General features: G+C 46.7%; 106 protein-coding genes and 1 pseudogene (2 of these 107 running past the window's edge). 61 read left to right on the top strand and 46 right to left on the bottom strand.

Annotation, left to right across the window (positions count from 1 at the left end; translation table 11 throughout):
- The 3 genes from recC to recD form a co-directional block, all read left to right on the top strand.
- A protein-coding gene (gene recC, locus VV1_RS08485) for an exodeoxyribonuclease V subunit gamma (RefSeq protein WP_011079703.1) crosses the window boundary here: on the top strand, positions 1-3,024 show its 3' portion. The gene continues 465 nt to the left of window position 1, outside the view; the window shows 3,024 of its 3,489 coding nt (coding positions 466-3,489); its start codon lies beyond the left edge, outside the window; it ends in the stop codon at positions 3,022-3,024.
- Between the two features lie 311 nt (positions 3,025-3,335).
- A complete protein-coding gene (gene recB / locus VV1_RS08490; protein ID WP_043920948.1) occupies positions 3,336-6,956 on the top strand; it encodes an exodeoxyribonuclease V subunit beta in 3,621 nt (1,206 codons plus the stop codon).
- Positions 6,953-9,067, top strand: a complete 2,115-nt coding sequence (recD, locus tag VV1_RS08495; RefSeq protein WP_011079705.1) for an exodeoxyribonuclease V subunit alpha — start codon at positions 6,953-6,955, stop codon at positions 9,065-9,067. Before recB ends, recD begins: the two co-directional genes overlap by 4 nt.
- A gap of 72 nt (positions 9,068-9,139) precedes the next feature.
- Here the strand turns inward: recD and VV1_RS08500 are convergent, their stop codons facing one another.
- On the bottom strand, positions 9,140-9,322 hold the full coding sequence (locus VV1_RS08500; protein ID WP_011079706.1) for a hypothetical protein: 183 nt from the start codon (positions 9,320-9,322) through the stop codon (positions 9,140-9,142).
- 224 nt (positions 9,323-9,546) lie between these two features.
- Positions 9,547-10,884: an amino-acid N-acetyltransferase gene (gene argA / locus VV1_RS08505; RefSeq protein ID WP_011079707.1), complete on the bottom strand. Its 1,338-nt coding sequence runs from the start codon at positions 10,882-10,884 to the stop codon at positions 9,547-9,549.
- A gap of 144 nt (positions 10,885-11,028) precedes the next feature.
- On the opposite strand from argA, the gene VV1_RS08510 reads away from it, so the two are divergent.
- From VV1_RS08510 to VV1_RS08540, 7 genes are all read left to right on the top strand, one after another.
- A complete protein-coding gene (locus tag VV1_RS08510; protein WP_011079708.1) occupies positions 11,029-11,496 on the top strand; it encodes a DUF2850 domain-containing protein in 468 nt (155 codons plus the stop codon).
- A gap of 146 nt (positions 11,497-11,642) precedes the next feature.
- Entirely contained in the window at positions 11,643-12,746 is a 1,104-nt protein-coding gene (gene mltA, locus VV1_RS08515) for a murein transglycosylase A (protein ID WP_011079709.1), read from the top strand.
- An 81-nt stretch (positions 12,747-12,827) separates the two neighbouring features.
- A complete protein-coding gene (gene tcdA, locus VV1_RS08520) occupies positions 12,828-13,637 on the top strand; it encodes a tRNA cyclic N6-threonylcarbamoyladenosine(37) synthase TcdA (protein WP_011079710.1) in 810 nt (269 codons plus the stop codon).
- 80 nt (positions 13,638-13,717) lie between these two features.
- On the top strand, positions 13,718-14,146 hold the full coding sequence (gene csdE, locus VV1_RS08525) for a cysteine desulfurase sulfur acceptor subunit CsdE (RefSeq protein ID WP_011079711.1): 429 nt from the start codon (positions 13,718-13,720) through the stop codon (positions 14,144-14,146).
- 648 nt (positions 14,147-14,794) lie between these two features.
- Positions 14,795-16,408 carry a methyl-accepting chemotaxis protein gene (locus tag VV1_RS08530; RefSeq protein ID WP_043921087.1) on the top strand — a complete coding sequence of 538 codons (1,614 nt, stop codon included), beginning with the start codon at positions 14,795-14,797 and terminating at the stop codon, positions 16,406-16,408.
- A 2-nt stretch (positions 16,409-16,410) separates the two neighbouring features.
- Positions 16,411-16,671, top strand: a complete 261-nt coding sequence (locus VV1_RS08535) for a hypothetical protein (protein WP_011079713.1) — start codon at positions 16,411-16,413, stop codon at positions 16,669-16,671.
- 10 nt (positions 16,672-16,681) lie between these two features.
- Positions 16,682-17,488: a helix-turn-helix domain-containing protein gene (locus VV1_RS08540; protein ID WP_043920949.1), complete on the top strand. Its 807-nt coding sequence runs from the start codon at positions 16,682-16,684 to the stop codon at positions 17,486-17,488.
- 272 nt (positions 17,489-17,760) lie between these two features.
- On the opposite strand, the gene csdA is transcribed toward VV1_RS08540, so the two are convergent.
- The 4 genes from csdA to VV1_RS08560 all read right to left on the bottom strand — a co-directional run bounded on the left by csdA (position 17,761) and on the right by VV1_RS08560 (position 21,402).
- Positions 17,761-18,972, bottom strand: coding sequence for a cysteine desulfurase CsdA (csdA, locus tag VV1_RS08545; protein WP_011079715.1), 1,212 nt, complete (start codon positions 18,970-18,972; stop codon positions 17,761-17,763).
- The gene (locus VV1_RS08550; RefSeq protein WP_011079716.1) at positions 18,972-19,571 is read right to left on the bottom strand and encodes a DJ-1 family glyoxalase III; all 600 of its coding nucleotides are present in this window, start codon (positions 19,569-19,571) and stop codon (positions 18,972-18,974) included. The genes csdA and VV1_RS08550 overlap by 1 nt, the downstream gene beginning before the upstream one ends.
- Positions 19,568-20,458 (bottom strand): 2-dehydropantoate 2-reductase, encoded by an 891-nt coding sequence (panE, locus tag VV1_RS08555; RefSeq protein WP_181390787.1) that lies wholly within the window; start codon positions 20,456-20,458, stop codon positions 19,568-19,570. Before panE ends, VV1_RS08550 begins: the two co-directional genes overlap by 4 nt.
- Before the next feature lie 107 nt (positions 20,459-20,565).
- A complete protein-coding gene (locus VV1_RS08560) occupies positions 20,566-21,402 on the bottom strand; it encodes a nucleoside-specific channel-forming Tsx family protein (protein WP_011079718.1) in 837 nt (278 codons plus the stop codon).
- Positions 21,403-21,712: 310 nt separating this feature from the next.
- Between VV1_RS08560 and VV1_RS08565 the strand changes: the two genes are divergently transcribed.
- From VV1_RS08565 to VV1_RS08575, 3 genes are all read left to right on the top strand, one after another.
- Positions 21,713-22,306 carry an LON peptidase substrate-binding domain-containing protein gene (locus VV1_RS08565; protein ID WP_011079719.1) on the top strand — a complete coding sequence of 198 codons (594 nt, stop codon included), beginning with the start codon at positions 21,713-21,715 and terminating at the stop codon, positions 22,304-22,306.
- Between the two features lie 93 nt (positions 22,307-22,399).
- Positions 22,400-22,993: an RNA polymerase sigma factor gene (locus VV1_RS08570; RefSeq protein WP_011079720.1), complete on the top strand. Its 594-nt coding sequence runs from the start codon at positions 22,400-22,402 to the stop codon at positions 22,991-22,993.
- A complete protein-coding gene (locus VV1_RS08575) occupies positions 22,990-23,658 on the top strand; it encodes a ChrR family anti-sigma-E factor (protein WP_011079721.1) in 669 nt (222 codons plus the stop codon). Before VV1_RS08570 ends, VV1_RS08575 begins: the two co-directional genes overlap by 4 nt.
- A gap of 103 nt (positions 23,659-23,761) precedes the next feature.
- Here the strand turns inward: VV1_RS08575 and VV1_RS08580 are convergent, their stop codons facing one another.
- The 4 genes from VV1_RS08580 to VV1_RS08595 form a co-directional block, all read right to left on the bottom strand.
- Entirely contained in the window at positions 23,762-25,162 is a 1,401-nt protein-coding gene (locus VV1_RS08580) for an AmpG family muropeptide MFS transporter (RefSeq protein ID WP_011079722.1), read from the bottom strand.
- A 56-nt stretch (positions 25,163-25,218) separates the two neighbouring features.
- Positions 25,219-25,764 (bottom strand): peptidylprolyl isomerase, encoded by a 546-nt coding sequence (locus tag VV1_RS08585; RefSeq protein WP_011079723.1) that lies wholly within the window; start codon positions 25,762-25,764, stop codon positions 25,219-25,221.
- Entirely contained in the window at positions 25,764-26,333 is a 570-nt protein-coding gene (locus VV1_RS08590; protein WP_011079724.1) for a YajG family lipoprotein, read from the bottom strand. Before VV1_RS08590 ends, VV1_RS08585 begins: the two co-directional genes overlap by 1 nt.
- Before the next feature lie 80 nt (positions 26,334-26,413).
- The gene (locus VV1_RS08595; RefSeq protein ID WP_011079725.1) at positions 26,414-27,544 is read right to left on the bottom strand and encodes a methyltransferase; all 1,131 of its coding nucleotides are present in this window, start codon (positions 27,542-27,544) and stop codon (positions 26,414-26,416) included.
- Positions 27,545-27,751: 207 nt separating this feature from the next.
- Here VV1_RS08595 and VV1_RS08600 point away from each other — a divergent pair, with 207 nt between their 5' ends.
- The 9 genes from VV1_RS08600 (at position 27,752) to nqrM (ending at position 35,824) form a co-directional block, all read left to right on the top strand.
- Positions 27,752-28,063, top strand: coding sequence for a BolA family protein (locus VV1_RS08600; protein WP_011079726.1), 312 nt, complete (start codon positions 27,752-27,754; stop codon positions 28,061-28,063).
- 489 nt (positions 28,064-28,552) lie between these two features.
- Entirely contained in the window at positions 28,553-29,893 is a 1,341-nt protein-coding gene (locus VV1_RS08605; protein WP_011079727.1) for a Na(+)-translocating NADH-quinone reductase subunit A, read from the top strand.
- A gap of 5 nt (positions 29,894-29,898) precedes the next feature.
- Positions 29,899-31,143, top strand: coding sequence for an NADH:ubiquinone reductase (Na(+)-transporting) subunit B (locus VV1_RS08610; protein WP_011079728.1), 1,245 nt, complete (start codon positions 29,899-29,901; stop codon positions 31,141-31,143).
- Positions 31,133-31,900 carry a Na(+)-translocating NADH-quinone reductase subunit C gene (locus tag VV1_RS08615; protein ID WP_011079729.1) on the top strand — a complete coding sequence of 256 codons (768 nt, stop codon included), beginning with the start codon at positions 31,133-31,135 and terminating at the stop codon, positions 31,898-31,900. The genes VV1_RS08610 and VV1_RS08615 overlap by 11 nt, the downstream gene beginning before the upstream one ends.
- Positions 31,900-32,532, top strand: coding sequence for an NADH:ubiquinone reductase (Na(+)-transporting) subunit D (locus tag VV1_RS08620; protein WP_011079730.1), 633 nt, complete (start codon positions 31,900-31,902; stop codon positions 32,530-32,532). The genes VV1_RS08615 and VV1_RS08620 overlap by 1 nt, the downstream gene beginning before the upstream one ends.
- Positions 32,533-32,539: 7 nt before the next feature.
- On the top strand, positions 32,540-33,136 hold the full coding sequence (gene nqrE / locus VV1_RS08625; RefSeq protein ID WP_011079731.1) for an NADH:ubiquinone reductase (Na(+)-transporting) subunit E: 597 nt from the start codon (positions 32,540-32,542) through the stop codon (positions 33,134-33,136).
- A gap of 33 nt (positions 33,137-33,169) precedes the next feature.
- Positions 33,170-34,393 carry an NADH:ubiquinone reductase (Na(+)-transporting) subunit F gene (nqrF, locus tag VV1_RS08630; RefSeq protein ID WP_011079732.1) on the top strand — a complete coding sequence of 408 codons (1,224 nt, stop codon included), beginning with the start codon at positions 33,170-33,172 and terminating at the stop codon, positions 34,391-34,393.
- A gap of 170 nt (positions 34,394-34,563) precedes the next feature.
- Positions 34,564-35,571: an FAD:protein FMN transferase gene (locus VV1_RS08635; RefSeq protein ID WP_011079733.1), complete on the top strand. Its 1,008-nt coding sequence runs from the start codon at positions 34,564-34,566 to the stop codon at positions 35,569-35,571.
- A 19-nt stretch (positions 35,572-35,590) separates the two neighbouring features.
- Positions 35,591-35,824, top strand: a complete 234-nt coding sequence (nqrM, locus tag VV1_RS08640; RefSeq protein WP_011079734.1) for a (Na+)-NQR maturation NqrM — start codon at positions 35,591-35,593, stop codon at positions 35,822-35,824.
- A 30-nt stretch (positions 35,825-35,854) separates the two neighbouring features.
- On the opposite strand, the gene VV1_RS08645 is transcribed toward nqrM, so the two are convergent.
- Positions 35,855-37,069, bottom strand: coding sequence for a response regulator (locus VV1_RS08645; protein WP_013571241.1), 1,215 nt, complete (start codon positions 37,067-37,069; stop codon positions 35,855-35,857).
- 214 nt (positions 37,070-37,283) lie between these two features.
- On the opposite strand from VV1_RS08645, the gene dinB reads away from it, so the two are divergent.
- Positions 37,284-38,348 carry a DNA polymerase IV gene (gene dinB, locus VV1_RS08650; protein ID WP_011079736.1) on the top strand — a complete coding sequence of 355 codons (1,065 nt, stop codon included), beginning with the start codon at positions 37,284-37,286 and terminating at the stop codon, positions 38,346-38,348.
- Positions 38,349-38,376: 28 nt separating this feature from the next.
- Here dinB and VV1_RS08655 read toward each other — a convergent pair whose 3' ends face one another.
- Positions 38,377-40,296 (bottom strand): RecQ family ATP-dependent DNA helicase, encoded by a 1,920-nt coding sequence (locus VV1_RS08655; RefSeq protein ID WP_011079737.1) that lies wholly within the window; start codon positions 40,294-40,296, stop codon positions 38,377-38,379.
- 232 nt (positions 40,297-40,528) lie between these two features.
- On the opposite strand from VV1_RS08655, the gene VV1_RS08660 reads away from it, so the two are divergent.
- Positions 40,529-41,272, top strand: coding sequence for a YggN family protein (locus VV1_RS08660; protein ID WP_011079738.1), 744 nt, complete (start codon positions 40,529-40,531; stop codon positions 41,270-41,272).
- Between the two features lie 57 nt (positions 41,273-41,329).
- On the opposite strand, the gene VV1_RS08665 is transcribed toward VV1_RS08660, so the two are convergent.
- Entirely contained in the window at positions 41,330-43,870 is a 2,541-nt protein-coding gene (locus tag VV1_RS08665) for an Ig-like domain-containing protein (RefSeq protein ID WP_011079739.1), read from the bottom strand.
- Between the two features lie 320 nt (positions 43,871-44,190).
- On the opposite strand from VV1_RS08665, the gene VV1_RS08670 reads away from it, so the two are divergent.
- Positions 44,191-45,555 carry a sodium-dependent transporter gene (locus tag VV1_RS08670; protein ID WP_011079740.1) on the top strand — a complete coding sequence of 455 codons (1,365 nt, stop codon included), beginning with the start codon at positions 44,191-44,193 and terminating at the stop codon, positions 45,553-45,555.
- 113 nt (positions 45,556-45,668) lie between these two features.
- Here the strand turns inward: VV1_RS08670 and VV1_RS08675 are convergent, their stop codons facing one another.
- From VV1_RS08675 to tsaA, 5 genes are all read right to left on the bottom strand, one after another.
- Positions 45,669-45,860 (bottom strand): DUF4250 domain-containing protein, encoded by a 192-nt coding sequence (locus VV1_RS08675; protein ID WP_011079741.1) that lies wholly within the window; start codon positions 45,858-45,860, stop codon positions 45,669-45,671.
- 3 nt (positions 45,861-45,863) lie between these two features.
- Positions 45,864-46,067 (bottom strand): YaeP family protein, encoded by a 204-nt coding sequence (locus VV1_RS08680; RefSeq protein ID WP_011079742.1) that lies wholly within the window; start codon positions 46,065-46,067, stop codon positions 45,864-45,866.
- Between the two features lie 120 nt (positions 46,068-46,187).
- Complete coding sequence (locus tag VV1_RS08685) at positions 46,188-46,856, bottom strand: tellurite resistance TerB family protein (RefSeq protein WP_011079743.1); 669 nt, start codon at positions 46,854-46,856, stop codon at positions 46,188-46,190.
- A gap of 122 nt (positions 46,857-46,978) precedes the next feature.
- Complete coding sequence (locus VV1_RS08690; protein WP_011079744.1) at positions 46,979-48,694, bottom strand: proline--tRNA ligase; 1,716 nt, start codon at positions 48,692-48,694, stop codon at positions 46,979-46,981.
- A 91-nt stretch (positions 48,695-48,785) separates the two neighbouring features.
- Positions 48,786-49,481: a tRNA (N6-threonylcarbamoyladenosine(37)-N6)-methyltransferase TrmO gene (tsaA, locus tag VV1_RS08695; protein ID WP_011079745.1), complete on the bottom strand. Its 696-nt coding sequence runs from the start codon at positions 49,479-49,481 to the stop codon at positions 48,786-48,788.
- A 120-nt stretch (positions 49,482-49,601) separates the two neighbouring features.
- Here tsaA and VV1_RS08700 point away from each other — a divergent pair, with 120 nt between their 5' ends.
- The 3 genes from VV1_RS08700 to VV1_RS08705 all read left to right on the top strand — a co-directional run bounded on the left by VV1_RS08700 (position 49,602) and on the right by VV1_RS08705 (position 51,852).
- Positions 49,602-49,862 (top strand): type B 50S ribosomal protein L31, encoded by a 261-nt coding sequence (locus VV1_RS08700; protein ID WP_011079746.1) that lies wholly within the window; start codon positions 49,602-49,604, stop codon positions 49,860-49,862.
- A gap of 3 nt (positions 49,863-49,865) precedes the next feature.
- Positions 49,866-49,991 carry a type B 50S ribosomal protein L36 gene (ykgO, locus tag VV1_RS23135; RefSeq protein WP_011150971.1) on the top strand — a complete coding sequence of 42 codons (126 nt, stop codon included), beginning with the start codon at positions 49,866-49,868 and terminating at the stop codon, positions 49,989-49,991.
- Positions 49,992-50,265: 274 nt separating this feature from the next.
- The gene (locus tag VV1_RS08705) at positions 50,266-51,852 is read left to right on the top strand and encodes an AbgT family transporter (RefSeq protein ID WP_011079747.1); all 1,587 of its coding nucleotides are present in this window, start codon (positions 50,266-50,268) and stop codon (positions 51,850-51,852) included.
- A gap of 163 nt (positions 51,853-52,015) precedes the next feature.
- Here VV1_RS08705 and VV1_RS08710 read toward each other — a convergent pair whose 3' ends face one another.
- The 7 genes from VV1_RS08710 to VV1_RS08740 form a co-directional block, all read right to left on the bottom strand.
- On the bottom strand, positions 52,016-53,125 hold the full coding sequence (locus VV1_RS08710) for an ATP-grasp domain-containing protein (protein ID WP_011079748.1): 1,110 nt from the start codon (positions 53,123-53,125) through the stop codon (positions 52,016-52,018).
- Positions 53,113-54,381, bottom strand: coding sequence for a F390 synthetase-related protein (locus VV1_RS08715; protein ID WP_011079749.1), 1,269 nt, complete (start codon positions 54,379-54,381; stop codon positions 53,113-53,115). Before VV1_RS08715 ends, VV1_RS08710 begins: the two co-directional genes overlap by 13 nt.
- Positions 54,369-55,232, bottom strand: coding sequence for an MBL fold metallo-hydrolase (locus VV1_RS08720; protein WP_011079750.1), 864 nt, complete (start codon positions 55,230-55,232; stop codon positions 54,369-54,371). Before VV1_RS08720 ends, VV1_RS08715 begins: the two co-directional genes overlap by 13 nt.
- A complete protein-coding gene (locus tag VV1_RS08725) occupies positions 55,201-56,187 on the bottom strand; it encodes an NAD-dependent epimerase/dehydratase family protein (protein WP_011079751.1) in 987 nt (328 codons plus the stop codon). Before VV1_RS08725 ends, VV1_RS08720 begins: the two co-directional genes overlap by 32 nt.
- Positions 56,184-57,173, bottom strand: a complete 990-nt coding sequence (locus VV1_RS08730; protein ID WP_011079752.1) for a ketoacyl-ACP synthase III — start codon at positions 57,171-57,173, stop codon at positions 56,184-56,186. The genes VV1_RS08725 and VV1_RS08730 overlap by 4 nt, the downstream gene beginning before the upstream one ends.
- 196 nt (positions 57,174-57,369) lie before the next feature.
- Positions 57,370-57,819: a YaiI/YqxD family protein gene (locus VV1_RS08735; protein ID WP_011079753.1), complete on the bottom strand. Its 450-nt coding sequence runs from the start codon at positions 57,817-57,819 to the stop codon at positions 57,370-57,372.
- Positions 57,816-58,109 (bottom strand): hypothetical protein, encoded by a 294-nt coding sequence (locus VV1_RS08740; RefSeq protein ID WP_011079754.1) that lies wholly within the window; start codon positions 58,107-58,109, stop codon positions 57,816-57,818. The genes VV1_RS08735 and VV1_RS08740 overlap by 4 nt, the downstream gene beginning before the upstream one ends.
- 834 nt (positions 58,110-58,943) lie before the next feature.
- Between VV1_RS08740 and VV1_RS08750 the strand changes: the two genes are divergently transcribed.
- Positions 58,944-59,447 (top strand): GNAT family N-acetyltransferase, encoded by a 504-nt coding sequence (locus VV1_RS08750; RefSeq protein WP_011079755.1) that lies wholly within the window; start codon positions 58,944-58,946, stop codon positions 59,445-59,447.
- Here VV1_RS08750 and VV1_RS08755 read toward each other — a convergent pair.
- Together VV1_RS08755 and VV1_RS08760 are read right to left on the bottom strand one after the other, a co-directional pair.
- On the bottom strand, positions 59,407-59,706 hold the full coding sequence (locus VV1_RS08755; RefSeq protein WP_017420206.1) for a DUF3301 domain-containing protein: 300 nt from the start codon (positions 59,704-59,706) through the stop codon (positions 59,407-59,409). The two genes, VV1_RS08750 and VV1_RS08755, sit on opposite strands and share 41 nt — an antisense overlap.
- Positions 59,707-59,709: 3 nt before the next feature.
- Complete coding sequence (locus VV1_RS08760; RefSeq protein WP_011079756.1) at positions 59,710-60,747, bottom strand: DUF3549 family protein; 1,038 nt, start codon at positions 60,745-60,747, stop codon at positions 59,710-59,712.
- A 79-nt stretch (positions 60,748-60,826) separates the two neighbouring features.
- Here VV1_RS08760 and VV1_RS08765 point away from each other — a divergent pair, with 79 nt between their 5' ends.
- Both VV1_RS08765 and truC read left to right on the top strand, forming a co-directional pair.
- Positions 60,827-61,141 (top strand): YqcC family protein, encoded by a 315-nt coding sequence (locus VV1_RS08765; protein ID WP_011079757.1) that lies wholly within the window; start codon positions 60,827-60,829, stop codon positions 61,139-61,141.
- Positions 61,141-61,878, top strand: a complete 738-nt coding sequence (gene truC / locus VV1_RS08770) for a tRNA pseudouridine(65) synthase TruC (protein ID WP_011079758.1) — start codon at positions 61,141-61,143, stop codon at positions 61,876-61,878. The genes VV1_RS08765 and truC overlap by 1 nt, the downstream gene beginning before the upstream one ends.
- A 94-nt stretch (positions 61,879-61,972) precedes the next feature.
- Here truC and VV1_RS08775 read toward each other — a convergent pair whose 3' ends face one another.
- The 3 genes from VV1_RS08775 to map all read right to left on the bottom strand — a co-directional run bounded on the left by VV1_RS08775 (position 61,973) and on the right by map (position 66,149).
- A complete protein-coding gene (locus tag VV1_RS08775; protein WP_011079759.1) occupies positions 61,973-62,356 on the bottom strand; it encodes a DUF3461 family protein in 384 nt (127 codons plus the stop codon).
- A 183-nt stretch (positions 62,357-62,539) separates the two neighbouring features.
- Positions 62,540-65,161: a bifunctional uridylyltransferase/uridylyl-removing protein GlnD gene (glnD, locus tag VV1_RS08780; RefSeq protein WP_011079760.1), complete on the bottom strand. Its 2,622-nt coding sequence runs from the start codon at positions 65,159-65,161 to the stop codon at positions 62,540-62,542.
- A 109-nt stretch (positions 65,162-65,270) separates the two neighbouring features.
- Positions 65,271-66,149 (bottom strand): type I methionyl aminopeptidase, encoded by an 879-nt coding sequence (gene map, locus VV1_RS08785; protein ID WP_011079761.1) that lies wholly within the window; start codon positions 66,147-66,149, stop codon positions 65,271-65,273.
- Between the two features lie 373 nt (positions 66,150-66,522).
- On the opposite strand from map, the gene rpsB reads away from it, so the two are divergent.
- The 21 genes and pseudogenes from rpsB to VV1_RS08890 all read left to right on the top strand — a co-directional run bounded on the left by rpsB (position 66,523) and on the right by VV1_RS08890 (position 89,121).
- Positions 66,523-67,251, top strand: a complete 729-nt coding sequence (rpsB, locus tag VV1_RS08790; protein ID WP_011079762.1) for a 30S ribosomal protein S2 — start codon at positions 66,523-66,525, stop codon at positions 67,249-67,251.
- Positions 67,252-67,381: 130 nt separating this feature from the next.
- Entirely contained in the window at positions 67,382-68,224 is an 843-nt protein-coding gene (gene tsf / locus VV1_RS08795; protein WP_011079763.1) for a translation elongation factor Ts, read from the top strand.
- 214 nt (positions 68,225-68,438) lie between these two features.
- Positions 68,439-69,164, top strand: coding sequence for a UMP kinase (gene pyrH, locus VV1_RS08800; protein WP_011079764.1), 726 nt, complete (start codon positions 68,439-68,441; stop codon positions 69,162-69,164).
- Positions 69,165-69,255: 91 nt separating this feature from the next.
- Positions 69,256-69,812, top strand: a pseudogene (gene frr / locus VV1_RS08805) (ribosome recycling factor).
- Between the two features lie 96 nt (positions 69,813-69,908).
- Positions 69,909-70,664, top strand: coding sequence for an undecaprenyl pyrophosphate synthase (uppS, locus tag VV1_RS08810; RefSeq protein WP_011079766.1), 756 nt, complete (start codon positions 69,909-69,911; stop codon positions 70,662-70,664).
- A gap of 12 nt (positions 70,665-70,676) precedes the next feature.
- Positions 70,677-71,519 (top strand): phosphatidate cytidylyltransferase, encoded by an 843-nt coding sequence (locus VV1_RS08815; protein ID WP_039555283.1) that lies wholly within the window; start codon positions 70,677-70,679, stop codon positions 71,517-71,519.
- Between the two features lie 58 nt (positions 71,520-71,577).
- The gene (gene ispC / locus VV1_RS08820; RefSeq protein WP_011079768.1) at positions 71,578-72,786 is read left to right on the top strand and encodes a 1-deoxy-D-xylulose-5-phosphate reductoisomerase; all 1,209 of its coding nucleotides are present in this window, start codon (positions 71,578-71,580) and stop codon (positions 72,784-72,786) included.
- Positions 72,783-74,141 carry a sigma E protease regulator RseP gene (gene rseP, locus VV1_RS08825; RefSeq protein ID WP_011079769.1) on the top strand — a complete coding sequence of 453 codons (1,359 nt, stop codon included), beginning with the start codon at positions 72,783-72,785 and terminating at the stop codon, positions 74,139-74,141. Before ispC ends, rseP begins: the two co-directional genes overlap by 4 nt.
- Before the next feature lie 45 nt (positions 74,142-74,186).
- The gene (bamA, locus tag VV1_RS08830; protein WP_011079770.1) at positions 74,187-76,601 is read left to right on the top strand and encodes an outer membrane protein assembly factor BamA; all 2,415 of its coding nucleotides are present in this window, start codon (positions 74,187-74,189) and stop codon (positions 76,599-76,601) included.
- 16 nt (positions 76,602-76,617) lie between these two features.
- Positions 76,618-77,127 carry an OmpH family outer membrane protein gene (locus VV1_RS08835; RefSeq protein ID WP_013571265.1) on the top strand — a complete coding sequence of 170 codons (510 nt, stop codon included), beginning with the start codon at positions 76,618-76,620 and terminating at the stop codon, positions 77,125-77,127.
- Positions 77,128-77,135: 8 nt separating this feature from the next.
- Positions 77,136-78,167 carry a UDP-3-O-(3-hydroxymyristoyl)glucosamine N-acyltransferase gene (gene lpxD / locus VV1_RS08840; protein WP_011079772.1) on the top strand — a complete coding sequence of 344 codons (1,032 nt, stop codon included), beginning with the start codon at positions 77,136-77,138 and terminating at the stop codon, positions 78,165-78,167.
- A gap of 92 nt (positions 78,168-78,259) precedes the next feature.
- A complete protein-coding gene (gene fabZ, locus VV1_RS08845; RefSeq protein ID WP_011079773.1) occupies positions 78,260-78,712 on the top strand; it encodes a 3-hydroxyacyl-ACP dehydratase FabZ in 453 nt (150 codons plus the stop codon).
- Between the two features lies 1 nt (position 78,713).
- The gene (lpxA, locus tag VV1_RS08850) at positions 78,714-79,502 is read left to right on the top strand and encodes an acyl-ACP--UDP-N-acetylglucosamine O-acyltransferase (RefSeq protein ID WP_011079774.1); all 789 of its coding nucleotides are present in this window, start codon (positions 78,714-78,716) and stop codon (positions 79,500-79,502) included.
- 92 nt (positions 79,503-79,594) lie between these two features.
- Complete coding sequence (lpxB, locus tag VV1_RS08855; protein ID WP_011079775.1) at positions 79,595-80,737, top strand: lipid-A-disaccharide synthase; 1,143 nt, start codon at positions 79,595-79,597, stop codon at positions 80,735-80,737.
- A gap of 3 nt (positions 80,738-80,740) precedes the next feature.
- Positions 80,741-81,364: a ribonuclease HII gene (rnhB, locus tag VV1_RS08860; RefSeq protein ID WP_011079776.1), complete on the top strand. Its 624-nt coding sequence runs from the start codon at positions 80,741-80,743 to the stop codon at positions 81,362-81,364.
- Between the two features lie 113 nt (positions 81,365-81,477).
- Positions 81,478-84,957 carry a DNA polymerase III subunit alpha gene (gene dnaE, locus VV1_RS08865; protein ID WP_011079777.1) on the top strand — a complete coding sequence of 1,160 codons (3,480 nt, stop codon included), beginning with the start codon at positions 81,478-81,480 and terminating at the stop codon, positions 84,955-84,957.
- A gap of 37 nt (positions 84,958-84,994) precedes the next feature.
- Positions 84,995-85,954, top strand: coding sequence for an acetyl-CoA carboxylase carboxyl transferase subunit alpha (gene accA / locus VV1_RS08870; protein ID WP_011079778.1), 960 nt, complete (start codon positions 84,995-84,997; stop codon positions 85,952-85,954).
- An 84-nt stretch (positions 85,955-86,038) separates the two neighbouring features.
- Positions 86,039-87,349: a tRNA lysidine(34) synthetase TilS gene (tilS, locus tag VV1_RS08875; protein ID WP_011079779.1), complete on the top strand. Its 1,311-nt coding sequence runs from the start codon at positions 86,039-86,041 to the stop codon at positions 87,347-87,349.
- A gap of 63 nt (positions 87,350-87,412) precedes the next feature.
- Positions 87,413-87,727, top strand: a complete 315-nt coding sequence (locus VV1_RS08880; RefSeq protein ID WP_011079780.1) for a c-type cytochrome — start codon at positions 87,413-87,415, stop codon at positions 87,725-87,727.
- Between the two features lie 137 nt (positions 87,728-87,864).
- Positions 87,865-88,203, top strand: coding sequence for a nitrogen regulatory protein P-II (glnB, locus tag VV1_RS08885; RefSeq protein ID WP_013571272.1), 339 nt, complete (start codon positions 87,865-87,867; stop codon positions 88,201-88,203).
- Positions 88,204-88,266: 63 nt separating this feature from the next.
- Entirely contained in the window at positions 88,267-89,121 is an 855-nt protein-coding gene (locus VV1_RS08890) for an endonuclease/exonuclease/phosphatase family protein (RefSeq protein ID WP_011079782.1), read from the top strand.
- Here the strand turns inward: VV1_RS08890 and VV1_RS08895 are convergent.
- The 3 genes from VV1_RS08895 to gloB form a co-directional block, all read right to left on the bottom strand.
- Positions 89,099-89,788, bottom strand: a complete 690-nt coding sequence (locus VV1_RS08895; protein ID WP_011079783.1) for a YIP1 family protein — start codon at positions 89,786-89,788, stop codon at positions 89,099-89,101. The two genes, VV1_RS08890 and VV1_RS08895, sit on opposite strands and share 23 nt — an antisense overlap.
- Positions 89,785-91,368, bottom strand: a complete 1,584-nt coding sequence (locus VV1_RS08900; RefSeq protein ID WP_043920952.1) for a LysM peptidoglycan-binding domain-containing protein — start codon at positions 91,366-91,368, stop codon at positions 89,785-89,787. The genes VV1_RS08895 and VV1_RS08900 overlap by 4 nt, the downstream gene beginning before the upstream one ends.
- Before the next feature lie 71 nt (positions 91,369-91,439).
- The gene (gloB, locus tag VV1_RS08905; RefSeq protein ID WP_011079785.1) at positions 91,440-92,198 is read right to left on the bottom strand and encodes a hydroxyacylglutathione hydrolase; all 759 of its coding nucleotides are present in this window, start codon (positions 92,196-92,198) and stop codon (positions 91,440-91,442) included.
- A gap of 38 nt (positions 92,199-92,236) precedes the next feature.
- Here gloB and VV1_RS08910 point away from each other — a divergent pair, with 38 nt between their 5' ends.
- Complete coding sequence (locus VV1_RS08910; RefSeq protein ID WP_011079786.1) at positions 92,237-93,004, top strand: class I SAM-dependent methyltransferase; 768 nt, start codon at positions 92,237-92,239, stop codon at positions 93,002-93,004.
- Position 93,005: 1 nt separating this feature from the next.
- On the opposite strand, the gene rnhA is transcribed toward VV1_RS08910, so the two are convergent.
- Complete coding sequence (gene rnhA, locus VV1_RS08915) at positions 93,006-93,473, bottom strand: ribonuclease HI (RefSeq protein WP_011079787.1); 468 nt, start codon at positions 93,471-93,473, stop codon at positions 93,006-93,008.
- A gap of 68 nt (positions 93,474-93,541) precedes the next feature.
- Between rnhA and dnaQ the strand changes: the two genes are divergently transcribed.
- The 4 genes from dnaQ to VV1_RS08935 all read left to right on the top strand — a co-directional run bounded on the left by dnaQ (position 93,542) and on the right by VV1_RS08935 (position 98,167).
- Positions 93,542-94,273 (top strand): DNA polymerase III subunit epsilon, encoded by a 732-nt coding sequence (gene dnaQ / locus VV1_RS08920; protein ID WP_011079788.1) that lies wholly within the window; start codon positions 93,542-93,544, stop codon positions 94,271-94,273.
- An 8-nt stretch (positions 94,274-94,281) separates the two neighbouring features.
- A complete protein-coding gene (locus VV1_RS08925; protein WP_011079789.1) occupies positions 94,282-95,532 on the top strand; it encodes a TIGR03503 family protein in 1,251 nt (416 codons plus the stop codon).
- A gap of 71 nt (positions 95,533-95,603) precedes the next feature.
- Positions 95,604-96,218 carry an NAD(P)H-dependent oxidoreductase gene (locus VV1_RS08930; protein ID WP_011079790.1) on the top strand — a complete coding sequence of 205 codons (615 nt, stop codon included), beginning with the start codon at positions 95,604-95,606 and terminating at the stop codon, positions 96,216-96,218.
- Positions 96,218-98,167 carry a monovalent cation:proton antiporter-2 (CPA2) family protein gene (locus VV1_RS08935; RefSeq protein ID WP_011079791.1) on the top strand — a complete coding sequence of 650 codons (1,950 nt, stop codon included), beginning with the start codon at positions 96,218-96,220 and terminating at the stop codon, positions 98,165-98,167. Before VV1_RS08930 ends, VV1_RS08935 begins: the two co-directional genes overlap by 1 nt.
- Before the next feature lie 90 nt (positions 98,168-98,257).
- On the opposite strand, the gene VV1_RS08940 is transcribed toward VV1_RS08935, so the two are convergent.
- From VV1_RS08940 to fadE, 5 genes are all read right to left on the bottom strand, one after another.
- Positions 98,258-98,938: a hypothetical protein gene (locus VV1_RS08940; RefSeq protein ID WP_011079792.1), complete on the bottom strand. Its 681-nt coding sequence runs from the start codon at positions 98,936-98,938 to the stop codon at positions 98,258-98,260.
- Positions 98,935-99,612, bottom strand: coding sequence for a hypothetical protein (locus VV1_RS08945; RefSeq protein ID WP_011079793.1), 678 nt, complete (start codon positions 99,610-99,612; stop codon positions 98,935-98,937). The genes VV1_RS08940 and VV1_RS08945 overlap by 4 nt, the downstream gene beginning before the upstream one ends.
- Position 99,613: 1 nt before the next feature.
- Positions 99,614-100,471 carry an AHH domain-containing protein gene (locus VV1_RS08950; protein ID WP_011079794.1) on the bottom strand — a complete coding sequence of 286 codons (858 nt, stop codon included), beginning with the start codon at positions 100,469-100,471 and terminating at the stop codon, positions 99,614-99,616.
- The gene (locus VV1_RS25530) at positions 100,464-102,488 is read right to left on the bottom strand and encodes a PAAR domain-containing protein (protein WP_011079795.1); all 2,025 of its coding nucleotides are present in this window, start codon (positions 102,486-102,488) and stop codon (positions 100,464-100,466) included. The genes VV1_RS08950 and VV1_RS25530 overlap by 8 nt, the downstream gene beginning before the upstream one ends.
- 272 nt (positions 102,489-102,760) lie before the next feature.
- Positions 102,761-105,208: an acyl-CoA dehydrogenase FadE gene (gene fadE / locus VV1_RS08960; RefSeq protein ID WP_011079796.1), complete on the bottom strand. Its 2,448-nt coding sequence runs from the start codon at positions 105,206-105,208 to the stop codon at positions 102,761-102,763.
- Between the two features lie 341 nt (positions 105,209-105,549).
- Between fadE and lpcA the strand changes: the two genes are divergently transcribed.
- A complete protein-coding gene (gene lpcA, locus VV1_RS08965; RefSeq protein WP_011079797.1) occupies positions 105,550-106,125 on the top strand; it encodes a D-sedoheptulose 7-phosphate isomerase in 576 nt (191 codons plus the stop codon).
- A gap of 46 nt (positions 106,126-106,171) precedes the next feature.
- A complete protein-coding gene (locus VV1_RS08970; protein ID WP_011079798.1) occupies positions 106,172-107,017 on the top strand; it encodes a class II glutamine amidotransferase in 846 nt (281 codons plus the stop codon).
- An 86-nt stretch (positions 107,018-107,103) separates the two neighbouring features.
- On the opposite strand, the gene purN is transcribed toward VV1_RS08970, so the two are convergent.
- Positions 107,104-107,742 (bottom strand): phosphoribosylglycinamide formyltransferase, encoded by a 639-nt coding sequence (gene purN, locus VV1_RS08975; RefSeq protein WP_011079799.1) that lies wholly within the window; start codon positions 107,740-107,742, stop codon positions 107,104-107,106.
- Between the two features lie 139 nt (positions 107,743-107,881).
- Positions 107,882-108,922: a phosphoribosylformylglycinamidine cyclo-ligase gene (purM, locus tag VV1_RS08980; RefSeq protein ID WP_011079800.1), complete on the bottom strand. Its 1,041-nt coding sequence runs from the start codon at positions 108,920-108,922 to the stop codon at positions 107,882-107,884.
- Positions 108,923-109,100: 178 nt separating this feature from the next.
- Here purM and upp point away from each other — a divergent pair, with 178 nt between their 5' ends.
- On the top strand, positions 109,101-109,727 hold the full coding sequence (gene upp / locus VV1_RS08985; RefSeq protein WP_011079801.1) for a uracil phosphoribosyltransferase: 627 nt from the start codon (positions 109,101-109,103) through the stop codon (positions 109,725-109,727).
- A gap of 127 nt (positions 109,728-109,854) precedes the next feature.
- Here the strand turns inward: upp and VV1_RS08990 are convergent, their stop codons facing one another.
- Positions 109,855-111,108 carry a uracil-xanthine permease family protein gene (locus tag VV1_RS08990; RefSeq protein WP_011079802.1) on the bottom strand — a complete coding sequence of 418 codons (1,254 nt, stop codon included), beginning with the start codon at positions 111,106-111,108 and terminating at the stop codon, positions 109,855-109,857.
- 238 nt (positions 111,109-111,346) lie between these two features.
- Between VV1_RS08990 and VV1_RS08995 the strand changes: the two genes are divergently transcribed.
- Entirely contained in the window at positions 111,347-112,558 is a 1,212-nt protein-coding gene (locus VV1_RS08995; RefSeq protein ID WP_011079803.1) for a DUF2066 domain-containing protein, read from the top strand.
- 117 nt (positions 112,559-112,675) lie between these two features.
- Here VV1_RS08995 and VV1_RS09000 read toward each other — a convergent pair whose 3' ends face one another.
- The 4 genes in view from VV1_RS09000 to bepA are tightly spaced (at most 16 nt apart) and all read right to left on the bottom strand, a layout consistent with a single transcriptional unit that may run on beyond the window.
- Positions 112,676-113,110 (bottom strand): DUF2069 domain-containing protein, encoded by a 435-nt coding sequence (locus VV1_RS09000; RefSeq protein WP_011079804.1) that lies wholly within the window; start codon positions 113,108-113,110, stop codon positions 112,676-112,678.
- The gene (gene wrbA / locus VV1_RS09005; protein ID WP_011079805.1) at positions 113,111-113,686 is read right to left on the bottom strand and encodes an NAD(P)H:quinone oxidoreductase; all 576 of its coding nucleotides are present in this window, start codon (positions 113,684-113,686) and stop codon (positions 113,111-113,113) included. It abuts the gene before it with no gap.
- Positions 113,687-114,037, bottom strand: a complete 351-nt coding sequence (gene arsC, locus VV1_RS09010; protein ID WP_013571287.1) for an arsenate reductase (glutaredoxin) — start codon at positions 114,035-114,037, stop codon at positions 113,687-113,689.
- Between the two features lie 16 nt (positions 114,038-114,053).
- A protein-coding gene (gene bepA, locus VV1_RS09015) for a beta-barrel assembly-enhancing protease (RefSeq protein WP_011079807.1) crosses the window boundary here: on the bottom strand, positions 114,054-115,343 show its 3' portion. It continues 165 nt past the right edge of the window; only the last 1,290 of its 1,455 coding nucleotides appear in the window; the start codon falls outside the window, past its right edge; it ends in the stop codon at positions 114,054-114,056.

Below are 115,343 nucleotides of genomic sequence, written 5' to 3' on the forward strand. Positions count from 1 at the left end.
GCTGAGATTGGTGATGAGCATCCTTGGCAGCCCATGTTGTGGCAAGCACTGTATGACCATACCGTCGCGCTTGGGCAATCGCCGTACCATCGCGCCAACCTATACGAACATTTCATTGATAGCTTAGAAAACTACACTGGCCAGTTTGAACACTTGCCGCAGCGCTTGTTTGTTTTCGGTATCACCTCACTGCCTCCACGTTACATGGACGCGCTTAAAACGCTCGGTCAGCATATTGACGTGCATCTGATGTTTACCAACCCGTGTCGATACTATTGGGGTGAAGTGCGCGATCGCAAATTTCTGGCTCGTTTGGCGGCGAAACAGCGTCAGCACCTCGTGTGGCAACAAGATCATTCGCAGCTTCAGGGCCAAAGTGAGCAATTGAAAGGCAGTATTGAAGACAATCTTGCCGATGAACTGCACACCGAGGTGGTGGGCAACAGCTTGCTGGCTTCGATGGGCAAACTTGGCCGTGACAACATGTACTTGTTGTCACAATTGGAATCGCATGAGATTGAAGCGTTTGTCGATATCGAACCAGACTCGCTATTGCATCAACTGCAAGCCGACATCCTCAACTTGGAAGAGCACCAAGATGACGACCATATCGAGAGCAGCCATCATAAACCGCTCATCGAAGCGAATGATCGCTCTTTGAGCCTGCACGTCTGCCACAGCCCAATGCGTGAAGTGGAAGTGCTGCACGATCAATTGCTGGCGATGTTCGATGCCGACCCAACCCTCAAACCGCGCGATATTATCGTGATGGTGGCGGACATCAATGCCTACAGCCCTGCGATTCAAGCGGTGTTTGGCAACGCGCCGGGTGAACGATTCATCCCCTATTCCATTTCAGATCGAACCGCCGATCAAGAAAGCCCGATTCTCAACGCGTTTTTGACGTTGGTGAATTTGCCACAAATGCGCTGTTTGGCGTCAGAGCTGTTGGAACTGCTAGAAACCCCCGCGATTTTGCAGAAATTCTCCTTGAGTGAAACGGAGTTCTTGCAAGCAAAACAATGGGTGGAAGCGTCAGGTATCCGTTGGGGGCTCGATGCGCAAACTGGATGTGAGTTTGACCTACCTCAGACAAGACAAAATACCTGGCAGTTTGGTATTCAACGCATGTTACTTGGCTACGCCATGCCAGAATCGGCTGGCTTGTTCCAAAGCGGTGAGGAATGGCTTGCTCCTTACAACGAAGTTCAGGGAATGGGAGCGGAGCTGGCGGGCAAACTGAGCTACTTCATTGAAAAGGTGCGCTGCTATCGCCACGCCTTAGCTCAAGCGCAAAACATTGACGCATGGCGACAACAATTACACGGTGTCTTGGCGGATTTCTTCGCCGTCGACTTAGAAGGCGAAGTGGCATTGAAATCGATTCGCGATACGTTGGGACAGTTAAAAGAACAGTTGAGTGATGCGGCATTTGAGGCGGAATTGTCACCGAGTGTGATTCGTCAATATCTGCTCAATAAACTGTCCGGTAGTCGTGTAAGCCAGCGTTTTCTTGCCGGACAAGTGAATTTTTGTACCTTGATGCCGATGCGTTCGATTCCATTTCGCACCGTCTGTTTATTAGGGATGAACGATGGCGTCTATCCACGCAGTGTGGCGCCGGAAGGATTCGATTTAATTCATGGCCGCGCCAGAGCCGGGGATCGCTCTCGCCGCGACGATGACCGCTACTTGTTCCTTGAAGCTCTGTTGTCTGCGCAGCAAAGTGTTTACATCAGCTATGTCGGACGTTCCGTGCAAGACAACACAGAGAAAGTGCCGTCGGTGCTGGTGGCTGAGTTGATGGAGTATTGTCAGCAAAACTACTGTTTAGCGGGGGATGAGCATCTGGGTGTGGATGAATCCGGTGCGCATCTATTAAAGGCGATCACCTGCGAGCATCCCATGGTGCCATTTAGCCCCAAAGCTTTTTTAGGTGAACCTCCGAGCAACGCGAAAAGCTATGCCAAAGAGTGGATTCCAGCGGCCCAGCAGCAGAGCGAAGGCCAAGTGCCATCGCAGCCAAGTGCGCCATTTTATCAAGCCCTTGACGATTATTTACTGGGTGCCACGTTCCCGCTTGAACTGGATTTGGTTGAACTGCAACGTTTCTGGCGACTGCCGGTACAGTACTTCTTCAATCGCCGTTTGAAAGTCGTTTTCGAGCCGCCAATGGCCGTGATGGCAGATGAAGAGCCGTTTGTGTTGGATGGGCTCAACAGCTTCCAATTGCGTGAACAGTTGTTGCATCGTCTCTTATCGGATGAAAACTGCACGCCTGACATGGTACAGCCGCTGATTGAGGGCGTACGCAGTGAAATGCGTGCACAGGGCAAGTTGCCGATCGGCGCCTTTGGTGAGTTGGAATTTGACACCAACCGCGTGCAAGCTGAAGCATTAATAGAAAAACTAACCGGACTATCTCACGCTGCTTTGGATGATCTCGAAGTGGATCTGACTTTTACGCCATTTGGTGAAGGCAAAACGATTCATTTGAGCGGTTGGTTAACGCAGCACTATCAATCGGGTCTATTGCGTTATCGCAGTGGCAAAATTCGCTCACAAGATTACTTAGCTGGTTGGATTGATCACCTTTCGATGTCGGCCATGGGCGTTGCCAAAGTGACGCATTTGATTGGCTACGACAAGAAAGAAGGGGTTGTGCACCTCAAATACTCGGCGATGGCGGATGCTGGCCAGGCCAAATCGTTGCTTAACGAATTGATCCGCCTGTATATCGAAGGCATGACTCAGCCTTTGGCGTATTTCCCCAAAACCGCATTGGCGGCCATCGAAGCTGGCATAAGCCGCGGGCAATGGAACGATGATGAAGAGAAAGCGTTGAAAAAAATGGCGGATACCTTCAATGATGGTTTCTTGGGTGCAGGGGAAGGCGCTGACAGTTACATCAGTCGTATTTGGCCAAAATGGAATGAACAACTGGCCCATCAAGTACGTTTGATGAGTAGTTTGGTGCTGCAAGGGGCAAGATTGTCCGTTGTGGATGCGTCAGAGGAAGCATAGACGATGCCCTTCAAAGTCAACAATGGGATAAAAAAGCGCTGCAATGGAGAGGAAGTAGGGTGGCCGCCAGAAAATCATTATCGTGTAGGGCGTTTGCTGTACGGCCACAAGGTCAGAGGGACCATGATTCGGTTGAGTGGTTCGTGTCGAACCCTTTGATCTCGTGAGGCGCATACTACCCAGTGCGGCAAGGATGTTCCGTGAGTAAGATCCCACAACATCCTAATATTTAGAGAGTTAAGACAAATTCATAGCGTTTTTAAGGTTTGATCACAGATCAAACAGCAGATGATCCGGAGACAGTGAGTAAGATGACGCACAAGCCCGAGCCAACCCCGTTACAAACCATGACCTTTCCATTGCATGGCGCAAGGTTAATTGAAGCGTCGGCGGGGACAGGTAAAACTTTCACCATTGCTGGATTGTATTTACGCTTACTGCTTGGTCATGGCAGTGAAGAGACGCGTCATCAAGTCCCACTGACTGTGGATCAAATCTTGGTCGTGACCTTTACCGAAGCCGCAACGGGTGAGCTGCGTGATCGCATTCGTGCGCGTATTCACGATGCGCGTTTGGCGTTTGCTCGAGGAGAAAGCCAAGATCCCGTCATTGAGCCGCTGCTGCGTGACTTTCCCGATCACAAGCAGGCCGCCGCCATTTTGCTGCAAGCCGAAAGACAGATGGACGAAGCGGCGGTGTTCACCATTCACGGTTTTTGCCAACGGATGCTAACGCAAAATGCGTTTGAGTCGGGCAGCCGTTTTAACAATGAATTTGTCACCGATGAGAGCCAGCTAAAAGCACAAGTGGTGGCCGATTATTGGCGACGCAATTTCTATCCCTTGCCCACCGCATTGGCAGGTGAGGTGCGCCAGATTTGGGGCTCACCCGCAGCGTTGTTGAGCGACATTGGCCGCTATCTCACTGGTGCGCCATTGGCGCTGAGCGTCAACGCGATGAGTGGCGATCTTGCGGCGTTGCATCAAGACAACCTGCAAAAAATTACGCAACTAAAAAGTGCTTGGCGAGCGGCGCAGCCTGAATTGCAAACGCTCATAGAACAATCTGATATCAACAAACGCAGTTACACCAAAAAATCCCTACCGGATTGGTTGGAAACGGTTAACCGGTGGGCAGAGAGCGAAACCTTTGATTACCACTACCCAGATAAGCTGGCCAAATTTGCACAAAGCGAGCTGCTGGCCAAAACAGCCAAAGGCACTGCGCCAACGCATCCGCTATTTGAGCAAATTGACGCGTTTTTGGCCAATCCGGCCAGCTTAAAAGCCCCATTGTTGGCACACGCGATTGAGCAATGTCGCGCATGGCTGGCGAAAGCCAAAGAGCAGAAGCAGCGTTTGTCGTTTGACGATTTGTTAACGCGTTTATCCGCGGCAATCGATCAAGATGAAGCGCAGTTATTGGCAAGTCGAATTCGTACTCTTTACCCCGTTGCCATGATTGACGAGTTCCAAGATACCGACCCTTTGCAATACAGTATCTTTAGCCGTATTTATTTGGAGCACCCACAAACTGGGTTGTTTATGATCGGCGACCCGAAGCAGGCGATTTACGGCTTCCGTGGGGCGGACATCTTCACTTACATCAAAGCGCGTAACCAAGTGAGTGCCCACTACACCTTGGGAACAAACTGGCGCTCCAGTGCTGAGATGGTTGCAGCGGTGAACCAGATATTTCAGCAGCCTGATAGTCCGTTTATTTATGATCAAGACATCCCTTTCTTGCCTGTCAACGCTAGCCCCAAAGCGGAGCAACGCATTTGGAACATGGCAGGCCAAAAGCAGCCCGCTCTGACTTACTGGTTACAAGAGTGCGAAGAAAAACCCGTGGCGAAAGGGGAGTATCAGCAAGTGATGGCCGACGCGACCGCCAGTCAGATTCAGCGGATTCTGACGCTTTCGCAGCAAGGTCAAGCGTCATTCCAGCAAGGGGAGCGACAGCACCCCATTCAAGCGGGTGACATTGCGGTGTTGGTACGAACCGGCAGCGAAGGGCGATTGATCAAGCAAACTCTCGCTAAGCAAGGCATTGCCAGTGTCTATCTTTCGAACCGCGACAGCGTTTTTCTCAGCCCCGTCGCGCAAGATGTTCAGCGCATATTGCAAGCGGTGCTCACCAGCGAAGACGATCGCGCATTGCGGGCGGCGTTGGCTTGTGAGCTGTTTGCCCTTGATGCCGCCAGTCTGGATAAATTGAATAACGATGAAAATGCGTGGGAAAAAGCGCTCAGTGAGTTTAAAGAATACCGCAAGCTGTGGCTTTCTCGTGGTGTGATGCCGATGCTCCGAGCAGTGATGGCCAAACGCCATATTGCGGAGCGACTGCTGACTCAGCAAGAAGGTGAGCGCACACTCACTGACCTGATGCATTTGGCGGAACTGCTGCAGCAAGCAAGCAATGAGATCGACAGCGACCACGGTTTGTTGCGTTGGTTTGCCCAATCAATCAGTGATGCACACAATGGTATTGGCGGCAGCGATGAGCAGATCCAACGTCTCGAATCGGAACGGAACTTGGTGCAGATCGTCACCATCCACAAATCAAAAGGGCTTGAGTACGATCTGGTTTTTCTCCCGTTTGTCTTTGCTCATCGCGAAGCCAGCGAAGCCAAGTTTTACGATGCGCAAACCGATCGCACCGTGTTAGATATCACCGGCAGCGATGCCGCGTTGCAACAAGCGGACAAAGAACGATTAGCCGAAGACTTACGCCTTATTTATGTGGCGCTCACTCGAGCCGTTTATGGCTGTTTCATTGGTGCGGCGCCACTGCGTAATGGTCGCTCCACGAAAGAGCCAACGGGCGTGCATCGCAGTGCCATGGGGTATTTGGTGCAAAATGGCCAAGAAGGGGGAATTGCTACGCTGCAACAAGCGTTGGCAGGACAGCAAACGCAGTCAGACAGTATTGTCGTTACCTCACCACCAACCTTGCCAGATGAGCGATATCAACCTATCGCAGCGCCCGCGTTGGCGCTCTCTGCGCAAGAGCTGGCCACGCCTATCGATCGTTTATGGCGCATCACCAGTTACTCCGGCTTGGTCAAGCAAGGGAGCCATCAAAGCGACTACGATGCCAGTTTAGAGGTGGTGGGGTTTGATATCGACTCTTCTGCCGAAGATCCGCAAGCGCCAGTTCAAGAAGTGGAGAAGTCGATTTTTACCTTCCCCCGTGGTGCCAGTGCTGGTACGTTTTTGCACTCGCTGTTTGAAGAGGTGGAGTTTACTCAAGCGGCAGACTCTGAACAGAATCGTCAAGTGATCAGCGAGCTGATGGAAAAAAACTTGATCGACTTAGAATGGTTGCCCGTTTTGCAGCAGCTGGTGGATACCGTGTTGTCGACGCCGCTTGATGGCAAACATCTGTACCTTAACCAGAAAACGCCTTCACAGCGTTTGGTGGAAATGGAGTTCTTATTGCCGATAGAAGTGCTCAGCGCTGCCAGTTTAAACCAAGTCATTCAGCGCCATGATCCCCTCTCGGCTCGCGCGGGGGATCTGGGTTTCCAAACGGTGCAAGGCATGCTCAAAGGCTTTATTGATTTGGTGTTTGAACACCAAGGCAAATATTACGTATTGGACTGGAAATCCAACCATCTAGGGGATGCTGTACATTTATATCACGGTGAGGCATTGCAAGGGGCGATGGTGGATCATCGCTACGATTTGCAATACCAAATCTATGCGTTGGCGCTACACCGTTTTCTACGCAGCCGTTTGGCCAACTATGATTACCAGCTTCATTTTGGTGGCGTCTATTATCTGTTCCTTCGTGGTATGGATGGCGAAAGTGAACACGGTATCTTTTCTGCCAAGCCCTCGTTGGATTTATTAACGGAAATGGATCGTTTGATTGACGGTCTTGAGCCTCAACCTAGATCGACCCAAGGTGGTCAGATGGAGTTACTATGATGTTGAATGGGTCACTCCAAGCGACGCTGTCGATGCTGGAACAGCAAGCCCAACAAGGCTACCTGCGCTTATTGGATTATCAATTTGCGCGCTTTATTGGTGAGCAGAGTCAGCACAGCGGATTGGCGCTGTTGGCCGCTGCGGTCAGTGCCGAGTTAGGCAAAGGGCATATTTGCTTGCCTCTGTTTGATGAACTTGGCCAAGTCTGTGAATTGGCCAGCAAAATTGGCCTGTTTGGTGAGGCGGCAACCGAGCTGAACGCCCAGTTGCAGTCGTTCGACTGGCGAGCATTGCTGCAAACCAGTCGCTTGGTTGGCACCCAAGGGGAAGCGGTGCCCTTGATGTTCGATGGGGAACGAGTTTATCTGCATCGCTATTGGCACTATGAAGTCGTTTTGGCGCAAAAACTTAATCAATTGAGTCACGGTATTGAACTTAACGCCAGCTCAGCGGCATCGTTATCCGCATTGCTGGATCGATTGTTCGCGCGAGATTACCGCTTTTTGTTCGAAACGCTGATTGCCGCGCAAGCGAGCGGCAGTACCCAGGTGCAGCGACAGCAATGGGTGTGTGATTTTCTCGACGTGGTTGAAGAGCACCGTTTGGATTGGACGGCGATTGAACAAGTGCTGAGCCAAGTAAGCAAAGTCTCAGATCTCAACGCGCTGGATCATCTTGTGCCTCATGCGGCCTGCATTAATTGGCAAAAGGTAGCTGCCGCGGTGGCGTTGACGCGTCGTTTTGCCGTGATCTCTGGGGGGCCGGGAACAGGCAAAACCACCACCGTCACGAAATTGTTGGCGGCGCTGATTGAGCAAGCTGGAGCGCAAACGCCCACCATTCGTTTGGTGGCGCCAACGGGTAAAGCGGCGGCGCGTTTGACCGAATCCATCGGTAAAGCGGTGCAATCTTTAGCCGTAGAGCCGAGTTTAAAGGCGTTAATCCCCACAGAAGCCTCAACATTACATCGCTTGTTAGGCGCGATCCCCGGCAGTGCCGAGTTTCGTCATCACAGTCAAAACCCGCTGCATTTGGATGTGCTGGTGGTGGATGAAGCCTCAATGGTCGATCTTTCGATGATGTATAAAGTGATTGACGCGCTGCCTAAACATGCTCGTTTGATTTTACTCGGTGATAAAGATCAGTTGGCCTCCGTTGAAGCGGGGGCGGTGCTGGGGGATATCTGCGCATTTTCTGCTTCCGGATACAGCGCAGAGCAAGCAGCAACGCTCGCGAAGTTAACGGGTTATCAAGCGCTGCCAAAGAGTGCCAGCCGTTTGGCACCAGTTGCAGATAGCTTGTGTATGTTGCAAAAGAGCTATCGTTTTGATGCTCGCTCAGGAATTGGCCAATTGGCAAAAGCGATCAATGCCGGTTCCGTGGCGGCGTTAGAGAGTGTATGGCAGCGAGAGTTTAACGATATCGAACATCACCCATTGGATGCCAGCCACTACAACCATATGTTGCAAACGCTTGTAAGTGAGTACTCACATTATCTTGCTCGCATTGCCTTAACTCAGCAGCATCTTGAGCCGAAAGAGAGAGAAAGCAGTGCTGTTCGAGCCAAAGCGGGACTGAATTTGTTTCATCGTTGCCGGTTACTTTGCGCCGTGCGTGAAGGCAATTTTGGTGTGGCCGGACTTAACCTTCGCATTGAAAGAGCCTTAGCTGCGCGGAATTTGATTAAAGTGAAGGACGAGATTTGGTATCACGGCAGGCCTGTAATGGTGACGCGTAATGATTACGCGCTTGGGCTTTACAACGGCGACATTGGCATCTGCATGTGGGATGACACTGACGAAGCCCCGCGTCTAAAAGTCTATTTTGAGTTGGCTGACGGCAGCGTTAAAGCGGTATTACCAAGCCGAGTGCCAGAACATGAAACAGCCTATGCGATGACAATACATAAATCACAAGGCAGCGAATTTGATTTTACCTTGATGATTTTGCCTGCCGATTTCAGCCCAATACTGACGCGAGAGCTGATCTACACGGGCATTACTCGAGCGAAAAAGCGTTTAGCGCTGTATGCCGATCTCCAAGTCCTGAAACGTGGTATGAAGATAAAAACACAGCGAGCGAGCGGCCTGCCACACCGTTTGGGCCAGTAAGGATCATGAGAGCAGTCTAAGTCGATAAGGAAAAAGGCCAGAAGTGGAAACTTCTGGCCTTTGAAATTCGAACTAGCGTTGAAATGCTTGAGTAAAAGTGATGCTGCGAATGTGGTATTGCTCTTTGTAGTTCAAGATGAACTCTCTTAGCGCTTCTGTCACTGGGAAGACGCAATGAACGTCAAGTCCCTCTAGAAACTGGTTGTCGGCCATATCCCAAAAGCTTTGCAGCGAGTTACAAATAATGGTTCTCATAGTAATGCTCTTTGATTGCTTAATCCCAACTGACTGGGCAAGTAATGAATCGAGCAGTCCGTGCGGTGTCTCGTCACCAAGTTCCTTGGCTCGGGTTAACCCCGATTTGCGCGGATTATAGACGAGTCACCGAACGAAAAAAAGCACAAACTTTGAACAGACAAGATGTAAAGCATTGCATATGGTGTTAACCCTGTTCATCAGCAGGAAATACTAATCTTAGGTCAAAGTGGCAGTGCCAAAATTTTTGAACGACGCTGATAGTTGTACAAACTTTTCTTCGCCATTGGCAGTGAGTCGACGCCAATTTCGTAGAAACCTTGCTCTCTAAACCAATGAACGCTGTGCGTGGTGAGAACAAAAATTTGCTCAATGCCGATGGATTTCGACCGATGCTTCATGTAATTGAGCAGCAACAGGCCACGGTTACCATCGCGATAATCAGGATGAATGGCCACACACGCCATCTCCGCCATATGCTCATCGATATAAGGGTACAAGGCGGCGCAGCCAATGATCAGGCCATCTTTCTCAATGATGGTAAAGCGTTCAACCTCTTGCTCAAGTTGCTCGCGAGAGCGCCTTACTAGAATGCCTTGCTCTTCCAGAGGGCGAATCAGTTCAAGAATGCCGCCAATATCATCAATGCAAGCCTGACGAACTTGCTCAGCACTGGCCATGACCACTTGTGTGCCGATACCGTCAAATGAAAACAGTTCTTGGATTAAAGCCCCATCAATTTTGTAACTGATTAAATGGCTACGGGGAACGCCAGCGCGGCAAGCTGCCACTGCCCCTTTGAGAAAACGCAGTGTGCCGGAATGGAAGTCACTATCGGGATCGACATCGACCGAGAGCTTTTGAATGAATTTCTCCGCATCGCTTGGAAACAACTCGGCGACGGCATTGCCCTCTTCATCAATCACGCCTTGCTCAGAACAAAAGCCAATCAGTTTGTCGGCTTTAAGTTTGATCGCCACTTGTGTTGCTACTTCTTCAGAAAGCAAGTTAAAGCATTCACCAGTCACCGAACTGGCAATCGGCCCCAGCAGTACGATGGAACCTTGATCCAAGGAGCGATTGATGGCCTCGGTATCAATGCGACGAATGCGACCACTGTGGCAGTAATCGACACCTTCATCTATACCTAATGGTTGAGCGATGACAAAATTTCCACTGACCACATTGAGGTGCGTTCCGGCCATCGGCGTATTATTCAAGCTCATGGAGAGGCTGGCTGTGATCGCCAATTGCAACTGTCCAGCAGCTTGCATAACTATCGAAAGTGAGTTTTCGTCAGTCACACGAATGTGTTTGTGATAAGGGGTTTGGCTTGATTGCTTGTCAAGTAATTGATTGATTTGCGGTCTGGCACCATAGACCAGAACCACTTTAACGCCAAGGCTGTGCATTAGAGCTATATCATTAATAATATTGCTGAAGTTTTTGTCAGCGATCGCTTCACCACCAAGGAGAATAACCATGGTTTTGCCGCGGTGCGCGTTGACGTACGGAGTGGATTGTCTGAAACCTTTAACTAATGCCGTGCTGCGAATTTTCACAATATGACTTCCTTGTGACTATTTATGCTGAAATATTGTCTTTTTATTCTCTTGTTGGCAAGCGGTTTTTTATTAATTTAACCACGTTTGATCTGAGTGAGTTGTTTGCTTTGACCAGCGGTGTAACATAGGCGGCTTGTAAACATGAACGAGAAAAAAATGTCTTCTGCCAGTAAAAAGTCAACCGCCGTCAACGGACAGCTACTCACTGAAGAGCTACGTCGTAAAAAACGCAAATTATTAGAGCGAATCTTAATGGGCGTGGCCCTTATTGGAACCGTGATTGTGTTGTTGATGTATGGCGATTTGATTACTCGATTGATCAATCCACCAATGCCGAAAAGCATGATTTACGGCAAATGGGTTGAGCAGGATGTGGCTCCCTATGCTCGTGAGGTGCTGATCCTCAATGAAAGTGGTGTCACCGTTAACGGTTCTTTGGTGACGACCAATTTTGATTTTGATGGCAAGTATTTTGAGTATCGTGTCGGTGGTGAAACTCGTCGCTTTCGATTCATTGGTCAGCAGTACATCGAGATGAAGTTGGATAGTGACGCGCACTACCTTCCCGTTTTTCAATTAGAAGGGAAGCAGAATCTCTCGCTGAGATAAGCAGTGATGCTGCTGCCAAATTGATGTTTTCTCATTCAATATTCGTCATTTTTTTGTAAGGGACTGCAATCGCGTCCCTTTTTCATTTGCACTTAAAATTCGACTTTGTCATGCTGCATCAAATTCTATTTGATGGGTAGTAACCAGTGATTAAAGCTTATTTTCCGCTCTTTGCATCGGTCTTGTTGTTTGGCTGTGCTCAGCCAACCGATCGTGCACAGCAGTATCTCGACAATGAATTCAGTGATGTGCTCAATCGAGTCGATGTAGTGAGCTCGGACAAACCTCGCGACTTCACCGAATTTCAACGTCAATCTGAAGCGGTGATCAGCAATTCACCTAGTCTGGCCAACTTGTATCAACCGCTTTATGAGCGTTTAAATGAGTGGGTACTGCAAAGTGGTGACCCGAGCGAGCTCGGTGCTTATGGTATTGAAACTGCCCAGTTAGGTGGGGGAGATAAGCAAGGTAACGTCCTTTTTACTGGCTATTTTTCACCGGTAATGGAGCTGCGTCATCAAGCCGATGAGCGTTTCAAATACCCAGTTTACGCGAAACCCGATTGCAGTGAAGATTGCCCGACACGAGCTCAGATCTACGATGGGGCACTCGGTGGTTTAGGGCTCGAACTGGGCTACGCAGAGAACATGATTGACCCGTTTATCATGGAAGTGCAGGGCAGTGGTTTTGTCCATTTTGAAGATGACGACACGCTGGAATACTTCGCTTATGCGGGAAAAAATAACAAAGCCTATGTGAGCATTGGCCGCGTGTTGATTGAACGTGATCAAGTCGCAAGAGAGAAGATGTCGTTGAAAGCGATCAAAGACTGGGTGCTTGCAAACGATGAGGCCACCGTTCAAGAGCTGCTCGAACAAAATCCCTCTTTTGTTTTCTTTGAGCCGAGAGCGGCGGCGCCTGTGACAGGTTCTGCAGGTATCCCGCTATTACCTATGGCCTCTGTGGCGGGCGATCGCACAATTTTCCCAATGGGGACACCGATCTTGGCGGAAGTGCCTTTGCTGAATGCGGACGGTACTTGGAGTGGTGCGCATCAACTGCGTTTGTTGATCGTGCTCGATACCGGTGGCGCGGTAAAACAGAATCATCTCGACCTCTACCACGGAATGGGCCCACGAGCGGGCACCGAAGCGGGCCATTACAAACACTTTGGCCGCGTGTGGAAATTGGGCTTGGAAAACTCTCCAACGCAAGCGCCTTGGGCTTTGCCACCAGAAAAGCTACAATAGCGTTTCTCTATCTGGACATTTTGTTGAAGAGTGCGTATAAATCGCACTCTTTGTTTTTCTGGCGACTTTGGAATCATCACTATGCGCGAACTTGATACTCCTGCTTCTGATAGCTACAACCAACGTTTTGGTGGTACGCGCCGTCTATACGGCAACAGCGAAGTCGAGATTCTTCGTGCAGCCCATGTCTGTGTGATTGGTATTGGAGGTGTTGGCTCTTGGGCGGTAGAAGCCCTTGCCCGCACAGGTATCGGCGAACTGACGCTCATCGATATGGATGACGTGTGTGTGACCAATATTAACCGTCAAATTCATGCGATGACGGGAACAGTCGGCCAAAGCAAGATTGAAGTGATGGCAGAGCGCGTCAAACTCATTAATCCTGAGTGTAAAGTGAATCTGATTGACGATTTCATCACACCTGACAATCAACACGAATACCTCAGCAAAGAGTTTGATTATGTACTAGATGCTATTGACAGCGTCAAAGCGAAAGCTTCTTTGCTGGCTTATTGTCGCAGTAACAAAATCAAAGTGATTACCGTTGGTGGTGCAGGGGGCCAAGTGGACCCGACACAAATCCAAGTGACGGATTTGACCAAAACAATCCAAGATCCACTGGCGAAGAAGATCAAGGATACCTTGCGTCGCCATCATAACTTTCCAAAAAATCCCGCACGAAAGTTTGGCATTGACTGTGTCTTTTCCACTGAGCAGCTAAAATACCCGCAAGCGGATGGTTCCGTTTGTAACGTAAAATCAACGGCAGAAGGTCCAAAACGCATGGATTGTGCCAGCGGTTTTGGTGCCGCGACGGTAGTGACCGCGACCTTTGGTTTTGTCGCGGTGGCGCGTATCGTTGAAAAGCTGATCCAAAAGCATAAAAACTAACTGCCTCTAATACCAAGCGGCTTTCTGACGCCGCTTTATGTCATCATCACCTTTAATCCTTATTGTGTAGGAGCCTAGCCATGTCGAATTTGCCAGCCTCGCCATTTGGTAACGAGATTACCAGTGCGGACATCGTCGCAACCATGCAGCAATTCAAAGGTTGGGAAGACCGCTATCGCCAGGTGATTCAATGGGGTAAAAAATTGCCAGTGATGCCTGATGAATTGAAATCTGAGCAGGTTATGGTTGCAGGTTGCGAAAGCCAAGTTTGGTTAGTGGCAGAACAAGACGACGGAATGTGGACATTTTGTGCCGACTCAGACGCGAGAATCGTTCGTGGTTTAATTGCTTTAGTCTTAGCTGCCTACAACGGTAAAACGGCAGAGCAGATCCAAGCCTTTGATATTGAAGCCTACTTTGAGCAGTTAGGCTTAATTGCCCACTTGAGTCCGTCACGCGGCAATGGCCTTAAAGCGATTGTTGAGCAGATTAAAAATATCGCGAGCTAGTTTAAGTTGTTGAAGGCGTAGCGAGCATCTATGTCGGTTTTCGCACGCCTGAACTGCTCTGACAATTCTGATTTTCCCCTCATTTTCTATCTCTATTCGTTCTCATCACTTTCGCTTTTGTGACGGCTTTCATTTGGCCTGTCATTCCCGCCTGCGCGGGAATGACGGATATAGAAAATGGCGAAATTTCTTACAGCCCTCACTTTTGCTCGTCATCCTCGCGAACGCGGGGACCCATTTGTAAAAATATATCCACCGCTTTCTCTAACATAACAATCAAATTCTCTACGTATTCCATGGTGTTATAAATATTATAAATTGCAATAGTGATATTCTTATATGCTTATTTAATGGTGCGAAGTAAGATTTTAATAGTATTTTAAATAGATTAAAAAATCTAATTTTTTAATTGCATTTAAATTAGATGATGCTTTTTAAGCTTTTTCTGTTATAGGTTTTTCCTATTGAATAAATAGATAAGTTTAATTTAATTGAATTGATTTTTTGGTCAACAATTGCGCGGTTAGATTTTTATCAATACACGATCTGGTCTGATGACACTTTTTGCTGTTTTGTTGATACTAGATGACGTGTTTTAAATCTTAATTATGAGATTATATAAAAGAAAGTTATTTAATGGTTGATTTTATGAAAAATATAAAAACTAAACTGCTTGCTGTGCCTGCTATTTTTGTTTTAATTCTTTTAGTACTTTTTTTATTACAAGGAACTCTATTTAAAAATGTTAGAAATGCACTTGATGATATAGTCGTTGAGGTAAATACATTAGATAAAATAAAAAAAATATCAGACTTGTACGCTGTCAATATCGTCGACTCATTTAATAAAAGAGTGGTGGGGATGATTGATCAAAAAGAACTCCTAAATAATATTGAAGTGGCACTTTATCAATCTTCTAAAATTATAGATGATATAAAGTCTGGTAATTTAGATGAAAAAGAATCATTACATATTAAAGAATATGAGGCTCTAACGGATAAAGCAAGGTTGATTATAGAAAAGTATAGCTTAGATTATGATTTATACTCTGATAAGAATAAAATGATTAGTGATGTTTATAATGTAATAGAACCTCTATCTAATGATCTAGAGAAGTTAATAAATATTCAAATAAAAACTGTATCTGTTATTGATGAAAGAGAAATGGAAAACATAAACAGCTTTGAATTTGTTTTTCTGATTGTGATAATATCTAGTGCAATATCTGTGTCTATTTTGTCGTACTTACTTACATCGAAAGAATTGAAGAACTTACCTATTATTGTTAGTTATATAAAATCACTTTCTACTGGGGATTTTAATAAAAGCATATCTGTAAAAGATAAAAAATCAAACAATGAGTTGGATTACATTGTTGATTCAATAGATAATTTGTACTTGAGTCTTTGTCAAATCGCATCTAAGTCTGGGGAGTTGTCTCATGAATTAAGTGGATTTCAGGAAGATATATCTAAAGTGATTCAAGATAGTATGAAAAATGCGGAAGAAGAGTTCAGAGATATTGAACAAGTGGCTGCAGCAGCGAATGAATTATCAAGTACTGCCTCAGAAGTAGCACAGAGTGCTTTTAATGCAGAGAATTCTACTAAATCCAGTTTGGCCGTCGTAGAAAATAGCTCATTAATCTTATCTAAATATGCTTCTATCACTGAGGTGATCACCGGTTCATTTAAGGAAACAAGTCAAATAGTTAATGAACTGAGAAACCACTCTGAAAAAATTAGCACAGTGGTTGATGTTATAAATAATATATCTGAGCAGACAAATTTGTTGGCGTTAAATGCTGCAATTGAAGCAGCTAGGGCTGGAGAGCAAGGAAGGGGATTCGCTGTTGTTGCTGATGAAGTGCGTTCCTTAGCTGCAAAAACACAACAATCAACAGTGGATATTCAGGCAATTATATCTAATTTGCAAACACAATCTAAGAATGCAGATGATCATATGCTAAAAAATGCACAAATGATGGATGAATCAAGAGAAATTGCTGAAGAGTTAAAAGTTGCATTTGAAGATATTTCTCAAAAAGTTAAAGAAATATCGGATATGAATACAATTGTTGCAACTGCTTCAGAAGAGCAGTCTTCTGTTACAGTTGAAATTTCTCAGAGAATAGATGGCATTAATTCCACTGTTAACTCAAACCTAAAGAATCTCGCAAGAACAGGGGATATAAATAGTAATATTTCTGATGTTACTAAAGAGCTAGATAGAGTTTTAAGATTTTTTAAGTTGAGTGCTTAATTATGATTGATAATGTTTATTACAGAGTTATTTCAGAATCTTTGTGTGAAGAGATTATAAGTTATCTAGATAAAGAAAAGAAATTGGCATTAGGATTTATAGATAGAATAAATAATCCTAAAGATGTAGAAAAAATAGTACTAGATCAAATTCAGCTTATAGAGTCTATTACTTTGGATTCTATAGTTCTATCCGATGAAAAAAGAGAGAAGTTAGAGAACAAAAAAAGGGAGTTTATCAGTGTATTGATTGGAAAGTTATAGAAGGTTATTTATGAGCTCAGAACTATATACATTAGAAATAAAAAACAAATCTAAAGAAAAACTGATCAAGTACTATAGTGATTACCCAAGCATCTTTTGGGTTAGGAAAGGTGAAAAGGTAATCTATAGAGATTTTACAAAAGATATTTTACCTCAATCCAGTGTTATGGTTTTGCCATCAAATAAATCACATTTTTTTAAGTTAACTTCTTCGTTTGGTGAGCATGAATCTCTAATTGTTAAATTTAACTACCATCCTGGATTTGATTTGATTTCTAATAGTGAAAAATCAAATTATGGTAACCGAGATTTTATCTATGTTGATGATTCGATATTAAGTACTTTAGAGTTTCTTGTTAGAGTAAAACGGACTAATGGGAGTGTAAAAACACAAAAAAATGCCATTAATGCATTTTATAGCGAACTTTCAGATTGCGGTTTATTACATAAATTATTTCCTCATAAAAGCGAAAAGTATAGTGAACGTTTGCATCGTTTCTTTGAATCAGATCCTCAAGGTAAACACTATATTAATGATACTTGTAATTCATTAGGGATTAGTAGAGCAACATTAATAAGAAAGTTAAAGCTTGAGAATACGAAATATAGAGATGTATTGTCTTCATTTCGAATAAACAAAGCTATAGATATGATGAAAAGCGGTGACTTTAGTCTGTTGGATATTGCATTCTCATCTGGATTTCAGTCTTACGATACATTCAAGAAACACTTTTCAAATAAGATGGATGTTACACCTTTGGATTATTATAAGTACATAAGAAATGGTGAAAACTACCATAGAGGAGAAAAATTATGAGTCTGAGTCGTGTAGATGAAACGTTTATTGCATCCAACGTTGTATCGGTGGAGGACTTTTTAAAAACACCAGTATCCTTAGGAAAGTCTATTCACTGTACATGCCCAATTTTTACCTTGGATAATTACATTAGAAGACGATTAATTGAAATGGATATTCAAGTGCTCTCATTTTCTGATGGAAAGATACTTTACCCTCCCAATTTTTCATAAGAGAAACATTGGTACCAGCTTAAAGAAGGATAATCAATATTTATTGATTATCCTTCTTTCTTATAGTATCGATATTGCCGTTGTTAACGCTGAAATCAATTTCTCGACGTCTTGCATAGTGTTGTAAATGGCGAAAGAGACTCGGACGGTGCCTTTGACACCTAACGCATCCATGAGCGGATGAGCACAGTGATGGCCTGCTCGCACGGCGATACCTTGCTGATCGAGCAGCGTTGCAATGTCTTGATGGTGAACGCCATCCATGACAAAAGTAATCACCGATGCATTGTTTTGATATCCGATCACACGGATATCCTCCATCTCGCGCAGTGCACGGTATGTTGCTGATTGCAATTGGTGCAGGTGAGATTCCACTTCGTCTCGAGCAAAGCCTTGATACCACTCTATTGCCTTAGCAAGCGCAATGGCACCAGCGACATTGGGTGTTCCAGCTTCGAATTTCCCTGGCAGAGCCGAAAAGGTGGTTTTCTCAAACGACACTTTTTCCACCATCTTACCGCCTCCATGCCATGGCGGCATGGCTTCGAGCAGCGCCAGTTTGCCGTAAAGCACGCCAATTCCTGCCGGCGCATAGAGCTTGTGGCCGGAGAACACATAGAAATCGGCGTCCAGTGTGCGCATGTCGACAGGTTCGTGAACGATGCCTTGAGCGCCATCCACCACCACAATGGCACCGTGTTGATGGGCCAACTCGATGATGGACTCGATGGGTTGACGAGTGGCCGTGACGTTGGTGGTTTGAGCGACCGCAACAATCTTAACTCGCTCATTCATCAATGTTTTAAACGATTCGATGTCCAGTTGACAGTCGGCGGTCATGGGGATTTTGACCACTTTGGCGCCCGTCTGCTCTGCTACCATTTGCCAAGGTACAATATTGGCGTGATGCTCCATTTCGCTGACGAGAATTTCATCGCCAACTTGAAGGGTACTTCGGGCGTAAGTTTGAGCAATCAAATTGAGCGCTTCGGTTGCGCCACGTGTCCAAATAATCTCTTTACTGCTTTGTGCGCCAATAAAATGAGCGACGCAGTCGCGTGCGGCTTCAAATTGACTGGTCGCACTGGCGGTCAAGCTATGGCTGCCACGGTGAACGTTCGCATTTTGGCTGCTGTAATACTGGGTGATTGCGTCAATCACACACTGCGGCTTTTGTGTTGTCGCGGCACTATCTAGATAAACCAGTTCGTTTTGATTGACTTGTTGCGCCAAGGCGGGAAATTGTTGGCGAATGGCTTGAACGTCAAACATTACTCTTCACCCAGTTTGTGGTAGTTGAGTACCGGTACCGTCACCATAGGCTCTGCTACTTGGCGCGCGTGCTGTTTGCCAGAAAGTAAAATAATAATTTCCATGGCAAATTCCAGCGCGGTGCCTGGCCCTTGGCTGGTAAGGAGATTGTGGTTCACATCGTAAGTAACGCGCTTAGGACGCCAGTTTTGCTCGCCGATATGAGACATAAAGTTTGGATGGCAAGTCATGATGGCTTTAGGGTAGAGATTGTGATGTTGCAAAACCAGTGCAGGGGCGGCGCAAATGGCAGCGACCAGTTTCCCTTCATACATATGCTGTTTTAACATCTCAATCAGAATTGGGCTATCGCGGAAGGTTTCTGCCCCCGCGACACCACCAGATAGTACAATGACGTCGAACTGTTCGTCGGCCACATCCACCAAACGACATTGTGCGCCGAGGATAACGCCACGAGAGGCTGTTAGGGTCAGCTTACCATCAAAATCGGCACTGGCTACCGTAACGTCGTAGCCAGCACGAGCCATCATATCGATGACCGTCACCGCTTCCATTTCCTCGGTACCGCAAGCAATAGGCACTAAGATTTTTTTATTCATTGTTCTGTCCAGCTTTGTTCAATCTGTTTGATGTGTTGATAAAGTTTAGCGTTTTCCGCTGCATCAATCTGGTGTTTATGCGCTGCTTGCAACAAATATCCAGTGATATAGTCGATTTCAGTGCGGCGTTGATGGAAAACATCTTGTCGCATCGAGGAGTAGTTTTCCGCTGTTGCATGAATCACGTTCATGATCGTTTGCTGCAAGGTATCGAAAGTAACCTCGATCCCTTCTTTGACCATAACGTCAACCAACTCTTGAGTGATGCGCTCAAGCCGTTGATGAAATCTCTCATCGGCCAACTCGCCATTTTTACATTGATGAATTGCTGTTAATGGGTTGATTGCGCAGTTGATGGCCAGTTTGGTCCAAAGCGCCTGTTGGATATTGGGATTCCATGTGACAGACGGTAAGGCGTGATCGAGCACCACTTGAAGGAACTCGCATTGTGCACCTTGTGTATTAAAGCCCCCCAACTGTGTGATGCCTTGCCCAGTGTGCAAGACCTGCTGCGAATGAGGCTTATACGCGCCATGTGTGGTGGTTGCGACAACGATTGGGTTGTGCGTGAGCTGTTCTTCAACCTGAGATGCGGTTCCCATGCCGTTGTGCATCAGCAGGATGATGGTATCTGAGTGGATGTGTGGCAATAAAGGCTCAATCGCCGCCATCACCTGCCATGCTTTCACTGTGACCAAAATGAGGTCAGCACTTTGCAAAGAGGGTAGGTGACGATGTTTAAACGTCATGGCTGATGAATCATCTAGTTGCAAGGGTTGCTCAGATGCATCGCCTCTTCCCCACAATGCGACATTGTGCCCTGCGAGTTTGAGTTTTGTCGCCCAAAGTGAGCCAACAGCTCCCGGGCCTAAAATGAGGATATTCACCAAACACTCTCAGTAAAAAGGTTTGCTGCAAGGATAATGAGGGAAACAAGGAAAGCAAATAAAAATGGCGCCAACAGGCGCCATTTTTGATCTACTTAGGGGTTCAATTAGAACTTGTAAGTCACTGCTACGTAGTGACCAAAGCCAGATGTCTTGCCAGCTAGACCGTCATCTTTTAGGCCATAAACGTCTTTGTAGCCTTTAAGACCGTAACCTACTGCAAAGCGATCTGAGTGCCAGTAGATACCGTTAAACATAGCACCACCGTTAGAGGTGTTTAGAGCTTTGTTGTCATCTTTCATACCAAATTGGTAGTCAATGTAACCTTGGTAAGAAATGAAAGAACCGTTTTCAAAGAAGTAGAATGGCTTGAACCAGTTTGTCGAGATTTGGAAACCGTTCCAATCTTTCATGTTTGAATCGTAAGTTCCGTATAGATTTAGGCCGATTTTGCCCAACCAAGGAACCATCACATCAGAACCAAGACCGATCTTTTGTGTGTTTACTGTTTCACTTGGAACACAAGTAGATTGGTCTGGTGTACAGTTTGTTGCACCACCGCCGCCCCATTCCATAAGAGTTGCAACATAAAGCTCTTGGACTGGACCGAAAGAAAGGTCTTTGCCTGTTACCGCATCTAGAGACATACGAGGTGCAAACTTCATAAAGATTTTATCTTTACCAGACTTATCACTGCCTTTGTCTGATGTCAGGTTGAACACATCAACGTAGCCATATAGGTCGAAAATACCAGAGCGACCACCAAATTCCATCTCTAGGTAATCATGTGAAGATTCACCTGGTAGCTCGTCAATTGCAGCCATTAGGTTAAATTGCATCCACTTGTAATCGTTTTTGTGGATATCGCCATCTGAGTAGTCAGCGGCCATAACTGGTGCTGAAGTTGCTGCTAACAGACCAAGAGTTAATAGTGATTTACGCATAAGGGGAACTCTCTATATTTGTAACGGTGTTTAGACGCTAATCCTTGCGCTACGTGTTATCCGATTTGCGCGCATCATAGCGATTTAAATCTCAAATAAAAGTGACTTGAGTGCAATTTTTCATCAATTTGAGTGATGTGGATCTCCTTTTGAATCGAAAGTTGGGAACTTTTCTTTTGCTATAAATCTAGATGCATTTGTGATTTTGTTGAAATTGAGAGCTGTATGTAATTTGTTAATGCGTGGAGGGAATGTGATCTAGGTAAAGGTTTGCGCGTATAAAGTGGCGTGATTTTTAAGCGGGGTGATTATGAGAGAGTTGATGCTTTTTCCGTTAAGTTCGACGGTTTTGCCGGATGGGAAAATGAAACTTCGTATTTTTGAACCTAGATACCAACGAATGGTGAAGCAGTGCTGTGAACAAAATATCAGCTTTGGCATGTGCTTGGTCGATAGTAGTAGTGGGGCAAGCCGGTTGTCGTCGCTTGGCACAGAAGTCAAAATTATTGATTTTGATTCATTGTCGGATGGATTGCTGGGGATTACGGTGTTGGGATTACAACGCTTCACCATCAAACAAGTCCGTGTTGAGGAAGATGGCCTGCGCATAGCTTCGGTGGAGCAACTGACACAGTGGCCAACCATTGAGCTCAAGGCCCCTCAGAAATACATTGGCGACCAGTTACAGCTGGTTCACCGTCAATTTCCAGAGCTTGGTGAGTTGTATCCTGAAAGTGACTACCAAGACGCCAATTGGGTGGCAAGGCGTTGGCTTGAGATATTACCGCTCTCAGTTAAACAATTTGACCATTTGGCAGGAACGCAAAACTGTGATGCGGCGATGCGCTTTTTGTCTGAGGTAGTCGAGAAGGCTTCAGGCGAGGGAAAGGCTAAACTGAATTAAATGGCAAATAATTTGTAGGATCTGATGATCGTTTTTCTGTGGAATACGTATCAGGGTAAGTTTAAGTAAAGTCGGCGACAAAAAGGATAAGTTATGCGGACTCCGGTAGCGAACAGCCCTAGCTCGATGTCTAAGCAAGACTGGGCCGAGTGCATGGCGAAAGTGAAAGACAAAGACAAGCAAGCATTTGCCGTCGTGTTTCAACACTTTGCGCCCAAGTTAAAACAGTTTGCGTTTAAACATGTTGGCAATGAGCAAGTTGCCATGGAAATGGTGCAGGAAACCATGACAACAGTGTGGCATAAAGCACATCTGTTTGACGCTGAGAAAAGTGCGCTGTCGACTTGGGTCTACACCATCATCCGTAATCTGTGCTTTGACTTACTTAGGAAGCAGCGCGGCAAGGATTTGCACATTCATGCAGACGATATTTGGCCGTCAGATTACTATCCTTTAGACCTTGTTGAACGCTATAGCCCAGAGCAAGACATGCTCAAAGAGCAGGTTATGCGTTTTTTGGATTGTTTACCCAAGGCCCAGCGAGATGTTCTGCAGGCTGTTTATATAGAAGACTTACCTCACCAGCAGGTTGCTGAGATGTTCGACATTCCTTTAGGTACCGTTAAATCACGATTGAGATTGGCAGTAGAAAAGCTTAGACACACAATGCAGGCGGATAAATTATGAGTACACATCCTAACAACATGTTGCTACAGGCGTACGCAAGTGGAGAAATTGATGCTGTCTCTGGTCTAGTCGTTGCAACGCATCTAGAAGTTTGCCCTGATTGTCGAGATCTGGTTGCTCAATTTGAGGGGGAGCAAGCGCAACATTTTGCAGCTGGGAAGCAAGATGAAATGAGTGCGCTGTCGCTGTTTGATGCGATGTTTGATGACATCGTTCAAAGTGATGTGAAAGAAGATGTGCGAGAGGTCTACGAACCAAGATACATTGAGGTGAAGGGGAAGCGTTTTGTTCTTCCACAGACACTTTGCCGTTATGCAGACCTAATGTCGGAATGGCGCAGTTACGGTGGCAAGGTGTTCAGTTCACAATTGGATTTTGGTGAAGAGGCAAGAGTGAATCTGATGTACATCAGCGAAGGCGTACAGATCCCGCAACACACCCACAAAGGGTTGGAAACAACATTGGTGCTACATGGCAGCTTTAGTGATGAAGATGGTGAATATCAGCAGGGTGATTTCATGCAGCGTGACGCCAGTGTGAAGCACAGTCCTAAAACCAAAGCTGGGGAAGATTGCTTGTGCCTAACCGTGCTGACCGATCCACTGATTTTTACCCAAGGGGTGGCCAGAGTCTTTAATTTGTTTGGTAAAGGACTTTACCCTTAACCAGAGATGATCGGCGCTGCCTTCAAAATGAGAATGCATCAAACGAGAAAAGGCTTGCCAATGCAAGCCTTTGTCGTGAAGGAGCCACGCACACAAAGTGGATTTAACTTTGTTGTGCGTCGATGTTGTCGTGAGGTTTTGGCTCTTCTTCGCTCGATTCCTTTCTCGCTTTTTCAAGCAAATCATGGAAGTAATGACGCAGCGAATAGAGCATGATCAAGCTTGGGATAACCATCAGAGCTGTAATAACAAAGAACACAGACCAGTTGTCCAAGTAGTCCACCAACTCACCACTAAAGGAGGCTAAGGTCGTTCGACCAAAGTTACCCAGTGATGCCAGCAGAGCGTACTGCGTCGCCGAGAAGGCTTGTCCCGTCACCATGGTTAAGAAGGAGACGAACGCAACGGTTGAAAACGCAGAAGTAAAGTTGTCGACAATCAACGTCGCCAAGAACAGATTTTCATTCGGACCGACTTGCGCCATCCAAGCGAACATCAAGTTACTGGCTGCCATAGCGATTCCGCCAATCATCAAACCACGAACAATACCGAATTTAACGTTGATCATGCTGCCGACCAGCGTAAAGAAGATGGTGATACCCCAACCAAGCAACTTAGAGTAATAGCCAATTTGCTCATTGCTAAAGCCCACTTCTTTGTAGAAAGTGATCGACATTCGGCCTAAGAACGCTTCGCCAATCTTAAACAAGAAGACAAAGAGCAGTAGAGTCAGTGCCACTCGGACGCCATTACGCTTGAAGAAATCAAGGAAAGGCTCGACCACGGTGACCGTCAACCATGCGACCACTTTGGAACCCACCAATTGGTTGTGGCGCTGTTCGGCCTCTTGTTGCAATTGCTCTCGGCGCGTGGTGGGCTCGCCAACCAGTAACGTAAAAATCATCAAGAGCGCGACAATGGCCGCCATGCCGTAATATACGCCGTTCCAGCCGATTGAATCGGCATTAATAAAGGCGAGATAACCAGGCAAGGAATAGCCTGTCCACCAACCAATAACAGCCATCGCCGATGCTTGTGGCAGTTTGGATGAATCGGATTTCGGGAAGGTATCGATACGGAACGCATCGATAGCGATATCCTGTGTTGCTGAAGCGATGGCGATGCCAAGTGCAAGCGCCGACGTCAGCATGAGATTGTTGGCCGGATTGACTCCTGCGATCAACAAAGTACAAATCAGTACTAAGGATTGGCAGAGAAATATCCAACTGCGGCGTTGACCCAGAGAGCGATGAAGTAGAGGAAGCTTTACTCGGTCTACCAAAGGTGCCCAAAGAAAGTTAATGGCGTACACAGCAAAGACACTGCCAAAGTAGCCAATAGCAGCACGCGTCAAACCCGCATCTTTTAGCCAGCCAGACATGTTTGAACCAATGAGCACCCACGGGAAACCACTGGAACAGCCCAGCATAAAGACCCAAAGCAAGCGTCGATCAAGATAACTTTGTACAGTTTCACGCCATGAAACTGTTGGTGATGAAGACATAACCTATCCTTGTAGTTAGTAGAATACGCCCCTTGCGTTGCAAAGGGCGGGGATATTTATGGGAGTAGTGTGGCCTTGGTGATCACGATTGGTTCCACGGGAATATCTCTCATGTAGCCTTGGCTTTTGGTCGGTTTGCTCGCCATCTGTTGAATGACGTCAAACCCTTCGGTGACTTGACCAAAAACGGCGTAACCTGGAGGTTGGAGGTCATAGTCGAGAAACTCGTTATCCACCAAGTTGATAAAGAATTGTCGTGTCGCAGAGTTAGGATCTTGAGTTCGAGCCATTGCGATAGAGCCCGTCACGTTCTTCAGACCATTACTTGCTTCGTTCTTTATTGGTGCGTAACTGGGTAGACGATTCATTTTCTCATCAAAACCACCACCTTGCGCCATAAAACCAGGAATGATACGGTGAAATTGAGATCCAACGTAACTGCCATCTTTCACGTATTTTACGAAGTTTTCGACGCTAATCGGCGCTTTTTCTTCATTTAACTCAACAGTGAAATTCCCCAGAGAGGTTTCGAATTCAACTTTTGGCCCCGCCAAGGCGAGGCTACTCGTGAGTACGAGTGATGCACAGATAACTTTGAGCATTAGAAACGTTCCTTCATGTAGCTTTGCAGTTCTTGGTCATTGGCAATCTCAGCAAGGACTAATGTGATCACATCATTTAGCACTTTTTCCACTTCTTGATCAGAAGCGCTGAGCATACCACTACGAGTCGCACTGCCATTGTATGTTTTGACCAGTTTCCCTTTCGGTGTCTCTGCGGTGATTTCTAGAATCACTTTCGCGTCCATTTCGTTTTCCATTACGGAATGCTTTACATTGACCAATGCTTCTTGAACTTCAAGGCTGATCAGGTTGTTACTGTTTAAATCCGCTTTGTAGCCTTGTGACGCGAACTGCTGCTGCAGCAAGGTTTCAAGCGTAATGCGCATGTTTTGTTTAGCGTGTAGCGGTAGGATGTTCGAACGGCCACTGTCAATCAGCGCTACGTACTGCGCTGCACGTACATCTTTACTGGTCATGCTGTATGTTTTGTTCTGCACCATTGGATTTGTACTCAACGTTGCGGTTGGCGCAAGATTAAGTTGTTCTGGTTGAGGGGCTGAACAAGCAGAAAGTAGTGCGATAGACGCAGCTAAAACCAATTTTTTCATCGTATATTCCTTTTCTAGCAGCAGAGGCTGTACGTAAACGTATATTAAAGTGAAGATTGTCTTTAATTAAAACTAGCAGGCTATTTAGTTGCCTGTAAAATCACAAACTTACTATTAGAAGCGACTAATTTCACATTCTTGTCACCATAAAGGCGCTTGAGTTTTCCATCATAACCAAGGTGGCGATTGCCGATCACTTGCAGTTTGCCCCCTCTTTTAAGGACACGTTTGGCGTCGCAAAACATCTGCCAAGCAATGTGATCCGTGATCGCTTGTTGTTGATGGAAAGGGGGGTTGCATAAAATCAGATCGGCGATCTCGCCTGCAAACCCGTCCAAACAGTTATTGGCAATATACTCAGCATCCACTGATGCTGTGACATTTTCTTGTAAATTGAGGCGAGCGGACTCAATGGCCATGTAGCTTTCATCCACCAAGGTGAATTTCGCTTTCGGGTTGAGCTGCGCGGCTTTGACGGATAACACCCCGTTACCACAGCCTAAATCGATAATGTGCTTGAGGTTATCATCTTGCGGGATGTGCTCGAGCATAAAACGCGCGCCCAAATCGAGACTCTCACCAGAATAGACGTTTGGCAAGTTGTTGAGTGTCATCTTGTGTTCTTCAACATTCCAACGAGTCACTGGGCTGATGTCATTCATTTGCGCACAGTCTGCTTGGCAAAAAACGAGACGATGTTTTTTCCAAGCAAGAGAGGTTTTTGTGGTCCCTAGATACTTTTCAAACAGTTTGAGGGTTGAGGTATGGATTTCTTTGGCTTTATTCACGGCGACCACTGGGACGTCTGGTGAGAGCGTTTTACGCAATTGAGTTAACTGCCAAGTCAAATGACGGTTGTTTTTTGGAAGTTGAAATAACACCAAACTGGTCTCTGTAGGAATTGCGTCTAGCGTGGTCAGTAGCTTTACTTCACGGCATTGATTTCGTTGTAAATTTTCTTTTGCCCCTTGCTGAGAGATAAAAGAATCACTCATCATAGTGACTTGGTGTTGAGCAGAAAACCAGCATGATAGAGCGCCGAAGTGATCGTTCAGGATAAGAATATTCTGTGGGGTGTCTAAGGCCAACTCTTCCACATAATTGATCAAGTATTCATCGCCCGCGTCCCATGCTTGCAGGGTTTCATTGGCGTTGTTTGGGTATCTGAATAGGGTGAGTTGTCGGTCAAAGAGATTGAGTTCGGTTTTCATACAATGGTGTTTGTTTCATTGAGTTTTAACGATATTCTCGCAGAAGGATAGCAAACAAGATAGGCACAGCTAGCAAAAAACACTCAGGGATCTTCGTCTAAGTAGTGAGACATTGTTAGAATGATGGCTGTTATTTAAGTGTGTGTAAGAAATTTCACGTTGGTTCGACTTATACTTTTTAAGTCGGTGAGTAGAGAGGGTTTGAATATGATTCAAGAAATCATAGAGACAAAATTACACAATACATTTGAACCTAGTCACTTGAGTGTGGTGAATGAGAGCTACATGCACAATGTACCACCGGGTTCGGAAAGTCACTTCAAGGTGATTGTGGTGAGCGATCTTTTTGAAGGTAAAAGATTGATCGCCAGACATCGTTTAGTGAATCAAGCATTGGCGAATGAGTTGGAAAATAACATCCACGCTTTGGCGATTCATACCTATACTGTTCAGGAATGGAAGCTACAGCGAGATGGCGCGCCAGATAGCCCGATGTGTATGGGTGGTACCAGCCACTGAGCGATTTCTAACCTGAAGTGTTAAATTTTCAGTTGTTCTATTCAAAAAGATGGTCAAGCCATCTTTTTTTCTATGTGTACAAAACCGACAAATTGCGTGACAAATTTGGTTAAGAAATGCGTTAACACTGTTTCAACAAATGAACAGAATGAATAGGATGTTTCAAACTATGAATCTCACCTATTCATCTGGCACGATGGTTTTGGGCCATTTGTGCGACGTGTCAAAGTTATGAACAATAGTTAGCCTATATCTATCAATTCTTTCCAAATAATACGGCTAATGCGTTTATTGGTCATGGCATCGCGTTTGGAAAAGATGCTAAACTATCGCACCTGATAAATCTCTCCACTAAACTGTGAAGCGATTTTTAATAGGATGTTGCGATTTTGGCGTTTAAAACATCGCCAAAACCGGACACTGATGTCGTGTCTAAAAGTTACGCAATCATAAAGAATCTTTTTCCCGATAAAAGTAGTGCAAGTGCGTATGATTACAATAAAGAAGGGTTTGGACCTTCCTATCGCAGGAGCTCCTTCCCAGGTGATTAATGATGGTAAATCCATCACAAAAGTCGCCTTGCTTGGCGAAGAGTACGTTGGCATGCGTCCTACGATGCATGTTCGCGTTGGTGATGAAGTGAAGAAAGCCCAAGTTCTTTTTGAAGACAAAAAGAACCCTGGCGTGAAATTTACTTCTCCAGTGAGTGGTAAAGTTATCGAAGTGAATCGTGGCGCGAAGCGTGTACTTCAATCTGTAGTGATTGAAGTGGCAGGCGACGAGCAAGTGACCTTTGATAAGTTTGAAGCCTCTCAACTAGCAGGTCTTGATCGCGAAGTGATCAAAACTCAGTTGGTTGAATCTGGTCTTTGGACCGCTCTGCGTACTCGTCCGTTCAGCAAGGTTCCAGCAATTGAATCGACAACTAAAGCGATTTTCGTTACCGCAATGGATACCAATCCATTGGCAGCGAAGCCTGAGTTGATCATCAATGAACAAGCGGAAGCGTTTGTTGCTGGTTTGGATGTGCTTTCAGCCCTAACAGAAGAGAAGGTTTACGTTTGTAAATCTGGTACGAGCTTACCTCGTTCTTCTCAGTCTAATGTGGAAGAGCACGTATTTGACGGCCCACACCCAGCTGGTCTAGCGGGTACCCACATGCATTTCCTCTACCCAGTGAATGCAAACAACGTGGCATGGAGCATCAACTACCAAGACGTGATTGCGTTTGGTCAGTTGTTCCTAACTGGTGAACTTTTCACTGACCGTGTTGTTTCTCTAGCGGGTCCTGTTGTGAATAACCCTCGTCTCGTTCGTACCATCATGGGTGCAAGCTTGGATGAGCTAACCGACAGTGAAATGATGCCAGGCGAAGTTCGTGTGATTTCTGGTTCAGTACTGACTGGTACTCATGCCACTGGTCCTCACGCTTACTTGGGGCGTTACCACCTGCAGGTTTCTGTTCTGCGTGAAGGTCGTGACAAAGAACTGTTTGGCTGGGCGACGCCTGGTAAGAACAAGTTCTCTGTAACCCGTTCTTTCCTTGGTCACTTGTTTAAAGGTCAGTTGTTCAATATGACAACCACCACAAACGGTAGTGATCGTGCAATGGTTCCAATCGGTAACTACGAGCGTGTAGTGCCTCTTGATATGGAACCGACTCTGCTGCTTCGTGATCTATGTGCAGGCGATACTGACAGTGCTCAAGCACTGGGTGCGCTAGAACTGGATGAAGAAGATCTAGCATTGTGTACCTTTGTATGCCCAGGTAAATACGAGTACGGTCAACTGCTACGTGACTGCCTGAATACAATTGAGAAGGAAGGGTAAGTTTCATGGGCCTTAAGAAGTTTCTTGAAGACATCGAACACCACTTTGAACCAGGCGGCAAACACGAAAAATGGTTTGCTCTGTACGAAGCTGCGGCAACGCTATTCTACACGCCAGGTTTGGTGACGAAAAAGAGCTCACACGTTCGTGATAGCGTTGACCTAAAACGCATCATGATCATGGTTTGGTTTGCAGTGTTCCCAGCAATGTTCTGGGGTATGTACAACGCTGGTGGCCAAGCTATCGCGGCTCTAAACCACATGTACGCTGGTGATCAACTGGCGCAAATCATTGCAGGTAACTGGCACTACTGGCTAACCGAGATGCTGGGCGGAACGATTTCTGCCGATGCAAGCTGGGGTAGTAAGATGTTGCTAGGTGCAACCTACTTCCTACCAATCTACGCAACGGTATTCCTCGTTGGTGGTTTCTGGGAAGTGCTATTCTGTATGGTGCGTAAGCACGAAGTTAACGAAGGTTTCTTCGTAACCTCGATCCTTTTCGCATTGATCGTTCCGCCAACACTACCTCTATGGCAAGCAGCGCTAGGTATTACCTTCGGTGTTGTGGTTGCTAAAGAGATCTTTGGTGGTACTGGTCGTAACTTCCTGAACCCAGCGTTAGCAGGTCGTGCTTTCCTATTCTTCGCTTACCCAGCACAAATCTCGGGTGACGTAGTGTGGACAGCAGCAGACGGCTTCTCTGGTGCAACTGCGCTAAGCCAGTGGGCTCAAGGCGGCAACAGTGCACTAGTAAACACAGTGACTGGTGCGCCAATCACGTGGCTAGACGCGTTCATCGGTAACATCCCAGGTTCAATCGGCGAAGTTTCTACGCTTGCACTGCTTATCGGTGCAGCAATGATCGTTTACATGCGAATCGCATCTTGGCGCATCATTGCCGGTGTAATGATCGGTATGATCGTAGTATCGACACTGTTCAACGTGATCGGTTCTGATACTAACGCAATGTTCAGCATGCCATGGCACTGGCACCTAGTTCTAGGTGGTTTTGCATTCGGTATGTTCTTTATGGCAACCGACCCAGTATCGGCTTCATTTACCAACAAAGGTAAGTGGTGGTACGGCATTCTTATCGGTGCAATGTGTGTAATGATTCGTGTTGTTAACCCAGCATACCCAGAAGGCATGATGCTGGCGATTCTATTCGCGAACCTGTTTGCACCACTGTTTGACCATCTAGTGGTTGAGAAGAACATCAAGCGGAGACAAGCACGCTATGGCAAGTAATGACAGCATTAAAAAGACGCTGGGTGTTGTTGTCGGGTTGAGCCTTGTTTGTTCAATCATCGTATCAACAGCAGCAGTCGGTCTGCGTGACCAGCAAAAAGCTAACGCTGTTTTGGATAAGCAATCCAAGATCATCGAAGTAGCTGGTATCGACAGCAAAGGTAAGAAAGTACCAGAGCTTTTTGCTCAGTACATCGAACCACGTCTGGTTGATTTCGCAACAGGTGACTTTGTTGATGGTAATGCAGCAACGTATGACCAACGCAAAGCCGCGAAAGATCCTGCACAGTCTATCAAACTGACCGCTGAGCAAGATGACGCGAAAATTCTACGTCGTGCAAATACAGGTGTTGTGTACCTAGTGAAAAATGGCGACAGCATTTCTAAGATCATTCTACCGGTTCACGGTAACGGTCTTTGGTCAATGATGTACGCTTTCGTTGCGGTTGAAACCGACGGTAACACAGTATCAGGTATCACCTACTACGAGCAGGGTGAAACTCCGGGATTGGGTGGTGAAGTTGAAAACCCATCTTGGCGTGCACAGTTCGTAGGCAAGAAACTGTTTGACGAAAACCACAAACCAGCTATCAAGGTAGTGAAAGGTGGTGCGCCAGTTGGTTCTGAGCACGGTGTTGACGGCCTGTCAGGTGCGACACTAACTAGTAACGGTGTTCAACACACATTTGACTTCTGGTTAGGTGATATGGGCTTTGGTCCATTCCTAGCAAAAGTTCGTGACGGAGGCCTGAACTAATGTCTAGTGCACAAAACATTAAAAAGAGCATTCTTGCGCCAGTATTGGATAACAACCCAATCGCGCTACAAGTTCTTGGTGTATGTTCTGCGCTTGCAGTAACTACCAAACTAGAAACAGCGTTTGTTATGACACTAGCGGTAACGTTTGTAACTGCATTGTCTAACTTCTTTGTTTCTTTAATCCGTAACCACATTCCTAACAGTGTGCGTATCATCGTTCAAATGGCGATCATCGCATCTCTAGTAATCGTGGTAGACCAGATCTTGAAAGCTTACTTGTACGATATCTCTAAACAGCTATCGGTATTCGTAGGTCTTATCATTACTAACTGTATCGTAATGGGTCGTGCAGAAGCGTTCGCGATGAAATCTGCACCAGTTCCATCATTGATCGACGGTATTGGTAACGGTCTTGGTTATGGTTTTGTTCTTATTACTGTGGGCTTCTTCCGTGAACTATTCGGTAGCGGTAAGTTGTTTGGTATGGAAGTACTACCACTAGTGAACAATGGTGGTTGGTATCAGCCAAATGGTCTGATGCTTCTAGCGCCATCTGCATTCTTCCTAATCGGCTTCATGATTTGGGCGATCCGTACGTTCAAACCAGAGCAAGTAGAAGCGAAGGAGTAAGGGCAACATGGAACATTACATCAGTCTGTTAATTAAATCGATTTTCATCGAGAACATGGCTCTGTCTTTCTTCTTGGGTATGTGTACCTTCTTGGCGGTATCTAAGAAAGTAAAGACCTCTTTCGGTCTAGGTGTTGCAGTAGTGGTTGTTTTGACTATCGCTGTACCAGTAAACAACCTGGTTTACAACCTAGTACTTAAGGAAAACGCGCTGGTCGAAGGCGTGGATCTGAGCTTCCTAAACTTCATCACCTTTATCGGTGTAATTGCGGCACTTGTACAGATTCTAGAGATGATTCTTGACCGTTTCTTCCCGCCTTTGTACAACGCGCTAGGCATCTTCCTACCGCTGATCACAGTAAACTGTGCGATCTTCGGTGGTGTATCTTTCATGGTACAACGTGACTACAACTTCGCTGAATCTGTTGTTTATGGTTTCGGTGCAGGTGTGGGTTGGATGCTCGCGATCGTGGCCCTTGCAGGTATCCGTGAGAAGATGAAGTACTCAGATGTACCTCCTGGTCTACGTGGTTTAGGTATTACCTTTATCACTGTAGGTTTGATGGCGTTAGGCTTTATGTCTTTCTCTGGTGTTCAACTGTAAGTCGGGTAAACCGCAACAATTAAGGAATAGTCAATGGACATTATTCTTGGTGTCGTGATGTTTACTCTGATCGTACTGGCTTTAGTACTAGTGATTCTTTTCGCTAAGTCTAAGCTTGTACCAACAGGTGACATTACAATTTCTATCAACGGCGACGCAGATAAGTCGATCGTTACTTCTCCAGGTGGCAAGCTACTAAGCGCGTTAGCTGGTGCAGGTGTATTCGTTTCTTCTGCTTGTGGTGGCGGTGGCTCTTGTGGTCAGTGTCGCGTAAAAGTGAAGAGCGGTGGTGGTGATATCCTTCCAACTGAGTTGGATCACATCACTAAAGGTGAAGCGCGTGAAGGTGAGCGTCTAGCGTGTCAGGTGGCTGTGAAAACAGACATGGACATCGAGCTACCAGAAGAAATCTTCGGCGTTAAAAAGTGGGAATGTACAGTTATCTCTAACGATAACAAAGCAACATTCATTAAAGAGCTTAAGCTACAAATTCCAGATGGCGAATCAGTACCTTTCCGTGCTGGTGGTTACATCCAGATTGAAGCACCAGCTCACCACGTTAAATACGCAGATTTCGACGTACCAGAAGAGTACCGCGGTGACTGGGACAAGTTTAACTTGTTCCGTTACGAGTCTATCGTAAAAGAAGACATCATCCGTGCATACTCAATGGCGAACTACCCTGAAGAGTTCGGCATCATCATGCTAAACGTACGTATCGCGACTCCGCCGCCAAATAACCCAGACGTAGCACCGGGTCAGATGTCTTCTTACATCTGGTCACTAAAAGAAGGTGATAAGTGTACGATTTCTGGTCCATTTGGTGAGTTCTTCGCGAAAGACACAGATGCAGAAATGGTCTTCATCGGTGGTGGTGCAGGTATGGCTCCTATGCGTTCTCATATCTTTGACCAACTGAAGCGTTTGAAGTCTAAGCGTAAGATGTCTTACTGGTACGGCGCGCGTTCTAAGCGTGAAATGTTCTACGTAGAAGATTTCGATGGCCTAGCGGCTGAGAATGATAACTTCGTATGGCACTGTGCACTGTCTGATCCACTCCCAGAAGATAACTGGGATGGTTACACAGGCTTCATCCACAATGTGCTTTACGAAAACTATCTGCGTGATCACGATGCACCAGAAGATTGTGAATACTACATGTGTGGTCCACCGATGATGAACGCGGCTGTTATCGGCATGCTGAAAAATCTCGGTGTTGAAGATGAAAACATCCTACTGGATGACTTCGGTGGTTAATTTCATCTAACCCATTGAAACTATGGCTGGCTCGTAGGAGCCAGCCATTCTTTTTTCCTCGCTATTCTTTTTTCTTTTTTTGAATAGTGCGCCAAATGGCCATAGAAAATCGGTGCGTTAACCGTGAACCTATTTTCCATATCCATTTAATAACAATAGGAGTTTAACAAGTGAAAAAGTGGCTTGTTGCTTTCGCTTCTCTATTGGTACTTGCTGGTTGCGAAAAGCCCGCAGAGCAGGTACATCTTAGCGGCCCAACGATGGGCACGACTTACAATATCAAATACATCACTCAAGAAGGTTTACCAAAGCCGGACGTACTTCAGCAAGAGATCGACCGTTTGCTAGAAGAAGTTAACGATCAGATGTCGACGTACCGAAAAACCTCTGAATTGAGCCGTTTTAATCAGTCTCGCGATTCTGCGCCGTTCGCGGTTTCTCAACAAACGGCCACCGTTGTTAAGGAAGCGATTCGTCTCAATCATTTGACCTTGGGGGCGTTGGATGTCACCGTTGGGCCTTTGGTTAACCTGTGGGGATTTGGTCCTGAAGCGCGTCGTGATGTCGTGCCGAGTGCTGAGGATTTAGCTGAGCGTAAAGCGCAAACAGGCATCGAGCATTTGTCGGTTGTCGATAACACGTTGATCAAAACCTTGCCTAACCTCTATGTGGATCTATCGACGATCGCGAAAGGTTGGGGCGTTGATGTGGTTGCAGACTATATTCAATCTCAAGGTGTACAAAACTACATGGTCGAAATCGGCGGTGAAATTCGCTTAAAAGGGGTTAACCGTGAAGGTGTGCCTTGGCGTATCGCGATTGAAAAACCGTCGGTAGAAGAGCGTGCTATCCAAGATATTATCGAACCGGGTGATATGGCGATCGCGACTTCCGGTGATTACCGTAACTACTTTGAGCGTGATGGTATTCGTTATTCTCACATCATTAATCCAAAAACAGGCATGCCAATTAACCATAAAGTGGTTTCTGTCACCGTGTTAGACAAATCCTCGATGACAGCAGATGGTCTTGCAACCGGTCTAATGGTGTTGGGTGAAGAAAAAGGCATTGAGATCGCTAATCAAAATAGCATCCCAGTGCTAATGATCGTGAAAACAGATGATGGCTTTACAGAAATCGCTTCTGATGCGTATAAGCCATATTTGAAGAATCAATAAGTGATATAGGTTTGTTGATATGAGTACATTTCTAATTACCTTTGGTGTGTTTGTCGCCGTAATTGCCGCGATGGCAGTGGGCTACATCTTCCAGAAAAAGGTGGTGAAGGGAAGCTGTGGCGGTCTGGGTGCTGTTGGCATTGAAAAAGTGTGTAACTGCCCTGAGCCCTGTGATGCGCGTAAAAAACGCGAAGCACGTGAAGCCGCGCGAGCGGAAAAATTGGCTCAGTGGGACAAAGACCGCATCGCTTAAAATGAAAAACGCCCGCATCGGGCGTTTTCTTTATCGGCTAACTACTTGGTTTCGTCCGTTGGCTTTTGCTTGGTACAAGTAGCCATCGGCTTCTTTGATTTGATTTTCAAGCTCATCTTGCAAAGAAGCCACACCAATACTGATGGTGATATGAATGTTATGCGCTTTGTGTGTAATGGTGGTTTTCTCGACCCGCTGCCTCATGTGCTCTAAGCGAGTGACAAAGTCGTCGTAACTTTGACAAGATTGAATACAAAATTCTTCACCGCCAAACCGCGCGACAATTTCTCCGGGGAAATAAATTTTCAGGATGTTAGCGACCGTTTTTAAGGCGATGTCACCGCCATCATGGCCATAGGTATCATTCACTTTTTTGAAGTGATCAATATCAAGCATCGCAATATGGCGCAATTCACAGCTGTTACAGGACTGACTAAAAAGATAACGACGATTCCAAAGGCCTGTCAGGGCATCTTGGTTAGCCATACGATAGAGCTCATTGGTTGCTTCTTTCATGTCGAGTATTTGATGGACACGGCAGAAAAACTCTTCCTGATTAAAGGGCTTATAGAGAAAGTCATTCGCGCCTGCTTTCAAAAAGCGGGCAGTCATCGTCCGATCGTCGCTGCCAGACAGCCCTAAAATGGCTAACTTGTTCTTATCGGTATGTACGCGAATTTCACGAATCATGGTGATGCCGTCTTTTTCTGGCATGTCATGGTCGGTGATCACAAACGTCACTTCGGGATGTTGCTTCAGGACCTCTAGCGCTTGAGTGCCATTTTCCGCTTCCAGTGTTTCGATATATTGGTGTTCCAGTAACTGTGTAATGTGCTTTCTCACCACTTTGGAATCGTCAACCACCAATGCCTTATGCTGACGGTTGTTCGTGAGGCGTTTAATTAGAGGCAACAAGTAGGAAACTGACGCCATACTGTCTTTCAAAATGTAATCCAAAACCCCTTTGGCAAGCACTTTAGAGCGAATCTCTTCGCTAAACATCGCCGTTAGGACGATCACTTTTTGCTGGTGATGTAACGCAAGATCAATCACTTCACCATCTTGACCGTCTGGCAGACAATAATCCAAAACGGCGCAAAGAAACTCGTGATTTTCTGCAAGGAAAGTTTGCGCTTCAGCTAAATTCTCTGCCGCAAAAACGTCATATCCCGCTTGGGAGAGTTGTTGCTGGAGGTAATTACGAAAGGCTCGGCTATCTTCTACAACTAGTATTTTATTACCCAAGGAAGAGGCCTCCGGACCATTATTAACAACTAACATAAATAATATGTAGGACTAACAAAGTTGCCACAAATAAGCGATTTGTTTGTTTGCTAATTGGGCTGAATCTCAAAATAACGACATGCATACGGATTCATTAATGGCGATAGAGAACGATTGAGAATGTCTCAATTGCCTGTATACTGTGTTTTTGTCCAGTTATTGATTGTGTTGTTGTATGTCTACGCAAATGCGAAAAATCATCCATATAGATATGGACTGCTTCTATGCCGCAGTAGAGATGCGTGATAACCCAAATTTCCGCAGCCGGCCTCTGGCGGTTGGAGGGCACGAAAAGCAGCGTGGGGTCATCAGTACCTGTAATTATGAAGCGCGTAAGTTTGGCGTGAGAAGTGCGATGCCAACGGCACAAGCGCTGAAATTGTGTCCTAGTTTGCTGGTTGTGCCTGGGCGAATGCAGGTATACAAAGAGGTTTCAACGCACATTCGCAGTATCTTCTCACGTTACACTCATTTGATTGAGCCACTCTCGCTTGATGAAGCGTATTTAGATGTAACGGATTCCACACAATGTCATGGTTCGGCAACCTTAATTGCTGAAGCGATTCGCCGTGACATTTGGAATGAGCTACAACTCACGGCGTCGGCAGGCGTTGCTCCGATTAAATTTCTCGCCAAAGTGGCCTCGGACATGAACAAACCGAATGGCCAGTTTGTGATTCCACCAGAGCAAGTTCAGAGTGTGATTGATACTTTGCCTTTACAAAAAATCCCTGGGGTTGGCAAAGTGAGTTTAGAGAAGTTGAACCAAGCGGGCTTGTACGTTTGCCAAGATGTGAAAAACAGCGATTATCGTCAGCTACTCAAGCAATTTGGTCGCTTAGGGGCGTCGCTATGGCAGCGCAGCCATGGTATTGATGAGCGAGAGGTGATCGTCGAGCGAGAACGTAAATCAGTCGGAGTCGAGCGCACTTTTACGCAAAATATTGTGACCTATGAACAGTGTTGGCAAGTGATCGAAGAGAAATTGTTTCCCGAGCTGGCCATTCGTTTAGAAAAAGCCAATCCTGAAAAAGCGATCATTAAGCAAGGGATCAAAATGAAATTCGCCGACTTTCAATTGACGACGATAGAGCATGTTCACCATGAGCTCGAACTGGCCTATTTCCGCGAGTTGTTGCAGGACATTCTTCAACGTCAAAAGGGGCGTGAAATTCGCTTACTAGGGCTCAGTGTGATGCTTAAGCCAGAAGAGCAAGCGCGGCAACTCAGCTTGCTCTAATCGCTTTGGGTTGTTTCCCTAGGTCTGATTAGCTTCGTTTACTGACACGCGCGAGTACTTCTCCATAAGGTGCGCGTTCCAACTGCGCAAATCCCTTCAACTTTTTCGCTTTTAGTTGAGTGAGCTTAGGTGTGCTGATCCCACAAAGGAAACGCGTGATGAGCTCTGCACTCAGCGGCTGTGAGGTTTGACTCTGCAACTGAGCAATCCATTCATCAAGCGCTTGCTGAGGAATGTCCGTCAGCATTTCTTTGGGAAGGGTGGCTTGCTGGCCTCGGCATGCTGAGCAGTGGCCACATTGCTGTGGTGCGTTATGATCGGAAAAGTAGTGCGCGAGCTTATGACTGAGGCACTCACCTGATTCAAAAAAGTGGAGCATATGATGGATCCGTTCGACATCACTTTGCTCTTTGTTTTTGAAGAGTTGATAAATCTGCTCGGTGAGATCTTCTGCGGAATACTCAATCGGCTTTACCGCAAACACGTCCGTCATTTGCTTACTTTCCAGTTCTATCCAGCCTTGTTGATGAAGGTAATCTAACGCAGCCACACAACGTGACCGTTCGGCATGATAGCGATGCCAAAGGGCCTCGAAATCGGTTTGACACCAGACCCTTGCTTGTGGAGAACAATCAAAAACAGCCTGCAAAAAGGCGCCTCGTTCACCCTGAAAGCGCTGCACAATTTCACTGGCAGGACGAAGAAACTTGAAACGATACTCAGCAAAATAGGCGTACATGGGCTCGATGAGACCAGCCATTTCAAGGTATACCAATAGTGTCTTTAGCGGCAGTTGGCGAATGTTGGTATCGTTAGAAAGGCGGGCGATGATCACCTCCCATCGTTCACCAGAGGCTTGTATTTGTTGGATCACCGAGCTGATGTCATCTCGTTCAGGCGTATCGCCATAAATGAAATTTTCCAGTGTGCTTAACCCGCTTTGATTGGCCAAGACGATGCAATCGGACTTCTGGCCATCTCGACCGGCTCGACCGATTTCTTGGGCGTAGTTTTCAATCGATTTGGGTAAGTCGAAATGGATTACTCGGCGAATATCGGCTTTATCTACCCCCATTCCAAAAGCGATGGTTGCGACAATACAGTCCAGTTGGCCTTGCATAAACTGTGTTTGTATCGTGCTACGCAACTCGTTATCCAATCCGGCATGATAGGCTGAAGCGCGTATGCCTTCGTCTTGCAGTAGGGTAGCAACTTGACTTGCGGTATGTTGCAACGTGACATAGACAATGGTTGGGGCGTTAGGGGCCTGTTGTACTATTTTCAGCAGTGCGTCTGCTTTGTCTTCATTGCGACAAGGGGTCACGTGGAGATCAAGATTGGCGCGATAAAACCCGGTGACAACAACATTGTCCTTTTTGATGGCAAATTTGCGTTGCATGTCTGCTATCACATTTTCTGTTGCAGTGGCGGTCAGCAGCAGAACTTGTGGAATGTTTAATGTCGCTTGATAGCTCGGAAGTTTGAGGTAATCCGGGCGGAAATTATGCCCCCACTCTGAAATACAGTGTGCTTCATCCACTACCAGTAATGAGATCGGTACTTGGGCGATGAACTGTCGGAAACGTTCGTTCTTGAGGCGCTCGACAGAGATCATCAGTATTTTTATTTCCCCGGCATTAACCGCTTGCATAATCGCCTGTGTTTGTTCTTTGCTTTGGCCAGATTCGATGGCTGCTGCAGCAATACCTTTGCTATGCAGAAAAGCCAACTGATCTTTCATTAAGGCAATGAGCGGTGAGACCACCAGAGTTAAGTGGGGGAGGTGCAAAGCGGGTAATTGATAACAAAGAGATTTACCAGAGCCAGTTGGGAAAATGGCGGCCGCAGAATGGCCAGTCAGTACCGCATCGACGACTTGCTGTTGGCCTTGGCGTAATGCCTCAAAACCAAAGATATGGTGTAACGTATCGCGAATGTCATGTTGCATCGTTGGGATGGCTCTTGCTAGGGAAATCAGAGTGCTATCATACCGAGAAAGTGCGTTTTTCTCACCTTCAAGATGGGGTGAAAAAGTATGATGTTTCGCGTCTCTACGCCCAAGGACGGTAATTTGGTCGTGTGGATAGAGGCTAATAATGGGACAAGAGTTGTGACAATTTACTGACAAAATACACATCACCAACTGTTATAGTTCGGCAAAAAACAATTAAGGGAAAGTCATGAAAAAGCTGGCCATCTTTCTTCCACTGGTTGTGACCACTTCGGTTCATGCAGCGCAGTGTCGTGTCGATATCAAAAATGAAGTTCGCCTAGATGGTGAAGTCTTGGAAATTCATCAAACCAACGGCGACAAAGCTGTGGTGGATGCAAGCAACAATCTTTACATCCATGGTGAGAAAATCGAGCTCAACGGTGATCAACAAGCGGCCATTGAAGAGTATCGCGAAAACCTTAATGCTTATCTGCCTAGAGCGAAACAAGTGGCGGAAGAGAGCTTAGCGCTGGCGAACGACATCATTGATGATATTGCCGTTAGCCTTGATGCACCCGACGCATTTGATAACGTGAAAACGGCGGTAAAAGACTTTTTTACCGATGTTGAATCTCGGTATTACAAAGATGGTGATTTGATTTTACCTGCAGATAGCTTTGCTTCTATGACGGAGTCTTGGCAGGATGACTTCCAACGAGCGCAAGAGATCTTCAACAAAGAGTTTATCAGCAGTGCGTTTGACGCGATGTCGAGCAAAATGAAGCAAGAAGGCGGTTTGAATCTGTCTGCTATGTCGGAAAGCATGACCGAGTTGAAGCAGAAAGTGCAAGAGCGTTTGCAGCAGCACAGCAAAGAAATTGAACAACAAACTCAGGATTTTTGTGACTCGTTAGACGATATGGCCGTACAAGAGCAAGATTTGCTGAAGAAGATTCCAGAGTTGAAGAACTATCAGGTATTTACCATCTAATTTTGCAACAAAGAGAGCACCCTTCGAGGTGCTCTCTGGTTTTACAGACGCTTGTGTTTAGCGGGCATTCATTTGCGTTAATTTATCTCCCACAGGTTTGGAGAAATTGAAACCATCATGCTTATCCCAATTGATTGACCAAGTCATCACGCCACCAAAATTCGGGTAGTTGAACGCCGGTTTCACCGTGGAACATTTTGTGCCTAATGTTAAACAATCTAGTGCATCTAGGATATTTTGAGTCGGCGCTTGGCCAGAGTTAGCTGAGCTTGGCCCTGAAGGAAGGCCAATGGCCACCTGGTCGTCGCGAAGCGGCTCAAAACGAGTACCATCGGCGAGTTCAAACCCTTCAATCAACATCTTAGATTGCGCAACCATCATATCGACAGAGCCTTCAGGAGCGGCGCCCGGTAGGTAAGGGTTGGGTAATCCACCATTGTTGTAGAGCTGAACATGAAGTAAGTCGAGTGTGCTGCGAGTAGCATTAATGACCGGAATGTAGGCTCCCCAAATTCCGCTGTAGGCCACCATACCGCCTTGAACGTAAGGATGTTCTGGTGCCATGGTGAGGTACATGTCACCACCGATATTTTGTTCAATTTGCAGTAGGGCCCTGCCCAATCGCGCCTGAATTTGCGAACCGTGAACAAGGTTTGAGCCGCTTTCAAGATCCACATCGAGTCCATCAAATCCCCATTCATTGATCAGTTCGGTTAAGCTAGAAACAAAATTCGCTTCATCTTGATCGGTATTCAGAGTAATGGTGCCTTCTGCTCCGCCAAGGGAAAGTACAAACTTTTTACCTTGCGCCTGCAGTGCCGCCATATCTTGTTTGAACTGGAGCGGATCAAGCGGCGCACAACTGCTGTAAATATCCCCTGAGTAAAGGTTGAAGTGGACCGTGCCATTGCTGTTGCGATCGTTTTCTGCAAAGGCAATATCAATCACATCCCATGCGTTTGACATGTCAGCGAGACGTATCGGACAGCCAGCCCCATTCACAAAGTTGTGCCAGTAGCCAATCAGTTTGTGGCGTTTTTCCGACTGCTCAACCACCTTGATTGCCGCCGCTTCCGAGAGCGCTTGATTACCCGCTAAATCGACCGCTTGAGCACTGACGGTAAAGTTACCGATCGCCGCTGGTGTCCAAGAAACAGAGTACGGAGCGCTATTGTCGGTTGCAATCACACTGCCGTTGACGACAAAGTCGACTTGCTTAATCGCGGAAGTGAGGGAGGTCACGTCGGCACTTAGGGTCACGTTTTTACCCAAACCAACCGTTTGGCCAGCCGTTGGTGAAGTGAGCGTGACGACAAGCGCTTGATCACTGACCGTGACATTGACCACCGACTCACTCACGTTATTGTCGTTGTCGGTTGCGATCGCTTTTAGCTGATTGGCTCCAACGAAAGTTGCACTCCAAGTCTGTGCGTAGGGAGGCTGAGTCACCACACCTAAGCTCGAGTTATTCGCGAAAAACTCGACTTGGGTGACGCTGCCGTCTGCGTCACTGGCATCGGCGCTGAGGGTTAGGCTACTGCCTGCGAGCACCACCGCACCGTCATTGGGGGAGGTAATGGTAATTTGCGGTGGGGTTGAGCACGCGCCCAATCCACTCCAAGCATCTTGCCAGTATTGGCCTACCCCAGGCTCGTAAGCCCAAGCGGCATCAGAAGAACACCAGCCTGCGACATCGCAACGGTATTTTTGATTGAGATTGGAGACCAACGTACCCGCTTCGTAGCGTGTGCCAGCAAGATAAGGAACTGCATCCGCGCAGCCGCCAGAATGGCTGCCACTGACAACCAATGAGACGTTTTGGCTCATGGTGGTTAAATTGGCATCATCGGTCGCTTGTGCTTTGAATGTATGGGTGCCCGCAACCGCATTCCAGAGGTACTCGTAAGGCGCATTGGTATCCACAAAGACCGATTGATTATCGATGAAAAACTCCACTTGCGTCACGATGCCATCGCTGTCTGCCGCTTGAGCGCTCACGATTAAGCTGTCTTTATCGCTCAGTGTTTCACTTCCGGTTGGGCTGGTCAGAGAAACCGTTGGTGGCGCAAGCTCTCCTTGGGGTAACACGCTGATATTAACGTTGGTGGACTGGGTTGCCCCTTCATTGTCCGTGGCAATGGCCGTTAATTGAGAGGTACCTTTCACCGCTGTCCATGGGGTTTCAAATGGTGCTTGTGTGACCACCGCAATCAATTGTGTTCCTGCAAGAAACTCGACTTGGCTAACTTGGCCATCTTCATCGCTGGCATTCGCCAACAACGTGATGACTGCGCCTTCAGGAATTTCTGCATTATTGGTTGGAGAAGAGAAGGTGATGCTTGGTGGTAGATTACCTCCGCCGTTGTCACATTGCCCAAGAGATTTCCATGCCTCCCAAGGGCCAGAGTTCGTGATGGGATCATTGCCTTGAGTCCAGTAGGCGGCTTCGAATGCTTGGTTCTCTTTTTGAACTTGACTACCGGATGTGTAGATCTCGCTGCTATTCCATGTCGCTAGGCTTTGGCAGTTATAAGCCTGCGCTTGATAGCTGACGCCAAGCGCACTGATCAGCGCGCTTGATAACAAAGTGACTCTCATTTTTCTCTCCATTAATAAAAAACATCTCAAGAGTAATAAGTAGCCAAGTTGGAGCGTTTTGCAGGCTAAATTGCTGATTAAATGATATTTACTCCCTCGATATCACGTACAGTTCACTGATGTAACAGCACTCGACATGAATTTTTCGGCGCACTTCAAGGTGTTTTATGAAAAGGAAAGCTGGTGTGTATGCCAAATTTTACGATGTGATTGTCTGATATTTTCGTTAAGTGTCGAGTTATTGACCAGTTGAAGATTGTTATGCCAAACATGTTTCTGTATTGTACTAGCTAACTAGTTCACAAGTGCAGTTAGGTCGTATGTCACAGCAAACAACTTCTCAACCGAGGGAACATTTTGGTTCTCGATTAGGCTTTATTCTAGCGGCAGCGGGTGCGGCTGTTGGCTTAGGGAATATTTGGGGTTTCCCGACACAAGCCGCCTCAAATGGTGGCGGTGCTTTCCTTTTAGTTTATTTAGTGATGATTTTGATCGTTGCTTTTCCAATGCTTGTGGTGGAGATGGCGATTGGTCGTCATGGGCAAGCAAACCCTGTCGACAGTATGCGCGCACTCACCAGTCACCCTGTTGGTAAAAAAGTCGGTGGGCTGGTTGGTTGGATTGGCCTGAGTGTGCCAAGTGCCGTGTTGGCGTTTTATTCGATTGTTGGCGGTTGGATCATCTGTTTTATGCTGGGGGCAATCACAGACCTACTCGGCATGGAAGCGGCGACGGCATGGTTTAAAGGGTTCAGTGTTGAGCGCAACCTTTTCGGTACGATGACTTTTTATGTGCTCACTATTTTGATCGTTCAAGGTGGCGTGAAACAAGGCATTGAAAAGTGGTCAACCCGCTTAATGCCAGCTCTGTTTGTGCTCTTTGCTGTGCTGTTTATCTATATCATGACGCAAAATGGCGCGATGGAAGGGCTAAAACACTATTTAGTGCCTGATTTCGATAAGGTGTGGGATAGAAAACTGATTCTGGCAGCAATGGGGCAAGGTTTTTTCTCGTTAACCATTGGTGGCTGTTCAATGCTGATCTACGGTTCGTACCTCAGCAAAAAAGAGAACTTACCGAAGATGGCCATGAATGTCACATTGGTGGATACTGCCGTGGCCTTTATTGCCGGTTTGGTTGTGCTTCCCGCGATGTTTGTTGCGATGCAAAAAGGGGTGCAAATCTATGCGGAAGATGGCTCTTTACTGAGCTCAGATACGCTGGTGTTTACCGTGCTACCACTGATGTTTGATAGCTTGGGGCTTCTCGGTCAGATATTTGCCGTGGTGTTTTTCTTGCTGCTGACGATTGCCGCACTCACTTCTTCCATCTCCATGCTGGAGTGCCCTGTGGCGCTTGTGGGTGAACGTTTTAATACCAAACGCAGCACCACGAGCTGGGTCTTGGGGGGGCTAATTGCCCTGTTCAGTGTGGTGATTGTGTACAACTTCGGTGCGCTGTTTGGGCTGGTGGCAACCATCGCGACACAATATCTGCAACCAACGGCCGCGCTGCTATTCTGCTTGTTTGGTGGTTGGGTGTGGAGTCGTCACAGCAAAATCAAAGAGCTTGAGCAGGGCAACCCTGAGTTCACCTTGGGTTGGTTTGGCAAAGTTTGGCCTTCGTATGTGAAGTTCGTTTGTCCTGTGCTGGTGGCTACAGTGATTTGGGCTTCCTTTGGTTAAAGCCAGAGAGCAGTAGATAAAAAAGCTTGATGCGGTGGCATCAAGCTTTTTACGTTAATAGGATCTAGGATCTAGGATCTAGGATCTAGGATCTAGGATCTAGAGGCTAGAACCTATCGAAACTGCCCAGCATCGGGCAAAAACTCAAAACCCGCGGTGGCCAATTTGGCTTCTAATGCCGCACGATCAATATCGAAATAACGCACGAGTTTATCGAGGTCACCGGCAAAATCGTCACGTAGCTTCATGTTGACGATGCTCATCAACATGATCGGATCCATGGATGCAAAGTTTGCCAAGTTCATCAATCAGTCCTCAAAATCTGAAATGAGCAAGTTGGCGGCGGCAAAAGCGGCTTTCTCACGTGTTTCTTTAGGTAGTGATTCATCTGCGGCAATATCATTCAGCGCTTTGACTGCACACGAGATTGCCTGTGGAATGTACCCTTGATCACCACTACCAATTTGAGCATAAAGCTCACGAACTAACTCACAACAGCCGTATACTTGCATGGCGTTTTCCTTGAACTTAAACAAATGATAACTGCTCTCAAATATACACAGTGTGGTTTTGAAACTCAAAGCTCAGAGTTGTTTTGGCGCAAGTTAATTACCCCTCTGAGCAAAGATTCATCAACGCAATTGCTGTTCAAGTTGTTCGATGACTTCAGGGGCCAGTTGCAGCTGCTTCGCAAGTTCTTGCAAATACGCTTTTTCCATAAAGCTTTGTTCGTCTGCGATGATCAGCGAGGCAAGGTAAATTTCACTTGCTTGCTGTGGTGATGTCGCTAACTTGGCAATGTCGGTTGGGTCGAGTGGTTTTTGCAGCTCTTGTTGAACGAGTTGTCGCACCTGTTCATCGGCGTTCATCTCACTGAGTGCTTGCTCAATCTGGGCCATTTCCTGCTGGTCAATATGACCATCTGCTTTGGCCATCGCTATCATCGCTTTGATGATCAGCACTGAGTGGTGATTATCTTGTGGGTCGTAAGCTTCCGCCACGCCAGTGTTTGGTTGAGTTCCTTGCCAGTCGTTGTAAACCTTATAAGCCAACGCACCTAAGGCTGCGGCGCCACCAATTTTGAGTGCATTCTTGCCAAGCTTCTTGGCCATCTTTCCGCTTTTTTTTGAACCCATCAGCATGCCGATGAGGCCGCCACCCAATGCGCCAGCACCGAGTGTTTTGAGTTGACTGGCGTTGGTGTTGTTTTTGAGATTTTGGGTCTGTTTGTTCAATGCCTCTGAACCTTGTTTTAAAAGATCAGAGTTGAGGGCTTGATTGAGAAGACTTTTTAGATCCATGACGCCTCTCCTGCCTAAACATAAGGCAAGCATAACGGGAGAAATCTGACCCAAAGATTAATAGAAAAGGGATTGGCCTTGACCAATCCCTTTTAACTGTTGTTATAACACAGAGCTAGGTGTTATTTCAGTTGCGCTTTGATGTGCTCAACGATATCCGCCATCGCGACAGGTGTTTTTTCACCAGAACGACGGTTCTTATACTCAAAGTGACCTTCGTCCATGCTGCGATCGCCAATCACGATAGTGTGAGGGATACCGATCAGTTCCATATCAGAGAACATGACGCCTGGGCGCTCTTTACGGTCATCGAACAGCACTTCGATACCCATCGCTGTCAGCTCTGCGTATAGTTTCTCTGCAGCTTCTTGAACGCGCTCAGATTTGTGCATGTTCATTGGTACGATAGCCACTTGGAAAGGCGCAAGTGCGTCTGGCCAAATGATGCCGTATTTGTCGTTGTTTTGTTCGATAGCCGCAGCAACCACACGAGAAACACCGATACCGTAACAGCCCATCTCTAGGATCACGTTTTTACCGTTGGAATCGAGAACGCCACAGTTCATCGCTTCAGAGTACACATTACCGAGTTGGAAAATGTGACCCACTTCGATACCACGTTTCAGCATCAATGTGCCTTTTCCACATGGGCTTGGATCGCCTTCGACGACGTTACGTAGGTCAGCAACTTGGCCAAGCTCTACATCACGACCCCAGTTGATACCGAAGTAGTGTTTGCCATCGATGTTTGCGCCCGCACCGAAATCGCTCATAACAGCAACCGAGCGGTCAACGATGAATGGTAGTTTAAGGCCAACAGGGCCAAGAGAACCTGCACCTGCGCCAATCAGTTCACGCATCTCTTCTTCTGTTGCCATCTCTAAAGGCGTTGCCACTTCAGCAAGGTTTTCTGCCTTGATTTCGTTGAGTTCGTGATCACCACGGATGATCAGTGCAACGATAGGCGCTTCAATTGCGTCCGACGCTTTAACGAATAGCGTTTTAACGGTTTTCTCGATTGCGATACCGTGCTGTTCAACCAGTTCAGCGATGGTTTTAGCGTTTGGCGTATCCACTAGCGTCATCTCTTGAGTTGGCGCTGCACGCTCAACCGCAGGAGCAACGGCTTCTGCTTTCTCGATGTTGGCGGCGTAATCGGATTCAGTTGAGAAGGCGATGAGGTCTTCACCACTTTCAGCCAGTACGTGGAACTCTTGAGAGCCGTTACCACCGATTGCACCTGAGTCTGCGAGTACTGGACGGTACTCAAGACCCATGCGGTCGAATGCTTTACAGTAAGCATCGTGCATCGCTTGGTAAGATTTTTCCAGACCAGCTTTGTCGATATCGAAGCTATACGCATCCATCATGCAAAATTCACGTGCACGCATCACACCAAAACGTGGACGACGCTCATCGCGGAATTTGGTTTGGATTTGGTATAAGTTGATCGGTAGCTGTTTGTACGAGCTCACTTCGTTTCGTACAAGCGCAGTGATTACTTCTTCTGCTGTTGGGCTGAGTACAAACGGACGAACATGGCGGTCAGTAAAGCGAAGAAGTTCCGGGCCCATTTTTTCAGAGCGGCCAGTCTCTTCCCATAGTTCAAACGGCTGCACAACGGGCATCAAGGTTTCAATTGCACCTGCATTGTCGATCTCTTGACGAACGATGTTTTCGACTTTACGCAGTACACGTAGACCGGTAGGCAGCCAGGTGTAAAGACCTGAAGCCAGCTTACGGATCATACCTGCACGTAGCATGAGCTGATGGCTCACTACTTCTGCGTCGTTTGGAGTCTCCTTCAGAGTAGAAAGAAGATATTTACTGGTACGCATTCTATGGTATCCGTTTCATCATGGTTTGAATAACCCCTCAAAAGTGAGGGAACAAAATTAAGCTGACTATGATATCAGCCATTTGTGATTGTCAAAAGCGTTCGATGCGGCTAACCGTCACTATCTTATCTTGGATAATGAATTTGACGTTCAAATCGAACAAATTTACCGCATATTCTTTCTCATCCGGTTTGTTTTTCTTATAGGCAGGGCGAGGATCTTGTGCCAAAACTTGCTCAATGACCTGTTTCTCTAGCGTTCCATTAGGTCGTGTCGCCAATAGCGCATCCGCTTCACTGGAGAAGATCACGAGTGAGCGCTCGGGTTCTGACTCTGCGTAGCCACCGACGGCATCGAGAATCGCGTCGGAATAGGGGATGTAAGGTTTGATATCAATGATTGGGGTCCCGTCCACCAAATCCACACTGCCAAGATCGAGATAGACCTGATCGCCTTGTTTAGTTATCCCTTTCATTTCCACCGCTGACATGCCAATGCCGTTGGGGCGAAACGTTGAACGGGTGGCAAATACACCCATGCGCTCATTGCCACCTAGGCGAGGTGGGCGAACGGTGGGTTTCCAACCGGCGGCCAAGTTTTGATCAAACAAAAACAGCAACCAAACGTGGGAAAATTGCGCCAAACCTCTTACTGACTCGGGCGTGTTGGCACTGCCAACCAGTTTTACCCGTGCTCTCGCAGCAGGGACTAAGCGAGGTTGTCTGGGGACCGCGAATTTCTCTTTATAGGGGCTCTCAATAAAGCCAATAGGATCAATGGAGTGCATAGTGAGTCAAATAAAAAACAACAGATGGACTGAAAAATATCACAGTTTTCTCTTGCATTTCTTGTTGATAATAATTATTAATTAATATGTTATAACATAACAATTATTGGAGAGAGAAAAATGAAACCAGGAATCCATCCTGAATATCGCAAAGTCGTGTTCCACGACACCAGTGTCGATCACTATTTTGTGGTTGGTTCGACCTTGCAAACTGACCGCACCATAGAATGGGAAGATGGCCAAACCTACCCTTACTTCACCATTGAAGTCTCCTCGGAATCACATCCGTTTTACACCGGTAAGCAAAGAGTGGTGCAAAAAGAGGGTCGCGTGGCGAACTTCAATCGTCGTTTTGCTCAGTTTGGTTCGAGAGAAGGTTAAGAAATGAAAGTACTTAAGTCACTGAAGAGCGCAAAAGCGCGTCATCCAGATTGCCAGATCGTCAGACGACGTGGTCGTTTATACGTTATTTGCAAAAGTAATCCACGTTTTAAAGCAGTACAAAAATAAAACGACGGTGCGCGACATTGACTGGAATAGCCTTCAGAATTGAATGGTTATTTACATCGTGTAGTGTTGGTTTGTTTGCTTATTTATAATTCCAGTTAATATCAATAAACTGGTTTATAAGGCCATGTTTTAAGCATTAATTGGTTAATAATATCGCTATCGGAAAAGTTTTGTAACATTTGTAATTTCGTTTTCCCTCTCTTGTCGAGTAACCTGCCCAGGCTTTTGACATTTTTGTCACAAATGCACAGGAAAAACTACAAGGAGGGAACAGATGAGTTCATCTGCTTCGATTAAGCAAACTTCACCTAAGAAACCGCTCTTTACGCGCTTTCTAGACACGGTTGAATATTTGGGGAACTTGTTACCCCACCCAATCACACTTTTCGCCATCTTCTGTTTGGCAATCTTAATTTCTTCTGGCATCGCGGGCTATTTTGAAGTCTCCGTTGTCGACCCTCGCCCTGAGGGTGCCAAAGGCCGCGCTGCTGACGGTATGATTCACGTTGTGAGCTTACTTAACGCAGACGGACTAGAGCTGATCGTGACCAATCTCGTTAAAAACTTTGTCGGCTTTGCTCCTTTAGGCACAGTACTGGTGGCCATGTTGGGTGTTGCAATTGCAGAACACTCAGGTCTACTTTCTGCGGCCATGCGTGGCATGGTGATGGGTGCGTCTAAGCGCATGGTGACCGTCACTGTGGTCTTTGCAGGTATCATTTCGAACACTGCATCTGAGCTTGGTTATGTGGTTCTGATTCCGCTTGCGGCGATGTTGTTCCACTCACTCGGTCGTCACCCTCTTGCGGGCTTGGCTGCTGCGTTTGCGGGTGTGTCTGGTGGTTACTCGGCAAACCTGTTGATCGGTACGGTGGATCCACTGCTTTCAGGTATTACTGAAACGGCAGCAAAAATGATCGACCCTACATACACGGTTGGTCCTGAAGTGAACTGGTACTTCATGTTCGCGTCGACGTTTGTTATTTCATTCTTGGGTGCTTTTGTCACCGAAAAAGTCGTTGAGCCTAAACTGGGCAAATACAACGTTGAGGAAGCTGCAGAAGATCTCTCAAACGATAAGATGGGCAGTCTCACTGACGTTGAGAAAAAAGGTCTGAAACTGGCGGGTGTTGCGGTATTAGTGGTATCGGCATTACTTGCTTGGACGATTGTTCCAGCTGACGGTGTGTTGCGCTCTGACGCAGGTACGGTAGCGGGTTCACCATTCCTTAAGAGTATTGTGGCGTTTATCTTTGTCTTCTTCGCTATCCCTGGCTTTGTTTACGGTAAAGTCGTTGGCACGATGAAGAATGACCGCGATGTGATTGATGCGATGTCAAAATCCATGTCTTCAATGGGTATGTACATTGTGTTGGTGTTCTTTGCTGCTCAGTTTGTTGCTTTCTTTAAGTGGACTAACTTCGGTCAAGTTTTCGCGGTGGCGGGTGCCGATTTCCTACAGACCATTGGTCTTACTGGCCCGATGCTGTTCTTTGCCTTCATCCTTATGTGTGGCTTCATCAACTTGATGATTGGTTCTGCCTCTGCTCAGTGGGCGGTCACCGCACCGATCTTTGTTCCAATGTTGATGCTGGTGGGTTATGCACCTGAAACGATTCAAGCGGCATACCGTATCGGTGATTCCGTGACGAACATCATCACGCCGATGATGAGCTACTTCGGTCTGATCCTCGCGGTTGCCACTCACTACATGAAGAACATGGGTATCGGTACACTGATCTCTGTGATGCTGCCGTACTCTATCGTCTTTATGGTGGGTTGGAGCTTGTTGTTCTACGTATGGGTATTTGTGTTTGGTTTGCCAGTGGGCCCAGGCGCGGCAACGTACTACACGCCATAAGCCTTAACTCGACATCTCGACTCGAAACAGAAGCCTGCGAATATCGCAGGCTTCTGTCTATTTATAACTCTGCAAAAGGATACAAAGAGTTTGTCTCACTTCTTATTTTGAACCGGTGAAACAATTTCAGCACTTGATTAGCTGTTTCTATGGAAAGGCATTATCAAGGAATTTCTTCACCATTCCACTCTATATCAACGGTCGAAGCCGCAGCAAATTTCACTTTGTTCTTCCTTGCGATTTGAAGTAGCTCAAAAACGCTCAACATTTGATACCTGATCGGTAAGTCGTGTTGCCGCATTACGTTGACGCCTGATAGCCAATCTTGCCAAGTGTTTGCTTTAAAAAAGGATAATCCGCCTCGTGCGATGAGCGAAACCGCTCCTAAATGGTGTAACTGCGGTTTTGTAGGAAAAGAGAACGCAAGTTCGGGAAACAAGTGAGTGCATTGAGGTGAGAGTAGGTGTAAACCACTAGTGGCTCTTGGGTTACACTCGATTATATATAGCTCATCGTTTGTCTGGATAAAATCAAATGAAACTTGACCATGATAGTGATGCCGATGTCCAAAAGCCGTCATAAATGCCTCTAATCGATCATCAACTATCGGTTGAAATGCACTGGCGGCAGAGCCATTTACACAGTTTTTGGGCAGATAAGCTTGGTGTGCTCTCATTTGACCATGTTCAAAAATCGCGTAGTTGCAAATAGGTGCTCCATGGATTTTTTCTTGCTGTACCCAAGGATGTTGAGTCGACATCGTGAGAGTGGAAATAGACTGACGGGTAATATCTCGTATTACTTCACCGCCGAATCGAGAGTAAACCGGTTTGAGTACTGAGTCTGCGTTAATCTTGATGTCATGTTTATCAGTAACCAAACGAGTTTTGGGTAGGGAAATCTCAGGTAAATTTCGAAGTTGGTCAAAGACGGTAAACTTGTTGTGCAGTGAGCGCAGTAATGTCGAATTGGGTAGAAAAAAATGGACTCTCGGACACTGTTGGGCAATGTGTGCCAAATAGAACACTTCTTCACAAGTCGGTATCACCATATCAATGCGTTGCTGAGTGAGTAAATTGAGGATCTGTTGCTGGTAAGTAGGAAAGGAGAATCGAGGTGAAGCCGTTTTTACGTAATGCTCAATGCCTCGTAAAAACGCCCCCAGAGGTTGTGCTAATGAATCAGTGAGAATGACATCGTGTCCATGCTTTATACACATCGCTGCCCACTCTAATGCGACGGGTGCCCGGGCGCCAGTGATTAAAATCCGCATGTGTTCACCACTCGTCGTTGTTTGTTCATCGGAGTCCAAATCGGAGCAGGGCGATAATTGAATGTGACGGGATCAAGCCTTAGTTGATCAAACAGTTTTACTAGGGCTCGGTAAATGGCCGGGTGATGGTGAACATCCGCTTCTATTTGAATAGCCTGAGCTCCGGTTTGGGTGATTCGGTAATCGACGCGATCTTGAATTTCTAAAGTGATGGATCGGTAAATAAGATCAGGTAGCACCGACACGGCTACTTGGCTTGCGTTCAATTTTAGGCAGTCGCCACATCGCCCGGCAATAGCTCCGAGCGGTTCAAATACACCGTTGTCCTGTTTGCTCTCAATGATATCGTCAAGCTGGTAGCGAATAATTGGCTGAGTTTTACGACGAAAATCAGTGATGATAGGGCTGTAATGAGTGCGTTCAGCGTTTAGCCAATGTTTTTCAATATAGACAATATCTTGATTCCATCGCATTTGTCCTTGTTGGTCAGTGCACGCAAGAAAACCTTCAGTACATTGATAGACTTCATGCAATTCACTATCGAATTTTTGAGAAATATAGTGACGATCGATCTCGGTTAGCACCTCTGCTCCAGAAATGATCCGTTTCGGCTGGATCGCTGGCTGACCAAATTGACCACTGAATTGAGCACAGAGTTGAAGGGCTTGAGCGCTACCAACCAAAAGCGTGGGTTGAAACTCATCTAGTTCCTTTATCCACTCTTGGTAAGGTTTGTTTAAATCAGCATAAAAGAACGTAATGGGACCTTTTGCTACGGATTTATATAGCGGGCTGTTGGCTCGCAGGGCAAGAGCTATTCGATGTTTTCCCCACAAGCTGGGTAAGAGGCGACCCAAAATATTACCTGCCCAGAGTTGTGTCTCTTGTTTATCCGCGAGAAACAATCCGCGCATACCAGAGGTGCCTGAAGACAGTCCAACAGTTACATTGCCAACTTTTGACGCTGCGAAATTGCGTGATTTTTCTGCCTCTAATGCTTGTTGCATTAATGAGTTTGCATCCAAACCTTTTGTGTTTAACTCAGAGAGATTTTCCATCATGGTTTGCTTATTCATGATTGGGAAATCACGGAGTGACGCTCCTTGAAATGAATGATAATAAGGAGAATGGCGACACACCCAATCCAGATGTTGTGTTACCTGTTTTTGTTGCCACTTTTCAACATGTGTTCTTGAGCTAAAAGGGCGGTAGCGCGTACGCCAAAACTCAGAGAGAAGCGTTCTCACATTATCCATCCTTCTGTAATTAACTGTTGGATTGTCGCTTGGCAATGAGAAGGCACAAAGCGCACAAAATGATGGGTATGCTGGTAGCAATTTCTCAACTCAGAGAGTGTTTGCTTGTAGGCTTGGGTATCATCGCAAAGCAGGTTCGCGAGCCAATGTTGATCGATGTTTTCACTCAAGTTCTCGATTAACCAACAGGCATCAGCTAACAAGAACAGCCAACCTTGCTCTCTCTTCACTAAAAGCCCTACTTGACCAGCAGCATGTCCGGGTAAACTCACCATGTAAATTAAGCCGTCGTTGAACATATCTTTACAAAGCAGATCAACGCCTTGGCAATGGGGAAGGATTTCACCAATGGGGATGGAAAAATCACGGTGCATGACCAAGTTGGATTCGAGTTGTTGAGGGAGTAGCGCTTTTAGGTATCCTTTTCTAACGCCTCCCACTCGACCACTCTTAGTTAGGGCGTCCACTCCTTTTTGTTGGCAATGTAATTGGGAGTGCGCAAACTCAGACACGGCAGCGATGTGGTCGGCATGGAAGTGAGAAAGGACCAAGTGCTCAATCTCATGAGGTCCGATTTTTTCTTTTGCTAACTGGGCCACAATTCCGCGCTCTTTTTGATAGTGACATGGTGTTGTCCAAGCATAAAAGCGTTCAGGGAAGGGACGAGTGGCACGGAAAAAATGCTCGTGATACCCAGTATCAAACAGAATGTTACCTTTAGTTGGGTGTTGAATTAACGCGACAGCCGCTGGAAACGATCTTGGCTTTAACCCAGAGCCGGGTTTGACGACAAAACTAGGGTGTACGCAGTGCCCAGCCTCAAAGATTTTTATTTTTAGACCAGTCTGCATACTGTTGGATTCCTTCTTGAACTGAAAAAAGCGGTTGGTAATTCAGCTTTTTCTGCGCCTTACTGATATCTAGAGTTTGGTGGTAGTTAAATAACCCTGCGCTGTATGAAGTGAGCTTTGGCTCCGGTTGGTACGGTAAGCGCATCCGTATTTGCTCACTGAGTTTTAATAACGGCAACACTAAGCGGTATGGGAGTGATATTAATTTAACGTTTATGTTCAATGCTTCACACAAAGCTCTTAGCACGGTCTCAATAGGCATTGGCTCGTTGTTGGATATATTGAATATGTCACCATGTTGAAGTTGTTCCGCTTGAGTACAAGCAAGCATGGCAGCATGGGCTACATTATCGACATAAGTCAGATCAACAACCGGATTTCGCCCGGATGGCAGAAGTAGTGTGTCGTTTTTTATCGCTTTAAGTACCCTAGGGATAATCGCGCGATCGTTAGGACCGAAAATACCACGAGGTCTTAAAATGATCGTTTTGCTTTGTCCCTGTATGGCTTCAAGTTCAGACAAGTATTTTGTGTGCGCGTAATCATTACACCAACGCGAAGCAATATCGTCTGTTTCTCGAATATTCCACCTGTCTTTGTAGTCAAAATAGACGCTGGTGGAGGAAATATGGATAAAACGTGATACCTGATGGGCATTCGCTGCGCTGATGAGGTTTTTTGTGGTGTCTACATTGGATTGATAAAACGCTTCCCACTTTCCCCAAGGGCTTGAGAGCGCAGCGCAATGGATGATCCCATCAATACCTTGGCATACATCATAAACCGCTGATTTATCCTCTAAATTGAGTAAATGCGGTGTGACATTGAATTGGTCGGTGAGTTGTTTTGCGATGACAGTATTTCGCGCAGTAAAGTGCAGTTCATGTTGCTGGTGAAACATCCGTAGAATCGCACTACCCAGCATACCACTGCCACCTGTGACTAATATTTTCATAGTTTAAGGACTCCCATCCCCAACGAGAGCCCAGCAGCAGTGCCCGCCAATAAAACATGTTTCCCTTGTGTGCCTGGTTGGTTGCGTAGCCAGTGCAAGTTTATCGGCAATGACGCAGCGACTTGGTTACCCAAGGTGGAAAAGTGATTAACGATTTTCTCTTTCGGTAAACCAACGAGTGAGGGTAATTTCTTTAAACCGTGAGCACTCGCTTGGTGTGGAAGAAAGTAGTCAATATCGCGAAGGGTAACTGGAGAGGAGCAAAAGCCTTTTTCAAGAAACGCAGGCAAAGTTTTGCGCACATGTTTAAACAGTGCTTTGCCTTCCATTTCAAATTGGCAGTTTTTCAAATAGGCTTGATGCTCTGAAGTATGCGGGTTGATATGACTGCCTCCCCCCTTTATTTGACAGAATGAATACCCAGCGTGATGCGTTTCAAAGTGGCTCGTGAGCAGCCCTTCATTCTCTGTTTGCTCTAGTAAAAACGCTGCTGCACCGTCGGCGAATAAGGTTGCAACTTCAGGTTTGAGTGTGAAGCTGCGATTCAATGTGATGCCCGTAGCGAGCTCACTGGTGACAATAAGAATACGTTGGTAGCGTTTTGCTAAAAAAAGGTTCTGAGCAAGATTGAGAGCGGAGAGAAAAGACAAACACGTACTGTTTAAATCAAAACTTTCTAGCGATGTCGGGGCGTCTAATGCCGCTAAGACTGCCGATGCATCATAAGGTAAAGACTGATGATGTGTGCCACTGGCATAAATAAGGAGGTTAACAGAACTTAGCGAATGTGTGTTAGCGAGACATTGCGTTATCGCTTGCATTGCCATATATACAGCGGTTTCTTTCGTGTCGGCTACATGACGATACTCAACGTCGAATTTGTTTCGACAAGTTCCTGAGGGTAATTTTAGGAAGCGATCCATCTCCCGATCTGACCACTGATTGACTGGCAGATAGCTTCCACTGGAAAGGATATTAAAGCCCATTATTTTCTACAAAGTCATTAAAAACGCCGTTCAAAATAATTCAAGTTGCATATTGGATCTATATCAAGAGGGTGAAAAAGGTAAGTGAGAGAATGCGAATGGGAGCGATAACACGCTTTGTATGCAAGGCTGGGTACAAAATATTCACTAGTGAGCCAGATGTTGATCAACTGGCTCAATTTAAAAGGTGAGAGCTTTATTTCTTAAATTTGGCCAAAATGCGATCCAAATGATTGGCAAATTCGCGGCGTTCGGTTTGCGAGAGAGCCGCAGGGCCGCCAGTCTGGATTCCACTTGAGCGCATGGTTTCCATAAAGTCACGAATGTTAAGGCGCGCTTTAATGGTGTCTTTAGTATACAACTCACCACGTGAACTTAAGGCGAGTGCGCCTTTGGTGATCACTTCATCGGCGAGCGGAATATCAGAAGTAATCACCAAATCGTTTGGTTCCACACGTTTGACGATCTCGTTATCCGCAATGTCGAAGCCGGCAGGCACTTGCAAACTGTGGATGTTGGGCCTTCTTGGTACTGGTACAACGTGATTAGCGACAAAGGTGCATTCGACACCGGTTCGCTCTGCTGCGCGGACAATGGTTTCTCGAATCACTTTTGGACAGGCGTCGGCATCAACCCATATCTTCATTGGTTTTTCTCTTTTAGTTGTGCTTCTAATGCATCGATACGAGCTGCCAGCTTCAGGACGGTCGCTTCGAGTTGGGCAATGCGTTCCGCATCTTGATTGGTTTGACTTGCCACTTCGATCTTCGGTACGCGCTGGGCGCTCTTCCAGCTTTTGATCGCGGCAATGATCGCAGGCATGGGGACCGATGTTTTTAATCGTGCCTTCACGAGCGCGACAGACGGCTCTTTTCCTTGCTGCTGAAGCTGTTCAAGCACCGCTTCCAGCTCTTTGGTGACATCTTGAGTTAACATTTTTTCTTCCTGATAACGATATGTTTATCATGATACGTGGCACTAAGGTTTTTGGCGAATAGCAATTTCGGTAATTGCGTGTGAGAGATCTCTTACACAGCTTGTGCGAGAAAGCTAATTTATCGTAAGAGGAATGGTTATCAAAAGAACCTAACCTAATGATTAATAAGGAATGTTAATGCGATGTAATGGTTTGCATAAGCGTTTTTCTTTGCCGGTGGATTGCTCCGTTCAAGAAAAAGAGTAAATTAAACCCTGTCGGAAGGATGCTGACACGGAACAGGAAACGCCAAGGATTTGGTTATCGTCAGGAAGACGATTTGGTTGCTCAGGATGAGGAATCAAGCAAGGAGCGAAGGACATTGTAGGAAGCAATCACTAATAGGATGTTGGTGACGAAGGAACGACAATGGACACCTCGAGGATGGAGGTCAGGACAGTATCAGGACGATACCAGGGACACCGCTCAAGGAACAAGTGATGTGCGCTAACGGGGATAGTTAGCTGTCAGGAAGATTAGGACACCGCTAGGACGGCGAAGTAAGGAATAGCTGAAGGATTCAGCCACTATTATGGATGATGCAGGGAGCATTATTAGTAGCCGGACTGCTGCGAGTAAGACTATAGCCCCGATACGAAAGTGTCGGGGCTTTTCTTATCGTCATCTCTTCACACTCTCTACCGTCAGATCGATATAAGTATTTTATAAACAACGTTAAAAAACAATCTGGATCAATAACTCTTTGTTCAAGTTGGTTTAATTTTTCGGCTTCTCAATTGGGCGTAACGGATTTGCAACGCGCTAAATCGGTACCGCCATATCAAGGATAGAATGTGACCATAGTAACTCGAAGGACATTACTCCTTCCTTACAATGAATCATTAAAGCTCGAATTCGTGATGCTAAATTGCTGCGCGAAGAATCGTGCGCAGCTCAATGGTCCATACACGGTTGCCAATGCCAAGCTTCTGTTTGATAAAGTATTGAATGATAAAACGATCCATGCCAGAGCTGTATTGGATAACTACAATCGCGAATACATGGGGCATGTCTATATCGCGCATTTAGATAGTCAACCTGAACTGGAGTTCATGTTTGATAAATCGTACTGGGGGAAAGGGATCGCCAGCGAAACATTGAAGGCGTTTGTGCCCAAAGCGATGCATGAATTGCAGTTGGAGAGCTTAACGGCACACATCAAACCTCAGAACATCGCTGCAATCAAAGTACTCACCAAGCTGGGCTTTTATGATGTTTCCCAGCTTAGTCAGTGCAATGCGCTCGTGACAATGCGTTTTACATCCGATGAGGTGGCAGGAAAAAGTTCAGCGGCCTGAATCCTGTCATCATCAGTTGCCCTTGATAGCAGTCGTCACCGAGCGCTGAAAACTCAAATAAATAAACAGTATGCCAACGCCAGCTTCCCTCTGGCGTTTTTAATTTGTGCCCGCCAAACGCAACACTAATGAGTTGTAACTCCAGTTGGTCGCATTTGCGTGCTATCGCAGCCTTGGCCAGTTCCGATTGGCGACGTTGTTGCCAAAAGAGAAAACAGAAGAAACACAATCCTAAGATGGCAAACAAATCACCGACCATGGTTTATCCTTTTGTAGCCTGTTGTAGATTTAAAAGTGCATTGGCCAGCTCTGGTGATGGGCTGGAGTGCAGCAGAGGCAATAGCACCATTCTGAGCTGTGGAAGCATCACTAAGTCGGCAAACAGCTGGTTGAACAGGTTTTGATTACCCGTTTGTGCCAAACGAACCAAAAAGAGCTGTGCGACCTCCGTTTCAGCCAACCAATGCCAAGCGCGACCGGCAATACCAATCAACACTTCCTGATGGCTCAATCTAGGACTGGCGAGCAGTGTGTTCAGCAGGGGTTTCACTTGTGCTTGCTCTGCGCCTGACAGCGCACGAATCAGCGCAGAGAGCAAAAACAGATCAGGGTGTGGCTTGGCGATTTCACCTTCAGTGAGCTCGATTAAGCGGGCTGTTAGCTTTTCAGGCAAGGTGACATGCTCTAACGCACCAAGCAGAGCATACAATGGGGTTGAAGGAAGGTGCGCCAGTGCCTTGCGTATTAGCACGCCATTTTGCTCTTGATCCAATCGAGCACAGATGTCGGTAATGCCCTGCAAGCCAACGGTTTGCCAGTTTTCCCAACCCAATTTCCCTTGGAAATAGATTTGGGCGTGTTCGTAGTATTGGCTGGTCGGTAACTGCAATTGCGCGCGCACCAAGCTATGAAATACCGCCATTTTGTCTTCAGAAGGCTTAAACGTATAAGGATTGTTCGCCAACTTCTGTTGCTGTTCTTCACTCATTTCTTGCGATAAACGCGTTCCCATCGCTTCTACGACAAATTTAATGAAGTTGCCGATGTCTGCTTGCTTCAATAGACCACGCTCGTCGAGTTCAAATTTCAAAAACCAAATCCATGGTTGCTTTTGCTCATTCCAATACACAATCGCCAAATTGGCTTTCCGTTGCAGAGGGTAAGGATAAGGCGCTGAGCCTTTTTCTATCTCGGCAAATTGCGTTTGGCTGATTGGATTGATACGGCGGCCCAAATCATAAATGGCGTATTGGCAGTCGCTGGCGGTAAGGAGTTGACTGAGAGTGTGTATGGTATCCATGAAGCATGTTGTCCTAACTTTATTTCTTCAATAAATGGTATCATTCGCGGCTAATTCAAGGTTCGGAATGTAAAGATTAATGACAAACACCTCAACTTTGACGGGATTATTGCGACAACTTGAGCTGGAGCTGAAACGTTTAGGCTGGTGGGATGAAATACCCCCAGAGCCTGCATTGTTGCAAAGCGAAATGCCTTTTGCGGTCGACACGTTAGCGCCGCAACAATGGTTGCAGTGGATCTTCATCGCTCGCATACAGCAGATGATGGCACAAGGGGCGTCACTGCCTAAGGGGTTTCTGCTCACCCCTTATTTTGAAGAAGCTTGGAAAGAACAGCGTGATACACAAACGTTGTTGAGTATTTTGCGTACGATTGATGAGGTAAGCCAGTAATGCTGGAGATTGTGTATCAGGATGAATATTTTGTGGCCGTGAATAAACCGGCGGGCATGCTTGTGCATCGCAGTTGGTTGGATAAACATGAAACGCAGTTTGTAATGCAGACATTGCGTGATCAAATTGGTCAGCATGTTTTTCCGCTTCATCGCCTGGATCGTCCAACCTCCGGGGTGTTGGTTTTTGCACTGTCCTCTGAAGTCGCATCTCAGGTTATGCCCATGTTTGCCGGACAGGAGATGAGCAAAACCTACCATGCGATTGTGCGTGGCTGGATAGAGGAAGAAGGGGAGCTAGACTACGCGTTGAAGGTTGAACTGGATAAGATTGCGGACAAGTTTGCTTCGCAAGAGAAGGAAGCGCAAGACGCGATTACGCTCTACAAACCGCTTGCTAAAGTGGAAGTACCTTATTCAACGAGCAAGTTCCCAACGACCCGCTATGGGTTAATGGAGCTCAAGCCGAAAACCGGTCGTAAGCATCAACTTCGTCGCCATATGGCGCATCTTCGTCATCCGATCGTGGGGGATACCACCCATGGTGATGGCAAACACAACAAGCTGTTCCGTGAAGAGTTTGACGCGCCGAGATTGCTGCTGCACGCCTCTGAACTCAGATTTGTCCATCCGTATACACAGCAAGAAGTGGTGATTCGAGCAGAGGTTGATAAAGTTTGGCAACAGTTGTTTGAACGTTTTGAGTGGCCGAGCACTTTGCTTACCGCAAGTCACTAATGCACTCATACTAGGGTGATCACAGTAAAAAGGGTTGATGTCATATCAACCCTTTGCCATTTAGGCAGTTTTAAACCAATGAGAAGAGCTTCGCTTATTTGAGTTTTTCGAGATCCGCTTCAATTTCGGCAATTTTGCTCGCCACCACTTTCTCGAGATGCTTCAGATCGGTGAGGATCTTTTGTTTGATATCCACATCTTCTTGTTTGGGTGGCTTGGTAATTTTATTTAGCTCATCAATGACTAAAGTGAGGTTGCGATTAATTTCCGTGACTTCTTTATATTGATGACTACCGCTATCAACCAAGACATTTTTGACTTGTCGTGGATACTTGAATTTCACGCTTTTGGCAAAAAACTCGCCTTTTTGCTTGTGGAAATAGATTTTTAATACGTCTTTGTGCGCTTCCTGACGTAGTGAATAGCGTTCAATCTGGCTAGGATCATGAATACCCAGTCCAGTGAGGTGTGGATACATAAGCGACCTCTATTTAGGTATGACTGTTAAGATTCAATGTAGCAGTCAAATCATGTGGTAGATAGCTGATAATCCGACCAATTGACTAAGTTGTGCACGAGATCGCGCTCGGTATCCTTGGTGAAAAAATCCCTCAGCAGAGCATGCTGAGGGATTTATCAAAAGCAGAATTTTATGATGAGGTTAAGGGGCGAGTTCGGCGATGTTGTGAATCAGTTTTTCACGTAACTGAAGTTCTTGCTCTTCACTGAGTCGTCCGCCATTCTCACTAGTAAGAATAAATAAGTCTTCCGCTCGCTCACCTATGGTGGTGATTTTTGCCCCATGTAAGTTAAATCCCATATCAGCGAAGGTCGCGCCTGTAATCGCAAGTAGCCCCGGTGTATCGAGCGCCACCAGTTCCATCAAGGTGCGTTTTTTACTCTTCGTGGGTAGGAAATCCACTTTGGTTTTCACTTTGAAATGTTGCAACTTATAAGGCGTACGACGGGTTTTAACTTTGGTGGGACGACCATCAGCTAGCACGTGCATCAGATGTTTGATGACCGCTTTGTGATTGTCGACGTCGATCGCTTGGCCGTGTTGGTCAAGTACCATAAAGGTATCCAGTACGTAACCGTCTTTGCTGCTCATGATCTGTGCGTCGTGCACGTTAAAATTACGACGGTCTAGCTCTGCCACCACGGTGGCAAAGAGCGCATGTTGGTCTTTGGTATAAACAAACACTTCTGTACCGCCACGAGTGGCCTTTTTACTCATCAGCACTAAAGGCTGCTCAGGGTTGTCCATACGCAGAATATGTTCGCAATGCCAGGCGATCTGTTTGTGAGTGTGACGGAGGAAATAATCCGCTTTGAAACGTTGCCACAATACTTCGATTTCACGCGCGGTAAAGCCTTCTTTGCGCAGCAAAGCCGATGCGAGTTGCTGGTTGTGACGAATGCGCTCACGCACGTCGACTGGATTTTCCAATCCACGTCGTAAGGCTCTTTGGGTGGAGTAAAACAGCTCCGCAAGCAAGGTCCGTTTCCAACTGTTCCAAAGCTCTGGGTTGGTTGCACAAATATCCGCAACGGTCAGGCAGACCAAGTATTCCAAACGTTCTTCATCGCGTACTTGTTTGGCGAACTCAGTGATCACCTCGGGGTCATAGATGTCTCGGCGCTGGGCCGTGACCGACATCAGCAGATGGTGTCGTACCAGCCAAGATACCAGCTTGGCTTCAGGCTTGGAAAGGCCGTGTTCGATACAGAAATCGTATGCTTCCTTTTCACCAATTTCTGAGTGATCGCCACCGCGCCCTTTGCCAATGTCATGGAAAATGGCGGCGAGGAGCAATAACTCTTTCTTTTGCAATCTAGGATAAACTTCGCAGCAGATGGGGTGTTTGTCGTGATTTTTCGCATAACTAAAGGTGTTAATGTGATTAAGCAGTCGCACACTGTGTTCATCCACGGTATAGACGTGGAAAAGGTCAAACTGCATCTGGCCGACAATTTGGCTCCATTGGGGAAGGTAGGCGGCTAAGACCCCAAGCTTATGCATTAAGCTAAAGGCTCGATGAAGCGCATTCGGGTGGCGAACCAGCTCCATAAATTTTTCACGCGCTTCCGGAATGGTATGAAGAAATTTGTTCAAACGGCGGCGAGCGGTGCGCAATTGGCGTAACGTTGGCGGGCTAACACTGTCAATGGTGGAATCGTTGGCGATGTGCAAAAACATATCAAGGATGGTTTCTGGACGTGCTTGAAACAACGCAGGTTTGCGCGCCTCGATTAAACGCCCTCGGCGTTGAAAATCTTCATTGATGATGACCGCTGGCTCGGTTTCTCCACCGTTAATGATGGCTTGGTCAAACAGCTTGAGCAGCATCTTATTGAGCTCCGCTACACGGCGAAGTGTGCGGTAGAACTCCTTCATCATCATTTCAATGCCGCGGTTCCCTTCACCTTTAAAGCCTAAATGTTCAGCGACTTGTATTTGATGGGCGAAGGTCAATCGATTGTCATAACGTTTTAGCTCGATGTGTAGCGCAAAACGCACTCGCCATAGAAAATCTTGGCATTCCACCAGTTCGCGATACTCGGCATCGGTCAGAAAACCATAGCGGCTCATCTCAAGCAGCGAAGTGGCACCAAAATGACGACGCGCTACCCAACTTAAGGTATGAATGTCGCGCAATCCACCCGGTGTCGATTTTATGTCGGGCTCCAAATTGTAAGTGGTATCGTGATAACGCGCATGGCGCTCACGCTGTTCTTGAATCTTGGCACGGTAGAAGGTCTCACTGGGCCAGAAGGAGTCAGAGAGCACCACTTTTTTCAAATCTTGGAAGGTGTTTTCACTGCCGCACAGCAATCGAGCTTCCTGCAGGTTAGTGGCGACGGTCAAATCTTCACGGCCTATTGCTGCGCACTCCTCGACCGTGCGGACAGCATGACCCACTTCTAAGCGCAAATCCCAAAGCAAAGTGATGAACTCGCTCAGCTTGGTCTCTAACTCACCGGGTAATTTGTGTTTAGAGAGCACCAGTATATCGATGTCGGATAGCGGGTGAAGCTCACCTCGACCATATCCTCCCACCGCGACTAAGGAAATATTATGAATTTCGCTAAACCCGTAGTAGCGCCAAAGACGGGTCAATAGCAGATCCATATATTCCGCGCGTGAGAGCACTAAGTCTGTCACCGGATGATGGTTAAGAAACGCTTGTTTCTGCGCATTGGCAAAAAGATCGAGCTGTGATTTGAGTTGGGCAACCGTCAGTTGTTCGTCATTGAAGGTGAGGGGAGATTGAAAAGCCATAGTTTGCTATCCGTGCAATCGTTATCTGCTAAAGAATGTAACAGAGTTGCGACTGATAAAAAATATCCCCGCGTAGGCGGGGATAGAAAAACGAAATGATCCGATGGGATTAGATATTCTTCATAAGGCGAGGAATGGATTCTTCACTGCGCAGAGTGAGCACTTCACAACCCTCTTTAGTGACGAGAATCGTGTGTTCCCACTGTGCTGAATTTTTACCGTCACCAGTGTAAACCGTCCAATCATCTTCAGCATCGACAGTACAACCGAATTTACCTGCATTGATCATCGGTTCGATAGTAAAACACATGCCTTCTTTTAACACGCGACGATCGCTATTACGGTAGTGAACGACTTGAGGTTCTTCGTGGAACTCATCACCAATGCCGTGACCACAGAAATCTTTCACAATAGAGAACTTATTGCGTGGGTTGTTTTTATTATTGTCTTTGATGTATTTCTCGATCGCGGTACCAATATCACCCACGGTAGCACCCGGTTTAACTTGACGCATACCGATGTACAGGGCTTCTTGTGCCACCATGCAAAGGCGTTTGTTGGCTGGAGAAACGTCGCCAACTAGGAACATTTTTGAAGTATCGCCGTGGAAACCTTGAGGACGAACAGACAAATCGGCTTTTTCATCGTCAGGCACAATGACGGTGATATCAACGTTAACGATATCGCCATTTTTCAAAATTGCAGGTTTCATTTGGCCGTTGCTACCGATTTCATCTTTTGATGCTGGAATGCCGTGGCAAACAATATGGTTAATTGACGTGCAAATCGATTTAGGAAAACCGTGGTAATCCAATGGAGCAGAGTAAGCACCTTTTTCTAGAGCGTAATCGTGACAAATCTGATTCAGTTCATCTGTTGTCACCCCTTCCTTGATGTATGGCTCAATCATTTCCAGGATTTCTGCGGCCAGTTTACCGGCAATTCTCATGCGCTCAATTTGCTGAGTAGTTTTAATCTTAATTGACATTGGCTTTCTCTACTTAATTCGGGGGCACATCAGAGTGTGCTGATGCGGCATTCTAACAGGAAGAAATGAGAATGTGTATTTGTCTGAAAAACGAGAGTATACCCAGGGCCATTTTTTATGGGTTGTGTTCGTTTGGCTTCGTTGCTAAATGCATTTTTTTTTGCCTTCAATGGGCAAAATATGGTATAAAGCGCGCCGGAAATGAGGACTGTTCTCTTCGTTAAGAGAAACTTAATGGCGAAGCAGGCTTCTTCCAAAAACACTTTTTCTTTAAATCACACACATTCCGACACATGTTCCGGGGTGCCCAGCGATTAGGCTAGGGTCGGATACATGGGGGATGTGGAGGCCTAACCCCATAGAGGATTTTAAAATGGCAACTGTATCAATGCGCGATATGCTGAAAGCGGGTGTACACTTCGGTCACCAAACTCGTTACTGGAACCCAAAAATGAAGCCATTCATCTTTGGCGCTCGTAACCGCGTTCACATCATCAACCTAGAAAAAACTGTACCAATGTTCAACGAAGCTCTAGCTGAGCTAGTTAAAGTTGGCGAGAAAAAAGGTAAAGTTCTTTTCGTAGGTACTAAGCGCGCTGCATCTGAAGCTGTTAAAGAAGCTGCAATCGCAAGCAACCAGTACTACGTAAACAACCGTTGGTTGGGTGGTATGCTGACTAACTACAAAACTGTTCGTCAGTCAATCAAACGTCTAAAAGAGCTTGAAGTTCAGTCTACTGACGGTACTTTCGACAAGCTTACTAAGAAAGAAGCTCTAATGCGCACTCGCGAAATGGAGAAGCTAGAGAAGTCTCTTGGTGGTATCAAAGATATGGGTGGTCTTCCAGACGCTCTATTTGTAATCGATGCTGATCACGAGCACATTGCTATCAAAGAAGCGAACAACCTGGGCATTCCAGTATTCGCAGTAGTTGATACAAACTCTAACCCAGACGGCGTTGATTACATCATCCCAGGTAACGATGACGCTATCCGTGCTGTTCAACTATACCTGAACGCAGCGGCTTCTTCTCTAACTGAAGGCCGTAACAAAGACGTTGCAGCTGTAGCTGAGAAAGACGGTTTCGTAGAAGCTGAATAATCGCGGCTCTGTGTCACACTTAGTCCATGTGCAACCTGTTTGTCGCATAAACTAAGTTATAGTTAGCATCAGGGGCCGAAATACTGGCCCCTGATTTTTACCGTATCCAGAATTAACTGAGGAATAGAGAATGGCTGTTACTGCTGCTCTAGTAAAAGAACTGCGCGAACGTACTGGCGCAGGTATGATGGAATGTAAGAAGGCGCTTGTTGAAACTAACGGCGACGTTGAACTAGCAATTGAAAACATGCGTAAGTCTGGCGCAGCGAAAGCAGCTAAGAAAGCTGGTAACGTTGCAGCTGAAGGCGCAATCTTCATCAAAGAAGAAAACGGTGTTGCAGTTCTTCTTGAAGTAAACTGTCAGACTGACTTCGTTGCTAAAGACGGTAACTTTACTGCATTCGCTGGCAAAGTTGCAGCTGAAGCATTGGCATCTAAAGCGTCTATCGAAGAGCTACAAGCTAAATTCGAAGAAGAGCGTGTTGCTCTAGTTGCTAAGATCGGTGAAAACATCAACATCCGTCGCGTTCAGTTCGTTGAAGGTACTGCGCTAGCTTCTTACCGTCACGGTGAGAAAATCGGTGTTGTTGTTGCTGGTGAAGGTGATGCTGAAACTCTAAAACACATCGCAATGCACGTTGCGGCTTCTCGCCCAGAATACGTGAACCCAGAAGACGTACCAGCTGACGTTGTAGCGAAAGAGCGTGAAGTTCAAGTAGAAATCGCTATGAACGAAGGTAAGCCAAAAGAAATCGCAGAGAAAATGGTTGAAGGCCGCATGAAGAAATTCACTGGCGAAGTTTCTCTGACTGGTCAACCATTCGTAATGGAACCTAAGAAATCTGTTGCTGAAATCCTTAAAGAGCGTGGCGCTTCTGTTGTTACTTTCGTTCGCCTAGAAGTTGGTGAAGGTATCGAGAAGGCTGAAGGCCTAAGCTTCGCAGAAGAAGTTGCACTGGCTCAAAAAGGTTAATCCTTAGAGATTGTGCAAAGATTAGACCGTAGCCAAGGCTGCGGTCTTTTTACGAATAAGCGGTAAATTTTAGCCGTGATGAATTGGGATTGAACACTGACTTTTGCATTAGCCAGTGACGAGATGAGAGTGAGAAAGTCATTCCTCACCACGCTCTTCCCTAATCTCAATTCATGACTGTTAACCAACAACTCTTTTTTGTAAGGTGTACTCCATGACGACTAACCCTAAACCAGCGTATCAACGTATTCTGTTAAAACTGAGTGGCGAAGCTCTGCAAGGCTCAGAAGGTTTTGGTATTGACCCTACTGTACTTGATCGTATGGCTCAGGAAGTAAAAGAATTAGTAGAACTTGGTGTACAAGTTGGTGTGGTTATCGGTGGCGGTAACTTGTTCCGTGGTGCTGGTCTAGCGCAAGCTGGTATGAACCGTGTTGTGGGTGACCACATGGGTATGCTAGCAACGGTAATGAATGGCCTAGCGATGCGCGATGCGCTACACCGTGCTTACGTAAATGCACGCGTGATGTCTGCAATTCCACTTAACGGTGTTTGTGATGACTACAACTGGGCAGACGCCATCCGCGAACTTCGCCAAGGTCGCGTGGTTATTTTTGCCGCAGGTACTGGCAACCCATTCTTCACTACGGATTCTGCTGCTTGCCTACGTGGTATTGAGATTGAAGCGGATGTAGTTCTAAAAGCGACTAAAGTGGATGGCGTATTTACTGCTGACCCGGTAGCCAACCCAGACGCAGAGCTGTATGATAAGCTTTCTTACACCGATGTTCTTGAAAAAGAACTGAAAGTGATGGATTTGGCAGCATTTACATTGGCACGTGACCACAAAATGCCAATCCGCGTATTTAACATGAACAAGCCGGGTGCTTTGCGCCGCGTGGTGATGGGTGAAGCTGAAGGTACGCTAATTACCGCCTAAGCTGTTAATATGCCATTGCAGATAAGGCAATGGCGTAAACGAACCCCGAACAAGCTTTCTAGTAGAAAGACGACATTTTTAAGGTGAAACCGTGATTAACGATATTAAAAAAGACGCGCAAGAGCGCATGGAAAAAAGTGTTGAAGCGCTTAAAAACAGCCTGTCTAAAGTTCGTACTGGTCGTGCGCACCCAAGTCTGCTGTCTGGTATCTCTGTAGATTACTACGGTGCAGCAACGCCGTTAACTCAAGTAGCGAACGTAATTGCGGAAGATGCGCGTACACTGGCTATCACTGTTTTTGATAAAGAGCTAACTCAGAAAGTTGAAAAAGCGATCATGATGTCTGACCTTGGTCTAAACCCAATGTCTGCAGGCACTGTTATTCGTGTTCCACTTCCCCGCTAACAGAAGAACGTCGTAAAGACCTAGTAAAAATCGTTCGTGGTGAAGCTGAAGGTGGTCGTGTCGCAGTTCGTAACATCCGTCGTGACGCAAACAGCGATCTTAAAGCGCTACTGAAAGAAAAAGAAATTTCAGAAGATGAAGATCGTAAAGCGCAAGACGAAATTCAAAAACTCACTGATGCTGCAGTGAAGAAGATCGACGACGTTCTTGCGGCAAAAGAAAAAGAGTTGATGGAAGTTTAATATTTCCATTCACATCACTGTTGGAAAACGCTGTGTTCGCAGCACAGCGTTTTTTTGTGTTACTCTATCCAACTGATGGAACTCAGTTAACTCTTTATGCAAAATTCTCAACTCTTCACCGAATCTCTTCCTAAGCATATTGCCATTATTATGGACGGCAATGGTCGCTGGGCTAAATCTAAGGGTCAACCTCGCGTCTTCGGACATAAAAAAGGGGTTAGCGCCGTTCGTAAAACCATCGCAGCTGCATCGAAACTGAATATCCAAGCCATTACGTTGTTTGCTTTTAGTAGTGAAAACTGGCGTCGTCCTGAAGAGGAAGTCGGATTGTTGATGGAACTTTTCATCACCGTACTGTCTAGCGAAGTGAAGAAGTTACATAAGAATAACCTGCGTTTACGCATCATCGGTGATACCTCACGTTTTAGCGAACGTTTGCAAAAAAAGATTGTAGAAGCACAAGAGCTAACAGCAAGTAACACGGGTATGGTGATTAATGTTGCTGCTAACTACGGTGGCAAATGGGATATCACTCAGGCCGTACAAAAAGTGGCGCAGCAAGTGGCACTTGGTGATCTGTCGGCTGAGGACATTACGGAAGACGACATTGCTAAGCATCTGACCATGTCAGATCTGCCAGAAGTGGACCTGCTCATTCGCACGAGTGGAGAATGCCGCATTAGTAATTTTATGTTGTGGCAAATGGCCTATGCTGAAATGTACTTTACTCCTGTATTCTGGCCCGATTTTGGTGAAGAAAGCCTGATTGAGGCGATCACATGGTTTGTAAATCGCGAGCGCCGTTTTGGTTGTACTGGCGAGCAAATCAAGGCCCTGATGAGTGCTCAATAAGGATCAATGAGTTTGAAACAAAGAATAATTACTGCACTAATTCTTGCACCTTTGGTAATCCTGGGGATTTTTGAATTATCTCTACCACTTTTTATCGCAGCGCTTACAGCCGTGACTTTTTTGGGCTTTTGGGAGTGGACTCAATTTGTTGAGGCAAAGTCTCGTATCAAAGCCATGCTGCCAGCGGTTGTTGTGACGATCGGCAGTTTTTTCTGGATTGAAGCCGATTCTGCCAGTCTGAATCAAATTGGCCTGCCGCACTATCTCATGCTAGCAGCAGGCAGTATCTGGTGGCTCTATGCCAGTGCTTTGGCCATCACTTATCCTAAATCCACACAGAGTTGGCAAGGTCACAAACCTCTACGTCACCTTTTTGGCTTGCTTACCCTTATTCCTTTCATGTGGAGCGTGATTTTATTACGCGCCGTTGATATTGAAAGCGCCCCTTATTTTGGTGCAAAACTGGTGATGTTTGTGTGTCTCTTAGTTTGGGCAGCAGACAGCGGTGCCTATTTCGCGGGTAAAACTTTGGGTAAGCGTAAAATGGCACCTAAAGTGAGTCCAAACAAAACCATCGAAGGCCTTATTGGTGGCGTTATTACTGCCATTATTGTTGGTTGGTTCTTCTCTGGTTGGTTTGACATTCCATTCTCTAGCCCACTACACATGGTTTTGATTACGCTTGCCACCGTGGTTATTTCGGTGCTTGGGGACCTTGTCGAAAGTATGTTTAAGCGAGAGTCGGGCATCAAAGACAGCAGTAATATCATTCCAGGTCATGGCGGTATCCTTGACCGAATCGATAGCCTTACTGCCGCATTTCCGATTTTTGCTCTTCTTTATTTCTTGTTCTGATATTTATAAGGGGAGATGATGCCGTTTCCCCTTTTGTTTCTTTATTCGGTCAACAGTTATGCAAAAGCTAACGATTCTAGGTGCAACAGGCTCAATTGGTGCAAGCACTCTAAAAGTCATTGAACAAAACCCAGATAAGTTTTCTGTGGTTGCCTTGGCTGCAGATTCAAATGTGGAGAAAATGCAGCAACTTTGCCAACGATGGCAGCCGGAATACGCTGTTATGGCCAATAAAGAAGCTGCGCTGCGTCTTAAAATGGCGCTTGCCGTCTTGGCTCCCAACACACAAGTTCTTGGTGGACAAGAAGCACTTTGCTATGTCGCTACGCTTGAGCAGGTAGACAGCGTGATGGCCGCGATTGTTGGAGCGGCAGGTCTAGTCCCTACCATGGCGGCAGTCAAAGCAGGCAAACGTATTTTGCTGGCGAATAAAGAAGCCTTAGTCATGTCTGGGCAACTGTTTATTGATGAAGTCGAAAAATCAGGCGCTCAGTTGTTGCCTGTAGACAGTGAACATAACGCCATTTTTCAATGTTTACCTCAAACCGTTCAGGGCAATCTTGGTCGCTGTGACTTAGCGTCTCAAGGGGTGAGCCATATCCTATTGACCGGTTCTGGTGGGCCGTTTCGTTACACTGATGTGGCCGAATTAGAAGCAGTGACACCAGAGCAGGCGATTGCTCATCCTAACTGGTCTATGGGGCCAAAAATTTCGGTTGATTCTGCGACGATGATGAATAAAGGCTTAGAGTATATCGAAGCCAAATGGTTATTTAATGCCAGCAGAGATCAGCTTAAAGTGATCATTCATCCCCAGTCAGTGATCCATTCGATGGTGCAATATCTCGATGGCTCGGTGTTGGCTCAGATGGGTGAGCCAGACATGGCGACGCCGATTGCGTTAACCCTGTCTTACCCCGAACGCGTTAAAGCGGGTGTGAAACCGTTGGATTTCACACAAGTTGGCGAACTCACTTTCCTACAACCTGATTTTGAACGTTACCCGTGTTTGGCACTAGCGATTGAGGCGTGTTACTTAGGTCAGCATGCGACAACGACGCTTAATGCTGCCAATGAAGTGGCGGTGGCGGCATTTCTTGCTCGCCAAATTAAATTTACAGATATCGCCAGGGTGAATGACTCAGTTTTAAACCAAGTATGTAAACAGTCGTTAGCATCCGGCCTAGATAGCTTGGAAAGCTTATTAGAGCTCGATAGAATGGCAAGAACATTAGCCGATGAAGTTGTTAGAGAGCGTGCACAATGACAGATATCTTGTGGAACCTAGTCTCCTTTATCGTTGCGCTGGGCATCTTGGTGGCCGTGCACGAGTTTGGCCACTTTTGGGTCGCGCGCCGTTGTGGCGTGAAAGTAGAGAAGTTTTCAATTGGCTTCGGTAAATCCATTTGGAGTAAGGTCGGCCAAGACGGCACCGAGTACAGTATTTCCGTGATCCCTTTAGGGGGCTACGTCAAAATGCTGGATGGACGTGTTGATGAACTCAATGACGATGACCGTCAATATGCTTTTGATAGCAAACCGTTATGGAAGCGTACTTCCATCGTCGCCGCAGGGCCGATATTTAACTTCTTGTTTGCGATTTTTGCCTACTGGTTAGTCTTTCTCATCGGTATACCAGCCGTCAAACCTGTGATTGGCCCTGTGACCCCGCATTCTATTGTCGCTGAAGCGGGAATTGAAACCGGAATGGAACTAAAAGCCATTTCAGGTATCAAAACTCCCGATTGGGAATCGGTCAACATGCAGTTGATTTCTCATATTGGTGATGCCCAGATGGCGGTTACGGTAGCGCCTTCCGAGGAAATAGGCTCCGAACGCACGGTGATGTTGGATATTTCCAATTGGAAGTTTGACCCTGAAAAAGAGTCAGCGATGTTGTCACTCGGTTTTCGTCCTTTTTCGCCTGAGATCTTCACGCGTTTAGCTAATGTTTCTCAAGGTGGTGCAGGAGAAAAAGCGGGCTTAGTGAACGGTGACCGATTGGTGGCCATCGATCAACAACCAATTGAACAGTGGGATGATGTTGTAGAGTGGATTCGTTCGAATCCTTCTAAATCATTGTCTGTTGAAGTTGAGCGTGCTGGGCAGAGGCAAGTGCTCACATTAACACCAGACAGCCGTTCGTTGTCTGATGGTAGTGTGATCGGTTTTGCAGGTATTGCTCCAGAAGTCGCAGAATGGCCGGAAAGTTATCGCTTCGATCTCCAATTTGGTGTATTCGAATCTGTAGCCAAAGCCGTTGAGAAAACTGGGCAAGTTATCGATCTGACCATTAGCATGCTGAAGAAGCTGATAACTGGTGATGTGGGTTTAAATAACCTAAGCGGACCGATCTCTATTGCCAAAGGTGCAGGCGCCACAGCAGACTATGGCTTAGTCTACTTTCTTGGCTTTCTTGCCCTTATCAGTATCAACTTAGGGATAATTAACTTAGTGCCACTTCCAATGTTAGATGGTGGACATCTGTTGTTTTTTGCCATTGAGGCAGTCATCCGACGTCCAGTGCCTGAGAAAATTCAGGAAATGGGATACCGCATCGGCGGTGCAGTGATTTTTTCACTGATGGCGTTGGCATTATTTAATGATTTTACTCGTCTGTGATGGTTCAGAGACAAAGAGCAGTAGCAAGGAATAATTAAAACAATTATGGCGATCAAGCAGATTCTGTTCGCAACATTATTGGCAACCAGCGTGTCCGCAAACGGAGCCCAAAACTTTGTTGTACAAGACATTAAAATTGAAGGACTACAGCGTGTAGCACTCGGTGCTGCATTGCTTAAAATGCCCGTCCGCGTGGGTGATACGGTTGAACAAAAAGACGTATCGGCGATCATTAAGGCGTTATACGCATCAGGTAACTTTGAGGATGTCAAAGTTCTCCGTGATGGCGATGTGCTGATAGTGCAAGTGAAAGAGCGACCAACGATCGCAAGCATTTCGTTTTCTGGTAACAAAGCGATCAAAGAAGAACAGCTTCAACAGAACCTTGATGCTTCGGGTATTCGTGAGGGCGAGGCGCTTGATCGAACAACCATCAGCAATATTGAGAAAGGTCTCGAAGATTTCTATTACAGCGTGGGCAAATACAACGCAACAGTAAAAGCAGTTGTGACGCCATTACCACGTAATCGTGCAGACTTAAAATTTGTCTTCACCGAAGGCGTGTCTGCCAAAATTCAGCAAATCAACTTTATCGGCAATACCGTTTACTCTGATGACGAGCTACTTTCTCGTTTTAACTTGAACGTGGATGTGCCTTGGTGGAATTTCCTTGCTGATGAGAAGTACCAGAAACAAGTGCTGTCTGGTGATATTGAAGCGTTGCGCTCTTTCTACCTTGACCGAGGTTACTTAAAGTTCAACGTGGAATCGACTCAAGTGGCTATTTCACCGGACAAGAAGGGTGTTTATATCACTCTCGTGCTGGATGAGGGCGAACCGTATAGCGTCAAAGAGGTTAACTTCCGTGGTGAACTGATTGGCAAAGAGGAAGAGTTTAAGGCTCTCGTGCCTTTCGAAGCGGGTGAAACGTATAACGGTTCTGCCGTCACTACGCTTGAAGAAAACATCAAACGTGTATTGGGTGAAGCAGGTTACGCTTACCCTAAAGTGAGCACGATTCCTGAATTTGACGATGAGAACAAACAAGTTTCACTGGTTGTTCACGTTGAAGCTGGTAATCGTATCTATGTTCGTGATATCCGCTTTACTGGTAACAACTCAACACGTGATGAAGTGTTGCGTCGTGAAATGCGTCAAATGGAAGGTAGCTGGTTGAACTCAAAAGCGATTGAAACGGGTAAAACGCGTTTGAATCGTCTCGGTTTCTTTGAAACGGTGGATGTGCAAACCGTTCGTGTACCGGGCAGCGAAGACCAAGTAGACCTGGTTTACAACGTAAAAGAAGCAAACTCAGGTAGCGTGAACTTTGGTATTGGCTACGGTACTGAATCGGGCGTGAGCTTCCAGGTTGGTTTGCAGCAAGACAACTTCTTGGGTAGCGGAAACCGCGTTGGTATCAGCGCGATGATGAACGATTACCAAAAGAACGTGAGCTTAGATTATCGTGACCCATACTGGAACCTCGATGGTGTGAGCCTTGGCGGTAAGATCTTCTACAACGAGTTTGAAGCATCTGAAGCGGGCATTGTTGACTATACCAATGAAAGTTATGGTGCCAACTTGACATGGGGCTTTCCCTTCGATGAGTTGAACCGTTTTGAAATTGGTGTGGGTTATACCCACAACAAGATCGGTAACTTGTCACCTTACTTACAGGTAGAACAATTCCTACAAGCACAAGCGTCGAATATTGACTCTGATGGGGCTTTAAATACCAATGACTTTGATGTCACACTGTCGTGGACGCGTAACAACCTGAACCGTGGTTACTTCCCAACCGCAGGTAACCATCAGCGCGCATTTTACAAGATGACCGTACCTGGCTCTGACGTTCAGTACTTCAAAATGCAGTACGATGTGAGACAGTATGTTCCGTTAACGAAGAAACATGAGTTCACTTTGTTGTTCCGTGGTCGCTTGGGTTACGGTAATGGTTATGGTCAAACGGATGGCAATGACAACTTGTTCCCATTCTATGAAAACTATTACGCAGGCGGTTTTACCACCTTACGTGGCTTCGGTTCGAACTCAGCAGGCCCGAAAGCGGTTTATCGTGACTACAGTGGTTCAAATAACGGTTCGGATACCGCGACGGATGACTCAGTGGGTGGTAATGCCATTGCACTGGCCAGTATTGAGTTGATCGTACCAACCCCATTTGCCTCTGATGAAGCACGTAGCCAAATCCGTACCAGTATTTTCTATGATATGGCGAGCGTTTGGGATACGGAATTTGACTACCGTAAGTCCGGTGCCGATTATGGCAATCAGTACTACTACGATTACTCCGATCCAACCAATTACCGTTCATCTTACGGTGTGGCGTTGCAATGGATGTCACCGATGGGACCTTTGGTCTTCTCGTTAGCGAAACCTATTAATATTTACGAAGGTGACGACGAAGAATTCTTCACTTTCACAATCGGCAGAACCTTCTAAAACAGAGGAAATGATTTTGAACAAAATGATCAAAGCGGCTGGTGTTGGCCTTCTAGTACTAAGTTCTTCTATGTTTGCAACGGCAGCTGAAGCTGCGCAGAAAGTTGCTTACATCAACACAGCGCAAGTTTTCCAAGCATTGCCACAGCGTGAAGTGGTGTTGCAGAAGATGCAGGAAGAGTTCAAAGACAAAGCCGCTGAACTGCAAGCGATTCAGGCGGAAGCTAAGACTAAGATCGAAAAGCTAAAACGCGATGGCGAGCTGTTAGGTCAAGAAGAAGTTGAAAAACTGCGAATCGAGATTGGTCAGCTAGACAGCAAGTACAAGATCAAAGCACAAGCACTAGAGCAAGCGAGCGCGCGTCGCGAAGCGGAAGAGAAACAAAAACTGTTTAAAGTGATTCAAGACGCCGTCAAAGTGGTTGCAGAGAAAGAAGGCTACGACATGGTCATCGACATCACTGCACTACAATATGGTAAGCCTGAGTACAATATCTCTGAGAAAGTGATTAAATCCATTAAATAATTATTCTTATGATGACACTGACATTAGCTGAATTAGCAAAAATTACCGGGGGAGAGTTGCACGGAGATGAAACGGTTTGCGTTTCGCGTGTGGCTCCAATGGATAAAGCGGGTGAAGGAGACGTCACGTTTCTTTCTAATCCAAAATACGCAGTACATTTAGCCGAGTGTAAGGCGACGGTTGTGATGCTGAAGGCGGAACAACGTAAGCATTGCTCTGGTCACGTTCTCGTGGTCGACGACCCTTATGTTGCTTTTGCTAAAGTGGCGCAAGCGTTAGACACAACACCAAAACCAGCGGATGGCATTGCGCCATCCGCAGTGATCGCCTCTGATGCGATATTGGGACAGAACGTTTCGATTGGCGCAAATGCAGTGATCGAAACAGGTGTGACGCTTGGTGATAATGTTGTCATCGGTGCGGGTTGCTTTATCGGTAAAAATGCCGCAATAGGTCAAAATACCAAGTTGTGGGCTAATGTCACCATCTACCATCAAGTTCAAATTGGTGCGGATTGTTTAATCCAAGCGGGCACCGTGATTGGTTCGGATGGTTTTGGTTATGCGAATGACCGTGGTGAGTGGATCAAAATCCCACAGTTGGGTTCCGTGCGTATCGGAAACCGTGTGGAGATTGGTGCATGTACCACCATCGACCGCGGTGCGCTTGATGATACGATCATCGAAGACAACGTGGTGTTGGATAACCAACTGCAAATCGCACACAACGTGCACATCGGATATGGTACCGTGATGCCTGGTGGTACAGTAGTCGCTGGCAGTACTACCATTGGTAAGTATTGCGCGATTGGTGGAGCATCGGTGATCAACGGTCACATTACCATTGCTGACGGTGTCAATATCACCGGTATGGGCATGGTGATGCGCAGCATCGAAGAAAAAGGTGTCTATTCTTCAGGTATTCCGTTGCAAACCAATAAAGAGTGGCGTAAAACCGCAGCTCGCGTCCATCGCATTGAAGAAATGAATAAGCGTTTGAAGGCGATTGAGAAAATCGTCGAGCAGAAAAAGGAAGATTAATTCCAATTTCTTGCAAAAGGCTCGCCAACAGCGAGTCTTTTTCTTCTATAATGACGCGCTATATTTCCAAGAATTAATATAGGAATAAGACTTTGACTACTGAAAAGAAAACGATGAATATCTCTGAAATTCAAGAGCTACTTCCTCATCGCTACCCATTCTTGCTGATCGACCGTGTCGTAGATTTCCAAGAAGAAAAATATCTTCATGCGATTAAAAATGTGTCGGTTAACGAGCCTCAGTTTACAGGTCATTTCCCGCAACTTCCGGTCTTCCCTGGTGTTCTGATTCTTGAAGCCATGGCTCAGGCAACCGGTTTATTGGCATTTAAATCGTTTGGTGCTCCTTCTGAGAACGAACTGTATTACTTCGCCAGTGTGGATGGTGCTAAGTTCCGTAAACCAGTTGTACCCGGTGACCAACTTATCATCGAAGTCGAATTCATTAAAGAGCGTCGCGGTATTGCCGCTTTCACCGGTGTGGCAAAAGTGGATGGTGACGTTGTTTGTTCTGCTGAACTGAAATGTGCTCGTAGAGAGTTTTAATATGATTGATGCAACTGCGCAAATCCACCCAACAGCGGTGGTAGAAGAAGGCGCTGTGATAGGTGCCAACGTTAAAATTGGTCCTTTTTGCTATGTGGATAGCAAAGTTGAAATTGGCGAAGGCACGGAACTGCTTTCTCATGTTGTGGTGAAAGGACCAACCAAAATTGGTAAAGAAAACCGCATTTTCCAGTTTGCATCTATCGGTGAACAATGTCAGGACCTTAAATACGCAGGCGAAGACACTCAGCTCGTGATTGGTGATCGCAATACCATCCGTGAAAGCGTCACTATGCACCGTGGTACGGTTCAAGACAAAGGTATTACTATCGTTGGTAGTGATAACCTATTTATGATCAATGCTCACGTTGCCCATGATTGTGTGATTGGTGATCGCTGTATTTTTGCCAACAATGCTACCCTCGCTGGGCACGTCAAAGTCGGTAACCAAGCGATTGTCGGTGGTATGTCTGCGATTCACCAGTTCTGCCATATCGGTGATCACTGTATGCTGGGTGGCGGTTCTATTGTGGTTCAAGATGTGCCTCCTTACGTGATGGCACAAGGCAATCACTGCGCACCGTTTGGCATCAATGTGGAAGGTTTGAAGCGTCGCGGTTTCGAGAAGAAAGAAATTCTTGCTATTCGCCGTGCATACAAAACGCTTTACCGCAGTGGTTTAACCCTAGAAGCGGCAAAAGAAGAAATCGCGAAAGAGACGGAAGCGTTTCCTGCGGTTAAGCTGTTTTTGGAGTTTTTGGAAAAATCACAGCGTGGCATTATTCGCTAATCGCTCGGATTTGACATACTGTACAAAAGATCGCCGTCTCTGATGGCGGTCTTTTTGTGTTTTTAGCGTGGAACAAAAAAGGTCTGTAAACCATGAGCAACAAGCCATTGCGTATTGGAATTGTCGCTGGAGAGCTCTCTGGTGATACGCTAGGTGAAGGCTTTATTAAAGCAATCAAAGCCGTTCATCCTGATGCAGAATTTGTTGGTATCGGTGGGCCAAAGATGATCGCTCTAGGCTGCCAGTCGCTGTTTGATATGGAAGAGTTGGCGGTGATGGGGCTGGTGGAAGTCTTGGGACGCTTACCTCGCTTACTGAAAGTGAAAGCGGAACTGGTGCGTTACTTTACCGAAAATCCCCCCGATGTATTTGTCGGTATTGACGCGCCAGACTTTAACTTACGCCTTGAGTTAGATCTGAAAAACGCCGGAATTAAAACGGTGCATTATGTGAGTCCTTCGGTTTGGGCTTGGCGTCAGAAACGCATTTTCAAAATCGCGAAAGCCACCCACTTAGTATTGGCATTTCTGCCCTTCGAAAAAGCGTTTTACGACAAATTTAATGTCCCTTGTGAGTTTATTGGCCATACTCTCGCCGATGCTATTCCGTTGGAATCAGACAAAGCGCCAGCTCGTGAGTTGCTTGGGTTGGAACAAGACAAGCAATGGTTGGCAGTGCTGCCGGGCAGCCGCGGTAGTGAGTTGAAAATGCTGTCGCAACCATTCATTGAAACGTGTAAGAAACTGCAGCAGGCATTCCCAGAACTGGGGTTTGTTGTCGCGTTAGTCAACCAAAAACGGCGCGAGCAGTTTGAACAAGCGTGGAAAGAATACGCGCCAGAGTTGGATTTCAAACTGGTGGATGATACCGCGCGAAATGTCATTACAGCCTCAGATGCGGTCATGCTTGCCTCGGGTACCGTGGCACTCGAATGCATGTTACTTAAGCGTCCAATGGTGGTGGGCTATCGTGTCAATGCAGTGACGGCTTTCCTCGCTAAGCGCCTGCTTAAAACCCAATACGTCTCGTTGCCAAACATTCTGGCCGACACCGAGTTGGTAAAAGAATATCTTCAAGATGACTGCACGCCAGACAATTTGTTTGGCGAGGTATCTCGCTTGTTAGAAGGTGACAACCACCAAATGTTGGATAAGTTCACCGAGATGCATCATTGGATCCGCAAAGATGCCGACCAACAAGCGGCTAATGCAGTGTTAAAGTTGATTGAGAAATAGAAGATGGCAGCAAAAGAAACCAAAGAATTACCTCCTTTTGAATATCCTCAGGGCTATCACTGCATTGCGGGGGTGGATGAAGTGGGGCGAGGTCCACTGGTGGGGGATGTCGTCACCGCAGCGGTGATTTTAGATCCGAACAATCCGATAGAAGGGTTGAACGATTCAAAAAAACTGAGCGAAAAAAAACGCTTAGCCTTGTTGCCAGAAATTCAAGAGAAAGCGCTGGCGTGGGCTGTTGGCCGCTGTTCGCCAGAAGAAATCGACCAGTTGAACATCTTGCAAGCCACCATGGTGGCGATGCAACGCGCGGTTGAAGGACTGGCTGTTAAGCCTGATCTGGTGCTTATTGACGGCAACCGTTGCCCAGCTTTACCAATGGACAGTCAAGCGGTGGTCAAAGGTGACTTACGCGTAGCTCAAATCAGTGCGGCTTCTATCATTGCCAAAGTCGTACGTGACCAAGAGATGGAAGAGCTCGACAAGCAGTACCCACAATTTGGCTTTGCTCAGCACAAAGGCTACCCAACCAAAGCGCATTTTGATGCAATCGAAAAGCACGGTGTGATTGAGCAACACCGCAAAAGTTTCAAGCCGGTTAAGAAAGCACTAGGCATTGAAGAGTAACAAAGCAGCAGGCACTGCAAACTGCCTGATGTTACCCAGCGTAAAGGGTGTCACTTGTCCCTTTTCTTGGGGTAAAATCGGCACAAAACAGAAGTTAAAAACGGTATCACGTCATGTCTGACCCAAAATTTGTTCACCTGCGAATACACAGTGATTTTTCAATGGTGGATGGCATCAATAAAGTTCCGGCTCTGGTCAAACAGGTGGCGGCGCTCGGTATGCCTGCAATGGCGCTGACAGACTTTACCAACCTATGTGGCTTGGTGAAATTTTATGGCGCAGCCCATGGTAACGGCATTAAGCCTATCATTGGTGCTGATTTCAAAATGCAATCGCCCGAATTTGGCGACGAACTCACCCAGCTAACCGTCTTGGCGGCAGATAATACCGGCTACAAAAACCTGACCCTGCTGATTTCCAAAGCCTACTTGCGAGGTCATGTTCAACATCAACCTGTCATCGATAAAGAGTGGTTGATTGAGCTATCAGAAGGATTGATCATCCTTTCAGGTGCACGTAACGGTGAAATAGGTAAAGCACTGCTGAAAGGCAATCAAAAATTGGTCGAAAGCTGTGTTGATTTTTATCAGCAACATTTTGCCGATCGCTTTTATGTGGAGTTGATCCGTACCGGTCGTTCTGACGAAGAAACCTACCTGCATTTTGCCATCGAACTGGCAGAGCAATACGATCTCCCTGTGGTGGCCACTAACGAAGTAGTCTTTATTGGACAAGAGCTGTTCGACGCTCACGAAATTCGCGTTGCGATTCATGATGGCTATACGTTAGAAGATCCACGTCGCCCTAAAAATTACAGCCCTCAGCAATATTTACGCACCGAAGAAGAGATGTGCGAGCTGTTTGCCGATATTCCTGAAGCGCTTGAAAACAGTGTTGAGATCGCCAAGCGCTGCAACGTTACTGTGCGTCTTTGGGAATATTTCCTTCCTGCGTTTCCAACCGAAGGGATGGCAGAAACCGAGTTCTTGGTGATGAAATCCAAAGAGGGCTTGGAAGAGCGTCTCGAGTTTCTTTTCCCTGATCCTGAGATTCGCGCGCAACGTCGTCCTGAGTATGACGAACGTTTGCAGGTCGAACTCGATGTGATTAACCAAATGGGCTTCCCGGGTTACTTCCTGATCGTAATGGAGTTTATCCAGTGGTCGAAAGACAACGGTATTCCTGTTGGCCCTGGCCGTGGTTCTGGTGCGGGTTCGCTGGTGGCCTACGCATTGAAAATCACCGACCTTGATCCGTTGGAATATGATCTGCTGTTCGAACGTTTCTTGAACCCAGAACGTGTATCCATGCCCGATTTCGACGTCGACTTCTGTATGGATAAACGTGACCAAGTGATTGACCACGTGGCCGAAATGTATGGCCGAGATGCGGTATCACAGATCATCACTTTCGGGACCATGGCAGCCAAAGCTGTTATTCGCGATGTGGGCCGAGTACTTGGCCACCCGTTTGGTTTTGTTGATCGCATTTCAAAATTGGTGCCACCCGATCCAGGTATGACGCTGGAAAAAGCATTTAAGGCGGAACCTGCATTACCTGAGCTGTATGAAGCTGATGAGGAAGTGAAAGAGCTCATCGACATGTGCCGCATTTTGGAAGGCTGTACACGAAATGCCGGTAAGCACGCGGGTGGGGTGGTGATCTCTCCAACCACGATCACCGATTTTGCGCCGATTTACGCCGATGCAGAAGGTAACTTCCCCGTTACTCAGTTTGACAAAAACGACGTTGAAACCGCCGGTTTGGTTAAGTTTGACTTCTTGGGACTGCGCACGTTAACCATTATTGACTGGGCGTTAGGTTTGATTAACCCGCGCTTAGAGCGTGAAGGCAAAGCGCCAGTTCGCATCGAGTCGATCCCGCTCGACGATCCGGCATCGTTCCGTATATTGCAAAACTCGGAAACGACAGCGGTTTTCCAGCTTGAATCGCGCGGCATGAAAGAGCTGATCAAACGCCTTCAGCCGGACTGTTTTGAAGACATCATCGCACTGGTGGCGCTGTTCCGTCCGGGGCCGTTGCAATCGGGCATGGTAGATAACTTTATCGACCGTAAACATGGCCGAGAAGCCATCTCTTACCCGGATGAGAAGTGGCAACATGAGTCGTTAAAAGAGATTCTTGACCCAACCTACGGCATCATCCTGTATCAAGAACAGGTTATGCAAATCGCTCAGGTACTCTCTGGGTATACCCTTGGTGGTGCGGACATGCTGCGCCGTGCTATGGGTAAGAAAAAACCAGAAGAGATGGCCAAGCAGCGCGCTACCTTTGAAGAAGGCGCGGTGAAAAATGGCATCGATGGCGAGTTGGCGATGAAAATCTTCGACTTGGTAGAGAAATTTGCGGGCTACGGTTTCAACAAATCGCACTCTGCTGCCTACGCTTTGGTGTCATATCAAACCCTTTGGCTGAAAACGCATTATCCAGCCGAGTTCATGGCCGCGGTAATGACCGCAGATATGGACAACACTGAAAAAGTGGTTGGCTTGGTGGACGAATGTTTCCGCATGAAACTCACGGTACTACCACCGGATATTAACTCAGGTCTGTACCGTTTCAACGTGGACGAAAATGGCGCAATTGTTTACGGTATTGGCGCGATCAAAGGGGTTGGTGAAGGCCCGATTGATGCGATTCTCGAAGCGCGTACCAAAGGTGGGCACTTCAAAGACTTGTTTGACTTCTGTGCGCGCATTGACTTGAAGAAAGTCAACAAGCGTGTGATTGAGAAACTGATTTACGCAGGTGCGTTGGACCGACTTGGCCCGCATCGTGCTGCATTAATGGCGTCATTGGATGACGCGGTGAAAGCGGCGAGCCAACACCATCAAGCGGAAGCATTTGGCCAAGCCGATATGTTTGGTGTATTGACCGATGCGCCGGAAGAGGTGGAACACAAATACATTCAAGTGGAACCTTGGCCAGAAAAAGTGTGGCTTGAAGGGGAACGTGAAACGCTGGGCCTTTATTTGACAGGGCACCCAGTTAATGCGTATCTCACGGAACTCAATAAGTACACCAGTTGTCGATTAAAAGACGCCACCCCAACGCGTCGTGATCAATCACTGACACTGGCTGGCTTAGTGATCGCCGCCCGTGTGATGACCACCAAGCGTGGTACGCGTATCGGTATCATGACATTGGATGATCGCAGCGGTCGTATGGAAGTGATGTTGTTCTCAGATGCGTTAGAACGGTATGCAGATCTACTGGAAAAAGATAAAATCTTGGTGGTTTCTGGACAGGTCAGCTTTGATGACTTCAATGGTGGCCTTAAAATGACGGCTCGCGAAGTTATGGACCTCGGTTCTGCGCGTGAAAAATACGCCAGAGGGGTGTCTGTTTCGATTGCCGCATCACAGATTGATGACCAGTTTTTTGAGCGCTTTAGTCGGATCTTAGAACCGCATAAAGCCGGAACGATTCCTGTCAATGTATACTACCAGCGTGCCGACGCCAGAGCGCGGTTAACATTGGGCACGGAATGGCGAGTAACGCCTAGTGATACATTACTTGATGAATTAAAAATGTTGCTTGGTAAAGACCAGGTAGAACTCGAATTTAACTAAATTTGGCTAACCGAGCCGAATCAACAAGGATTCATAGATGAGCCTGAATTTTCTAGAATTTGAAAAGCCGATTGCTGAACTAGAAGCAAAAATTGAAGCCCTACGCGACGTCTCTCGTCATGGCGGAGATTCAGCTATTGACCTTGACAAAGAGATTGAACAGCTTGAAAAGAAGAGCCTCGAACTGAAGAAGAAAATTTTCAGTGATCTTGGTGCATGGGAAACGGCGCAGTTAGCTCGCCATCCTCAACGCCCTTATACGCTCGACTACGTCAAACACGTATTTGAAGAGTTTGATGAACTTGCGGGTGACCGTGCTTATGCCGATGACAAAGCGATCGTTGCAGGTATTGCCCGTTTAGAAGGTCGTCCTGTGATGATCATTGGCCACCAAAAAGGTCGTGAGACTCGTGAAAAAGTGAAGCGTAACTTTGGTATGCCAAAGCCAGAAGGCTACCGTAAAGCACTGCGCCTAATGAAAATGGCAGAGCGTTTCCAAATGCCAATCATCACTTTTATTGACACTGCTGGCGCATACCCTGGCGTCGGTGCGGAAGAGCGTGGTCAGTCAGAAGCGATCGCCACCAACCTAAAAGAGATGGCGGGTTTAACCGTGCCAGTGATCTGTAACGTGGTTGGTGAAGGTGGTTCTGGTGGCGCATTAGCCATTGGCGTGGGCGACTACGTGAACATGCTTCAATACTCGACTTACTCTGTTATTTCACCAGAAGGTTGTGCCTCTATTCTGTGGCGTGATTCTGACAAAGCCCCACAGGCTGCAGAAGCGATGGGCCTTGTGGCATCTCGCCTAAAAGAGCTTGAACTGATTGATGAAATCATCGAAGAACCACTTGGTGGTGCGCATCGCAACCATGTACAAATGGCAGCGAACATGAAAGCAACGCTACTACGTCAATTAGCGGAGCTGGAACAGTTCCCTCAAGACGTGTTGCTTGAGCGTCGTTACCAGCGCCTAATGAACTACGGATACTGCTAAACCGTTGTTTTAGGTTACAAGACGCATCGTATACAATAAGGGGCTGAACCGTGTGTTCAGCCCCTTTTTTAATTTGGAGTCACTATGGACGCTCTCTATTCTCACTTCTCTCAAGTATTGGAACAACAACGTAAAGCGAACACTCGCTTAGTGGTTGCCTTTAGTGGAGGAGTAGATTCAAGGGTGCTGCTCGAGTTGGCTCATCGTTACGCTCAAGAGCATCTGTTGCCGTGCTGTGCGGTTCATGTGCACCATGGTTTGAGCCACAACGCAGATCAATGGGTCCAAAGCTGCGCAGCTTGGTGCCAAGAAAAAAATATTCCACTGACAGTGGAGCGAGTTCAATTGGATTTGACCCAAGGGAACAGCATCGAGGAAGAAGCGCGTAACGCACGATACCAAGCTTTACGCGCGCATATTAACGCCGATGATCTTCTTCTCACCGGTCAGCACGCGGATGATCAGGTGGAAACCTTTCTGCTGGCGCTAAAACGAGGCAGTGGCCCCAAGGGACTGTCGTCCATGGCTCAGCAAATGCCCTTTTCTCAAGGGCGGTTGATTCGTCCACTGCTCGACGTTCGACGCCAAGAGATTGAACGATGTGCGCATGCCATCGGTTTACATTGGGTGGAAGATGAGAGCAATCAAGACACGCGGTATGACCGTAATTTTCTTCGCCAACAAATCCTTCCCGCGCTGTCTGAACGATGGCCAAGTTTTGCGGCGTCTGTTCAACGCAGTGCCACGCTCTGTGCGGAGCAAGAGGCGTTACTGGATGAGCTGCTGTTACCGGTATTTGAGCAACTGTTTGGCGAAGACCAGAGCTTAGCTATCACGCTGTTGTCACAGCAAAGTGAGCTGGCTCGTTTCAAGTTGCTCAGAATGTGGCTGGCAAAGCTTGGGCATCCTATGCCAACGCGTCATCAGTTGTCACTCATTTGGCAGCAAGTCGCGCTTTCTCAAGCAGATGCCAATCCAATATTGCAACTGAGCCAAGGGCAAGTACGCCGTTTCAATCAGCGTCTTTATTTGGTTGCAGACAACCAGGATCTCTCTGCTTGGCATGCGCCGATCACGCTCAATACACCGCTTGCTTTACCTGATGGTTTAGGGACGATTGAGTTAACGGTAAGTCGTGGTTTCGGTCAAATCGCGCTTCCAGAGCAAAGTGAGGCGTTGTGGATAAGCTTTAACCCAGAGGGGCTAAGTGCCCATCCGGCGGAGCGAGGTCACAGTCGGAAGTTGAAAAAGCTGTTTCAAGAATACCAAGTACCAAGTTGGTTGCGCCGTCGCACGCCAATTTTGATGTATCACCAACAGGTTGTGGCGGTGGCGGGATTGTTTGTGGATCGCCAGTTTATTGGTCAAGATTGTGAGCTGTTTTGGCGCAAGTAATCCAAATTCATGTAAAAATCGTATGGATATAATAACCATCATGGATATAAAAAAGGAAAAGCAATGAAGAAAGTCGCTATTGGTTTGGCTCTAGGGTTAGGCCTGATGAGTGGAAGTGTTCTAGCTGCAGGTGATGTCGCTGCAGGGCAAGCAAAAGCTGCGGTTTGTGCCGCTTGTCATGGTGCGGATGGCATGGCTACGATCCCGGGCTACCCAAATCTCAAAGGTCAAAATGAGCAGTATCTTGTCTCTGCTATCAAAGCGTACAAAAACAAAGAGCGTAACGGCGGCTTAGCGGTCGTGATGCAAGCGCAAGCGGCAATGCTAAATGATGCGGATATTGCTAATTTGGCCGCTTATTATGCGAGCCTGAAATAATTAAATCGATTTGACGAAAGCCAGAGCCGTTGCTCTGGCTTTTTCGTCTTATACAGGGAGAATAGGGCGGTTTGTGATTGAATGTTGTCGATGGCTCACCGATAATAGGTTAACAAATTGAAGTTTAAGGGATGAACATGAAAAAAATTGAAGCAATTATCAAGCCTTTTAAGCTCGATGATGTTCGTGAAGCGCTAGCTGAAGTCGGTATTACGGGAATGACCGTTTCCGAGGTGAAAGGGTTTGGTCGTCAAAAAGGCCACACTGAGCTTTACCGTGGTGCGGAATACATGGTCGACTTTCTGCCAAAAGTGAAACTGGAAATCGTCGTAACAGAAGATGTGGCGGATAAATGCGTAGAGACCATTATCGAAACGGCACAAACTGGCAAAATTGGTGATGGTAAGATTTTCGTCACAAACGTCGAACGCGTGGTTCGTATCCGTACCGGTGAAGAAGACGAAGACGCGATTTAATCACACAAAAAGGGAGCCTAAGGCTCCTTTTTTTAGCGCTGACATTTAGTAGAGATTAAGAGAATGAGAAAACGCATTTGGGTGGGGCTGCCATTGGCGTTGGTGTTTGGTGGGATATTTGCATTCCACACCGTTTTCCACATCCCCGAACAGCCTGAAATGACCACTATCAGCGACGGTTCGTTTAACCAGCAACTGCATTGTTATGAAAGTTCAACGCGTGCCAGCATTGATCAAGAGGGGAGTCTGAACCTGTTGGTGTGGAATATTTACAAACAGAATCGCGCTAATTGGCAGTCTGTGCTGACCCAAATGAGTGCTGGGGCACAATTAATTCTGTTGCAAGAAGCCAGCTTAGAAGATGGGTTAAAACGCTGGATAGCCTCTGGTGGTTGGAGCGGTGAGCAAGTGAACGCGTTTAAAGCGTTTGATAAAGCCGCTGGCGTCTTGACATTAGGCTGGCGTAAGCCTCGCTTGGCGTGTGGCTACACCCAATTGGAGCCGTGGATTCGCTTGCCTAAATCGGGATTGTATTCGGAGTACCTGCTTTCCGATGGCCAAATGTTGATCGTGGTTAACCTGCATGCCGTCAATTTCACTTGGGGTGTGCAAGAATATCAGCAACAAGTCAATGACCTGATTGCGGCGTTAAAAGAGCATCCAGGGCCTGCAATTGTCGCGGGTGATTTTAATACTTGGAGCGAAAAACGTTTGCAAGCGGTAACGGAACGATTGGAAAACGCTGGGCTTATCGAAGTGGTGTTCTCACCTGATCAGCGAACTCGTTTTATCACAGGGCTGCCGCTTGATCATGTGTTTTACAAAGGCTTAGAAGTACAAAAAGCAGAGGCGCCTCAAACGGACGCCTCTGATCATAATCCACTGTTGGTCAGCTTTACATTACCAACAGATAAATAGCCCAAATCAGATAGTATCCCACCCAAGGAAGGGCGGCGATCACCAAAGCTTGTCCACGTTCAAACTCTGTCCATGTCAGCACGGCTGCATAACCAAGCACAATGTACCAAGGAAGTAGCAAAGGCATTGAACTGGCAAACTGAGACCATTCGTTTGTCAATGGTAGCTTGATCAACCCATTGAGACTATTGAGATCGGCGGCGTAAATCACCACTTGACCATGTTTCAATATCAAACTTGCATAGCTAGCGAAGTCGCCTAACACCGCTGGGAAGGTGATCACTGCGGCAGCGGCAAACCATTTCCAAAACCCGTGTTGATGCTGGCTGGGCTTGGTTGCCAGAGTGAACCAAAATGCCAACATCAAAATCGTCAAGGTTCGTCCAAACACATCGCTAATGATCTCACTCGCCATCAAGGTGTTTGGATCGTCCAAGAATTTTAATTGTTCTGGATTAATTTGTTGAAATTGAGGTGTTAAAATTTGGCTCAACCACTGGAAGTCCACATTAGAAAAATACGCTCCCCAAAACAGGAATGGGGTCAATATGAGAACGATGTACGGTTGCCAGCCCCAAGCACCACGCTGATAAAGCGCGAGAAAACATGAGGTTGGAGAGCGAAATATGTCAAGCATCATGACAAACGGGTTACTGGAAGGGGTCATACACTTACCTTAGTTACATCCACGTAGAGTTTTAATTGTTGACCTGGTTTCAGGTACTTTTGATTTTGTAGCGCGTTCCACTTCACAATGTCGTTGCTTTTGACTTTAAACTTGGTCGCGATGCCACTGATGGTGTCGCCTGAACGCACTTTATAGAAAACAGTACGGATAATGGCGCCTTCAGAGCTCTCTTTCCAAATCACCAGATCTTGCCCAATGCGCAATGTGTCACGTGGCCCCATGCCATTCCATTTCGCTAATGCTTGGTGATCCACTTTATTGGCTTTCGCAATGCTCCATAAGCTTTCGCCGGATTTAACGGTATGCGTCAGCTTATATTTACCGCGAGCAGTGGCTTGGGTCTTAGCCAAGCGGTTTGCTGCCGACAAGGTGTAAGCGCTGGCGTCTTTTTGCGATGTAGGGATCAGTAGGTACTGGCCGACACGAATGTTGTTACCGTTCAAGCTATTGGCGGTACGGATCACTTCACTGGTGGTGTTATGTTTTTCAGCTAAGACGCTGAGCGTGTCGCCAGAGCGCACTTTGTAGCGCACCATCTTCATGCCTTTGCCGCGATTTTCTTCTACTTTCGCGATGAACTGCTCTGCTTTATCGACAGGAATCAGCAGTTGGTAAGGACCATCTGGTGCCGTAGACCACTGGTTGTAGGCCGGATTGTAGCTTTGCAGCTCTTTGACATTCAGCCCGGCGTATTGTGCAGCAATGGCGAGATCCAATTGCTCCTTAGGATCAATCAGTGCCAACACGGGTTTGTTTGGAATCGCAGGGATCTCAATGCCGTATTTCTCTTGATTGGCGACAATATCGGCAAGGGCGAGCAGTTTTGGCACATAGCCACTGGTTTCTTTGGGTAAATCTAGTGAGAAAAAATCGATAGGTTTACCCAGTTTGTTGTTCTTACGGATCGCGCTCGATACACGGCCACCACCGCTGTTGTACGCCGCGATCGCGTGATTCCAGTCACCATCAAAACGTTTGTTGAGGTAGGTAAGATAATCGAGCGCAGCGTCGGTGGCGGCTGCCACGTCTCGGCGACCGTCATACCAAAAATTTTGTTCTAGACCATACATTTTCCCAGTGCCCGGAACAAACTGCCATAAGCCTGCGGCACTGCCATGAGAGTAGGCAAATGGGTCGAATGAGCTTTCTACGACAGGTAACAATGCCAGCTCAAGAGGCAAATCACGCGCTTCAATTTTCTCAGTGATCAGATAGAGAAATGGGGTCGCACGTTGTGAGACGGTTTTAAGGTGATTAGGGTGTTTGAGGTACCAAGTGCGGTAATAATCGACCTTTTCATGATCGGGGACTTCCAGAGACAGTTGCATGGCGATGCGTTGCCAAACGTCTTCCTGAGTTTGAGGTGTGACGACAGGTTGCTCTGGGGCAACGTTCTCAAGCGTTTTGTCACTTGGTTTTACTTTTTTCGCAGTTTGCTGCGACGATTTTGCTTGCGAGGCATTGGTCTCAGGCGCGGCACTGGTATTGCTCTCTGTTTGTAGGCTCTGACAGCCAGAAAGCAATAGTAGTGCAAACACCCAACTAAACTTAAAACGCATGGTTCCAGCCTGTTTAACTTTGGGCTGCTGATAATACTTGCCTCCTTGGTCAGGAGACAAGCATCAAAAAGTTAAAATTCGTTCTTCCACTCACGTAATGCTGTAAAAACCGAGAGTGGATCGCTATTTTTCGTTCTGCTAGAAACCGAGTGAATAACACTGGGTTGCAGATATCGAAGAAATGGATTGATCCATTTTTCTTGTCTCAATGTGGTTGGAATGGTTGGCAGATTTTGCGCACGCAGTCGATTGACGGTATCACGGTATTGGTGAAGTAACTCGTTATCCGGTTCCACGGCTAAGGCGAAAGCAACGTTGCTGGCGGTATATTCATGAGCGCAGAACACTTCCGTTTCCTCAGGAAGGGCGAGAAGCTTGTTGAGTGAGTCAAACATTTGTTGCGCGGTACCTTCAAAAATACGACCACAGCCAGCAGAGAAGAGCACATCGCCACAAAACAGTTTGCCGTCGCCAACATAACCAATATGACCCAAGGTATGCCCACCTAAACCTAACACTAAGAAGGTTTCGTCGAATAACTCAAGTCGGTCGCCATCTTCCACGGGGTGGGTGAGCGTTGGAATCGGTTCTGCTTTCGGCCCTACAACGTTAACGTTAGGAAAAGCGCGCACCAAATCGGCCACGCCGCCAATGTGATCATTGTGGTGGTGGGTGATAAGAATCGCTTCTAAAGTTAACTGATGTTGCTCGATGTAGTGAAGGACAGGCTTGGCGTCGCCTGGGTCGACCACAGCACAACGCTGATCGCTATTTTGAATCAACCAGATGTAATTGTCGTTGAATGCAGGTATGCTTTTGATCTCTAACACGATGGATTCTCCGCTCGTTCGAACTAGTCAGGTGGTTAATGAAGCCAGCACTAAGCAGTAAAGTTATCCAGCATCCCTACACATGGGAAGAAATGAACAACGGACAATGGGTTCGTGAATCGATTCAAACCCGTTTAGACGAATGGTGCCCGAAACTGTTTGGTTACCATTTGCTGAAACTGGGTGGGCTGAGCTGCGAGTTAACCAGTGCAATATGTAACATTCAACACCAAGTTAACTTAGATATCCAGAACCCTTTGCACAATGTCATCGCAGATGGTTACGAATTGCCCTTTCTCGAAAAAAGCTTTGATGCGGTGATCTTGGCGCATCAGTTGGATTACGCCAGTGATCCCCACCGATTACTGCGTGAAGTGGATCGAGTGATGATGGACGATGGCTATCTGGTGATTACGGGGTTTAATCCTGTGAGCTTCACCGGCCTGGCCAGTTTAATGCCTTGGCGAAAAAACAACTTGCCTTGGAGTGGACGAATGTTCACCACCAATCGAATTAAAGATTGGCTGGGAGTGTTGAATTATCAAGTCGTGCACTGCGATCGCTACGCACTGTTTCCGATGAAGAAATACCGAACCATGTGGACTTGGCTTGAAAACAGCCTTGGCGATTGGGCATCTCCCGCGGGCAGTCTCTATTTTATTGTCGCAAGAAAACGCACGTATCCGCTCAAACCCATCAAACCGCATTGGCAGTTAAAGCGTCGTTTATCTCCGCTCGGGGTAATGAACCGACAGCGTGATTTACTGAGCAAGCGCAAAAGCTGCGCTTGCAGAGGAAGAGAGTAGTTTACTCGGCAGGCTGATAACCGGTGTCGTCAAGGGTTGGGTTTTCGGCCGCGGCACGCGCCAACTCGTCACACATTTCGTTTTCACGATGGCCTGCGTGTCCTTTGACCCAACGCCAGTCAATCGTATGGCGAGTGGTTTCTTTATCAAGCGCTTGCCAAAGATCGGCATTTTTGACTGGTTTTTTATCGGCGGTTTTCCAACCGCGCTTTTTCCAATTGTGGATCCACTGAGTAATACCTTGTCGAACATATTGGCTATCGGTTGTGAGAATCACATTGCAAGGTTCTTTCAAGGCCTGAAGAGCAACGATGGTGGCCATCATTTCCATTCGGTTGTTGGTGGTGAGTCTATAGCCTTGTGCTAAGGTTTTTTCGACCTGTTTGTAACGCAAGACGACACCGTAACCACCGGGTCCAGGATTACCGAGGCAAGAACCGTCAGTGAAAATTTCAACTTGTTTTGTCATGTTTTGGTACTATTAGCGAAAGCCATGTTTAAAGCATACGTTCTGCATAGTCTGACACACATATCATTATGAATACCAGTAACAATTCTGAATACGATCGTATCGTCGTGCTCGATACGGAAACCACGGGTATGAACCGTGAAGGTGGCCCACACTATATGGGGCACAGAATCATCGAAATCGGGGCGGTGGAGATCATCAACCGCAAGCTGACCGGGCGACATTTCCATGTTTACCTTAAGCCAGACCGTGAAATTCAACCCGATGCGATCGATGTTCACGGTATTACCGATCAGTTTCTAGTTGATAAACCGGAGTATCGTCAAGTTCACCAAGAGTTCCTAGAGTTCATTAAAGGGGCTGAGCTGGTGGCTCATAACGCGCCCTTCGACGTGGGCTTTATGGATTATGAGTTCGGTAAACTCGACGCCGCCATCGGCAAAACCGATGACTACTGCAAGGTGACCGATACGCTGGCGATGGCGAAGAAGATCTTCCCTGGCAAGCGTAACAACCTAGACGTTTTGTGTGAACGCTACGGCATTGATAACTCACACCGAACGCTTCACGGGGCATTGCTCGATGCGGAGATTCTGGCTGATGTTTACCTGCTGATGACCGGTGGGCAAACCAGTTTGGAGTTCAACGCCAACTCGCAAGAAGGCGGTGGTGAAGACATTCGCCGAGTGGCGGGGCGAAAATCTCTTAAGGTTTTGCGTGCAACGGCCGATGAATTAGAAGCGCACCAATCTAGATTGGATATTGTAGAAAAAAGCGGAACTTGCCTCTGGCGTCAATAGGAGAATCTATGTTGAGGACATTGTCAGTCGTATTATTGTTATTGGTTAGTTGTGTAAGCCATGCTGCGACAGAGTCGACCATGTCCTTGCTGGATAACCGCTTTCGAGTGGATCCAACCATCGATCAAATCACTTTCTTGATTTATCGCGAAAATCCTTCTCAGCCCGTGGTGCTAGTGCGACCAGATGGTCGAAAATACTACGCCTTCAAAAGCTACCCCAACGTCCGCTGGTATCAAGAGTCAGCCATGGACATTATCTCTATCGACAACCCAATGCCGGGCCCTTGGCAAGCCGTGGGAAAAGTGAGCCCCAAAAACAACATTCGGCTGATTTCTCACCTGACGCTTTCAACGGATCTCTTCCCCAGTCGTTTGTATCATGGCGAAGTGATGAAATTCACCGCAAGGCTCGCATCGGATGATAAGCCGTTAGTCCTGAGAGATTTCCTTGATCGCGTCAATCTAAAAGTGACTTTCACGAAGTTTGTTGAAAACGAGCAAGATTTAGTAAAAGAAGCGCGTCCAGTTCCCATTGTTATTGGTGATTTTAGCGATGATGGCACGGGCTTAGATGAACGAGCTGGCGATGGTGTGTTTACTGTGCAGTTGCCTATCGAAGTGGACCCGGGCAAGTATCGGGCGCGTATCACCTCAGGAAATGGCGTGTTCCTACGAGCCAAAGAACAGGAAGTGCTGGTCTATCCTAGCCCTGTTTCTACCACCTTCATTCAGTCACGTGATGAAGGCAAGCCACACAGTATTGTGGTTTCAGGCGAGCAAGGCATGGTGCAGCCTGGGTCTTTGGCGGTTCACATTGAGCAAAGTGCTCCGGATGATTTCGTCAATTATGTGCAAGGGCAGGCGGACAAAGAGAGCTTAAAAGTGTCGATGCTGCTCGATAGTAGTCAGATGATCGGCATTTATGGTTGGAAGGGTGAAGTGTTCGCCACTGACGCCGCAACACAGCGCCCATTGATGTTCCCCATCTCACAACAAACGTTCAGTGTTGTGAAAGAGGTGGATATTGAAGCCGCGCGCAAAGCCAAAGAAGCCGCGCTTGCAGAACAACGCCGCATTGAAGAAGAACAACGACTTTTGGCGCAAAGAGAGGCCGATCGTAAACAAGCCATCATGATGATTGGTATTGGTAACGTGGTAGTCATCTTACTCGGGCTGGTGGTGTGGTTCGTCTGGGGCAAGTTGCGAGCAAAACGCCAAGCCATTCCAGAGATGCAATTAGAAGTGCCGAAGAAATAAGTGGATAACTTCGGAATACCCGCCAACTCAGAGAGTTTTTGAGTTGGTGACGAAAAATGGACAAATAACCCATGTCGAAGAACAAAGTTTTGGTGATTTATGCTCACCCGTCGCAACATCGCTCAGAGGTCAATGCGCCACTCTTTGCCGCAGCGCAAGCCGTTGACGGTGTCACGTGTGTCGATCTGTATGCCGAGTACCCTCAGTTCGACATCAACATCGACAAAGAACAAGCTCGACTGCTGGAACATGATGTCATCGTGTTTCAGTTTCCTCTTTACTGGTATTCCACCCCTGCATTACTGAAAGAGTGGCAAGACTTGGTGCTGGAATACGGCTTTGCTTACGGGACAGATGGAACCGCTTTGAAAGACAAGCTGATGCTCTGTGTGGTTTCTGCAGGAGGCAAAGAAGAAGCATACAAAGCGGAGGGGTATAACCACTTTACCATTCGTCAATTGTTGGCACCGATTGAACAAATGGCCGCGCTAACCAGTATGCACTACCTACCACCGTTTGCGATATTTGGTGCACGTACGGCGTTAGAGGAAAATCGTATTGATCAGCATGTCGAGCGCTACGCGACTTTGCTGCGTGCTTTAGTGGAAGATCGAGTCAATATCCACGCCGCCAATCATTTGAACAAAATCACTCATGCCCTACCTCAAATCATCAAGGAAGCCTGATGACTCAAATATTTTTACAAGCCTTCATCTACCTGATTGCCGCAGTGATTGCCGTGCCATTAGCAAAACGCTTTGGCCTAGGTTCTGTGCTTGGGTACCTTATCGCTGGCGTGGTGATTGGCCCCATCGTTGGTTTGGTCGGGGAAGAAACCACCACCATTCAGCATTTCGCCGAATTTGGTGTGGTGATGATGTTGTTTTTGGTCGGTTTAGAGCTTGAGCCTAAAATGCTTTGGGCAATGCGTAACCGCTTGTTGGGACTAGGCGGCTTACAAGTTGCGGGTACTGCTGGGATTATTGTGGCGATTGCTGTCTATTTCGGCCAAGTGTGGACCACGGCCTTAGCGATTGGATTGATTTTCGCCTTATCATCAACGGCGATCGTGTTGCAGACCTTTAACGAGAAGCGATTAAGCAAGACGGAAGGGGGTAAAAACGCGTTTTCTGTGTTGTTGTTCCAAGACATCGCGGTCATTCCGATGCTGGCTTTCATCCCACTGCTCGCCCTGCCTGAATTGGTCGAGCAAGCTCAGCAATCCATCCAATCGGCCTCGGAGCATCATGAACAGTTGAGCCTGGTTGCCGGCTTACCTGGCTGGGCCTATGGTATCGTCATTACACTTTCCATTGGCGTGGTGATCGTCGGTGGGCATTACCTCAGTCGCCCGATCTTTCGTTACGTGGCCGATTCCGGCTTAAGAGAAATTTTTACCGCAGCTGCATTGATGCTGGTGATTGGTATTGCGGCGTTGATGAGTTTAGTTGGACTTTCTCCTGCGTTGGGCACATTTTTGGCGGGCGTCATGCTGGCAAACAGTGAGTTTCGTCATGAGCTCGAATCGAATATTGAGCCTTTCAAAGGGCTGCTTTTGGGCTTGTTTTTCATTACGGTCGGAGCGGGCATCGATTTTACCATTCTCTTCAATAAGTTTGGCACCATCATCGGTTTGACGTTGGCGGTGATGCTCCTGAAAGCCTTGGTGTTACTGGCGCTGTCGTTTATTTTCCGCATAAAAGGCAGTGATCGTTGGCTGTTTGCATTGAGCTTGGCGCAGGCGGGTGAATTTGGTTTTGTGCTGCTGAGTTTCTCAGTACAAAATCACGTGATATCGACGCCTCTCTCCCAGCAACTCTCACTGGTGGTGGCGATCTCCATGTTTCTCACTCCGGGTCTATTTATCCTCTTTGATCGAGTTATTTTGCCGAAGTTCGCCACTAAGTTTAATGAAAGAGCCGATGATGACATTGATGAAAAAGGCACAGTGATCATCGCTGGTATTGGGCGCTTTGGACAGATAGTCAATCGCTTATTGTTGTCTAACGGAATTAAAACCGTTGCACTTGATTACCAAGCAAATCAGGTAGATGTGATGCGACAGATTGGCACTCAAGCTTACTTTGGTGATGTGACTCGCCCCGATATTCTGCACACCGCGGGAATTGAAGAAGCGGCCGCGATTGTGGTCGCGATTGATAATCGCGATGCCAGTGTAGAGTTAGTCAAGCAGGTTAAGCACGCTTACCCTAGTGTGAAAGTCATCGCCAGAGCATTTGACCGTGGACACGGTTATCGTCTGCGCCAAGCCGGGGCGGATGTGATTGAGTCAGAGACTTATCATTCGGCACTAGAAGTGGGCGGGCAAACCATGAAATTATTGGGGGTTCATCCGTTTTTTGTTGAGCAACAAAAGATGAGATACAAGCGCGTTGAAAATCGTAAGTCAGATTCTTTGTACAGCGCTTGGTTAGACGATTCAGAAGGTGAGCGTTTTGATAACAACTACAGAAAGTTGTTTATGCAGCTTGAAGAAAAAATGATGTTGGAAATGCAAAAGGATCGCCATACCAATCTTTCTCGCTCCGAGCGGGGTTGGACACCGCCCCCCAAAGATTACGCGGACGATCTGCAAGAGCTCAACAATGAGGTAAATGATCTCAACTTCAAATAGTGTTATTTGATTTTTGTAAGACCAAGGTTGACTGAAGCCATTGCTATTCAGTGTGTCTTTTCGACGGGCATATTATTGAGCAATGGCTTTTTAACATATCAGATTCCCATCGGCGTCGTATTCAGCGCGAGTGCCCATATCTTCTTGATATTCTTCAATTCGGGTAAAACGACAATCAAGAGGTTGGTATTTTTCCATGATTTCTTTAACGGATTTATGTACGACGAGGCAATCCGTAAACTGCAAGTCATCCCAAATCAAGCGTTTTTCCAAGGGCACGGCAGCGAGTTTTTCTGGTGATAAGACGATTTTTTCGAAGGTGTAGAGCGGAGGCAGGTAGTCGGCAAAGACATCTTTTTCGTACTCGCTCTGGTCAAAATCAACGAAATCGTAATAGGCATAATCTCGGTCTACAGGATTTCGGAAAAAATTCAGGTAGTGGTAATCATCGTGGTAAGTGTCATCGTCATTGATGATAACGGCTCTCAGCCATTGCGCTCCGGTGATATCGATATGGCGCAGTGCCAGATACAGCTCGCGTTTCACCATCATGTTTCTGCCGGACATATGTAAGTTACACAACTGGTGGTGAATCCCCTGACTTACATCTTCATCCCTAAAGCCGTTTTCAAAGTAGAACCAGCGGTTGGTGTTTTCTTGAAACTGATTAAACGTAAGATCAGCTCCTGCATTTTTCTCATGACCAGTCAAAACCATAGCGTGCTCGCCCACGCGCTGGTAAACCACATAATAATCAGAAAACTTATTCATATTAGATTCCCATCGGCGTCGTATTCTGCGCGAGTACCCATGTTCTCTTTATGTTCCTCTATCCGAGTAAAACGACAGTCGAGAGGTTGGTATTTTTCCATGATTTCTTTAACGGATTTATGTACAACAAGTCGGTCAGTAAACTGCAAGTCATCCCAAATTAAGCGTTTTTCCAAGGGCACGGCAGCGAGTTTTTCTGGTGATAAGACGATTTTTTCGAAGGTGTAGAGCGGGGGCAGGTAATCAGCAAAGACATCTTTCTCGTACTCGCTCTGCTCAAAATCAACGAAATCGTAATAGGCGTAATCTCGGTCTACAGGATTTCGAAAAAAATTCAGGTAGTGGTAATCATCGTGGTAAGTGTCATCGTCATTGATGATAACGGCTCTCAGCCATTGCGCTCCGGCGATTTCGATATGGCGCAGTGCCAGATACAGCTCGCGTTTCACCATCATGTTTCTGCCGGACATATGTAAGTTACACAACTGGTGGTGTATCCCCTGACTTACATCTTCATCCCTAAAGCCATTTTCAAAGTAAAACCAGCGGTTGGTGTCTTCCTGGAAGTCATTACCCGTCAGGTCTCGTGGAACATCATTTTCATGCCCGACTAACACCATGGCGTGCTCGCCTACACGCTGGTAAACTACATAATAATCAGAAAACTTACTCATATCAGATTCCTTGCTTTAATGTCCATTTATCACCTTTGGGCCAGGTGATCACTCGGTTGTTCCAAATCGCATGTTCTTTGCTTAATTCAGGGCGTTTAAAGTTGTACTTTCGGTCGGTTTGGCCAAAATGGTTGCAGCCAACGGGGCAGCGTTCACTGGTTTCTCGAGCTTTTGTAATGTTGGTTTGGCCTCGGCATCCCACGTATGAAGAAAAATTGTTGGGGATATTGGTAAGAGCCACTTCACAAGATATGATTTGATCCAATAAACGTTTGCTTATTTTGTTTGTGATATCGTCGATATTAGGTGTTTTATCGCTTGCTTTTGTGTTAGGGGGACATCGTTTTAAATGTTCTTTGACCTTTTCAAGTTCATTTTTTACGGTGGTGTGATAGGCCTTACTTTCTACGGGCTTGTCTGGGTGTTCGCCTCGGTGTGCTTGCAAGCCTAAATGGCACGCCCCTGGCAAGGTTGCGGGCAAGCCGACTAAGTTGTCGAGGGTGTCGATGATATATCCAGCGTTGACTAACTTTTGAGCATTGCGTTTATCCAAATGCGCCCCTTTAGATGAGATTAAGTGATGGGTCTCCATATGAATGCCCAGAAAATAGGGGTGAGGCTCGCCATCCACATACCAGCGATTCGCGATCTGCGAGCGTTTATGCGCGGGGCGCAGCATGGCTTCTGCTTCGCTGGCCAGTTTCCAGTTGTACTTAGACCTGACATTGGCAATCCACCGTTGTCGGTAGTCCATTTTTTCTAAGTTGCCCAATGTTTGTGGTGATTCTGAGTCATCCGAGCTTGGGTTGCCTAACGATGGCGAGGGTGAGTTTGTTCCGCTCGGTTTAATATTACGCATAATTTAATCTCCCGGCTCTGACGGGCTTAGTATCGTGGCCTGTTTTTCCGCACACGCGACATCTTGGTGGTTTGTCATCACGTTTTGGCGTCGAAACGCTCTTTTTCACCGTTCGATTGGTCCAACCCGTGAATGTCGTTGATAGTGCTTTGGATCTTGCAATCGCGATTTTTTTCAGTTTTTCGAACAGTGCAAGAAGTTGCTCAAATGCACTCAAAACTGCGTTAAGTCCACTTCGCATGTTTTGTACCGCTTTGTTGTGGCTTACTGCCTTGGCAAACATATTTGAGTATTTCGCTACTTTTTGAGACGTTGCTGCGGCTTTGACGGCGGCTCCTGCTCCGACCGAGATCAGACCAAGTAGCAATACCAACAAAACTTCGAGAGCGATGTAAATGCCAGCTTTTCCTAGACAGTAGGTATAAAAATTAGGTGGGATCTCTTCAAAAATACGCATGATGTAGTCGAGGTAAAGCAAGACACTGTCATCTTCTTCTAACAACGCAATGAACAAGTGGAAATCTGAACTGTTACGTAACTTTTGAGCTAAGTCTGGATCAATTTCGTCTAGTGTTGACTCTATAAATCGTTGGATTTCTTTCACTTTTCGTTGTCTGATATGGCCAATTAATGCAAATATCTCCTCTCTGTATTTTACGTAAACACTTAACTCTTCAGCGGAGTTGACGGCTTTGTTGTAAATATCGAGTGGGCTATGTTCAGCAAAGAAAATTTCTATCGAGTCAGGTACTAGTGGCTCAACAACAACATCATAAGCAATGCCAGAATAAAGCTTGGTCATTTCTGTTACACCAATGGCGAAGACATGCGAGTCAGCTTGTAGTGTCTCCAGCCAGTTACTCTCTATCGCCTTACCGCGCTCATCATATTTTATTGCGCGGATTCCATTGATGATGTTTGTACGAGCCTGAATAAATCGGTGGTCAATTTTATTCTGTATGCTTGATGCATATTCGCCTAATGAATCCCAACCGCGTGACAACCCTTCGGATAAGGTATCGCCAAGTTCTCCCCAAAGCTCTGGTGTAAACAAATCCAGTTGATCAGAGCTCCATGCAACAGCACCATCGTAAACGCCGTCGGCAAGAGTTAGCCATCCTCGTTCTGCCCATGCTTCATTGAATGGTTTCATGCTGTCTGAGACCGATGTAAAGATACTATCGAGTTCTTTGTGTAACTCATCAGTTAACTGTTTTATTTCACTAGCAGAACCACTCTTCCCAAGCACATCAACAAGAACCTTGGTTTGTTCGAGAGGAATATTTTCAATAACGTGGACACCGGGTTCAAATTGTTCAGATTGTTTTGCTTCTTGTACTTCGTAATGGTCAGAGTTGCGTTTTGTGGTTCCCTTCGTGTGCTTTGTTGAAGCCTCTACTTCGTGAACGAGTTTCTGAGAGCCATCGCTGGACTCAGTGCTAATGACCGAGCTATAAAACGGAATCGCGGTATTCCAAAGATCATCATATTCCAACCGGATCTTGACCCAACTGAACTCTTCTTTCTCTGCTTCTGTTGCAAAGCTTTCGCCGTCTGTTCTAGCCGTTATATCTTCATGCTGTTGGAATTGATCAGATAGGGAAGATTGCAATAATGGTTGATGGCTTTGTGATGTAGCCAGCGAGCTTGCGCTCTCTGCGGTACTTTCTTTAGCAGATGTGGAAGAGCTTTTAGGCGCAGGAGAGGGTTGGACGACAATCCCTGCATCTCCGATAAGCACTGTTCCTGCACCGCTAATTATAACCCCGCCATGGGATGAACTATCGCCCAGTCTTGCAGCGGGTTTACCGTTAATAAAAACTGACGATGATCCACCAGATATACTATCTGCTGGGCCTACACATACGATTGAATCGCCTTCACGCGCAGCTGGAAGCCCCTCAATGAACACATTTGGAGAGCCGTTAACGATTGGTCCCCCCACATGGGGCACTTTACCCGTCTTTTTAGGGCAGACGTGAAAATCGGAGATGCGTGCCGCTGGCTTTTTACTCAATGTGTTCTACCTACGTCATGGTTTGAATGGCGAGATTATCAAGACCAAAGCAGTGAAGTAGCAATGAAATATGGTCGGTTTTTGATTGGAATGCGAACGATAGCAACGATATATGTAACTGATAATTAAGTTTTTATTTCTAATTAAAACACGTAACGCAACTTTGGTGTTTTTGCCGCTGAACAAGAGGTTTATTGAAAGGCGGTAAGAGTCTTTATACATAAAAAAACGGGAGCTCGGCTCCCGTTGTACTTGTGATACTTTTGTGGTGACTAAGCAACGTTATCCATCACATCGGTATGAGACTTTTTTGCCGCCAGATGCTCTGGCTCAAAGTCATCAACATTGATGGTGTACAAACGATGTTGCTCCGCTTCTTTAAGCAAATCGGCTTCATCTTGAGAAATAATGCCTTGTGCTAGCCCCTCTTCTGCAATGGCATCCAAACGTAAGAATGGGCGGCGTTTACCTTGTGCTTTACACACTTTGTCAAACACAGGTTCTGCTTGCAAAATCACAGACAGTGCTAGCTCAATCTTGCCTGCGGCGTTGTGTTCTGTTGGTTGCAAATACTGATTGCGACCAATGCGGCTACGTGTCGCGCTTGGGGTTTGTAGTATGCGTGCAACTTGACTATCGATTTTGTCGCTTGGTGCTTTGCGCACACGGCCAAATGGCATGATCAAGACGCGCAAGGCTTTACCGATAATGGGGTTCGGGAAGTTGGCAAGAAACTCATCAATGGCCACTTCCGTTTGCTTCAAGCTGTCTTGCAAACCCCAGTGAACCAAAGGCAGGTCTTCTACAGGGCGGCCATCTTGTTCAAAGCGTTTTAAGGTCGCTGAGCTCAAGTAAAGCTGACTGAGGATATCGCCTAAGCGAGCTGATAGACGCTCACGACGCTTCAATGAGCCACCCAGCACGGCCATTGAAATGTCTGACAATAATGCCATGTTGGCGCTATAGCGATTGAGCTTCTGGTAGTAACGTTTGGTGGCATCGTGAGTTGGGGCGTTCGAGCCAAAACCATCGGTCAAACCAAACCAAATGCTGCGCACAAGGTTGCTCATGGTAAAGCTGACGTGGCCAGCCAAGGCTGCATCGAACTGTTCTACCGCATCAGATTTGTCCGAGTAGGCGGCTTCCATCTCTTTTAGTACATAGGGATGGCAACGAATGGCGCCTTGACCATAGATGATCATTGAACGAGTGAGGATGTTTGCCCCTTCCACCGTGACGGCGATGGGTGAACCTTGGTAGCCACGAGCAAGGAAGTTGGAGGGGCCAAGGCAAATGCCTTTACCACCGACGATATCCATTGCATCGATGATGCTGCGTTGGCCACGGTGAGTACAATGGTATTTTACAATCGCTGAGATGACCGATGGTTTCTCACCAAGGTCGATACCGGCAACGGTAAGGTTGCTTGCCGCGTCCATCACATACGCGTTACCACCTAAGCGTGCTAGTGCTTCTTCTACGCCTTCGAGATGGCCGATAGGCTGTTTAAATTGGCGACGAATGCGCGAGTAAGCACCGGTTGCCAATGCAGCGGATTTGATACCACCGGTTGAGTTTGAAGGCAGGGTAATACCGCGACCAACAGAGAGACATTCAACCAGCATGCGCCAGCCTTGGCCTGCCATTTTTTGGCCACCGATAATGAAATCGATCGGTACGAAAATATCTTGGCCACGCGTTGGGCCGTTCTGGAAGGGGACATTGAGAGGGAAATGACGGTTGCCGATTTCAACCCCTTTAATGTCTGTTGGGATAAGCGCACAAGTAATACCAAGATCTTCTTGCTCGCCGAGTAAGCCTTCAGGATCGCGAAGTTTGAAAGCAAGGCCCAAAACCGTTGCTACAGGGGCAAGGGTAATGTAGCGCTTGTTCCATGTTAGGCGCATGCCCAAGACTTCTTTGCCTTCCCATTCGCCTTTACACACCACACCGTCATCTGGAATAGAACCCGCATCCGAACCCGCTTCAGGGCTGGTGAGGGCAAAACAGGGGATCTCTTTACCTTCTGCAAGGCGAGGAAGGTAGTAATTTTTCTGCTCTTCTGTACCGTAATGTTGCAAAAGTTCACCAGGACCCAAAGAGTTTGGTACGCCAACGGTCGAAGAAAGAACACCAGAGACACCAGTCAGTTTTTGCAGTACCAAAGATTGCGCGTAAGCAGAAAACTCAAGGCCACCGTATTTCTTCTTAATGATCATGGCGAAGAATTTGTGATCTTTGAGATATTGCCAAACTTCAGGAGGCAGATCGGCCAGTTCATGCGTCACTTGGTAATCGCTTACCATGGCACACACTTCATTTACCGGACCATCGAGGAAGGCTTGCTCTTCAGCAGAGAGTTTTGGTGCTGGAATGGCGTGTAGCTTTTTCCATTCTGGCTTGCCTTTGAAAAGCTCCGCTTCCCACCAAACGGTACCTGCATCCAACGCTTCTTTTTCCGTCTGAGACATGGCTGGAAGCACTTGCTTAAACAAGCCGAGTGCTTTTGCACTGATGAGCGATTGGCGTACAGAGGGCATAGCGAATACCGCCAGCGCTAATAAGTAGCTCAGCCAGCCGATTGAGCCGACGTAACCGGAGAAAGTTAACAGCAGCATCGTGGCGGTCAACAAGGTGACGGATTTGACTAATGACATTCGATGATAGAGCGTCACGCCCAATATCAAGGTCATCGCGAGTAGGGAGAGCAAGATGTCCATATGTAGGTTCCTTTTCAGACAATTCGTTGTGTTATACGTCTGTGTTTTGGTAAGAGGTCAAACCAGTTGGTTTAAGTGTAATCAAAATATTAAAGAAATGTAAAACACAATTCTGAGCAAAAAGTGATCTGAGTAGAGTGAAAATTCTAAAATTGAGATTTCCATGGTGATTTCCTAAGCAGCTTTGAGCGAATCGCTTTACAAATCCGCGAAAACTGAGGCTTCGGTGTCGACACTATTTCCTGTTTATGGGTAAACTCAGCGTATTGCTATGTTAGCTAGGCTGTCGCTCAGCAAACATCGACGTATAACGTGATAAACCAAGATAAAGAGAACATCGTATGTACCAAGATCTGATTAGAAATGAGTTAACTGAAGCTGCTGACGTACTAAATAAATTCCTAAGCGACGATCACAACATTGCGCAAATTGAAGCGGCAGCGAAAATGATTGCCGAATCTTTTAAGCAAGATGGCAAAGTGTTGTCTTGTGGTAACGGTGGTTCACATTGTGATGCGATGCATTTTGCCGAAGAACTAACGGGCCGTTACCGTGAAAATCGCCCTGGTTACGCGGGTATTGCGATTTCAGATCCAAGCCATCTTTCTTGTGTCAGTAACGACTTTGGTTATGACTATGTATTTTCTCGCTACGTTGAAGCGGTCGGTCGTAAAGGCGATGTGCTGTTTGGTCTATCAACGTCTGGCAATTCAGGCAACATTCTGAAAGCGATTGAAGCGGCGAAAGCCAAGGGCATGAAAACCATCGCACTGACGGGTAAAGATGGCGGTAAAATGGCGGGTCTTGCGGATGTTGAAATCCGAGTACCACACTTTGGTTACGCAGACCGTATTCAAGAAGTGCATATTAAAATTATCCATATCATCATCCAATTGATTGAGAAAGAGATGGAGTAATCTGATCGGGGCAACCCGTATCGATTTGTTCAGGGAGTTTTGTTCGATGTGTGAATTGCTCGGTATGAGCGCCAATGTGCCAACAGACATCTGTTTTAGTTTTACTGGCTTGATGCAACGAGGCGGTAAAACCGGACCACATAGAGATGGTTGGGGCATCACTTTCTATGAAGGAAAGGGATTTAGAACCTTCAAAGACCCAAATCCAAGTTGTGAATCGAAGATTGCGGAGTTGGTGCAAAGTTATCCGATTAAAAGTTGTTCGGTGATCAGCCATATTCGCCAAGCGAATCGAGGTGGTGTTTCTTTAGAAAATACCCACCCATTCACTCGTGAGCTTTGGGGGCGATATTGGACATTTGCACACAATGGCCAACTCACTGACTATCAATCGTTGGATACCGGGCGACATCGTCCAGTTGGGCAAACGGACAGTGAAAAAGCGTTTTGCTGGCTGATGAATCAATTGGAACAGCGTTATCCTGATATTCCTCAGGATATGGAACAGGTGTTTGCTTACCTTGCCTCTTGCTGTGAAACCCTGCGAGAAAAAGGGGTGTTCAACATGCTGCTCAGTGATGGCGAATATGTGATGACGTATTGTACCAACCATCTTTACTGGATCACGCGTCGAGCACCTTTTGGTAATGCAGCGTTGCTGGATGAAGATGTTGAGATTAACTTTCAAGAAGAGACCACGCCTAACGACGTTGTCTCTGTGATTGCGACCCAGCCTCTTACCGGTAATGAAACTTGGCAGAGAATGAAGCCAGGGGAGTATGGTCTGTTTCACTTTGGCGAGCGAGTCAGCAGTAATGCCAATTTATTACTTGATGTCCCGTTTGCAGCAGCAAAACCAAGCTGTCAAGCGCCAACGGAACCACTTGAATAAAACGGTATTGCGAGTTTGTATTGAAAATGGGTTGCGATAAGCAACCCATTTTTTCTTTCGATGTCGAGTGGCGACAATGAATCGCCTTACTCTGCAGCGTAACCGGCGCTGCCAAGTGGTTGGCCATCGAGATAGGCAACACCTTGTTGCATGACAAGCCGCTCTTCTGCCATCCATTTCACCACTAAGGGATAGATGCTGTGCTCTTGCGTTAACACACGTTCCGCTAGGCTTTGTGCGTCATCTTCTGCGAAAACAGGCACTTTCGCCTGTAAGATCACTGGGCCCCCATCTAATTCTTCCGTGACAAAATGCACACTGGTGCCGTGTTCACTGTCCCCGGCATCGATAGCGCGCTGGTGGGTATGAAGGCCGGGGTATTTAGGCAAGAGGGAAGGATGTATATTGACCATTTTTCCTAAATAGTGACGTACAAATTCACCACTCAGAATGCGCATGTAACCAGCCAGTACTACGATGTCGGGTTGGTATTCGTCTATCGCTTTCATCAATTCACGATCAAAACTTTCTCTATCGGTAAAAGCTTTGGGATCGATGTAGTGAGCGGGTACCGAAAACTGTTTGGCTCGTTCAAGACCGTAAGCGTCGGCTTTGTTTGAGAAAACCGCACACACTTTGGCTCGGCTTGTATCACACTCGCATGCTTCAAGAATGGCTTGCAGGTTGCTGCCGCTGCCGGAAATCAGTACCACGATTTTTTTCATAACCACTGTCCATTTACTGCTGGTTCTTAAGATCACTGTCTTGCAAGAAAATACCTGCTTTTTGCAGGGTTTTCAGTGTGCCAAATAGCAGAATGAGGACATAACGTCCTCATTCTGAAGTTATTTTAGGTTTTGCAGCTTAGTTGATTTCAACTTGCTCTTCGCCAGCTTCGGCCTGAGCAATCGCACCAATCACCCACGCTTTTTCACCTTCTTGTTGAAGCAGCGCAACCGCAGCTTCCGCTTGATCTTGAGGTAGTGCCACAATCAAGCCGACACCACAGTTGAATGTACGGTACATTTCGCGCGTAGCCACATTTCCTTTTTCTTGCAGCCATTGGAAAATGACCGGCCATTCCCAGCTCTTTCCATCGATCACCGCTTTGGTACCTTCTGGCAATACGCGTGGGATGTTTTCCCAGAAACCGCCGCCAGTGATGTGCGAGATAGCGTGAATGTCATGTTGCTCAATCATTTTGAGTGCAGACTTGATGTAAATTTTGGTTGGCTCAAGTAGGTGCTCACCAATAGTGCGGCCTGCAAGCTCCTCATTTTTGTCTGCGCCAGACACTTCGAGGATTTTACGCACTAATGAGTAACCGTTTGAGTGTGGACCACTTGAACCGACAGCGATCAATGCATCGCCTACCGCGACTTTAGTACCGTCGATAATGTCTTCTTTCTCTACTACACCGACACAGAAGCCTGCGACGTCGTAGTCTTCGCCTTCGTACATGCCCGGCATTTCTGCGGTCTCACCGCCGATCAAAGCACAACCTGCTTGAATACAGCCTTCCGCGATGCCCGAAATAACATCCGCAGCCACATCGACATCCAGCTTGCCCGTTGCGTAGTAATCAAGGAAAAACAGAGGTTCAGCACCTTGTACGATCAAATCGTTTACACACATAGCAACGAGATCAATACCAATGGTGTCGTGCTTGTTCATATCCAGAGCTAAGCGCAGCTTGGTGCCAACGCCATCAGTGCCAGAAACTAGAACAGGTTGCTTGTACTTTGTTGGTAGTTCGCATAAAGCACCAAAACCACCAATGCCACCCATTACTTCAGGGCGACGTGTACGTTTTACAGAACCTTTAATACGCTCAACCAGGGCGTTGCCTGCATCAATATCTACACCAGCATCTTTATAGCTAAGAGAAGAGTTGTTACCACTCACGGGGAAGTCCTCGGTTTGAAGTTGGATATGAAAACGGCGCTATTCTATCAGGGCTGGAATATAAAGAGCAAACGTTTGCGCAAGTTTTTTTGTTGTGCAATGTAACGAGAAATTCTGTACGAAATCGTTTATAATCGGCAAGTTTATGTAAATTTTATCTATATTGCCGGAGATGGACATGAAAGTTGTTGAAGTAAAACACCCTCTTGTAAAACACAAAATTGGTTTGATGAGAGAAGGTGATATCAGCACTAAGCGTTTTCGTGAGCTAGCCACTGAAGTTGGTAGTCTTTTAACTTACGAAGCAACTTCAGATTTTGAAACGGAAAAAGTGACCATTGAAGGTTGGAATGGCCCAGTTGAAGTGGATCAAATCAAGGGCAAAAAAGTAACGGTTGTGCCAATCCTACGTGCTGGTCTAGGCATGATGGATGGCGTACTTGAACACATGCCAAGTGCACGTATCAGCGTAGTTGGTATTTACCGCGATGAAGAAACATTAGAGCCAATCCCATACTTCAACAAGCTGGCTTCTAACATGGAAGAACGCATTGCATTGGTGGTTGACCCAATGCTTGCAACAGGCGGTTCTATGATCGCGACGATCGACCTTCTCAAAGAGAAAGGCTGTCAGCAAATCAAAGTGTTGGTGTTGGTTGCTGCGCCAGAAGGTATTGAAGCGCTAGAGAAAGCACACCCAGATGTTGAACTGTACTGCGCAGCTATCGATGAGAAACTGAATGACAAGGGCTACATTGTCCCTGGTCTTGGTGATGCTGGTGATAAGATTTTCGGTACCAAGTAATCCTTCCGATTTGTCTAATGCAAATTAATAAAAAATGCCTGGTCACTGACCAGGCATTTTTTTTATTCGGATTTCTTTACGTTCGGCAAACAAGGTGTGGTTCACCGAACCAAGCTTCATTTGGCAATCAGTTTTGTACTTCTTCTTCCATCTGAGCGTTATCCACTACGTGGTTTTCACCCATGTCATGCGGCAGGATAAGGTTAAGAATAATCGCCACGATACCACATAGACTCACGCCCTGTAGGCTGAACTCGCCAATACCAAAAGCCATACCGCCAATACCAAACACCAATGTCACCGCGACAATCACAAGGTTGCGAGATTTATGCAGATCTACGTGATTCTTGATTAACGTATTAAGACCTACAGTGGCAATCGAACCAAAGAGAAGAATCATAATACCGCCCATTACAGGAACAGGAATGGTTTGCAGGGTAGCCCCTAATTTACCGACAAGTGCAAGAACAATAGCGGTTATTGCCGCCCATGTCATGATGACTGGGTTGTAAGCTTTGGTGAGCATCACTGCGCCAGTAACTTCACTGTAGGTTGTGTTTGGTGGTGCACCAACCATCGATGCGGCAATGGTCGCAACCCCGTCACCAGCAATCGTGCGGTGTAGTCCTGGTTTTTTCAGGTAGTTTTTACCTGTGACGTTAGAGATTGCCAACATGTCACCTACGTGCTCAACCGCAGGAGCGATTGCAACAGGGATCATGAATAGAATCGCGTTGATGTTGAACTCAGGTGTGGTGAAGTTTGGCATGGCCAGCCAAGCGGCTTGAGCCACCGGTGTAAAATCAACCACTCCGTAGAATAGTGAAACCGAGTAACCTGCCAAGATACCGCCGACGATAGGAACCAGCTTTAGGAAACCTTTTGCAAATACGCTCAGCGCAATCGTCGTGAAGAGTGAAACTGCGGAGATGATGATTGCTGCATCACCATTGACGAGTTGAACCGCACCATCACCAGTTTTCCCTACCGCCATGTTGACCGCCGTTGGCGCAAGACCAAGGCCGATAACCATGATCACTGGGCCGACGACGACAGGTGGTAAAATTTTGTGAATGAAGCCCACGCCACGTACTTTGATCATCGCGCCAAGTGCAACGTAAACCAAACCTGCCGCCATTAAGCCACCCATGGTTGCGCCAATACCCCAAGTTTGAATACCAAACATGATTGGCGCAATAAAAGCGAAAGAGGAGGCTAGAAAAATGGGAACGCTTCGTTTGGTGATCAATTGGAACAATAAGGTGCCGACACCTGCACCAAATAAAGCGACGTTAGGGTCCAATCCGGTCAGCAAAGGTACAAGTACCAAGGCACCGAATGCGACAAATAACATTTGTGCACCCTGTAAAGCATTTTTCATAAAGGCTCCCTATTAATAACTATGCAGATAAATTTGCGGGATTCTATCACTTTGCAAACGATTGCTAAGTATTTTTGATCAATTTTTTGCAAGATTGCTGCTGTTTGTCCGTAAATCAAACGAATTGAGAGCTTTTTATTCACTTGACTGAGAAGTGCAGTAAAAATCTGCTGTTTTCTTGCTCATGATGGGAGAGTTGCTTATCATCTGACATCTCAAGAAGTAACTTAGGACTTATATGCGTTATTTAGCTCTATTGATGATCGGGTGTTTATCGCTACCCGCTTATGCATTAACTCAGGTGGATATCTACCGCACAGAAGTCGCGATTGACAGCACAAAAGACAAAGGTGAAGAGTTAGCTCGTCAGCAGGCAATGAAGCAGGTTATTGTTCGAGCATCCGGTTACCAAGACTCGGTTGATAATCCCGTTGTGACAAAGGCACTTCAATCCAGCGCCCGTTATATTTCGCAATTGAGCTATGGCAAAGAAGGGGATGTCATGACCCTGAAGTTGCTTTTTAATGATGCGCAAATTCGCTCGCTATTAACGCAAGCCCAACTGCCTTTTTGGCCAACAAACCGAAATAATCTGCTGGTTTGGTTGGTGGAAGAGCAAAACTATGATCGCAAGATCGTGTGGGAGCACTCGGCGAGCAACGTTTCTGACCAATTGAAGCAAGCCGCTCGTGATCGTGGTTTGCCATTGACGTTGCCTGTGGGTGACTTTGACGATATCACAGGTATTGAAGTGTCGGACTTGTGGGGAGGCTTTGCCAAACCGATCAGTTTAGCCAGCGGTCGCTACCCAGTGGATGGCGTGTTGGTGATTCGTGCTCAAGGAAATTCATTGCGTTGGAATCTGTACGATCAATCCCCTGGCGCTATCGCGCGTTCGAATGTTGCGCCTGTCACCGGAAGTGCCAATGGTGGTGATGCAGCGACACAACTGATTAATGCTGTTGCCGATTTTTATGCTAAACGTAGCGCCGTCGTTGTTCTTGGTGAGTCCTCTGAATCGGTCGTGGTGAAGTTTTTAAACATCAACAACGCAATTGATTTCTTTACGTTAGAAAAGACACTCACGTCGTTGAACTCAGTGGCCAATCTTGATGTATTAGAAATCAAAGGTAATGAGTTGATGTTGCGTGTGCACTTGCTGGCTTCGCAAGAAGCGTTTGAGCAAGAAGCCACAAAGCTGTCTAAAATCACCAAATTTGATGATCCGTTGCTGGTAGAAGATGAAGAGAATGCTGTGCCAGTGCCGCCAATTGAGACGCAAGTGCAGCCAACAAAAAATGACGCACTGACAAAAAGTGATGAGGTGGGTGAACCCTCCATTGAGCCCATCATGCCAACACTGAACGAGGAGACCACTCATTCGCCAGTGGTGGTCGAACAACCGCCAGCCAAGCCCAAATATCAAATGGTGTTTGAGTGGTTAAGTTAGGTTGCTCTCGTGATATAAGCTTCTAATACTGTGAATAGTTAGATATAAAAACAGCCAACGTTGATCGTTGGCTGTTTTTTTATGCTTATTGCGACAATGAGGGCAAAAGCCATTATGTTACGGCTGATTACCAAACTTCGCTTTCTCCTCTTTTTCGACTTGCGATAGCTTTTTCAACTTCATTCCTAGCTCTTGGCCGCGCGCTCTCGCAAAGAGAATATTGCCAGCAAATCCTAACGTGGTGAGCAACAGCTCGACCAAAGCCAGCCAACGCTCACCACCATCGACGTACAAAATCGTTAAAGCGTGTAAAAAATAGAGCATTAAAACAAAGTTTGCCCAAGCGTGGGTGTAGGGCTTACCCGCCAAAATACCTGGTAATGGTAAAAGTAGGGGAATACACCATGCGATCGCGAGGGTAGTGGAACTTAAATGAGGGTGTGGCGATAACGCCAATTGCCAAAGTACAACCCACAGTAACAGCGATAAATTGCCAAACAAGGCCAAATAGCGGTACTGCTGTGTTTTTGGACTCATGTCGACATCAGACATCTACGACTCCTTTTGCTTTTTGGCAACCAGTGCCAAGCGCTTTCCTAATTGTTGCGCCAAGCGAATTTCTTCTGTGGTGAGTGAGCTTTCGTGACCAACACTACTTGCGCCATATGGGGTGCCACCCGATTGTGTTTGGTGCAGATCAGGCTCCGAATAAGGGATACCCAAAATCAACATGCCGTGATGCAGCAGTGGGACCATCATATTCTGTAGCGTCGTTTCTTGACCCCCGTGCATACTACTTGATGAAGTAAAAACACAGGCTGGTTTATCAATCAAAGATCCATTCAACCACAGTGGTGAGGTTTGATCCCAAAAGTGCTTTAGTGGCGTTGCCATTGCACCAAACCAAACGGGGCTTCCCAAAGCAAGCCCGTCACAGTTACGCAACTCATCCAGAGTAACAATAGGCTCTGATGCTTGTTGTGAGCTGGCGTTCAATTCTGTAACGGTGCGCAGGACAGCTTCGCAATGGGGAATGGATTCAATTCCCCGGGCAATTTGGCGAGCAAGTAACTTGGTTTTTCCGTGACGGCTGTAGTACAGCACCAACAGCTGAGTAGTCACTGACAATTACAAAATCTCTAATACTTGCTCTGGTGGGCGACCAATACGAGCTTGGCCATTAGCAACCACGACAGGGCGTTCAAAAAGAGATGGGTTTTCTGCCATCGCATTAAACAGTTGTTCGTCAGTGACCTTGTCATCACCTAAAGAGAGCGATTTATACAAGTCTTCTTTTGTACGCATCATGTCACGGACAGAGGAAAAGCCCAATTGAGCGTAGAGGGCCTTGAGTTGTTCTACATTCAGTGGCGTTTCAAGGTACTTCACCACTTCAGGCGTCACGCCATGTTGTTCCAATAGTTCGAGGGTTTGACGGCTCTTTGAGCAGCGTGGATTGTGATAAATCACGACTGACATAGGATTCTCCATGTATTTATTGTAATGCGAGGAAGCGATCTCGTTGGACCATGAGTTGGTCAATGCGCGCGTCGTATCTTGCCTGCTGCAAACTCCCTAACTCGGCCAGTTGGCTGGCTTGCGTATAGTATTGGATCGCTTTGTTCCAGTTCGCTTGCAGCGCCAGAATTTCCGCACGTGACGCGAGGTCTTCACCACTGTTACCAATGGCAATATTGGCGCGCGAAAGCAGATGCCATCCATTGGTGTCTTCTGGATTATCATGCGTATAACGTTGCAATACACGGATCGCTTCTTCGGTTTTATCTGCTTCGAGCAAAGCATTGGCGTAGTTTATCGTTAGAACCTTGTTGTTGGGAATGCGTTCTAACGCACTTTTTAACATTGCGATCGCTTTCTCTGGCTGTTTTTGCTCGATATAAAGATCAGATAGCGCATCAAGATAGAAAGGATTGTTACCCTCATTTTTAATTAATCGGGCCAAAATCGTTTCAGCTTGATCCAATTCTTTTTTGTCTAAATGCACCAGCGCTCTGCCATATTCAAAGGCCGGTTTGAGGTCTGGCGTTGCTTTTTTCTCCGTACGAGCAAACCAGTCCATCGCCGCATCGGCGTCAATTCCTGCGTAGCGAGCGACAATTCGAGCTCGAGTGAGGTGATAGTCGAGCGATGGATTCACGCGATGCGGAGGATACGACTGTGCACGAGCACGGCTGTCGGTAATTCGATCTTCAGGCAGCGGGTGCGTCAGCAGCATCGGTGGCGGCGTGCTTGCGTAACGGTATTCATCAGCCAAACGTGAGAAAAAAGTGGGCATGGCTTGCACATCAAAACCTGCCTTTGCAAGCGTATTGATGCCGAAGCGATCGGCCTCTTTTTCATTACTTCTCGTGTAGTTGATCTGGCTTTGCATATTTCCTGCGGTTGTTGCAGTGATTGCAGCAATACCCGCTTCGGGCGCGGCGATGGCCAGCAACAGCGAGCCTGCTAATGCCGCAAGGGTTGCAGGAGAGCGTCTCGCTTGCTCTTCCATGCTGCGAGCCAAATGTCGTTGAGTGACGTGGGCAATTTCGTGCGCCACAACGGACGCCAACTCACTTTCTGTTCGAGCATGAAGAAACAGGCCTGAGTGCAAGGCGACGTAACCACCAAAAAAGGCGAATGCGTTGATGTTTCGATCACGGATCATGAAGAAATGAAAGGGCGTTTTTACATCGTTGGCATTGGCAACCAAGCGGTGGCCGAGAGAATCGATATACTCGTTAATGACTGGGTCATTGACGATGGGTTTGCTGCTGCGCAGCAT

This window comes from Vibrio vulnificus CMCP6 (assembly GCF_000039765.1).
Classification (GTDB): Bacteria; Pseudomonadota; Gammaproteobacteria; order Enterobacterales; family Vibrionaceae; genus Vibrio; species Vibrio vulnificus_B.

What these genes read in the sequence shown, in the direction of transcription:
- VV1_RS08595 (WP_011079725.1), bottom strand. Translation starts at nt 27,544, where the DNA reads ATGAAAACCGAACTCAATCTCTTTGACCGACAACTCACCCTATTCAGA.
- VV1_RS08940 (WP_011079792.1), bottom strand. Translation starts at nt 98,938, where the DNA reads ATGAATAAGTTTTCTGATTATTATGTGGTTTACCAGCGCGTGGGCGAG.
- VV1_RS08705 (WP_011079747.1), top strand. Translation starts at nt 50,266, where the DNA reads ATGAGTTCATCTGCTTCGATTAAGCAAACTTCACCTAAGAAACCGCTC.
- rpsB (WP_011079762.1), top strand. Translation starts at nt 66,523, where the DNA reads ATGGCAACTGTATCAATGCGCGATATGCTGAAAGCGGGTGTACACTTC.
- pyrH (WP_011079764.1), top strand. Translation starts at nt 68,439, where the DNA reads ATGACGACTAACCCTAAACCAGCGTATCAACGTATTCTGTTAAAACTG.
- VV1_RS08580 (WP_011079722.1), bottom strand. Translation starts at nt 25,162, where the DNA reads ATGTCTTCATCACCAACAGTTTCATGGCGTGAAACTGTACAAAGTTAT.
- lpxD (WP_011079772.1), top strand. Translation starts at nt 77,136, where the DNA reads ATGATGACACTGACATTAGCTGAATTAGCAAAAATTACCGGGGGAGAG.
- VV1_RS08890 (WP_011079782.1), top strand. Translation starts at nt 88,267, where the DNA reads ATGAGAAAACGCATTTGGGTGGGGCTGCCATTGGCGTTGGTGTTTGGT.
- recD (WP_011079705.1), top strand. Translation starts at nt 6,953, where the DNA reads ATGATGTTGAATGGGTCACTCCAAGCGACGCTGTCGATGCTGGAACAG.
- ispC (WP_011079768.1), top strand. Translation starts at nt 71,578, where the DNA reads ATGCAAAAGCTAACGATTCTAGGTGCAACAGGCTCAATTGGTGCAAGC.
- VV1_RS08660 (WP_011079738.1), top strand. Translation starts at nt 40,529, where the DNA reads ATGAAAAAGCTGGCCATCTTTCTTCCACTGGTTGTGACCACTTCGGTT.
- VV1_RS08610 (WP_011079728.1), top strand. Translation starts at nt 29,899, where the DNA reads ATGGGCCTTAAGAAGTTTCTTGAAGACATCGAACACCACTTTGAACCA.
- VV1_RS08685 (WP_011079743.1), bottom strand. Translation starts at nt 46,856, where the DNA reads ATGGATCTAAAAAGTCTTCTCAATCAAGCCCTCAACTCTGATCTTTTA.
- VV1_RS08995 (WP_011079803.1), top strand. Translation starts at nt 111,347, where the DNA reads ATGCGTTATTTAGCTCTATTGATGATCGGGTGTTTATCGCTACCCGCT.
- VV1_RS08590 (WP_011079724.1), bottom strand. Translation starts at nt 26,333, where the DNA reads ATGAAAAAATTGGTTTTAGCTGCGTCTATCGCACTACTTTCTGCTTGT.
- VV1_RS08935 (WP_011079791.1), top strand. Translation starts at nt 96,218, where the DNA reads ATGACTCAAATATTTTTACAAGCCTTCATCTACCTGATTGCCGCAGTG.
- VV1_RS08945 (WP_011079793.1), bottom strand. Translation starts at nt 99,612, where the DNA reads ATGAGTAAGTTTTCTGATTATTATGTAGTTTACCAGCGTGTAGGCGAG.
- VV1_RS09000 (WP_011079804.1), bottom strand. Translation starts at nt 113,110, where the DNA reads ATGTCTGATGTCGACATGAGTCCAAAAACACAGCAGTACCGCTATTTG.
- fadE (WP_011079796.1), bottom strand. Translation starts at nt 105,208, where the DNA reads ATGGACATCTTGCTCTCCCTACTCGCGATGACCTTGATATTGGGCGTG.
- VV1_RS08925 (WP_011079789.1), top strand. Translation starts at nt 94,282, where the DNA reads ATGTTGAGGACATTGTCAGTCGTATTATTGTTATTGGTTAGTTGTGTA.
- VV1_RS08765 (WP_011079757.1), top strand. Translation starts at nt 60,827, where the DNA reads ATGACAAACACCTCAACTTTGACGGGATTATTGCGACAACTTGAGCTG.
- VV1_RS08735 (WP_011079753.1), bottom strand. Translation starts at nt 57,819, where the DNA reads ATGAAGATATGGGTTGATGCCGACGCCTGTCCAAAAGTGATTCGAGAA.
- lpcA (WP_011079797.1), top strand. Translation starts at nt 105,550, where the DNA reads ATGTACCAAGATCTGATTAGAAATGAGTTAACTGAAGCTGCTGACGTA.
- arsC (WP_013571287.1), bottom strand. Translation starts at nt 114,037, where the DNA reads ATGTCAGTCGTGATTTATCACAATCCACGCTGCTCAAAGAGCCGTCAA.
- tilS (WP_011079779.1), top strand. Translation starts at nt 86,039, where the DNA reads ATGGACGCTCTCTATTCTCACTTCTCTCAAGTATTGGAACAACAACGT.
- VV1_RS08575 (WP_011079721.1), top strand. Translation starts at nt 22,990, where the DNA reads ATGAGTACACATCCTAACAACATGTTGCTACAGGCGTACGCAAGTGGA.
- rseP (WP_011079769.1), top strand. Translation starts at nt 72,783, where the DNA reads ATGACAGATATCTTGTGGAACCTAGTCTCCTTTATCGTTGCGCTGGGC.
- VV1_RS08540 (WP_043920949.1), top strand. Translation starts at nt 16,682, where the DNA reads ATGAGCTCAGAACTATATACATTAGAAATAAAAAACAAATCTAAAGAA.
- map (WP_011079761.1), bottom strand. Translation starts at nt 66,149, where the DNA reads ATGTCAATTAAGATTAAAACTACTCAGCAAATTGAGCGCATGAGAATT.
- VV1_RS08720 (WP_011079750.1), bottom strand. Translation starts at nt 55,232, where the DNA reads ATGCAGACTGGTCTAAAAATAAAAATCTTTGAGGCTGGGCACTGCGTA.
- VV1_RS08950 (WP_011079794.1), bottom strand. Translation starts at nt 100,471, where the DNA reads ATGCGTAATATTAAACCGAGCGGAACAAACTCACCCTCGCCATCGTTA.
- glnD (WP_011079760.1), bottom strand. Translation starts at nt 65,161, where the DNA reads ATGGCTTTTCAATCTCCCCTCACCTTCAATGACGAACAACTGACGGTT.
- VV1_RS08665 (WP_011079739.1), bottom strand. Translation starts at nt 43,870, where the DNA reads ATGAGAGTCACTTTGTTATCAAGCGCGCTGATCAGTGCGCTTGGCGTC.
- VV1_RS08740 (WP_011079754.1), bottom strand. Translation starts at nt 58,109, where the DNA reads ATGTTAACTCAAGATGTCACCAAAGAGCTGGAAGCGGTGCTTGAACAG.
- uppS (WP_011079766.1), top strand. Translation starts at nt 69,909, where the DNA reads ATGCAAAATTCTCAACTCTTCACCGAATCTCTTCCTAAGCATATTGCC.
- rnhA (WP_011079787.1), bottom strand. Translation starts at nt 93,473, where the DNA reads ATGACAAAACAAGTTGAAATTTTCACTGACGGTTCTTGCCTCGGTAAT.
- nqrE (WP_011079731.1), top strand. Translation starts at nt 32,540, where the DNA reads ATGGAACATTACATCAGTCTGTTAATTAAATCGATTTTCATCGAGAAC.
- lpxB (WP_011079775.1), top strand. Translation starts at nt 79,595, where the DNA reads ATGAGCAACAAGCCATTGCGTATTGGAATTGTCGCTGGAGAGCTCTCT.
- VV1_RS08730 (WP_011079752.1), bottom strand. Translation starts at nt 57,173, where the DNA reads ATGGGCTTTAATATCCTTTCCAGTGGAAGCTATCTGCCAGTCAATCAG.
- VV1_RS08670 (WP_011079740.1), top strand. Translation starts at nt 44,191, where the DNA reads ATGTCACAGCAAACAACTTCTCAACCGAGGGAACATTTTGGTTCTCGA.
- dnaQ (WP_011079788.1), top strand. Translation starts at nt 93,542, where the DNA reads ATGAATACCAGTAACAATTCTGAATACGATCGTATCGTCGTGCTCGAT.
- tsf (WP_011079763.1), top strand. Translation starts at nt 67,382, where the DNA reads ATGGCTGTTACTGCTGCTCTAGTAAAAGAACTGCGCGAACGTACTGGC.
- VV1_RS08565 (WP_011079719.1), top strand. Translation starts at nt 21,713, where the DNA reads ATGAGAGAGTTGATGCTTTTTCCGTTAAGTTCGACGGTTTTGCCGGAT.
- VV1_RS08530 (WP_043921087.1), top strand. Translation starts at nt 14,795, where the DNA reads ATGAAAAATATAAAAACTAAACTGCTTGCTGTGCCTGCTATTTTTGTT.
- VV1_RS08560 (WP_011079718.1), bottom strand. Translation starts at nt 21,402, where the DNA reads ATGCGTAAATCACTATTAACTCTTGGTCTGTTAGCAGCAACTTCAGCA.
- nqrF (WP_011079732.1), top strand. Translation starts at nt 33,170, where the DNA reads ATGGACATTATTCTTGGTGTCGTGATGTTTACTCTGATCGTACTGGCT.
- tcdA (WP_011079710.1), top strand. Translation starts at nt 12,828, where the DNA reads ATGCGCGAACTTGATACTCCTGCTTCTGATAGCTACAACCAACGTTTT.
- bamA (WP_011079770.1), top strand. Translation starts at nt 74,187, where the DNA reads ATGGCGATCAAGCAGATTCTGTTCGCAACATTATTGGCAACCAGCGTG.
- purN (WP_011079799.1), bottom strand. Translation starts at nt 107,742, where the DNA reads ATGAAAAAAATCGTGGTACTGATTTCCGGCAGCGGCAGCAACCTGCAA.
- VV1_RS08605 (WP_011079727.1), top strand. Translation starts at nt 28,553, where the DNA reads ATGATTACAATAAAGAAGGGTTTGGACCTTCCTATCGCAGGAGCTCCT.
- VV1_RS08500 (WP_011079706.1), bottom strand. Translation starts at nt 9,322, where the DNA reads ATGAGAACCATTATTTGTAACTCGCTGCAAAGCTTTTGGGATATGGCC.
- rnhB (WP_011079776.1), top strand. Translation starts at nt 80,741, where the DNA reads ATGGCAGCAAAAGAAACCAAAGAATTACCTCCTTTTGAATATCCTCAG.
- VV1_RS08550 (WP_011079716.1), bottom strand. Translation starts at nt 19,571, where the DNA reads ATGAATAAAAAAATCTTAGTGCCTATTGCTTGCGGTACCGAGGAAATG.
- VV1_RS08725 (WP_011079751.1), bottom strand. Translation starts at nt 56,187, where the DNA reads ATGAAAATATTAGTCACAGGTGGCAGTGGTATGCTGGGTAGTGCGATT.
- VV1_RS08700 (WP_011079746.1), top strand. Translation starts at nt 49,602, where the DNA reads ATGAAACCAGGAATCCATCCTGAATATCGCAAAGTCGTGTTCCACGAC.
- VV1_RS08880 (WP_011079780.1), top strand. Translation starts at nt 87,413, where the DNA reads ATGAAGAAAGTCGCTATTGGTTTGGCTCTAGGGTTAGGCCTGATGAGT.
- csdE (WP_011079711.1), top strand. Translation starts at nt 13,718, where the DNA reads ATGTCGAATTTGCCAGCCTCGCCATTTGGTAACGAGATTACCAGTGCG.
- VV1_RS08690 (WP_011079744.1), bottom strand. Translation starts at nt 48,694, where the DNA reads ATGCGTACCAGTAAATATCTTCTTTCTACTCTGAAGGAGACTCCAAAC.
- truC (WP_011079758.1), top strand. Translation starts at nt 61,141, where the DNA reads ATGCTGGAGATTGTGTATCAGGATGAATATTTTGTGGCCGTGAATAAA.
- VV1_RS08535 (WP_011079713.1), top strand. Translation starts at nt 16,411, where the DNA reads ATGATTGATAATGTTTATTACAGAGTTATTTCAGAATCTTTGTGTGAA.
- VV1_RS08510 (WP_011079708.1), top strand. Translation starts at nt 11,029, where the DNA reads ATGAACGAGAAAAAAATGTCTTCTGCCAGTAAAAAGTCAACCGCCGTC.
- ykgO (WP_011150971.1), top strand. Translation starts at nt 49,866, where the DNA reads ATGAAAGTACTTAAGTCACTGAAGAGCGCAAAAGCGCGTCATCCAGAT.
- dinB (WP_011079736.1), top strand. Translation starts at nt 37,284, where the DNA reads ATGTCTACGCAAATGCGAAAAATCATCCATATAGATATGGACTGCTTC.
- dnaE (WP_011079777.1), top strand. Translation starts at nt 81,478, where the DNA reads ATGTCTGACCCAAAATTTGTTCACCTGCGAATACACAGTGATTTTTCA.
- VV1_RS08600 (WP_011079726.1), top strand. Translation starts at nt 27,752, where the DNA reads ATGATTCAAGAAATCATAGAGACAAAATTACACAATACATTTGAACCT.
- tsaA (WP_011079745.1), bottom strand. Translation starts at nt 49,481, where the DNA reads ATGCACTCCATTGATCCTATTGGCTTTATTGAGAGCCCCTATAAAGAG.
- glnB (WP_013571272.1), top strand. Translation starts at nt 87,865, where the DNA reads ATGAAAAAAATTGAAGCAATTATCAAGCCTTTTAAGCTCGATGATGTT.
- VV1_RS08990 (WP_011079802.1), bottom strand. Translation starts at nt 111,108, where the DNA reads ATGAAAAATGCTTTACAGGGTGCACAAATGTTATTTGTCGCATTCGGT.
- VV1_RS08680 (WP_011079742.1), bottom strand. Translation starts at nt 46,067, where the DNA reads ATGCAAGTATACGGCTGTTGTGAGTTAGTTCGTGAGCTTTATGCTCAA.
- csdA (WP_011079715.1), bottom strand. Translation starts at nt 18,972, where the DNA reads ATGTTTGACGTTCAAGCCATTCGCCAACAATTTCCCGCCTTGGCGCAA.
- VV1_RS08710 (WP_011079748.1), bottom strand. Translation starts at nt 53,125, where the DNA reads ATGCGGATTTTAATCACTGGCGCCCGGGCACCCGTCGCATTAGAGTGG.
- VV1_RS08675 (WP_011079741.1), bottom strand. Translation starts at nt 45,860, where the DNA reads ATGAACTTGGCAAACTTTGCATCCATGGATCCGATCATGTTGATGAGC.
- VV1_RS08755 (WP_017420206.1), bottom strand. Translation starts at nt 59,706, where the DNA reads ATGGTCGGTGATTTGTTTGCCATCTTAGGATTGTGTTTCTTCTGTTTT.
- VV1_RS08655 (WP_011079737.1), bottom strand. Translation starts at nt 40,296, where the DNA reads ATGCAACATGACATTCGCGATACGTTACACCATATCTTTGGTTTTGAG.
- VV1_RS08970 (WP_011079798.1), top strand. Translation starts at nt 106,172, where the DNA reads ATGTGTGAATTGCTCGGTATGAGCGCCAATGTGCCAACAGACATCTGT.
- upp (WP_011079801.1), top strand. Translation starts at nt 109,101, where the DNA reads ATGAAAGTTGTTGAAGTAAAACACCCTCTTGTAAAACACAAAATTGGT.
- VV1_RS08760 (WP_011079756.1), bottom strand. Translation starts at nt 60,747, where the DNA reads ATGGATACCATACACACTCTCAGTCAACTCCTTACCGCCAGCGACTGC.
- VV1_RS08910 (WP_011079786.1), top strand. Translation starts at nt 92,237, where the DNA reads ATGAAGCCAGCACTAAGCAGTAAAGTTATCCAGCATCCCTACACATGG.
- accA (WP_011079778.1), top strand. Translation starts at nt 84,995, where the DNA reads ATGAGCCTGAATTTTCTAGAATTTGAAAAGCCGATTGCTGAACTAGAA.
- VV1_RS08615 (WP_011079729.1), top strand. Translation starts at nt 31,133, where the DNA reads ATGGCAAGTAATGACAGCATTAAAAAGACGCTGGGTGTTGTTGTCGGG.
- VV1_RS08585 (WP_011079723.1), bottom strand. Translation starts at nt 25,764, where the DNA reads ATGCTCAAAGTTATCTGTGCATCACTCGTACTCACGAGTAGCCTCGCC.
- lpxA (WP_011079774.1), top strand. Translation starts at nt 78,714, where the DNA reads ATGATTGATGCAACTGCGCAAATCCACCCAACAGCGGTGGTAGAAGAA.
- VV1_RS08930 (WP_011079790.1), top strand. Translation starts at nt 95,604, where the DNA reads ATGTCGAAGAACAAAGTTTTGGTGATTTATGCTCACCCGTCGCAACAT.
- VV1_RS08895 (WP_011079783.1), bottom strand. Translation starts at nt 89,788, where the DNA reads ATGACCCCTTCCAGTAACCCGTTTGTCATGATGCTTGACATATTTCGC.
- VV1_RS08715 (WP_011079749.1), bottom strand. Translation starts at nt 54,381, where the DNA reads ATGGATAATGTGAGAACGCTTCTCTCTGAGTTTTGGCGTACGCGCTAC.
- nqrM (WP_011079734.1), top strand. Translation starts at nt 35,591, where the DNA reads ATGAGTACATTTCTAATTACCTTTGGTGTGTTTGTCGCCGTAATTGCC.
- recB (WP_043920948.1), top strand. Translation starts at nt 3,336, where the DNA reads ATGACGCACAAGCCCGAGCCAACCCCGTTACAAACCATGACCTTTCCA.
- VV1_RS08570 (WP_011079720.1), top strand. Translation starts at nt 22,400, where the DNA reads ATGCGGACTCCGGTAGCGAACAGCCCTAGCTCGATGTCTAAGCAAGAC.
- VV1_RS08620 (WP_011079730.1), top strand. Translation starts at nt 31,900, where the DNA reads ATGTCTAGTGCACAAAACATTAAAAAGAGCATTCTTGCGCCAGTATTG.
- VV1_RS08900 (WP_043920952.1), bottom strand. Translation starts at nt 91,368, where the DNA reads ATGCGTTTTAAGTTTAGTTGGGTGTTTGCACTACTATTGCTTTCTGGC.
- VV1_RS08775 (WP_011079759.1), bottom strand. Translation starts at nt 62,356, where the DNA reads ATGTATCCACACCTCACTGGACTGGGTATTCATGATCCTAGCCAGATT.